Here is a 115,343-nt window from a genome sequence, read left to right as displayed (position 1 = left end):
TATTACGCCGCTACGCAAGGTTGGCGATTATATGTATATTATTAAACATGCGGCCAAATACAACGCTGCCGAAAAACGCACCTTACCCGAGTTTACTTACCAGGCTGCCGATAACCCCAACCTGGTTATTTTGCGCAAAACCTTTAATCTGGATTCTATCGCCGGTAAGGGTAACGAGGTATCTAAAGTAATTAACCTGATGTACTGGATACATAACCTGGTTCCGCATGATGGTAATCACGGCAACCCTACTGTAAAAAATGCCTTGAGTATGATAGCCGTTTGCAAGCAGGAAAAACGCGGATTAAACTGCCGCGGACTGGCAACTGTGCTGAACGAATGCTACCTGTCGATGGGTATTAAATCGAGATTTGTTACCTGTTTGCCTAAAGATAGCCTGCAAATTGATAACGATTGCCATGTAATTAATATGGTGTACATTAACTCGCTTAAAAAATGGATATGGATAGACCCTACCTTTTGTGCCTACGTAATGGACGAAAAAGGTCAGTTGCTTGGATTGGAAGAAGTTAGAGAAAGGCTGATTAATGATAAAACACTCATTATTAACCCGGATGCCAACTGGAACCATATCAGTTCGGAAAGCAAGGAGTACTACCTTAATTATTATATGGCCAAAAACCTGTACCGCCTTGAATGTGCTACCAGCAGCGAGTACGATACCGAAACCCGCACCCCCAATAAAACCGTGAGTTATATACAACTATTACCGCTTGATTATTTTAAACAAACTCCCGAAAAAACGAGCAGTACCAGTAATGTAGACCATGTTACTTATAATAATTACAATACCAATAACCCGGCTGCGTTTTGGGCAGCACCGGTTGGTAAGTAAGGGTTGAATTAAGGCCATTAGTAAACATGCAAAATTGTTCATTGCGAGCGATAGCGTGGCAACCGCTCGTAGGCCGGATCGTTATACAGGGCGAACATGCGTACGTGCGGTTGCTTCATTCTTCGCAATGACAATTTTTTTTAGGGGTACAATTACCTGCAAACTTTTGCTGATATTTAAAGCATGAAGCAAAAGTTTGCCCTTTTACTTTCCTGCACATTAATTATCGTTCTCTGTTCGTCGTGGGGGTTCTTCGCGCATAAACGTATTAACCGGGTGGCTATTTTTACGTTGCCTAAGGGCATGTTGCCGTTTTACCTGGCCAATATAGACTTTGTTACCGAACATGCTGTTGACCCTGATAAGAAACGCTACGTTGACAGCACAGAGGGCCCGCACCATTTTTTTGATGCCGACCATTATGGCAAAAAACCTTTTGATAAAATGCCCCAACGCTGGGCGGAGGCCGAGCGGCAATACTCGGCAGATAGCCTAAATAAGTATGGCACCGTACCCTGGACCATTCAGCATTATTATTATAAGCTGGTGCAAGCTTTTAAGGATAAAGACACGACGGCTATTTTGCGCACATCGGCCAACCTGGGCCACTATATTGCCGATGCTCACGTGCCTTTACACCTAACCGAGAATTATAACGGGCAGTTAACCAACCAAACCGGAATACACTCCTTTTGGGAAACCCGCGTACCCGAACTTTTTAGCGACGGCTACAACTATAACGTGGGCCGCGCGCATTACATTGAAAGCCCGCTAAAGGAAGCCTGGAAAATATGCCGCAAAACTTTTAGATGTGTAGATTCGGTATTGGTTTTTGAGCGGCGGCTGAATGCGACTTTTACACCCGACAAAAAGTTTGAAATGGTGAAACGCAATGGCCGTAAAAACAAAGATTACTCGGTTGAATATGCTGCCGCATACCAAACCGCTTTGCATGGCATGGTTGAACGGCAAATGCGCGCAGCTATTTTAGAGATTGGTTGCTTTTGGTTTTCGGCCTGGGTTGATGCCGGGCAACCGGATTTGAATAAGCTGATAGATAAAAGCACAATTGACCCGATAAAGGCGAAACAGACTAATTACGAACTGCTTTTATACAGGCAAGGTAAAGTGGCAGTTGCGGATAAATGAAAGAAGATAATATCGATAACCGGAAAAATTAAAAACAATTAATAGTAAGTCGGTGCCAAATACTGTTTAATCAAGCTGCTTTACTATTGTTTCGGGCTTTGATGGATGCGTATATTGGCGGAACAACCGATAGTAAAATAATGACAAGCACCACGATAGTGAAGTTTTGTTTTACCACAGGGATATTACCAAAAAAGTAACCTATAACTAAAAAACTTATTATCCATGCCGCGCCGCCAACAATGTTGTAAATGCTGTAACGTAAAAAAGGCATCCGGCCAACGCCTGCTACAAAGGGGGCAACGGTGCGTATGATGGGTAAAAACCGGCTAAATATAACGGCCTTACCACCATGCTCGTCAAAAAACGATTTTGTTTTGAGGTAGTAATCCAGTTTAAGTATTTTGTTTTCGGGCTTAAAAACCTTCACACCTAAAAGCTTGCCTAACTGGTAGTTGAGCGTGTTACCTGCAAAGGCAGCAGCAATTAATAAAAGGCCCATCAAAAATATATCCAAGCCCGAATGGCCACCAGCTATCAGGGCTCCGGCGGCAAACAACAGCGAATCGCCGGGTAAAAAGGGGGTAACTACAAAACCTGTTTCTGCAAAAATAATAGCGAAAAGTATAAGGTATGTCCAGCCCTGGTATTCGTTGGTAATAACGGCCAGGTGCTTATCAATATGCAGTATAAAATCGATCAGGGTTTTAATAAATTCCAAAATAGCAGGGTTTTAGTTAAGCAAAAATAAAAATATATAGCTTAAAAGTGTATATTATTTATTGGTAATAACATTAAGGCTAACGGCGGCGGTATCTGTGCGGCCAACCATACCTTTGCTGTACAGGGTGTAATAGCGGCCGTCTTGTACGGTAACGCGCGACAAATCGGTAAGTACGCTACTGGTCGAACTGGTGGCCGTCATTTTAAAATCATACAAGCCGGCAGGTAGTTCAATATAATCAGAAACTTTTTTGTAGGTCATTTTGGTAAAGCCCAGCGTGCCGTTGATATAAATATTGAGCGCAGGCGTGCGGGGCGAAGCGTTTAAAAACCTTACCTTACCCATACCCAGCGTAGGTGTGGGCGAATAATCGCTTATTAAAATAGTGCTCAAACTATCTATAGATGCCAGGCCAACCAAAAACAGCGAATAGCCCCGGCCTGATATGGTGGTAAGGGTATCGGATGTGAGGTTGATTAAATGATCGGTGCGGAGTTGTAAGGTAAGCAAGCCCGTGCCTACACCATAATAGGTTGGTACATCGGTGTATCTGAAATAGGTGCGCGCCGCCGATGTGGTGGTATTGGTACTGATACCCACCTGGTAACTGTTTATAAATGCCGTAAGTGGCCCAACATCGGAGCTGGCATTTACTATAACAAGCTTGGTGGTATTGGTGCCTGCCGCGGTAATTACACTACTGCTGCCACCGCACGATGAAAGTACCTGCAACATAAATGCACAACCCAATATTGCAAATACAAACGTGAATAGCTTAGTGGTGGTATAACGCATTTTTTAATTTTATAAGCCGTTAATGATTTATTTTGATGCCTAAACTTAAAGAATTGGCCCCGCCCAGGTATGAGCCATATGCATACATGGTATAAACGCTGTGGGCTGTAAAACTAATAGTGCCTTTTATAACATAGGTATTGGTGCCCGCCAGGTTAAGGCTCCAGTTTACTTTACCGGTATCAACCCGGTTAAATGCCGATATTGATTTATAGCCCTGGTTTGCTATGGTTACGTTATTGAGCACCAAATCAAGCGGTGGGGCATCGGCAGATGCTTGTATAAACCGCAGTTTGGGTTTAACATTTACGGCATCGGCCAAAGCTGTATCCCGCGCCTGTATTACGGCTACTGCACTGGGCTTGCCGGTAACAAATAGGGTAGTTTGAAGCGAATCGAGCGTGATTGTTGCCGAGTATATTTGCTGGCGTAAAGTATCGGTTTTAAACGAAATATTGCGTTGTTCGGATAAGATGTTCATATAACCCGAAAAATCGCCATAGGAAATTTTATTGCTGTTTTGGCGTGTACCACTCACGTACATGTTGATAGGCACCTGGTTGGGTATCAGGTTATAAAACCCTACCGATGCAACTTTTGGAAGCGGCGCAGGCAAATCGGCACTTTTGGGGTTGCAGGCCCATAGCGCACAAAGTGGTAAAAATAATGCTAATAAATACTGCCAGGCTCGTGATTTCATGATTTTGCAATGGCCAAAAATAAACCTATAATACCTAATTAACGAATTTGTTTGTTGCATAGGTATGGCATTACCGCCCCTGCCATAAAAAAAATTAACTGCCGAATATTGCTTTAAGTGCATAAAAGCCATAAAGTGTTGATATGCAAGCATATGTTAACAAATAAATTACACACAGTTTACTTACTATGGTTATTTAACCCTTAACTTTAGTAAACCTAATGTTAGGTTGCTTTAAAAATAACCACATAACATATGACCTGGAGAAAATTTAGCGGCGAAATTATTGAGCTGCCCATTATCGAAGAAGTTGAGAAGGCTATTGAACGCGAAGCAAACCTGGGCAATAAGTTAAAGGTTTGTATTGGTACAGACTCGCAGGTAAAAGGTGATGTTACCGATTTTGCTACGGTAATTGTTTTTTTGCGCGAACAACGCGGTGGCTTTATGTTTATACACCAGGAACGCACATCGCAAAAAATGACCATTAAGGAGCGCATGCTTAGCGAAGTACAAAAATCAATAGATATTGCCTACAAGTTATGCGACCTGCTGGACCTGTATGATGTGGAGCTTGAAGTACACGCCGATATTAACACCAACCCGATGTTTAAATCGAACCAGGCTTTGCACGAAGCAATGGGTTACATTTTAAGCATGGGCTTTGTATTTAAGGCCAAACCCGAAGCTTTTGCAAGTTCGTACTGTGCAAATAAAATAGTGCAGTAAATTTTGCCCGGGATGTTGTATATTGCTGAAAATACACCCCGTGAAAAATTTAGCTGTGCTTATACTGCTTTTTATTGCTCCGCATTTAGGCCGGGCCCAGCAAAACGACGCCTCCACTTTACTTAAAATTGGCGATGCTGCCCCCGCCTTTAATTTTGACATTGACAAAAACACAACAGTTAACATACAGGATTACCACGGAAAAATTGTATTGCTTAACTTTTTTGCCACCTGGTGCGGCCCCTGCCGCCAGGAACTACCGAGGGTGCAAAAGGAGATATGGGATAAATTTAGCAACAACCCTAAATTTGCGCTATTTATTTTTGGACGTGAGGAAGGCTGGGACAAGGTGTTAACCTTTAAAGCCAGCAACCAATACACCTTTTTAATGTTGCCAGACGAGGGCCGCAAGGTTTTTAGCCTTTTTGCCACACAATACATTCCGCGGAGTGTGCTGTTGGACGAAAACGGGAAAATCATTTATCAATCTACCGGCTATACCCCTGCCGATTTTGATGTGCTGGTTGCCTTGATAAAAAGGAAATTAAAAGAAACAATTTAACACCTATAAAGTTAATTAAAAGTGAAAGTATACCGTTTTAAATTTGAGCATAATTTGCCAATTCCACTTGCCGAAGCCTGGGACTTTTTTTCGTCTCCGCTTAATCTTTCAAAAATCACTCCGGCTAAAATGAATTTCATTATCACGTCTGATTTTTCGGCTGACACTAAAATGTATCCGGGGATGCTCATTTCGTATAAAGTATCGCCAGTATTTGGCATAAAACTCAACTGGGTTACCGAGATAACGCATGTTAAAGAACATGTGTATTTTGTGGACGAACAACGAACAGGCCCTTATGCCATGTGGCACCACGAACACCATTTTAAAGAGATTAAAGGTGGCGTACAGATGACTGATATTTTAACCTACGGCATACCATACGGCATAATTGGCCGCTTAGCCAACACCATACTGGTTGAAAAAGAAATAAAAGAAGTGTTCAACTTTCGCGAAAAGGAAATTAACAAGTTGTTTGGTGTTTATAAAGAGCGATAATTTTTAGTTATTGAGTAATTGTTATTGTGTTAATTGTTATTAAGGTTATAATGTTTAACTTTATTATCCCAATTTCACTCAATAACTCAATAATCTAAATGTATTGCAATAATTCGTCGGGAGGAAGAACTTTAACTCCGGTATCCTTAAAATCTTTTAAATTGCGGGTAACGAGAAAATCCATCTGTGGAATAGTATTGGCTGCAAAGATCTGAATTGCGTCTTCAAAGTCTTTATGCTTAGATTGGAGACTATTTTTAATGATGGTAACGTCAACAGCAATTATAGTTACCATATCTAAAAGAGAAAGTAATAGTTCCCTTAATTCGTGCTCAGGTAAATATTTTTTTAACAGGTAGTGCGTAGTGGCGTATGAGTGAGATGATGTATATAGTTGAACTTGTTTTTTTTCAGCCTTATCAAAAATTTCGATCGCGAACTTACTGAAGGGTTGCCTATCGGCGAGAAGATCGATGATTATATTTGTATCAACAAATACATTAGTCATAAATGCTTATTTTCAAAATATATCCTTAACTCCTTCTTCTCGTCAAAATCAATCGGGAGGGTAACTGCACCTATTATTTTTTGCAATTTAGGCGAAGGCACAACATCGTTATTCTCTTGCGTGAGGGCTTCAAGATAATTCTCCACAAGTTCAGATAAGCTTCTGCCTGTATTTTTGGCATAACGTTTCGCTTTATCAATAACGTTCTTTTCCACTGTCAATGTTAACTTGGTATTCATGCACGTGCTTTTTAAACAAATATACGTATCGCAAATAAAACAACAAAACATTGTTAATTAAGGCAATCGCAACAGATCCTGGAACCACAAATACTGGTAGGTGTAGTATAGGCCGTCAACTTCGTGCGTTTTATCGGGGCTGGCCCATATTTCATTGTTTTTGTTTTTGAGTTGGTTATACAACACAAAACTACAACGCGGCGGGCAAAACTGATCGAGCAGACCGATGCCCATCAGCACGGGGCATTTTACCATTGGCGCAAAATTTAGCGGGTCGTAATAATCCCACACTTTAAACAGTTTTTCGTTGGTAAAGTTAGGATGAGTGCGTTGGTATTTGGCTATCATGCCAACCGGGGTTTGCGATTTTGGGTCGAGCTTGGTTATTTCGAGTGCTTTTCTAAAATCGGCATATAGGGGCACTTCGCAGGTAACTATCTTAACGCGCTTATCCAGCGCAGCCAAAGCAATAACAAGCGTTCCGCCCTGGCTGGCGCCATCAACCATAATTTTAGCAGTATCGAGGCCCATATCGGCGTGTGATGCTAAAAAATCAAGCCCGCGTACACAATCCATATAAACCGACCGGTAAACGTAGGTATCCCGGTTTTCGAGGTTATATAAATTGTATTCGCCATGGGTATCAATAGCATCGGCACTATTGCCATTGCCGCGCACGTTGATGTTGAAAACGGCAAAATCATCATCGTCTACACTGTGTTCGGCTTTAACTACATAGCCGGGCAAGCGGTATTTTACCGCAATTTTTTTATCGCGCTCGTTAGGTATGCTTAACCAGCCCCGGATAACGGCGTTACCCCACGAATGCATTTCTACCAGGTAAACCTTTTTGTTATTAACTGATAAGGCAGGTTGCAAGGTTACCTTATATTGCGGATTGACGGTTTTAAGCGTATCGAGTGTGCTTTGCCAAAAGGAATCAAAATCGGCAGGTTTGCGCGTTTCTGTTGTGAGTAATAATGGTTTTAAGCCAAAAACACGCTTAACGGTATCATCATAATAAGTGAGATGAAACGCAAAACCTATTTTATAGAAGCCCGGCTGGCTAGCGTTAATTTTAAAACGATAGTGGTTAATACTGTTTTTGCCCATATTAACCTTAACCGAATCGAGGTATACGGGTTGGTTTTCGTCGGTGGTTACAAAACAAGTTAAAACACCTTGCTGGCTTACGGTATAATTATTGGTAACTTTTAAATTGTAGATAATATCGTCGGCGTTTTTAAAAACGCCATTTCTGGCACCTGGCTTTATGTTGATAAAAACATCGCCTTGTACATCGTTAGCGTCTTTTTGCCCGGTATTGGCTTCGGCTTTGGGCTTATTAAAGTTTTCGGGTAAAATAAACTGCGCCCGCGTACCGTAGCCGGTTAGCAACAGCATACCTAACAATAAAAATATTTTGAATTTGAACTTCACTTTGATATTTGTTACGTGTTTAGTATTTATACACATAGCCTACAGATATTGTTGTACCCGCACCCGTATTTTTGCCGGTAATAAACTTGCTTAAACTAAAAAACAGCGTTTTATTACGTTTTAAACTGTACGAATAACTGCCTGTTAACTGGTTAAAATTAAAATCTTTAGTATTGGAAACGTCGAGAGGGTTAGTAACGTTTAGCGCGTTTTTGGCATCGCTAAACGAATAAACCGAAGTACCTGCTACCGATACCTGGCTCTTTTTGTTAAGGGTGTAGGCCAAGCTTAGTGAGTTTTTTAACTGAAACGGACCGCTATCGCCAAGATATTGCCTAAAACCGGTGTTAATTTCCCAATAAAACTTTTGAGACAGGATAGAAATATCTCCGGCTCCTATTGCCCTAATATCGGTTCCTAATTTTCCGTAGCCTAAACTTTTACCATCAGCGCTGGAGTACAACGGAACAACAAGATTGCCCTGCACCGAAAAATAAACATTGTAATTGATGTTGGCTACATAGTACCTTGCGCCTAACTCGGCATCGCCAAACCCGCTAACGCTTGTTGAATAGCCAGCCTGCGAAATTTTGTTAATTACAAACGGCATGGTAGCCAAAAGCGACAATCGCCTTGAGAAACCATACTCCACGTTTACCGATAAAATTGTTGAACCAAAGTGCGTATTGTTATCATACTTTTTATAGTCGCCGTTTCTGTCCCAATAGGTGCTGTTAAAAAAATAGGCGGCGGCGGGTATAATAAACAGCCGCTTTTTACCCACAGGCTTGCCACTGGCCAAAACCTGGCCGCCGGTTATAAGTAAGGCCACAAAAAAGGCACTAATTATTACTGCTTTAATGGGCGCTGTATTTGCTTGTTTTATTGGCTGAGTGAAATTAGTGTGCATTGTTATATATGTAGCATTTTTAATTATTGAGCTGTGTTAAAGGATGGGCACTTTTCAAAGTCGTTTAAAAAAGCCCCAAATTATCTGTAATCCACGCCGTAAAATACGAAAAGAGCGAGGGCGGTACCTCGTGCCCTAAGTTGGGGTAGATAAACAATTTATTTTTGTTAGGCATAGCATTAATCATTGCGTATTCGTTTTGCGGAGGTGCCAGCACATCAAGCAGGCTTATGCCCAGCATGGCTTTGGTTTTAAACCGGGGCGAAAAATTTTTAAGGTCAAAATAATCCAGATTATTTAATATATTATCCATATCAAACGAATGCTCGTTTGCGTATCGCTTAACATCATTCATGGGCCAGCCGGTAAAACTCAATGACCGGTAATCGGCATATACGGGATTATTGGCCGAACATAGCTTTATCCGTTTATCTAAACTTGCCGCCGCTATAGATAGGTAGCCGCCCATACTACCACCGGCAATGATAATGGCTTTTGAATCAATTTCGGGCCTTGAACACGCAAAATCCACGGCGCGAATGCAATCCATAATGCAACCACGGTAAATGTATTTGTTTTTATCCTCAATGCTGGTTGTTAAATACCCAACCCGGGTTGGTGACAACACATCGCGGCTATTGCCTTCGCCCCTTACGTTTAATGAAAGTACGGCAAGATCAGGCGAACCGAAAACCGGTTTTAGGCCAGTAATACCATAGCCCGGGACCAATATCCATAGCGGGAATTTTTGATTTGCCCGCCTGTCTTTCCGGATGGTTAAGTAACCTCTCACGGTTAAATTATGTAACGATTGCATTTCAACCAAAAACACGTCGGTATTATCTTTTTCCAAGTCGGGCTGCTCAATCATCCTGAAATTGGGTTCTATCGCTGCCAGTTCTTTTTTAGTGTTGTCCCAAAACGTATCAAAATCTGCCGGACGGGGGGTGTTTGATTTAAGTTGCTCCGGGTTTACACCAAAAACGCGCCTAATGGTATCGTCGTAATCGGTAACGTTGATGGTAAAATTTACTTTATAAAAGCCCGAGTTTTGGCCCGGCATATCCAGCGTTACCTTTTTTGATGCCTTTGCTCCCAGCCTGATGGGAAATGCTTCTTTTGTTACAAATCGGTTATCGGTGGTACGTATTTCGTACCCCACGGTTCCAGCCTGTACCGTATCGTAGTTGTTTTGCAAACTGATTGTGTATGATACCTTTTTATTGGCTTTAAATATTGCATCTTTTACAAAAGGCTCCTCTTGCATGGCAATATCGGCCTGTTTAAGCTGATGGTCTTCTCCTTGCACGGCAGTTTCGCCATTTAAGGGATTTTGGGCCAATACTTTTTTATAGATGTCGAAATTATCATATACCCATTTACCTGCAAAACTCCACAGGCTGGGGTCAACATCGTGGCCAACGTTGGGGTAAATAAAAAGCAGCTTTTCAAAATCTATTTTGTTATAAGCTACAATTTCGTTGGGCGGCGGGGCAAATTCGTCTAACAAGCCCATTGCAAATGTGCTTTTGCAGTGAATGTTGGATGCAAAGTTTTTAAGGTCGAAATAATCGAGGGTTTTAAATACTGTCTCCATCCTGAGGGAGTTTTGTTTGGCGTAGCCCTCAATATCAACCATGGGGAACTGTTTTGAGCCAGCCAGGGTGCGCCAGTCGGAAAAAGTAGGATTATTTGCTGATATTAAACTAACCCGTTTATCTAAACTGGCTGTAACCATTGCCAGGTAGCCGCCCATACTGCCGCCGGTTAAAAAAATGCACTTACTGTCAATTTCGGCGCGGCTCTCAATAAAATCCATCAAACGCACACAATCCATTATCGCGCCACGATAAATGTATTTGTTTTTATCCTGTATGTTATAAGTAATAAACTGCTTGGTAGTAGGCGCAATAACATCACGGCTGTTAGTTTGCCCCCGCACGTTAAGGGTGAGGCTGGCAAAGTGAGGCACATTGCGCAGCGGTGCCAGGTTAGCACCGTAACCGGGCAGCAAAACATAGGCGGGTAATTTTTCGCCGGGGAGCCTATCTTTAGGTAGGGTGAGCCAGCCCCTTACCGTTATATTATCCAGCGATTGCATTTCGATTAAGTAAATCTGGTCGTTACCGCTCGACAGATCGGGCCTTTCGGTCATCCTGAAATTACCGGGCACTTTAGCCAGTTCGTTTTTGGTATTGGCCCAAAAGGCGTCAAAATCCAGTGGGCGGGGATTGTCTGACTTGATGTGGTTGATATCTACACCAAAAACACGGCGCACGGTATCATCGTAGTCGTTAACGTTGAACATGAAATTCACCTTATAAAAGCCTGTTTTTTGCCCCGGCATATCTAAACGGATAATGTTTGAGGATAAAGGGTCGAGGTTTACGGGGATTGCATTTTTAGCAATAAGCTTGCCGTGCATGGTTGTGATGAGGTACGACAACTGCCCTTGTTGCCTGGTTTTGTAGGTGTTTTTTAAATTGAAATTGTAAGACACGACGGTATCTTTACCGAAGATGGCATTTGGCGACACGGGAAAATCTTTAATAACAATTTCGCCGCCGGTTTTTGCCTGAGCAAACAATTGCGTGGTATTACAAAGCAGTACCATAAACAACACGCCTAAAAAAGCCGAACGAAAAAAGCTAACCATTACCCATCTTACTAAAATAATATTATTTAAACCCATACGCATCAATATTAAAATAGTCCGAATTCATCAAAAACTAATTTGCCGGTAAAGTTGCCAAATTCTTCGCCCACCTGGTGACCGAGATTAGGGAAAATAAATAGCTTTTTATTTGCCTGTATGTTATTATAGGCAGGCATTTCGGTATGCGGCGGCGCAAGCACATCGAGCAAACCAATGCCAACCAATGTTTTACATTTTATGGCACTTACAAAATTCTTTAAGTCGAAATAATCGAGGTTATCCAGTAGTTTATCCAGCTTAACTTCGTTTTCGGAAGCGTAGCGCTGTACGGACCCCATGGGGAAATCGTTATGATCTACCAGGGTTCGCCAATCGCTAAATGCGGGGTTACCGGCGGTACAAACAGCAATACGATGATCTAAACTGGCCAATATGAGCGATAGGTAGCCGCCCATACTTCCGCCATTTGAATAGACTGCTTTGGTATCAAACTCCGGGCGGCTAAAAATAAAATCGACCATGCGCACGCAATCCATTATGGCACCGCGAAGGATGTATTTATTTTTGTCGAGTATGTTATAGGTTAAAAACTCCTCGCGGGAGATGTTCAGCATGTCGTTACTGTTACCCAGGCCGCGCACGTTGAGGGCAATGGCGGCAAAATCGGGCATGTTATGAAACGGTTTCATATTAGCACCATAGCCAGGCAGTGCCAGGTAAACCGGAAATTTCTCTTTATTCTTCCGGTCTTTAGGTAAGGTTAACCATCCCCTCACGGTGAGGTTACCTATCGATTGCATCTCGATAACATAAACCTGATCGTTACCGCGAGAAAGATCGGGCCGCTCAATCATTTTAAAACGTGGTTCTATGGCAGCAAGTTCGGCCTTGGCGGTGGCCCAAAAATCGTCAAACCCTTCGGGCTTGAGGTGCGGCGAACGTATGTTTTCGATATCAACGCCATAAACGCGGCGCACGGTATCATCATAATCATTGGTATTTACGCAAAAGTTAACCCGGTAAAAACCAGTTTTTTGCGCAGGCAAATTAACGCGCATTTGCTTTTTCTCTTTACTGCGCAGGCTTAAAGCAAAAGAGGTAACAGATATAACGTCGCCGTTCATGGTGGCTATCTGGGCCGTTATTTTGCCTTCTTGCTGGGTGCCGAAATTATTTTTAAGATCGAGGTTGTAGTAAACCGGGGTGTTGGTTTTAAACACACCATCTTTATTGGCCGGGTGCTCAACCATGCTTATGGTTTCGTCTTCATCGGTGTGGGTGGTGGCACCGGCTGTTACGGCGGTATCTACACTAAAACTTCGGTGCAGAGTATCGTTAAACTGCGGTGTTTTGATGATGAAATTGGCTATATACTGCCCGCGTTTGGGCGTTGGCATGTTAACACGCACGGTTTTTTTTGCGCCGGCCTGTAGCGTTACCGCCAAAGAGGTGTACGAAACAAATTTATCGGCCTTGTTTTTTACTTCGCAGGCCAGCGTTACATCCTGCTGTATGTTGAAGTTATTTTTTAGATCCACGTCATAAAAAACGGGCTTTTTTCCGCCAAACCTGGATTCCTTCTGACCCGGATGATCTACAAAGCCGATAGTTTCGGCACCGTTGGCCCCTGATCCTTCGGAATCAATACCGAACGAACGCCTCAGGGTATCTTTAAAACCGGCAACGTTTAGTATAAATATCGCCTTAAAATATCCGCCCTTTTGTAGGGGCAGGTTCATATGAACCTGATCTGAAGCCTGGGCGGCCAGGTTTACAGCCACCGTGGTTACCGATAGGTGTTCGCCTTTTTTGGTGGTTACCTCGCAGGTTACCGTTCCTTTTTGCGCTGTGCCCGAGTTGTTTTTTAAATCGATATCATAATAAATAGTACCGTCTTTTTTAAACAACGAATTTTTGGCCCCGGCGGTAGCTTCTATGCCTACGGGGTTGGTATTAAATTTCTCGTTGGTAACACTGCCATCTTCATCGGCCAGGTTGTTTTCTTTTGCGCCTTCATTATCAGCCCCACCTTCTTTGCGCAGTGCAAGTACGCGCTTGTACATGTGAAAATTGGTATAAACCCATTTGCCTTTTATATTGCCCAGGCTGCGCTCAACCTCGTGCCCAAGATCGGGGTATATAAACAGTTGTTTGTTGGTTGATGCAATGTTGTTATACATCGTCATCATGTTATAGGGCGGCACAAACGGATCGAGCAAACCCATGCCTACGATGAGCTTACATTTAAGGTTAGGTACAAAATTGCGAAGGTCGAAATAATCAAGATTATCTAAAATCTTGTTCATATTCAACGCGTGCTCTTTGGCAAACCGCTGTATAGAGGCCATTGGAAAGTGATCGGACTGGAGGAGCGACCTAAAATCGGAAAAAGAAGGATTATCGGCAGCGCATATGGTTACCCTATCATCAAGACTGGCTACCGCGAGGGTTAAAAAGCCGCCCATACTACCGCCGGTAACGTAAATTGATGTTTTATCAAAATCATCGCGGCTGGAGGCAAAATCAATCATCCGGATGCAATCCAATATTGCGCCGCGGTATATGTATTTGTATCTATTTTGTATGTTATAGGTAATAAAAGATTCTCTATCGGGATTAATTACATCGCGGCTGTTACCCAGGCCACGCACATTGAGGGACATGCAAGCAAAATGCTTAACAACGGGTATAGGTTTTAAATCGGCACCGTAGCCGGGGAATACGATGTAGATGGGTAGTTTTTCGGTAGGGAGGCGATCTTTGGGAAGGGTTAGCCATCCGCGTATGGTGATGTTTTCAACCGATTTCATTTCAATCAGATAAATCTGATCGTTGCCGTGTTCCAATTCGGGCATTTCGGTAACCTTGTAATTGGGGGCTATTTTTGCCAATTCGAGTTTAGCATTTTTCCAAAAAAGGTCAAAATCAAGCGGTTTAGGGTGCGGCGAATGAACTTTATAAATATCCACACCAAAAACCCTGCGCACGGTATCGTCATAATCGTTAACGTTAATCATAAAGTTAACTTTATAAAAGCCTGTGGGCTGGCTTGGCATTTCAATACGCACTTGCTTGGTTTCGGCAGCATCTAAAGCCACAGGGTAGGCCTTTTTAGCAATTTCTTTGTTGTATAAGGTGGTTATTTGGTAGGTTATGGTGCCTTTTTGCGGGGTGTTATAGGTGTTTTTAAGATCGAGATTATAAACAACAGGGGTATCGGCATCAAAAATGGCAGCTTTATTTAGCGGGTGCTGCGTAATAATAACCTCGCCGGTATCGGTTGAGGCATTATCGGCGTTTTTAGTTTGCGCCAATAAATTGCCACCAATAAATAACTGCACAATTACAAATACGGCCCGGAAAATAATATGCCTCATTTTCATCTCAACTACCTATCATTCATTATTGTACAATAACTTTTTTTTCGGCAACCCCTTTGTAACTCACGCGGATGTACTGATTAAGGGGTTCTTCAATAAATCTGTATAAAAACACTGCTATTAAATTTAACACAATAAAAATGAGCAGCAAGTTAACCTTATCGTTCTGCAAGGGCGAAACCCAGTCTATACCCCATTTATCGTAAAGCTCAAATACCCTATCGTTTAGGTAGTTAGCGGCTTTATGGAGTTGGTCGTTTATTAAACCGAGGTGTATAAGGTACAGCACATACGAGCTTTTACCCAAAATGTTAAAAAGTTTGGTAGAGAGTAGTTTTTTAACCAGCGTTTCTTCGGTTAACAATCCAAATAAAAACAATAAAGTGGATGGGCCAACAAAGTAGTTATTGGTTAAAATACCATAAGCGCTTTGCAGTGAATACTCTTTACCGGGTAACACCGGCAGCCTTGATAATACATATACGCAGGCCAAAATACCTGCAATGCCAATATAGGTAAACTTGATGTTGTTTGTGCGCCCGAAACCGTTTTTACGGATATAAATAGCTACCCATACTCCGCCAAAAAGCTCAAGGCAGCGGCCAAAAAACGAATAAAGCATCATGTAGGTAAAATTGCCAAAAAAGCCATACCAGTTAAAGTTGCGGAATATGAGCACCAGCAAAACGCCAAAAGCGGTAAATGCAATGGGCTGCGAATAACTAAATTTCCACTTTTTTATTACAAAAAATATAAAAGGGGCAAATACATAAAAGCACATGTTGATAGTTAATGACCACCCCTGCCCTACGCCGGTAAATTTAAAATCGTCGAAAAAACCACGGATAAAGGTTAAATTGAGCAGTAATACCGCAATTGGGTGCCCACTGCTGCCAGCTATGCTTTTGGGGCCCGAGTAATAATAATAGTAGATGAACGATACTATGGTTAATAAAAAATACATGGGATAGATGCGTGCCATCCGGTTGATGAGATAGGGCCTAAACCATTTTGTAGTTAACGAAAACTTATCGTAATAGCGGTAAGCGATGGAAAACCCTGCCAGAGCGAAAAATACCGGCAGACCAATATTAAACTCTCTGAGATAATGCTGCACTGCAATGGGGCAGCCGGCACTTATTATGTAAGAAAAATGGTGTATAAAAACTAAAAAAGCGGCTAAAGCACGTAATCCGGTAAGTTCGGGAATGTAATTTTTAACTACTTTTTGTATCATAACTTAATTAGGGATCATCGGTTAATTAATGCTGCTTCGCTTTCTAAATTGCGCGGCGTATTTTTTACTAAAAAGTCCGACTGACGTATGTAATGATTAAGCGGCTCTTCAATATTTTTGAATAGCAATATAGCTATACCGTTTAACGTAATAAAGAGATATAGTAAATTAAGTTGTTCGTTTTGAAATGGCGACACCCAATCAACGCCCCATTTATCGTAAAGGTTAAAAACGGCATCGTTAAGCCAGTTAACGCCAGTATTGAGCATGTTATACATGTAGCCCAAATGAATGAGGTAAAATATGTAGGAGCTTTTGCCCAATAGCTCAACAAATTTATTGGATAGTATGCCTTTTAAAATTGTACCGTCTTCGGTAATTAAGCCGTAAAAGAAAACAGTAATGGCTATGGCCAGCAAATAGTTGTTGGTGATGATACCCAGCGGATGCTGCTGCCCGAAAGAATTACCCGGCAGTATAGGCAGTACCGACATGAGCCATACGCAAGCAAATATTAATGCAAAACCCAGATAGGTAAATTTAAAGTTATTAGTACGGGTTAAGCCTTTTTTGCGAACATACAAGGCCAGTAGCATACCCGAAAAAAACTCGAAGCAACGCCCTAAAAAGGTAAAGAGCATCATGAAAGTAAAGTTGCCAAAAAAGCCGTAAAAATTAATATGGCTAAATATTAACACCAGCAATGCCCCGGTGCCTGTTATAACAAAAGGCTGCAGCCAGGCCTTGCCATACTTTTTGGCAAAGTAAAACATAAAAGGCGCCGAGAAATAAAAGCATTCTTCCACCGTGAGCGACCAGCCCTGGGCTATGCCGGTAAACTTTAAGTCATCAAAAAAACCCCGTAAAAAAACAATGTTCATGATAAAGGCAACAACGGGTTGTAAACCTTCAACAATGGCTTGCTGATGGGTAAAAGCGTAATAAACAAAGGCACCGCTGGTTAAAATGGCATACATGGGGTAAATGCGGGCCACCCTATTTTTAAGGTATTTTTTAAACCATAATTTACTAAGCGAAAAATTATCGTAGTAACGGAAAGCGATTAAAAAACCGGATAAAACAAAGAAGATGGTTACGCCGATGTGGAACTCGCGTAAAAATTTTTGCACACTTTGGGGAAGATAATCATCAAAAATATACCCGAAATGGGATATAAACACCAGGTATGCAGCCATTGCACGTACACCTGTTAAAGCCGGAATATAGTTTTGCAGGGTTTTTTGTGACAAAACGTGATAATTATTTTATATACATTGAGAGAAACAGTAATTATAAAACGCAAAGCAAGTGCCATTGCATAACTATAATAATGCCGACCCTTGTATAATGCCCCTTTTGCGGATGGTTTCGTCGATAAAATGCTGAATTTCTGATTTTTTGAGATCCCAGTTTGGTGCGATGAGCAGTTCACGATCTGACAGGCCGAACAAACGCTGGATAACGATATCGGGCCTTACCAGCGGGAGCAGTTGGCACAAAAAATCGGCATAATCGGGCAAGCTGAATAGCTTAAACGGCTCGCGCTTGTATTTAACACCCATAATGGAGCCTTCTACAATATGCAGGTGGTGAAATTTTACAAATTTAATTTGCGGAAAGCGGTTAATCTCGTCGGCGTAAGCCAGCATCATCTCGTTGGTTTCCCATGGGAAGCCGAAGATGGTATGCACACAAACATCAAGCTTTGAGTTTTGCAGCATGGCAAGTGCCTTAATCAATTCGTCGTGCGTGCAGCCGCGGTTTATTTGCCCCAGGGTATCGTTGTAGATAGATTCCATACCCATTTCAAGGTCAACATCAAAGCGGTCGGTATAGCTTTCTAACAAAGCTATCTTTTCCATATCGATACAATCGGGCCGGGTACCTACGGATAGGCCTACAATGTTTTCGGGTTCAATGCTCAGGGCTTCGTCATACAGCATTTTTAAATAATGCGTTGGCGCATAGGTATTGGTATTGGGCTGAAAGTAGATGATAAATTTATCGGCTTTGTTACCCTTGCGCGCACGCTCCATACCTTTGATAACCTGCTCGCGGATAGAGGGATTATCACGCGATACGGATGGTGTAAACGAATCGACATTGCAATAGGTGCAGCCGCCAAAGCCTTTGGAGCCATCGCGGTTGGGGCAGGTAAAACCGCCATCAACTATCACTTTAAAAACACGCTGACCGTTATATTTTTCGCGCAACCATGCCCCGTAATTGTTATAACCCTTAAGCCCTGGCAGTGTTGCTGTTAATTCGTTTTGCATTACTGCAAAGATACTCTATTAAGAATCAAGAGACAAGAATCAAGAGACAAGAATCAAGATGCCAGAATCAAGAACCAAGATAGAAACGCGGTAATTCAAATAAAATAAGGGAGATAGTAAACATTTACAATTGCTTTTGTTTTTCTCTTGGTTCTTGATTCTGGCATCTTGATTCTGATTTCTGGCATCTTGATTCTGATTTATTGCATCTTGGTTCCTGATTCTGGCATCTTGATTCTAACTTCTGGCATCTTGATTCTGATTTATTGCATCTTGATTTAATTGGTTAATTTTGTTTTTATAACCAATTATACCAATGGATAACTCCTCTCCGTATATACCGCAAAATAAAATTCGTTTTGTAACTGCAACAGCGTTGTTCGACGGGCACGATGCTACTATTAATATTATGCGCCGAATATTGCAATCGTCGGGTGTGGAGGTGATACACCTGGGGCATAACCGCTCGGTTGACGAGGTGGTGAACTGTGCCATACAGGAGGATGTGCAGGGTATTGCCTTAACATCGTACCAGGGCGGGCACCTTGAGTATTTTAAATATATGTACGATTTGTTGCAACAAAAAGGTGCCGGCCACATCAAAATATTTGGCGGCGGCGGCGGCGTAATATTACCCTACGAAATTAAGGAACTGATGGATTATGGCATTGCCCGCATTTACTCGCCGGATGACGGCCGCCAGATGGGTTTGCAGGGCATGATTGATGATATGATGCGGCAGTGCGACCGCCCCATTACCTCGCATTTAAACGGAGAAATTAAACACCTGCACCAAAAAAACAACAAAGTTATTGCAACGGCCATTAGCGTGGTAGAAAATTATCCGCAAAACGCGGGCGACTTTTTGTCGGAAATCAAAAAGCTCAACAAAAAAGATTCCCCAACCGGGGGCGATTTAGCGAGGGCACCAGTTTTAGGCATTACGGGTACAGGCGGCGCGGGCAAATCATCATTGGTTGATGAGTTGGTTAGGCGATATTTAATGGAGACGGATAAAACGCTGGCCATTATATCGGTTGATCCATCAAAACGAAAAACGGGCGGCGCGCTACTGGGCGACCGTATCCGGATGAATTCGATAAACAACCCGAGGGTTTACATGCGTTCGCTGGCTACGCGGCAAGCTAATTTGGCACTATCAAAATACGTGCAGGAAGCGATAGATATTTGTAAGGCGGCAGGGTATGATTTGATTATTGTGGAAACATCGGGCATAGGGCAATCGGACACGATGATAACCGATTACTGCGATTTATCCCTTTATGTAATGACCCCCGAATTTGGCGCGGCCACGCAACTGGAAAAAATTGACATGCTTGATTTTGCCGATATAGTGGTGCTGAACAAGTTTGACAAGCGCGGCGCATTAGATGCTTTGCGCGATGTACGCAAGCAGTATAAACGCAACCACAAACTATTTGACGCCAAGGATGAGGACCTGCCCGTTTTTGGCACCATGGCCTCGCAATTTAACGATGCGGGAATGAATAGTTTGTTTGCCGCGCTCATTAAAACCATTAAAGCTAAAACCGGTGTAAGCTTTGCCACTAAGATGGAGTTAGTGGCCGACGACGCAGAAAAAACCTACATTATACCAGCTGAGCGCATTCGTTATCTTGCAGAAATTGCCGAAAGCAGCCATCACTACAATGAGTGGGTAGATAAACAATGCAGAATAGCACAGCAGATGTATCAGATAGATGGATCGATTAAGTTATTGGGTGCCTTAGGGGATGAGACGGTTGGTATTATACGCTCGCTATATACGATTCTGGAGGGGAATCTCGACAGCGAATGTCGCAATTTGTTGCGCGAATGGCCGGTTACCGTTAAAAAATACAAAGCCCAGCACTTTATTTTTAACGTGCGCGGCAGGGAAATTAAGCAAGCGTTGTACTATACTTCGCTGTCGCAATCGCGCATACCTAAAATATCGTTACCGCGCTACGAGGCCTGGGGCGATATTTTGCGCTGGCTGTTAACCGAAAACGTGCCGGGCGAGTTCCCGTATACTGCCGGCGTGTTTCCGCTTAAACGGGAAGGTGAAGACCCTACCCGTATGTTTGCCGGCGAGGGTGGCCCCGAGCGCACCAATAAACGTTTCCATTATGTATCGTTAGGGCAACCGGCGCACAGGCTCTCTACCGCGTTTGATTCGGTTACCCTTTACGGGGAAGACCCGCATATAAGGCCCGATATTTATGGTAAAATAGGTAACTCCGGCGTAAGCATTGCCACGCTGGATGATGCCAAAAAGTTATATTCGGGTTTCGACCTTTGCCATGCGTCAACCTCGGTATCCATGACTATTAATGGCCCGGCGCCCATGCTATTGGGCTTTTTTATGAATGCCGCCATCGATCAGCAATGCGAAAAATATATTAAAGAACACCAGCTTGAGCACCTGGTTGAAGCCAAATTTAAAGAGCTTTATGATGATAAAGGTTTGGAAAGGCCAAAGTATCAACAAGCCCCACCCAAGGAGCCCCACCCAACCCTCCCCGGTAGGGAGGGCTTTGATAAGGCTAATGCAGATCAAAAAGTCTCCCCTACCGGGGGAGATTTAGAGGGGGCTCCCGGTGGTTTGGGCACTATGCTTTTGGGCCTTAGCGGCGACCAGGTTTTACCTGCCGATGTGTATGCTAAAATAAAAGCCTACGCCATATCAACCGTTAGAGGTACGGTACAGGCCGATATTTTAAAGGAGGACCAGGCTCAAAATACCTGCATTTTTTCTACCGAGTTTGCCCTGCGTATGATGGGCGATATGCAGCAATACTTTATCACCGAAAAGGTGCGTAACTTTTATTCGGTATCTATATCCGGCTATCATATTGCCGAAGCGGGTGCAAACCCCATTACGCAACTGGCCTTTACACTATCCAACGGTTTTACTTACGTGGAATACTACCTGAGCCGGGGTATGCATATTGATGATTTTGCGCCTAACCTGTCGTTCTTTTTCTCCAATGGAATTGACCCGGAATATGCTGTAATTGGCCGCGTAGCACGCCGCATTTGGGCGAAAGCCATCAAAAACAAATACAAGGGAAACGACAGATCGCAAAAGCTGAAATACCATATCCAAACCAGTGGCCGGTCATTACATGCGCAGGAGATTGACTTTAACGATATCCGCACTACTTTACAAGCCCTGTATGCCATTTACGATAACTGCAACAGCTTACACACCAATGCTTACGACGAAGCGATAACCACACCTACCGAAGAATCGGTACGGAGGGCGATGGCTATCCAGTTGATTATTAACCGTGAATTGGGCCTGGCCAAAAACGAAAACCCCATACAAGGTGCCTTTATTATTGAAGAACTTACAGACCTGGTTGAGAATGCCGTATTAGCCGAATTTAAACGCATTAACGACCGGGGCGGGGTTTTAGGTGCTATGGAAACGATGTACCAGCGTGGTAAAATTCAGGAAGAATCGTTGTATTACGAAACGCTGAAACATACCGGCGAATACCCTATTGTTGGTGTAAATACCTTTTTAAACAAAAACGGTTCGCCAACCATTATCCCCTCGGAAGTGATACGTGCTACCGAGGAAGAGAAGCAGTTTCAGATCAGTGCATTGGATGCATTTAAGCAACGCAACCAGGCTGTTGCTCCGCAACTATTAAAGGCACTGCAAAAATCGGCTGTGGCGGGCGATAATATTTTTGAGCAATTGATGGAGGTTTGCAAATATTGCTCGCTGGGCCAAATATCGCACGCGCTTTATGAGGTTGGAGGGCAGTACAGGAGAAATATGTAAAGTAACGGAAGATGCGATACGGACTACGATATGGTGAGCAAAAAACAAAGTTTTAAACTCAACGAATATCAGGATATGATATGGATAACATTAAACGAAAGATACGGATAGGCAGCTCCGCTTTTGGGCCTATTATTTTAAAAGTTAAAAATTGGCTAGCGTGTAGGTTTAAAAAGCACGGCCCAAATATTACGCTTTCTATCATTTTCTCACAGGCGGGGCATTGTCATGGAAATGCTTTAATTTCAATACTTTAGCTTGATATTGTTTTTTTGATTAATTAATGCTACCTTTGCACCCGATTTAGCAATGTAGCTAAATACGTTTTTTAAATATTCATGAACCCATTTAGTCAATTGGGAATCCGTCATGATATTGTTAATGCCATCTCTGAATTAGGATTTGAAAATCCTACGCCAATACAGGAACAGTCAATTCCGGTTTTGTTAACAGGCAGCAACGATTTTGTCGGATTAGCTCAAACAGGGACCGGAAAAACCGCTGCCTTCGGATTGCCACTTTTAGAATTGCTGGACTTCGAACAAAATCATCCTCAGGCGCTTATTCTTTGCCCAACCCGTGAACTGTGTTTACAGATCACCAACGACATTAAAAATTACTCTAAAAACATGGCCAACGTTAATGTTGTTGCTGTGTACGGAGGTGCCAACATTGCCGATCAGCTTCGTCAAATTAAACGTGGTGTGCAAATTGTTGTAGCTACGCCAGGGCGTATGCTTGATATTATTAACCGCAAAGCCATCAACTTTACTGATGTAAACTTTGTTGTGTTAGATGAGGCTGATGAAATGTTGAACATGGGTTTCCAGGAAGACATTGACAGTATCTTATCTACCACGCCGGAAGATAAAAAAACCTGGCTTTTCTCGGCCACCATGCCAAGCGAAGTACGCCGCATTGCCAAAAAATACATGACCGACCCTTTTGAGTTGACCATGGGCGAAAAAAATACCGGCAACGTTAACATTGAGCACGAATACTATATTGTACGTGCCCGTGATAAATATGCCGCCTTTAAACGCATTGTTGATTTTAACCCCGAAATTTTTGGTATTGTGTTTTGCCGTACCAAAATTGAGACTCAGGAAATTGCCGAGAGCTTAATTAAGGATGGTTACAATGCTGATGCCTTACACGGCGATTTATCGCAACAACAACGTGATAAGGTGATGAAACGCTACCGCGAGCGCAGCCTGCAATTGTTAATTGCTACCGATGTTGCTGCACGTGGTATTGATGTTAATGATGTTACGCACGTTATTAACTACAGCTTGCCTGATGAGATTGAAAACTATACTCACCGTAGCGGCCGTACTGCACGCGCCGGTAAAAGTGGTGTTTCTATCGCCATTATTAACGCTAAGGAATTAGGTAAAATACGCCAGATTGAGCGCGTTATTGGTAAAAAGTTTGTTAAGGGCGAAATACCAAGCGGCTTTGATGTTTGCGAAAAACAATTGTTTGCTATTGTACACAAGGTGCATAATGTTACCGTGAACGAACAGCAAATTGAGCAATACCTGCCACGTATAATGCACGAGTTTGCCGAATTGAGCAAGGAAGATCTTATTAAACGTTTTGCTTCGATTGAGTTTAACAGCTTTTTGGAGTATTACAAAAACGCGCCTGACCTGAACGCTCCGATGGACGACAGGGCTGTTAGGGGTGAGTTTAGCGACCGTGCGCCACGTGGCGGTTCGGGCGAATCGGACTATACGCGTTTGTTTATCAACTTAGGTTCGGTTGATGAGTTTAACCGTGGCGATTTGCTGGGTTATATTTGCAACACTGCCAAAATTAGCGGCCGTACTGTAGGTAAAATTGATGTTAAGGGTGTTTACTCTTTCTTTGAAGTACCTAAGGCTGACGTTGATAAGGTTTTTGCCGAATTTAAAACTGCCGAATTTAAAGGACGCCCTGTAAGGATAGAAATATCTGGCGAGGGTACCAGCGATAACCGCAGCAGCGGTGGCGGCGGTAACCGACGCAGAGAAGGTGGCTACAGTGGTGGCGGTGAAAGAAAAGAAGGTGGTTTCCGTCGTGAAGGTGGTGCTCCGCCTCGCGAACGTACCGGCGGCAACGCTGGCGGCGGTTTCCGCGACTTTAGCGGCAAACGCCGCGAGGACCGCAACAGCGGTACCAGCACCGGCGAACGCCGCAGAAAATTTTAGTTTTATATTGAGTTAATTTAGTTTAACAAAGCCCTTCGGAGAAATTCGAGGGGCTTTTGTTTTTATTTGTTGAGCACTGGCGGTACGCACGCAAAGTGGTTTGTTGTGGTATTAGTGGCGCGTAGAGAATGTTACTTTTATTTTGGATATGGTTTTGCCTGATTTACAATTATCTCTTGTAGAGAATGTTACTTTCTTTTTCCGCAAAAGAAAGTAACCAAAGATACTGAGCGATAGCGACCTCATTTATACGATAAAAAACAAAACACAGATAAATAAACTCTCGGCTGCGCCAGCTTCTGTGAAAGTTAGTGGTGGAAGTTGGGGCTGTGCTACACGAACCTGACGATGCCGAATTTTTGAGGTGACGTTGAGGTTGTGAGGGAAGGGTGGTTACCACAAGTGGGGACGCCTGCCGGAGCATGAGCCGATTACTGCTGAGAAGTTATAGACGAGGTATCGTACCTATGGCACGAATTAATTGTTGAGCGCTTTTTCTACCGACCTATAACCCCTACGGGGTTTACAAAAGATTTGAGTAAGTAGCCTTGGGAGGGAAATGGCACTTACCAGGTGTTTTGGCGGGTGACTGACAGGCTTTACGGTATTGAATTGATTATCGCTAACAGTTTATTAAAGCTCTTTAAACACAAGCGCAGCCACCTCTTTTGGAGGCAGCTGCGCTTAGTATTAGTTACTGTAGGTTATTGAGTTTTAGAATAACGAGAACTCAACCCTACGGTTTTGCTGGCGACCGGCAGCGGTTTTGTTGGTTGCTATAGGTTGGTTTGGTCCGTAACCTGTGGCTTCGATGGTTGAAGGGTTTGCACCTTGCGATACCAGGTATGCTTTAACGGCTTCGGCCCTGTTTTTTGATAAGGCTAAGTTTAGTGCCATTGAACCTGTATTATCGGTATGGCCGGCTAATTTAAGGCTAAAGTTTTTTTGCACTAACAGGCTTGCTACACGGTTTAAGGTTGCATAAGAGTGTTCTTTGATGGTTGCTTTACCTAAATCAAATTCCAAATCTTTAATGGCCTCACCTACTACTTTACGGTCGGCTTCGGTGATAATCACTTTTTCGCGAACAATCGGGGCCGGTATTTTGATAGGGCAACCTGCGCCATCAACTACAGTGTTAGCTGGTGTACCAGGGCATTTATCGTATTTGTTAGCTACGCCATCGGCATCATCATCGGCCATATCTTTAGCCAATTGTTGAGCATCGCGGGCATATTGAGCCTCATCGTCCATTCTTTTTTGGTCGGCAATAGCTAAACGGTTGCGTAAAGCGGCGCTTTCGGCAGCACTTTCTTCGCGTAAAGCTGCAATGGCACTAAAGTTTTGTAATTGCGGGCTTTTCTTTTTACCCAGGGCAATTTCGATACCTGCGTGGGCATATGAAAAACGATCGTTTAAAGAGCCTACAACGCCATCAAAATCGCGAGCTTTAACAAATGATACGGTGTAACCTAAGTCGATGTTGATTAAGCGAGACACGCCTAATTTAAAACCTGCACCTATGGGTACAAACCAATTTTGGTGGTAGTTGGTATTGGACCCGGCCGGTGTACCTACTACGTTAGCACTCGACGACATGTAACCAGCACCTGCGGTTAAATATGGCGACAAGAAATTACGTTTTTGGTTAAAGCTTAAATTTGCAAGGGTAAAGTTTGCAACCACATCTCCCGACCAATCGATACGTGATTTGAAGCTGCTGTTATCCTGTGCTACAGATGGCGATACCAGCGTGTTTGACCTAAAGCCTTTAACGGTACCGGCCAAAAAGTCGGCCTGGATACCAAAGCCCGGAAGGATTTGTTTTTTTACGTAACCACCGTAACCCCATGTTTCTTGAGGCGTTTTAAAATCGCCATTATTATCGCCGTTAAACGGTGTGTAGTGTGTAAGCATACCGCCGTTTAGGCCTATTGACCAGGTGCGGAAAGTACGTTTTTGAAAATGTGAAGTAGAATCGGCATCACTGCTTTGTGCAAACGCTCCAGCTGACAAGCCCACTAAGAAAAGTGGAAGCAGTGTTTTGGTAGATTTTAAGTTCATTGTTGTAAAATAATATTTAGTCATGTTGGGCATATGCTCAACGCAACACAATAACCAATAACCAGGCCCAAGGTATTAACCGGAGAAAAAATGCGGCATTTATTTGATTTTTTGGGTGTAAAACATAACATTGTTTTTTACACTACCAAAAAAAACAATGTGTTTTTTTTGGTACACTTTTGTTTGGCGAAGAAGAATTTTTAAGTTGAAAGAAAATACCATTGCCGCAATATTGGCGGGATGCCCCTGTAGCACGGCAAGCATATTGTTTTATTGACTAGCTGAGAACGGAAAGCAAAAAACCTACTTCCGGTTTTTGCGGAAGTAGGTTTGGATAGAAAGGGCGAGCTATGGGCTTATTGTATTTGCCCGTTTTTTTTGCTCCCGTAAATTGTGCTTTTATCAATCTTCGCCACTTGCATAAATTTCTGTGTCGTAAAGGCCACGCGCAGCAAGGCGGTCTAATACATACCTTTTGGCGGCACTTTCGCTACTGTAGCCTAAGGCTGCTTCAAAATGCCAGTAGTGCCCGTACTGATCTTTCCCTCTGCCTATTGCGTAAAAGCCCTTTCTATTGCTATAAGTGTATATAAACTGCTGGCCGGTTGCCCTAGAGCCAACTTTTTGATCGACAACGGATTTTACTTCGCTCAGTGCTTTTTCTTTAGCGTCGTCTAAACTGCTGGCGGTTGCAAACGCATAGTGCTCATCGCCGCCGTATAGGGGCTTAAATAACGCAACGGCTGATTGTGCGCTTACGCTTAACCGGGTGATAAATAAAACGGAAAGGATTAAAATTGCTTTTTTCATGTTTTTGTTTTTGGTGTGAATGATTTGTTGTTTATGGATGATTTTGTTGTGGAAATAGCTATTTTATTATTTTAATTTATTTGCCGCCAAACAAATTAAAGGCACGGCCAATGGTAACGGTTACAAAGCTTTGCTTATCGTTATTGTTAATGCGATATGATGGTGTACCAGAAACAGGGTATTCTGGAAAATACATGGCCGATATATCAACAAAGTATCTGAAGCCTAAGCCTACTCCCCATATATTGTTATTGGTTGATTTAATATCTGGCTTTTCTATCGCGTATTTTAGCTTTACAAAGCTTTCGCCCTCATCGGTATCAAACGATATTTTTAAACCTCCTGTAAAGCGGTTGAAAGTATAGCCACTAAAACTTGTTGATGTAATATCTGTTGTGCCGGAACCATAACTTGTTGAAATATCGCTAACGTAATTTACGTTGCGGTATCCACCCATATATTCTCCGTATAACTTTAAGGCCGGCAAGCCAAATGCCAGCGAAGCACCATAACCATAATCGTAATATTCGTCGGTTTCGTTAATTGAGCCAAGTGAGCTTGTAAATAAACCTGTATTTGAGTAAGTACCCGAGCCCAGTAATTGCAGGTCGATAAAATCATTGTTAAGAATATGGAATTCGAGATCTAACTTTGCGCCAACGTACCCGAAAGATGTTGATGAATTGGAGTAAGATGAGGTTTTATATTGAGGGTCGCTGTAAGTTTGAACCACATCTGAATAAATGGGCACCGACTGCGCAGGCAAACTAAGCACCACATTTAGGCCAATGGATTTGAAATCTGTACTGCCACTTGAGCCCATTGTAAATAATGACGTAGTAAATTTACTGAGGCCATCACTTTGTTTTTTTTCCTTATATTTTTGAGGGTTTTCTTTTCTCAGTTCGGCATCCTCGGCGGCAGGAGCCTGGTCAAGGGCAATGTTGGCTCTGCGAACGCAGTCTTCAATATCGTACATAGCGCTCTTTATTTTTTCAATCATATAATCGCTGATGTAGTTCTGTTCCCAGTTATCAAACAGTTGGTTGTAAAGGTTGTCGTATGTTTTTTGCCTTTCGGCCAACAGGTTAGTTATTTTCCAATACTGACTTGATGACTCTGAGCTTTTATATTGGTGAAGTTTGAGTAAAAGCGAATCGGCAACATGATAATCCATTTGTTCACGTTCGGATATTTTACGGAAAGCCAGGTGGTTTTTGTCCTGCGCGGATACGCTGATGTACAGAAATACAGAAATGATGGTTATTAAACAGTGTTTTAATTGCATAGGATAGTGTTTTTTTAAGTTATTATGGTGCCAGCCATTGGGGAATGATGTTGATTAATATTCTACGCCCCTATCTGCATTTTGCTGGGCTACATAGTTTAATACGGTCATGATTTTTTCGCGTATTCCCGGTTTTTCATTATAGTCGAGATATAAAAACAGGGTATCCTCGTTAGTGTCCTGGCCTTTTTCGGTTTTAACAACCGAACCTTTAGAGAAAGTAAGCTTTAGTGGCGTAGCAACATCGCAGGTAGTGCAGTCGCCGCATTCGCTAACTAACACAAGCTTGTTAATGTCGGCTACGTATTTGGTTTGCCATCTTATGGTATTACTCCCGGTTGAAACTCCGGATTCCAATTGCACAATGCGGTTTTGATCGTCCTTTTTATAAATTACGTAGTTTATACTTTCGTTATAACGAACCCCGTTGTTTGCGAAATAGCAGGAGAACAGCAGGGTGCTTATACCCGCAGTTTTGTACCTAAGCCAGGTAATTGGAGCTTCGCCATTTAAAATTGTAACTGCATCGCTCTGGGCTTTTAGTGTACTAAACGATAGTGCTGCAATAACCGTTAAAAGAATTTTTTTCATATTGAATTATTTATACACTAAAGTTGCTGCGAATACCTTTTAGGGACAATACCCATTTATAGGTAATTTTTTGGCGCCGGCAACATGGCCTGTTATATAACTTACCGTGCTTATTATTAAATATTTATGATGTAAATATCCGGTAAGTGGCGCCTTAGATATACGGTAAAAAGCACCTTTTAAGCGGGGTGTTTTTACCCTGTGACGGCATTGCTTTTTACATCATTTTTGAGTAATTTCAGTCCCGGTGTAACTTTTATTATAATATGAAATTTGAACTGTTTAGTGAGGAGACTAATAAGCTGTGGTTGCGGATGTCGGCCAAGTCATCGGCTGATAATTTGCAGATCGAGTTGGAGCTTTACCGAAAGCTGCTGAACTTTTTCCAGGTTGGCGATTATTACTATTTTATATTTAATGTTAAAAACCTTGAGTTTGATTTGGTTAGTTCGCAGTTTGAAACCATGTTGGGTTACCAACATGCAACTGTTACTGTAATGCTGTTTATGGATTGCATTCACCCTGACGACAGGCCCTGGTTTTTGGCTTTTGAGAATAAAACAGCCGAGTTTTTATCGGCATTACCGGTTGACAAATTAATGAAGTATAAGATACGGTATGATTTTAGGTTTAGAAAGAGCGACAGCACTTATATACGGGTGCTGCACCAGGTGGCCGTTGTACAGCACGATGCTGATGGCGGCATATTGCGCACCCTGGGCGTGCATACCGATATTACACATTTAAAGCCTACAGGCAGGCCGGTAATGTCGTACATTGGTATGGATGGCGAGCCATCGTACCTTAATATTGATGTGAAAAATACTTTTGCTAAAAGCACCGAAAAGCTAACCGCCCGCGAAAAGGATGTATTACGGTTATTGATAGAAGGCAAACTAAGTAAAGAGGTTAGCGAAATTTTGAACATCAGCAAGCAAACGGTTGATACGCACCGCAAAAACATGATGCGTAAAAATGGCCTGAGCAATACGGGAGAACTGATAGGGAAAGCTATTAATATGGGTTGGTTGTAGGGATGTCGGATTTCGGATGTTTGATTTCGGATTTTTGGATGGCGTGGACCACAAGTTACGCTATCGCTAATTTGCGGGAGCGGGCAGTTTTGCATGGCGTAGACCGCAAGTTACGCTATCGCTAAACTTGCGGGAGCGGCGCGGGCTTAATAGAATTGGTGCAATTTGTTGCATCAAACCAAATACCTACAAGCCCCTAAACTCAAAACCTTTTTTGCTCCAGTATTTCATGGCTCGCGGTAATACGTATTCTAAGCGGGGGAAGGCTTTGAGGCTGTCGTGAAAAACGACGATGGAGCCGTTGGTGGCGTTTTTTAGGGTATGATGCAGGCAGGTTTCGGGTTTAAGGTTTTTGTCGAAATCGCCGCTTAGTACGTCCCACATAATAAACTTAATGTCGTTATTGCGTAGCTGTTTGAGGCTGCTTATTTGTTTGCGTTTAATGCGGCCGTATGGTGGCCTAAACCAGGGTGTTTGCAGCAGTTGGTCGCATTTTGCAAAGTTTTCGGTGTATAAATCGGTGCGGGTTGCCCAGCCGCGTAAATGGTTAAAGGTATGGTTGCCAATGGTGTGGCCGTGGGCCTTTACCTGTTCAAAAATATCGTTATTTTTAACTACGTTATCGCCAATGCAAAAAAAGGTAGCTTTGGCATTATATTGTTTTAAAGTTTTTAATACAAATGGTGTAACAATAGGTATGGGTCCGTCGTCAAAGGTTAGATAAATGCATAGCTCGTCCCGGTTAAGGTTCCATATGAGGCCCGGATACAGCTTTTTTAATAATAAAGGGGTTTTAACGAGGTACATGGTAACAAAGTAAAGTAAAATGTATCTAAATATTAATATAATATAAAATCGGGCATAGGTATATTACACATGAACATGAATTTAAACATACAACTTAACAGCAACAAGGTTTTTTTAACCATTGTTTTGGGCCTGTTGCTGTTAAGCAGCGCTTTTAAAGCAGGCGCGCAGGAAGTTATTACCTTGCAAACAGCCATTGACCGCACGCTTGAAAGAAACCTAACCATTAAACAGGCGCAGTTAAACGAAGCCATTGATGTTGAAAATTATAAACAAGCCAAATATAACCGCTTGCCAAACCTGAGTGCTAACCCGCAGGGATCGTTTAATTACGGGCGGAGCGTAGATCCGTCGACCAACCAGTTTGTTAACCAAACTATATTTGGGCTTAACGGTACCATAACATCGCAGGTTTTGCTTTCGCAGGGAGGTTTGCTTAAAAACCAGATATTAGCCAACAAACTACAGTTGGATGTTGATAAAAGTAATACCGCCAAGGTAAAAAACGATTTGGTGCTTAACGTGGTTACCACATACCTATCGGTTTTAAGCAACCAGGATTTGCTGAAGGCGGCCATACAACAGGTGGAGCTGAGCAAGCAAACTTTAGATAAGGTACAAAAAACGTTTGATGTAGGTAACGTAACGCTGGCCGATTTGTCGCAATCGAAGGCGCAGGTTTCTACCGCGGATTTAAACCAGACTACCGCACAAAACCAGTTGGATATTTCGATACTGGCTCTTAAACAATACATGGAGATGGACCCTAATACGCCCATTACTATTGAGAAGCCGGATGTGAGCAAATTAACCGATGTAAAATGGCAATACGATGCACAATCGGTATTTAGTGCTGCGGTTGGCAATAACCCCGATGTAAAGCTGGCCGAAGTGCAAAAACAATTGGCTTACCAAAACATAGCGGTACAAAAAAGTTATTACTACCCAACTTTGTCACTTTTTGGCCAGTTGGGTTCAAATTATTCGAGCGGACGGACGCAGGTTACCGGGACACGCAATACCGGTATTTTTGATACTATTGGCATTGTTAACAACACCAATAACCGTGTTATTACACCACGCTACCAAACTTTAACCAAGCCTTATTTGTTTGGCGACCAGATAAGCGATAACCTTAACGAAGCTGTAGGGTTAAGCTTAAACATACCTATATTTACTAAGTTTGCTACACGCACATCGGTACGTAAAGCAAAAATTAACTACCAGATAGCGGATGTTACGGCCCAGTTGGCTAAAAACACGCTGAATAAAACCATTAGCCAGGCGGTGCTTGATGTGAAGGCGGCTGATAAAAAATATCTGTCGGCACAGCAAACTTATCAATCAAACAAGGATGCTTACAATGTTGTGCAGCAACGGTACACGGTTGGTTTGGTTAACTCGCTTGATTATAATACATCGTTAACTACGCTCAATAAATCGGAGTTTGATATGATACAGGCTAAATACGAACTGGTGTTTCGCAGTAAAATAATCGACTATTATCTTGGTAACCCTATAACACTTTAAAAATCAAACCACAAAATAATCCATCAATCATCATGGGAAAAACTTTAAAATATATACTGATAACAACCGGCCTTTTAATAGTAGTGCTTATTGTTTTAAGAGCTACGGGCGTTATTGGCAAACCGGCTAAAACACAGGTTGCCACCGAAAAAGCCGATAAGCGCAGCGTTATAGAAACGGTTTCGGCCAGCGGAAAGATTAAACCTACTATAGAGGTTAAAATAAGCTCCGAAGTATCGGGCGAAATTGTTGAGCTGCCTATTAAAGAAGGCGATGTTGTTAAAAAGGGCCAGTTGCTTTGCCGCGTTCGCCCGGATATTTTAAAATCGGGTTATGAGCGTGCCGTGGCATCATACAATACCCAAAAAGCAAGCGTGGGTAATGCCAGCCAAATGCTTAATCAGGCGCAAGCCAATTTTTTAAACTCGGAAGCTAAATATAAACGGAGTAAGGAGTTGTATACTAAAAAGGTGCTTTCGGCATCGGAGTTTGATGCGGCTACGGCGGATTACCAATCGTCTAAAGCAGCTTTAGAGGCCGCACGCCAAAACCAGATAGGCTCAAACTTTGGTTTGGCACAATCGTCGGCATCGGTTAAAGAAGCTCAGGATAACCTGGCTAAAACCAGCATCTATTCGCCGGTTGATGGTGTGGTATCAAAGCTATCGGTAGAAAAAGGCGAGCGTGTGTTAGGTACCGTACAAAATATTGGTACCGAAATTATGACCATTAGCGATTTGAGCGCACTTGACGTAAACGTGGATGTGAATGAAAATGATATTAACCGCGTAAACCTTGGCGACTCGGCAGTTATTGAAGTTGATGCCTTTTTAGGTAAAAAGTTTAGCGGTGTGGTTAGGGAGATAGGCAGTTCGGCAAATGTGGTGGGCACCAATGCCGACCAGGTTACCAACTTTACGGTTAAGGTGCGCGTTATGGCCGAATCGTATGCCCGTTTGGTTGCTAAGGATGCTAAAAACCCATCTCCGTTTAAACCCGGCCTTTCGGCTACGGTTGATATTCAAACCAACCGCACAACGGCATTATCGGTACCCATACAATCGGTTACTACACGTGGTGGTAAAACGGATGACAGCGGTGATAACGGACCGAAAAAAGATGACAGCAAAGCCAAAACAAAGGTTAACGATGCCGTTAAAGAGTACGTTTTTGTTTACTCGGCAGGTAAAGTTAAACAGGTTGAGGTTACTACAGGTATACAAAACGATACGTATATCCAAATCCTTTCGGGATTAAAAGGTGGCGAGGAAGTGGTATCGGGCCCGTATTCGGCTATCTCAAAAACACTAAACGATAAAATGGAAGTTGAAAAAGTTGATAAGAGTAAACTGTTTGCGCCGGATAACAGTAAGAAATAAATAATATCTGCCGAATAATTACTTATTTTGTCCTGCTAAAGAGTTAAGCAATTTCCCTCTTTAGCAGGACAAATTATTTCATGGATATTCAAGGCAAAAAACGAATTGTTGTAGTTGGGGGCGGAAGTTGGGCCACGGCAAATATTAAAATGCTAACCGACAATACGGTAGAGAAGGAAATATACTGGTGGATGCGCAACACCGAAGCGGTTGAGCATATACAACAATATAAGCATAACCCTAACTATTTGAGTTCGGTAGAAATTAAAGTGCCGGCGCAAAATATATCAACCAACCTTAAACAATTGATTGCCGGGGGCGATTTTATATTGCTTAACGTACCCGCCGCCTTTTTAAAAGATGCCCTTAAAGATATTACGGTTGATGATTTGAAAGGTAAAAAAATCATTTCGGCCATTAAAGGCATTGTGCCCGATGAAAACCAGATTATTGGCGAATTTTTGCATCAGCATTACCAAATACCCTTCGAAAATTTTTTGGTAATAAGCGGCCCCTGCCATGCCGAGGAAGTGGCGCTTGAAAAATTATCGTACCTCACCATTGCATCGCGCGATACGCAACTGGCTGCCTGCTTTGCCGGTATGCTGCAAACCCGCTACATTAAAACCAACATATCTGACGATATTTACGGTACCGAATATGCCGCCGTGTTAAAAAATATTTATGCCGTTGCCAGTGGTATATGCCACGGTGTTGGCTATGGCGATAACTTCCAGGCGGTGCTGATATCAAACGCGATTAGGGAGATTATGCATTTTGTAAATGCGGTACACCCAATAAGCCGTGATATTAAAGAATCGGCCTACCTTGGCGATTTGCTGGTTACCGCCTACTCGCAGTTTAGCCGCAACCGCACGTTTGGTAATATGATAGGGAAAGGGTACACGGTAAAATCGGCCCAGTTGGAGATGAATATGGTTGCCGAAGGCTATTATGCAGTAAATTGCCTACACCAGGTTAATAAGCAATATAAGGTAAATATGCCCATTTGTAATGCCGTATACGCTATTTTGTACAAAAAGCGTTCGCCTGTGCTGGAAATGCAACATTTGGCCGAACAATTGACTTAGCATTGGCAGAACATACTACTACCCTCATGAAAACTTACATGCTTTTTACCGTACACGCAGTTTTTGCTGTTATTTTAACCATGGCCTCCTGCTCGCATTCAAAAACGGCAAAGCTAAAAGGCGAATGGCGCTCAAAAAATAACCAAACTACTTTAAAGATAACCGACAAGCAATTTACGATGAATACCGATTCGCCGGTGCCCGAAGATTACTTTGTTAAAAACGATACGATATTTACATCTTTTGAGGGTAACCTCCCCTACACTAAGTTTATAATTAAACAGGCCGACGAGCATAACCTCAAATTAATGTTTCCGGATTCGGCAATGGTTGAGTTTGTGAAGTAAAGGAGCCCCCTCTAAAAGCCCCCTCTAAATCTCCCCCGGTTGGGGAGACTTTGATTTAGGCGGTTCTGCCGGGCGGTACTATCAATTATGTGATAGCGGTATTGGTTGGCCGCTTGGCTACTTTTGTATTTTTAATAATTAAAATATGGAAAGTAACATAACCGACGACGCGTTAACACTACAGCAGCAACGTTTTTGCGATGAATATTTGGTGACCTTTAACGCTTTTAGGTCGGCCATGCTGGCCGGCTACAGCGAGAACACGGCGCGTAAGGGCGAATTGCTGCATTTGCCTAAGGTGCAGGATTATTTAAAAGCGGCCATGGACAAAACCAAACAACGGCTGCAAATTACCCACGACATGGTTTTGCGCGAACTGGCTAAAATTGCTTTTGCCAACATGGGTAATTTTTATGATGACCAGGGTGTTTTGAAACCGATGTACGAACTATCTGACGATGATAAGGCTGCTATTAGTCAGTACCAAATTTTAGATGCTGTTGACGATTACGGCTACCAGGTTGGCAAACTGAGCAAAATAAAGCTGCACAACAAACTATCGGCCCTGGATAAAATTGCGAGGCACTTGAATTTTTATGGTGTTAAGGGTTCGGAAGACAGAGGGCGGAAGGCTGAGGACGGAAGTTTGAAGGTTGAGGACGGAAATTTGAGAGTTGAGGACGGAGGACAGATGGCTGAGGGCGGAAGTTTGAAGGTTGAGGGCGGGAGTCTGATGGCTGAGGGCGGAAGTTTGAAGGTTGGTGTTTTGAGTGAGAAGTTTGAGGATGGCGATGGGGATTTTGAGGTTGACAATGGGGAAGTTGGGAGTGTGAATAAAGAAGCAGAATTGGGAAGCGTTAAATTTGAAATTTTGACTGAAAAATCCGGTGCCTTAAATGAGAGGGTTCCGTATCTGGATGACATTCCGAAAGATATTTGTGAAAACAGGTTGTTTAATAAACCTATTTTAATACCAGGCATACCGCACGAAACACCAAATATGCCTGAAGATTTGAACGGGAAGCTGACAAAAATCGTAACGTTATCTCCCCGGGTAATTTTGGAGGATAGCGTGATTGAATATTAAAAATAAACACCAATTTAATTCTTACTTTATCCCCCCCAATTAATTTTGAATGAATGAATGATTGATTGATTGAGTGATTGAGTGAATGAGTGAGTGAATGAATGAATGAATGAATGAATGAATGATTGAATGATTGATTGGGAGATGGCTGTTAACGAGCAATTTTTATGCAGATTTTATATCACCTATTAGTCTAACTGCCGTAAATCGGGCCTACCGCGGCAAGCGCCCATGTTCATATCTCTGAACTTGATTTTACCTGCCGGGCGTGGCGGAAAGCCATTGGGCGTAAAGTGACTGATGGTTTGGAGATCTCTTGGTTTGGTTAACGCAGGCGACCCAAAAAGGTGGCCAATAAAAATTTTGACCATAAAAACTACAGCGGTTAAACTGATAACTACCACAATTTTAAACATCCGGTTTTTAAAGTAACGGTTTTGCATAGGTAACTGCTATTAAGTTAGTGGTGCTAAGTATGGAGTTGAAAAGTTAGCTTATACTTTTTTTACTCATAACTTAAACCCTTGGGCTAAAAAGATTATCCGTTATTACATCATTAAAATGACACTCATTTTAATGATCACTAAATTACCCATACGCCATTGCAAAACATATCCGTGGAAACACGTATTTTAAATGTTTAAACATTTAATTTTTTAAGGGGTGGTTTTTTAATAAAGAGGCGGCTGCTACGGGCATTATTAAGCTTGCCTGAGATGCTCTGTGCGCAAGGAAGCTGGCAGCGTGGACGCTGCGAACTGTTTGTGTTCAGGCGAGGACGCCTGAACGGGCGGGGGCTTGCCTGAGATCCTTTATGCGCAAGGGAAGCCGGCAGCGCGGACGCTGCAAACTGTTTTTGTTCAGGCGAGGACGCCTGAACGGGCGGGGGGCGGCTCGCACTGGAGATGGGGTTATATTAAGCTTGCTTGAGATGCCTCTGTGCGAGAGGAAAGCTGGCAGCGTGGACGCTGCAAACTGCTTGTGTTCAGGCTTGGAAGCCTGAACGGGAGGTGGTACGCAAGGGAATGTGGCAGCGTGGACGCTGCGAGCTGTTTGTGTTCAGGCAAGGACACCTTAACGGCGGTAGGTAGACGCCTGAATGGTGGGCGCAGTAGGTTCCAAATCCGAAATCGGACTTCCGAAATCCAAAATCAGAATACCTCTTATTTAGAATATATCCAAATAAAACTTCGCGCCATTTACTGTATCAATTCCCTGCTAATTTTTGTAAATTCGCCCCAAACCTTAAAAAGCGTTGTAAAATGCTGCTTTTTAATTACTTTTCACCCATAAAAAGATCTATAATATGGCTTTTGATTTAGATATGATCAAGAAGGTTTACAGTAACCTCGGCAGCCGTGTCGAAGCAGCCCGTAAGGCAACTGGCAAACCATTAACTTTAACCGAGAAAATTTTATACACCCACCTTACCGAAGGTGCTGCCCAGCATGCTTACAGCCGTGGTGTTGATTATGTAGACTTTGCACCAGACCGTGTTGCGATGCAGGATGCTACCGCACAAATGGCCCTACTCCAATTTATGCAGGCAGGCCGCCCGCAGGTTGCCGTACCTTCAACCGTGCATTGCGACCACTTGATACAGGCAAAAATTGGTGCTGATATAGATTTAACTACTGCTAAAGACCAAAATAAAGAGGTTTACGATTTCCTTGCCTCCGTATCTGATAAATATGGTATCGGTTTCTGGAAACCAGGAGCAGGTATTATCCACCAGGTTGTTTTAGAAAACTATGCATTCCCGGGCGGTATGATGATCGGTACCGATTCGCACACGCCTAACGCAGGTGGTTTGGGTATGGTTGCCATTGGTGTTGGCGGTGCCGATGCCTGCGACGTGATGGCCGGCTTACCCTGGGAACTTAAATTCCCTAAACTGATAGGTGTTAAATTAACCGGTAAAATGAGCGGCTGGACATCAGCTAAAGATATTATTCTTCGTGTTGCTGGTATCCTTACCGTAAAAGGTGGTACCGGTGCTATTGTTGAATATTTTGGCGATGGTGCACAATCATTATCGGCAACCGGGAAAGGTACTATTTGTAACATGGGTGCCGAAATTGGTGCAACTACCTCTATCTTCGGTTACGATCCTAAATCGGAAGCTTATTTACGCGGTACCGAGCGCGGCGATATTGCCGACCTGGCCAACGCCGTTGCCGAACACTTAACCGGCGATGCCGAAGTTTATGCAAACCCTGAGTTATACTTCGATCAGGTTATCGAAATCGATCTGAATACTTTAGAGCCACACGTTAACGGTCCGTTTACCCCGGATTTGGCTTGGCCTATTTCTAAATTTGCACAAGCAGTTAAAGAAAACGGCTGGCCTACTAAGTTAGAAGTTGGCTTGATAGGTTCGTGTACCAACTCATCTTACGAGGATATTACCCGCGCGGCTTCTATCGCCAGCCAGGCTGTAAGTAAAAACATCAAAACCGCTGCCGAATTTACCATTACTCCGGGTTCGGAACTGGTACGTTATACCGTTGAGCGCGATGGTTACTTAAAAACCTTTGAAAGCATGGGCGGTGTTGTATTGGCTAACGCTTGCGGTCCTTGTATTGGCCAGTGGGCCCGTCATACCGACGACCCTACCCGTAAAAACTCCATCATCACTTCTTTCAACCGTAACTTTGCCAAACGTCAGGATGGTAACCCAAATACACACGCTTTTGTAGCCTCTCCGGAGATTGTAACTGCGTTTGTTATAGCAGGCGATTTAACCTTTAACCCGCTAACCGACAGCCTAACCAACAGCGCTGGCGAACTGGTTAAGTTTGACGAGCCACAAGGTATTGAATTACCGGTTAAAGGCTTTGCTGTAGAAGATGCAGGCTACCAGGCACCAGCCGAAGACGGAAGCAAAGTTGAGGTTAAGGTTGACCCTAAATCAACCCGCTTGCAACTGCTTGATCCGTTTACTGCCTGGGAAGGTACCGATATTACTGGTTTAAAGCTTTTAATTAAAGCCAAAGGTAAATGTACCACCGACCATATCTCGATGGCTGGACCGTGGTTAAAATTCCGTGGTCACCTGGATAACATATCAAACAATATGTTGATTGGTGCCATTAACTACTTTAATGATAAAGCTGATACCGTTAAAAACGAATTAACTGGCGAATACGGCCCTGTACCTGCCACACAACGTGCTTACAAAGCTGCTAGTATTGGCTCGATAGTGGTTGGCGACGAGAACTATGGCGAGGGCTCATCACGCGAGCATGCTGCTATGGAACCACGCCACTTAGGTGTACGCGCCATACTGGTAAAATCGTTTGCCCGTATCCACGAAACCAACTTGAAAAAACAAGGTATGCTTGGCTTAACCTTCGCCAACAGTGCCGATTACGATAAGATTTTGGAAGACGACACTTTTGATATTATTGGCTTAACCACTTTTGCACCGGGCAAACCGCTGCAAATAGTTATACACCATAAAGGCGGCCTAACCGATACCATTGATGTTAACCACACCTACAACGCTCAACAAATTGAGTGGTTTAAAGCAGGTGGCGCGTTGAACATCATCCGTGCGCAAATGGCGTCTTAATTAGCTGCAAGCTTTAGGCTACAAGTTTTGATATAAAGGCTTCCGGTGTTCCGGGAGCCTTTTGTTGTTTGCCTAACGGCGTAATCATCTGTAAACCTTTATAGCAGCAATTATAGTAACCACAATCATTGCTGCTATAATTGCTATTGTAAACACCTTGTTTAATTTTACTGTTGGGATTATCATGACTTTGAGTATTTATTAACCAAAGCTCATTAATAAAATGCGGGGAGAAAATGATTTTACTCACGCAATAACCTGATCTGTAAGATTATTTATTGCGAAATATTTTACTTTTTGTTTGCTTTTTTGATTATTGCTTACTAATTTTATTAGTAATAAATCAACCAAAAATGGAATCACTTTCACCAAATTTCTTTGTTAACAACATCACCGAAACTATTGAATTTTACAAGTTGTTAGGCTTTAACACCATCATGACAGTACCCGAAGAAGGTGTGGATTATATTTGGGCAATGATGAGCAATGGCAATGTAAACCTGATGTTCCAAACGTTTGAAAGCCTGGGTAATGAGCTGCCCGAGGTAACACGTACAGATGGCGGCTCGTTATTGCTTTACATCAAGCTAAAAGGCATTCGGGACTTTTTTGAAACTATAAAGGACAAGGTGACCATTTTAAAAGGCCTGGAAAAAACCTTTTACGGTGCTACCGAATTTTCGATAAAGGATATTAACGGCTACGTGCTAACCTTTGCGGAGGATGAGTAAAAACTTTAGCTACTTAGCCTTAGCTGCCGCGAGTTTAGCGACAGCGTAACTCGTGGTAGCCTATGCGAAGTTTCTAACTTCGCAAACCAAAGCATTCACTTCATTATTCAACATTTGATATTCGGTGTTCGACATTCAAAAAGATTACTGCCCTTTCGTCATCACGTACATATAAACAATTACGCCCACAACCATAATGGCCAGTACAATTAGCCCGGTAACACCCTTTTTTTTATCCTGGCGCATTAACCATATTAAAAAAGCAACAAGTGGCAATACAAAAATGGCCCAAAATATTAACGAAGCAGCTGGCATAATTTTATAACTTAGTACGTAGCCACAAAGATACGCACAATGAACGAACTGGAAAATTACATACATCATTACTTTAGCATTGGTATTGAAGATTGTAAACTTATTGCCGCGTTGTTTAAAACTGAAACCTTAAACAAAGGCGATTTTTACTTAAAGAGCAATAAATACTGCGATAAATTAAGCTTTATTACCGATGGCTTATTGCGCATATACGTTAACCTGCCCAATAAAGAAGTTACCCAATGGATAGGCACCAGCGGGTATTTTATTACCGATCTTTCGGGCTTTCTGTTCCGGGAACCTTCGCGCTGGAACATACAGGCCTTAACGGATTGTAAACTGTTTACCATAAGCCACGCCGACTACATTGGCATTGGCAAACTGTTACCAAAGTGGCACGAGCTGGAAAAACTATTTATAGGTAAATGTTTTGTAACCATCGAAAACCGGGTGTTTGACCACCTATCCCTCTCCGCCGAAGAGCGTTACGAAAAATTGTTTGAACAAAACCGCCAACTGCTAAACCAGGTTCCGTTGCAATACATTGCTTCGATGCTGGGCATGACGCCGGAGACATTCAGCCGCATCCGCCGCAAAACACTTTCTTGATTTTTATCAAGCACAAACGCAGTTTTTGCCCTCATCTTTGTTATATAAAAACAAAACATCATGAGCAACGCAAATAAACCAACTGCAAACCAAGGCTATATGCAAAACCTTATCCGTGCCGAAGAGGTGGCAATAACAGGCATAGCCGTCTATTTTTTAACAAAATATAACCTGGGTTTATCTATCTGGATATGGATTCCATTATTTTTAAGTCCGGATATTTCAATGTTAGGCTATATCCGTGGCGAAAAAACGGGTGCCTTTTGGTATAACTTATTCCATCACCGTGGCGTTGCTTTAGTAGTTGCCGCCTTGGGGTACTACCTGCATAACGATATATGTACCACCATAGGCATATTGCTATTTGCCCATGCCTCGTTTGACAGGATAATGGATTATGGACTTAAATTTCCCGACAGTTTTAAACATACACACCTGGGCTGGAAAAAAGAAAAGCAACCCGTGGCTGCCATTTAACTAAAGGGCATTCGCGCTAAAGGCGCAACGTTTTGCCCCACAAAATCGTTGTTCAAATATTTGTGGTAGCCGGCAATAGCAATCATAGCGGCATTATCGGTACAGTATTGAAAAGCAGGTATAAAGCAGTTCCAACCCATTTGCTGCCCCATATCGGTTAAACCCTGGCGCAACCCGGTATTGGCCGATACGCCACCGGCCAGTGCAACATCCTTAATACCGTAAAGCAAGGCAGCCTTTTTAAGTTTGTTGAGCAGTATGGTAACAATACGTTTTTCTACCGATGCACAAATGTCGTTCATCCGGTTTTGTAAAAAGTCTGGGTCGGCAGCAACGTTGTCGCGAATAAAATAGAGTATGGATGTTTTCAATCCGCTAAAGCTGAAATTAAGATCGGGGATATTAGGCTCCGGAAATTTAAAGGCGTCGGGGTTGCCTAAACGCGCATGTTTATCAATCAACGGCCCGCCAGGATAAGGCAATCCTAATATCTTACTGGTTTTATCCATAGCCTCTCCGGCGGCATCATCGGTAGTTTGGCCAACTATTTCCATGTCGAAATAGCTTTTCACCAAAACTATTTGCGTATGCCCGCCCGAAACCGTTAAACACAAAAACGGAAACCGGGGCTTAGGCTCGTCAATAAAATGTGCCAGTACGTGCGCCTGCATATGATTAACCTCTATTAAAGGTAAATTTTGAGCCAGCGCAAATGCCTTGGCAAATGATACGCCAACCAAAAGCGAACCTAAAAGTCCGGGTCCGCGCGTAAAAGCTACCGCATCAATATCATTTTTGCTTACTTTTGCGTTAACTAATGCCTGCTGTACTGCCGGAATAATATTTTGCTGATGCACGCGTGAAGCCAGTTCGGGCACAACGCCGCCATAAGCCGCATGAATGGTTTGATTTGCAATAACATTGCTTAACATCACACCATCAACACAAATTGCAGCCGAGGTATCATCGCACGAAGATTCTATTCCTAAAATAACAGGCACAATAAAAAATTTAATTCCGCAAAGTTATTAAAAAACTACTCAAAATAACGCTCTGGATAGTATTGGTACTTATTGTTATGATAAGTACGCTTATACTGGCTTTGCAGTTTAAACCGGTACAAACCTGGGCGGCAAAAAAGGCAACCGCATACCTCTCTAAAGAGTTAGGTACCACGGTATCCATCAAAAGCCTGTACATTAAGCCATTTTCGTCGGTTGTGTTAGAAGATCTGATCGTACTCGATCAGCAGAAAGACACCTTGCTAAGTACCCCCAACCTCACCGTTCAACTGGCTAACTTTCATATTTTTACAAGCATCAAAAAAAAGGTTATCGATTTTAATTTGATACAGTTAGATAACGGCTCCTTTTATCTCAAAAAGCTAAAAGATAGCTCAACCAATCTGTCGTTCATCATTAATCATTTTAAATCAAAAGATACCATTAAAACCAAGGGCCAACCCTGGACAATCACCTTCGAAAAGCTGGCCCTCAATAACTTCCACTTCCGTTACAAAAACTATTTAAGTAACGAGGTAAGCGGCGCGCAGGTTAATTTTAACGATGTTGATGTAAAAAACTTCACCACGGTTTTAACCGGAATTGACTTAAAGAACCACCTTTTTAAAGCCGATATTCACGATTTATCGTTGAACGAGAAAAGCGGCCTGCACGTTAAACACTTTGTTGCCAACGCTACTATTGATACCAACCAAATTTTACTCAAACAACTGTTTATCCAAACCAACCACTCAAACGTAAAAAACTATTTCCGCATGAAGTTTGAGCACTTTGGTGATTTTGACGATTTTGAGAACCGGGTTAACATGGATGCCGATTTTAAGGATTCGCAAATATCATCTCTGGATGTGAGCTACTTTACCAATAGCCTAACCCACGTATTTTTTGATTTGGGCGTAAATGGCCGCATAAAGGGCCTGGTTAACAACTTAAAAGCTAAAGATTTAACCGTTACTGCCGGCCAGGCCACTTACATTAAAGGCGATTTTAACCTTAAAGGCCTGCCGCATTGGGATAAAACCTTTTTAGAACTTAAGTTTGACCAAATTGCCACCAACAAAAAAGATATCGATTTACTTTACAGCCGTTTCACGGGGCAAAAAAACAGGCATGTACCGGCAGTTATTGCCAAATTTGGCAACATCAATTTCAAAGGGCAGTTTACCGGTTTTCAGAATGACTTTATTGCCTATGGCGAATTTAAAACCAAACTGGGCAGGTTTACTTCGGATATAAACTTAAAGCTTGATAAGGCTAATGTGCCAAGCTACAGCGGCAAAATTAAAACTTACGATTTTAACCTGGCCCAACTGCTGGATCAGGATATTTTGGGCCGCACTACCCTATCGGCCAACGTTAAGGGCCGGGGCACCGATATTAAACAGTTAACCGAGCAACTGGATGCCAAAATAACCTATTTTGATTTTAAAGGCTACCGCTACAACAACCTTGCCGTGAACGGCACCTTTGTGAATAAAAAGTTTGACGGTAAGGTTTTAGTAAACGACCATAATATTAACCTCAATTTTGCCGGCGATGTAAACCTTAACGGTACTTTGCCACAATTTAACTTTACTGCCGATATAAAAGGTGCTAAGTTAAAAGAGCTTAAACTTTACCCGGATACTGCTGATATTGATGTAAAAATAACCAGCAATTTTACCGGCAGCAACATTAATAATATTGACGGTAGTATTTTGCTGCGCGAATTAAAATTGCAAAAAGGGAGCCAAAAGGCACAGGTAGATTCTATTTATTTTGCGGCAAGGGGCCTGCAAAATGCCAGGGTGTTAACCCTAAAATCCGACATAGCGGAAGGTACCTTAAAAGGCGATTATGATTTAGGCACCCTGCCATCGTACTTTAAAACCATCGCAAAAAAATATATCCCATCGTTAAAAACGGAGATAGTTACGCCCAAACCTCAAAATTTTGAATTTAGGCTCAAGGTTAAAAACCTTGATGCCGTAAGCTTGATGTTTGTACCACACCTCAAACTAACCGATACGGCCAATTTTTTTGGCAAGTTTAATTCGGTTGATAAAACGGCCATACTTACCGGGGGCGTAAAGAGTTTTAAATTTAACAAAATGGTGTTTCACGATTTAATTATTGACGAAAGCACCAGCGACGATATGCTCGACCTCAACTTAGCGCTCAGTAAAGTTGATATTACAGATAGCCTTTTTATTAAAGACATTAACATATCAAACTTTTTAAAGCGCGATAGCCTTAACTTCAACATCAAACTATCCGATAAAAACTCAACCAACCAGTTGGATTTGTATGGCCTGGTGCAGTTTGCTAAAGATACTACGGCAAGTTTAAAGTTACTCCCGTCGGACATTATATTGGAGCGCAAGGTTTGGAAACTGCAAGACCAGGTTAACATTAATTTTTTTAACGGTGGCCGAACGCAGATTAATGGTTTAGGCATATCAAACGGTTTGCAAAAGGTTACCATAGATGGTTTTATATCGCCCAACGCAGCAGATATTTTAAATATCAACTTCAACACCTTTAACATGAGTACGCTTAACCAGTTAAGCAAATCATTCGGCATCAGGCTCAAAGGCACCCTTAACGGCGATATTAAACTGTCGTCGTTAACCAATAAACCAGGGTTTGAGTCAAACCTAAATATTGATACCCTATCCTTCAACAAAACCCTAATAGGCGACATCAAATTTGCAACAAAGCTTGATAGCCAAAACGACCTGCTCGACACCAAATTCAACATCATCAACCGCGGCCTGGAAACCCTGAATGCCAGTGGCCAGTACCATTTGGCTGCAGCCGATAACAGCCTTGATTTTAACCTCAAGATGAACCAAACCGAGGCCATTATTTTAGATCCATTTGTAAAAGATCTGGTGTCTGATTTAAAAGGTACCATATCATCAGATATTAAACTCACCGGTACCCTATCAAAACCACAACTAAACGGCAGCCTTACTTTTGTAAATACAGGCGTAACGGTAAATTACCTAAAAACCCCTTATGTTATTAATGACAAGGTAACTGTAGAAAACAGTGTAGTTAATATTAACGATTTGGTGCTGCGCGATAGCCGCGGAGGCAAGGGAACCGCCAACGGTACTGTTGATTTAACCGATATATCAAACCCCGAACTGGATGTAAGCCTGGATGCCGAAAACCTGCTTGCCTTAAATACCACTTTTAAAGATAACCGCCTGTACTACGGTATTGCTTACGGCACCGGCAATTTTAGCTTTGTTGGCCCTATTGATAATATGCAGATAGATATTAAGGCCAAAACCGAAGCAGGTACAATATTTAACATCCCGCTTAACACATCAAGCAAGGCCGCCGATTACGATTTTATACAATTTGTAAGCTCAAAAGATACTAGCAAATATATAAAGCACGAAAATGCATTTAAAGGTGTTACCCTAAACTTCGACCTATCGGCAGACGAGAAAACAACTGTTAAAATTTATACCGACTATGGCTTGCTTACCGGCAGCGGAACCGCTAATAACTTGCAGCTTAAAATTAATAGCCTGGGCGATTTTGATATGTTTGGCGATTTTGTAATATCAACAGGTAAGTTTGAGTTCACCGCTAAAGATTTTATTACCAAAAACTTTACCGTTAACCAGGGCGGCACCATCCGTTGGACGGGCAACCCGGCCAACGCCCTTATTGATTTACAGGCCATATACGAGGTGCGTACCAACATTGCATCGCTTTACCAGGCTGCAGGCCTTCAATCGCCAAAAGAGAACCAGCAGGAGCTTGTACAGGCCGAATTGAAGCTAACCAAAACGCTTGCACAGCCGCAGTTTGATTTCGACTTTAACTTCCCTACCGATCCATCAATTAAAGATGAACTGGGCACTTACTTAAACGACCCCACAAACCGTACCCAACAAGCCCTGAGCTTAATTGTGCGCCGTACTTTTTCGTCGGGTGCAAGCGGTAACAATTTAACCAGCCAGGTTGGGCAAACGGCACAATCGGCCCTCAGCGAATTTGCTTTTAATAAGCTCAATAGTTTTATTGCACAATCAAACATCAAATACTTTGATGTTAACATCCGCTCCACTACCGATTACAGTGCCTCGCTTCACTTTTTTAACGATCGCCTTTTAATTAATGGCAGTTTGTACGATGCCCAGGGCAGTAACGAATTATTTGGCAACCAAAATGTTAACTCAAACTTTAACAACTTTACCAAAGATTTTGGCGTGCAATACCTCATTAAAAAAGACGGAAGCCTTTTAGGCACATACTCATACCGCGTATTAAACAGCACTACGTTAAACACCATTAACCAGCAATTGGCTGTACAATATGTTAATGGCCTGGGCTTAGTTTACCGACGGGATTTTGACACTTTTGGCGAATTTTTTAGAAGCATATTTCGCAAAAAAGCCTCTCCCACAAAGAAAGAGGCTCCTAATAAATTACCAACAAGCGACCCGGCCGCTATAGACCAAAAAAACGACGATTAATGGTTTGAAGGCTTGAGCCGGAAGTCTTGAGTCGGGAGTCTTGAGAAATTAAGAAACCCTGTGCCTTGAATTGGGTTATTGGCTACAAATCTATTCAATAGCCAAAACCAAACCGTCCACTGCCGACTTCTGACTATCGACTAAAGACTTCCAACTGTCTCTACTCAATACTAATGCTTCATCAAAATAACGTGTCCCATTTTATCGCGCTTGGTTTCTAAGTACTTAACATTATGCGGATTGGGTTTAATTTCCATCGGCACGTTTTCTACCACCTCTAAACCATAACCTACCAACCCGGCACGTTTTTTAGGGTTATTTGTCATCAAACGCATTTTGGTAACGTTAAGGCTCCTTAATATCTGGGCGCCAATTCCGTAATCGCGCTGGTCCATTTTAAAACCAAGTTCAATGTTGGCTTCAACGGTATCAAAACCGTTTTCTTGCAGGTTATAGGCCTTTAGCTTATTAATAAGCCCAATACCGCGGCCCTCCTGGTTCATGTAAACTATAATACCTTTGCCTTCTCTATCAATCATTTCCATGGCTTTGTGCAATTGCGGGCCGCAATCGCAACGGCATGAGCCAAAAATATCACCTGTAACGCACGAGCTATGTACCCGTACCAAAACCGGTTCGTCCTTATCCCACGTTCCTTTTACCAAAGCCAGGTGGTTTTCGCCGGTATCAAGTTGCGTGTAGGCAACCATATCAAAAACACCCCATTCGGTTGGCAACTTTACCGATACTTCTTTGCGGATAAGGGTTTCGTGTTCTAAACGGTACGAGATCAAATCTTTAACCGAAACAATTTTCATGTTAAACTCCTTAGCCATCTCTAACAAATCGGGCAGGCGGGCCATTTCGCCGTCATCCTTCATTATTTCGCAAATTAAACCTGCCGGCTCAAATCCCGCCATAGCGGCCAAATCAACAGCGGCCTCGGTATGGCCCGATCGGCGTAAAACGCCGCCGTCTTTTGCAATCAGCGGGAAAATGTGCCCGGGCCTTCCCAAATCCTCAGGTTTAGTTGCAGGGTCTATCAGTGCCAGGGTAGTTTTAGAGCGGTCGGTGGCCGATATTCCGGTTGTGCAACCTGCAATCAAATCAACCGAAACCGTAAAATTGGTTTCGTGCGATGTTGTATTATGGCTCACCATTTGGCCCAGTTCTAATTGCCTGGCACGGGCTGCCGTAATTGGCGCACAAATAAGGCCCCGGCCATATTTAGCCATAAAATTTATGGCTTCGGGCGTGGCATGGCGTGCGGCAGTTAAAAAATCGCCTTCGTTTTCGCGGTCATCATCATCAACAACAATAATAATTTTACCGTCTTTTATATCTTCAATTGCTTCTGTTATGGTATTTAACATGGGGTGTAAGTGTAAATAAATTGGTGTACAGCATTAATTACCTAACACAATACGTAAACTATGGCAACAAAGTTAATGAGTAAAGCAAATTAACGGGTCGGCCTATTGTAAAATCAATTTATGTGGTTGTTATTGGGATTCCTTTTTCTTGAACAGGCTGGCAAAAAAGCGTCTATATATTTCTAAATCAAACAATACCGAATCGTTAGCGGCCTTGTACGACAGAAATAAGCCGATAGGCGTTAGTATCAATATCGAAATCCAGGTGCCTATAAATGGCGACAAACTACCATCCTTGGCAGATTTTTCGCCTATGGTTGAGATGATATAGTAAATGAGGAAAAATATAACCGATATAACCACCGGCAAGCCCAGCCCCCCTTTACGAATGATAGCCCCCAATGGTGCCCCAATTAAAAACAGCACCAAACAAGCCGCCGAAAGGGTAAACTTTCTTTGATACTCTACCAGGTACCTGCGCAAAGTACTTAGCTTGTCCAGATAGGTAGCTGTACGCGGGTTGTTATAATCTTTTATAGCTTTAGCCTCCGTCATGGCATTATTTAACGCCGCTAATTGCTTAGCATAGCTGCCGCCCACTGTAGCTAATAACCTTGGGCGCGTAAAAACAGGTATTGGCTTTGTATATTTATGAGGCATACTCATATACTTAATATACGGAATAATAGAAGGCAGATTCTGTGCTTGATCGCGCACTACACTTTTAGAAACCGAATCGTGCTGGTGAACAAGCTGGCTTGAGCTTAACATCAAAAAGCTGCTCCTAAAATCATTTTCGGGCGTTCGCTTAATTGTAAAGCCATCTAAACTAAGTTTGGTTTCGGTTTCCTTAAAACGCATCCGGGTTAACACCTGCCTTGGGTTGTACCCTGTGTTACCGCTGGTTTCCTCATACCGTATACCGTTTTTTAGCTTAAGCACCAATTTTGTGTTATCCGCCGACCTAAACATACGGCCTTCCTGCGCAAAAATAACATTGTTGCTACCATTGCCATTAACAGGCTTTTCAAAAATCATGATACCATGCAGCAATTGCCCATCAGGGTCTTTACGCTGTACGCGGATTGTATAGCCGGGGAAGCTATTGTTAAAAACACCTTCCTTAACCAGCGAAGCCGATTTTTGCTTGCGGGCATCATACAAAAGCGAGTAAAATTTAAGGTTTGCAACGGGCAGCATATAATCCGAAAAAACGAATGCCGATATGCTGAGGACTATCACTACAATAATCATGGGGTACAAAGCGCGGCCGAGCGAAATTCCAGCCGATTTAATGGCCACCAGTTCATAGTTTTCGCCCAGCGTGCCGTAAGTCATGATAGAAGAAAGCAGCACCGAAAGCGGCAGTGCCATAGCCACGTTTGTGGCCGAGGCATACATCATGAGGTCGAGTATGGTATACCATTCAAAGCCCTTGCCAATTAAATCGTCGATGTATTTCCATAGAAACAGCATCAGCAACACAAACATTACGATGAAAAAGGTTACAATAAACGGCCTTATAAAAGCTTTCAAAATTAATAAATGTACTTTTTTCACAAAGCAAAAATAAGTAATTATTTACTGTTAAGCCCCCAATACACTTATCAAATATTGTATCTGGTTATCCCATATCAGCTTACGGTCGCCAATAGCCTCTTCGGTAGCAAAATCGGTAACGCCGAGAGCAACATCGTTGGTTAACTCGTCTTGCAGAATCTCCATTTCAAAAAAGCACTGAGGTTCATCATCAAGCCACCTAAATTTTACCGATTTATTTTCTTTAAAACTCATCAGTTTGGCCTTTTGCTCCTCATCGTCCCAGGTAAAAGTATAAACCTGTTCGCGTACATTTACATCGTCGGCAAACCACTGGGCCAGGCCGTTAGGTTCAATCAAAAAAGTATATAATATTCGTGGTGATGACTTTATTTCGTACTCGATACTAAATTTTTTCTTTTCCGACATGTGAGTTTACAATAGTATTATTTATAGTGAAGTATGTAAATGTTAACATTTTTTCTAAAGAAAACGAATTTTTCATATATTAACAAACCTTTTTTAAGGGTCTACCCGGCGGGGTTAGCTCAGATAGTTGGAGCGTAGGATTCATAATTTGGAAAATTTTGAATTGCCATGGTCTAAAATGAACGGAAATGATTTCTTTGAGAAATTTCCGAATCCTCAAAACACCATCAAACCACAGGTTTAGCCAGCCGAATGGTTAACAAAATGCGACCGTTTTAAACGAGGCGTGGAAACAAATTTATTCACTTAAAATGTTTCCACATGGCAACCGCAAAAATTATTAATGGAGCCGTAAAGCCAAGAACGGCAAATTTCTCATCGGTATTAAAGTATCAAAAACCGGCATCCCGGCTTATCTGTTTATAGGCAACGGCCTCGCTTGCCGTGAATTGTGGGATGCCTTAAAACAGCAAGTAAAGAAATCGCATCCGCACCACATATGCGGCTCACTAATTTATTGATAAAAAAGCTTGCAGAAATTAACGAGAAAATACTCGAATTTAAAACGGACAAAAAACATTATTCTGCGGAAGATGTCGTAAACGCCATCAAGCCAAAGCCAGCACCATCGCCAAAGCCGGTTGCTAAACTGCACTGCTCAAAGATGCAGCAGATAATTATCTCCGGGAACAAAAAGGCTTAGGCAATTACGATGTTTGGAAGTCCGATCAAAGCAAATTGAAACGCTTTTATGAGTTTGCCGCAGATCAGGTGGCGTTCCCGGAAATAACAGTTGAATATTTGCGCCGTTATACACTGTTCCTGCGCACGGGCCGCAACCTCGACAAGAAGGGGGAACATATTCTCTCTCTTTCTTACGTAAAATTTGAACCGGGGTTCAAAATATCTTCGCTCCTGCCACCTCAATATAGCAAAGTGCTGTTTTTTTATAAAGCACTTTATGGGAGGCGGAATTTTAAGGCCGCCCGTTATTTGTTGCTCAACCGCTTTCTGATATTGTGAAATGCCTTTATAAGTTCTATATCTATCTATACTTTGTAATTTAGTTTACCACGCTGCAATTTTCGGTAATTGTTGAGCTACGGCTTGAAACGTATGATGTGTTTTTAAGTGTTTGGTACCCCGTTGTAAAATTTTGTACCTTCCTTTGCATAATTACCCCGGTGATATTATCAACAACATAAGTACCGGTTGATTGTGTGTTTAAACCCAGGTTGGTAATTGTTTTACTAAATGCAATAGTGGTTACCGTTTCCGCACGGCTTTGTATCCAAAATTCGGTTACCGTTTCGCCGTTAGCGGTAAGCGCAGGGTCCGACCATTTTTCACCTATCTTCAAGTTTTTTAGTGACCTGATATCGGCTATTAACGGAAACTTCTTTCCAACAGACAAATCTTCCTGCTCTAATCCCGTAAAACCAAAAACGGTATCTATTGCCGCTTTGGGGTAATCGGTTTTAACAGAAGCAATTGCACCACCGCTATCAATTTGGAACACATAAGGCTTGCCAACAGTTGAGGCAATGGCAGTGGCTAATACACTTTTTGAATTGACAACGCTGTCCGAATCAAAATAAAACTGGTCGTTGCCCGAAGCTATCGAATTGGTTATTTTATTTGTTACAACCGTTACATCAAAAAGCCCGCCTGTACCAGCTTCTATCTTATAGGTTTTTGAAACGGTAGCTGCCGAACTGATGTTTATTTTAACCTGCCCGTTTTGCAAATGGCTTTCCGATTTAATTACGGTTACCTTTAAATAGGTTTTCCCGGCATTTAAGGGTATTTTCAGTATTTTTTGCTGCGCATTGGTTTTAAAACAAGTTAAAAGCATCAGTACAATTAAAATTGCCTGGTATTGATTTATCATTAATTTTTTCATTCTGAGGATGATTTGAGACTTTTTAATTAATCAATTATTTCTGTGATTTGCCACCACCACTGCTTGGCTTATTCCGCACCAACGAGCCGGTATCAGGCGTACAGGCACAATCTCTTCTCACATAAATATACCTCACAACCACGCGTTTAGTTAACCGGTGCTTAACCACTTTAGGTTTTAACACGGCGTGCCCGCTTATTTTTTGTTTAGGTAGCAAATGTTTCTTTAACCGGTGTTTTACAACCGGAGGCTTTGGCAATATCCTTCTTTTTGTAATTACCCTGGCTGGTAGGCCTCTCACTATCATTTGCGGGCAACAGCAGCAGCAGCAACATGGGTTTGTTGGAGTTTTTGGCGTTACCTCAGCTTTTTTATCTTCGGTCATTTCCCTTGATGATTGTTCCGATTCCACCAATTTATGGGGTACGCTTAACGGCTCAACAGGCGGTATAGGTGGTAAAATGGTTAACACCTGCGGATCCATCTTTATAAAAGCGCTTGCAGCTATCTGCGGAGTTTTTAACGGTATCGGAGAAATTGGCGGGGGTACCTTCCAATCAGAATTATTGTTACGCCCAATTTGTGCAGCGGCGGGTTTTATACCGGCCAACAAAAAAGCGAGTGATAAAAAAAAGATGATATTTCTCATATATATTTCTAATTAATTGGAACCTATTGTATGCAAATACATTATAATCACTTCGCGGTTGACCTTTTTACCGATAGCGGATAACCGATGGTGAATACCATACTCGGTTTATCGCCAGAATATTTGGTTAAATTATCTACTCCCACACAAATAGAAAGAGGGTTTTTAAACGGTCTTATACCGGCTGATACGCCCATGTTAGTGCCATACCATTCGGCATTTAAGTTTACGTGGCGAATAATTTCGTACGAAACATTGCAAAAAACAGCCGTTCCGTATTTTCCTTTCCCGGCATCAACATCGTTTGGGCTCTTGTATAAAAAACGCCCCGTGCCAAAGCCTATGCTATAACTCAATGCCGATAGGCCCGGTGTTTTTGATCGTGCCCATTGTACCGCATGGCCAAAGGCAAAATAAAAAGTATTGCCCTCCGAATCTGTTTGGTTAGGGTTTGATAACAGTTGGTATGTACCTATTGAGATACTGCTTCCGCGGGGTAATTGGCGGCTGATATTTAAGTTGGCCGAGAAATCACTAAAACGGTGTACATCGGTTACGTTTACCCCAATTGCCACGTTTACTATTTTTGCGGGGTCTCCAAAAGACAGGCCTCCAAACAATATTAAATCGGCTTTATTATCGGTATACAATTCCGGGTATGTGCCGCCTATGCCACCGTAAATATAAGTACCACTGCCACCAAAACCGGTTGGCGACATCAGGCTGCTCGGTGCATCGTCCGGGTAAAGCACTATCTCTGAACCCGATGCATGCTTTGCTGTACTTTGGCTATTCAACAGCGAATCAAACTTAAGTGCCATTGAATGTTCAAAGGTGTCTTGAGCAAAAACAACACTTGAGCAAAAACAGGTAAGGCCTAAAATGAAGATGGCCCTACACTTTAGTAACCTCAATTTGATTGTATTTGAAAATTTCTTTCCGGGAAACGAATTGAAATAGCCCGAACCCAGCCACTCATCATGCTGGCCTACATCGGTTAATATTTGTTTTTTAATCATAACGTTTATGGATAGGTTGATGTTATTGGCCAAAGCTACCTGTAACACAAAAGCGCCGCTATAACATCTTTGGGGTATATTATTATATAAAATAATAAAAGCGCACAAAAAAAGCCGGGGTTACCGGCTATAAATCAAACAATTAAACTAAAATTTTTAAATATCTGGGGGTATTAATCAATCATATTCAGGCTGTTCAAATCTAAATACAGGTGTCGGTTTGTTTAAGCTTATGTGGCTGCCCTTTTGTTTAACTCGTTAATTAATTGTACCCGGCTGTTAATTTGCAACTTGCGGTAAATATTTTTTATATGCTGCCTCACCGTGTCGGGCGAAATAAATAGCTGGTATGCAATTTGTTTATAAGTATCGCCCCTAATTAGCAGTTGGGCCACCTCAACCTCGCGGTTAGTTAAACTTTCGCTGGTTTCATTATTATTTACATGCGGCTTACTTGCAAAAAAAGCTATCACTTTTTTTGCAACTATGGGGCTCATGGGCACACCACCGGCGGTAGCTTCAAGTATTGATGTTTTTATTTTACCTAAAGGCATACTTTTTAATAAATAACCCGTTGCGCCAGCCTGTAAAGCCTTAAATATGAGCTCCTTGTCCTCATAAACGGTAAGCATCAGTATATTAATTTCCGGAAATTTTTGTTTGATAATGAATGCACCTTCAAGCCCGCTTATACCAGGCAATTCAATATCAAGCAGCAAAACATCGGGTGCTGGCAAACCGCTTTCCAAAAAATCCTTTACGGTGCCAAAGCCGGTATCAATAAGTAATTCGTTCTGCATTTGCAAAAACTGCACAATGCTGTCTCTTATTTGTACATCATCCTCAATTATTGAAACGCTCACCACCATTAAACAAAGGTTATAAAAAACAAAAGCCAATAAAATAACATGTTTGGGGTATTATGCTACCACCGCCGGGTTTTAATGGTAACTAAAAAATATTGTTCGGTATTGGTTATGTTTAAGCTGGCTTTAATCCTGTTTGCCCTCATTTGCATGTTTTTTAGGCCTTGCCCTCCGTATGCCGATCTTGGTTTAGCATCAATAGTGTTTTTAATACTTATAACCATGCCCGATGATTGGTTATTGAGGCTTACCCAAACGCACGGCTTATAATTGTGCCGAACAATATTATTAATGGCCTCCTTAAAAATAAGATAAATATTTTGCCTGATAATTTGCGGTAAGGTGCCTGTTTTTTCAAGGCCCACCATCTCAAACTTAACTTCGCCAACGCCCTCAAGCATGTTGTGCATGTGTTCCTGCATCCGCGATATCAGGTCTTCCTTATTGTCGTTACGGGCATCAACAGACCATATAATGTCGGATATGGAAGCGATAGCGTTTTTACTGTCATTTGATATATGTTGTATAATGCCCTCATCGGGCTTTTGTTTAACATACATCAGCTCGCTGCTTAATGATATGCGGGTTAATGTACTACCTATTTCGTCGTGCAAATCGCTGGCGATGCTGGTGCGCAACTCCATTTCTCTTTTTATTTTTTTCACCCGCGACAACCATATCTGGTAAACTATTAGCAGTGCTATTATTACAAACATGCCCTTAAATATCCAGGTTTGGTAAAAACTTGGTCTTACTATAATAGTTTTGATGAGCCAATACTTTGGGTCGGTGTTTGACGCAAACCTTGCTTGCAAAGTATAATCGCCGGGCGGCAATGAGTATAAACTAATTTCATCTGATAATTTGCTTTTGCGCCATTCGTCGGATATTTCCTTTATCCTAAACAACATGTCTTTTTGCTTAAATGAGCCTGCAAACTTAAGCGAAACCAGATTTTGATTGGGCATAACAGTAATTTGATCTTCACTGCCGGCAAACAAGTTAATTTGAGGCAGCAATCCCCCATTCGAACCTTTTTTTACATAAGATAATATTACCCTGTCGCTTTTACTGCCCCTGAGTGATTTGTAATAGTCAACGTCTAAAAACACAAGCCCTTGCAAGCCCCCCATAATTACTTGCCTGCTTGCTGCATCATAAAATATAGCCGAATGATTAAACTCCTGGGTGTATAAATCGGCAAATTGGTCATCATCCGGGTAGGGCAAGGCCTGCATATTTAACCCCATATCAAAAACACTTACCCCGCCATTAGTACCCGCAAAAAGCAAATTATCCACTTTAAGAAGCGAATACACAAAATCGCCGGCTAAACCGTTATTAAATTTAATTTCCTGTAGTTTTTTCCCTTCGGTGTTTATTTTAATAATTCCCTTACCCGATGTTGCCAGCAATATGCCATCCTTTACCGGCAGCATGGCATAAATAGGGAGATCATTTTGCACATCTATTAATATTTTTTTGAATCTGGTACCCTCCAGCCTAAACAAGCCCCCTTCGCCTGCTACCCACCAATGGTTGTTAATATATGCAATATCCCTAATAACACCTGTACGCACATCGCTAACCCAGGGCGTATACTGCCATTGGCCATCGGCATTTTTGTTTACTTTGAACAATGAACTACGCATGCCCGCTATAAAACCATTGTTGTATTTGTACAATTTAGTAACGTTAAGGTTTCCTTTGCCCGAATAAGGCAACATGTTAACCAATTGATTTTGGGTATCCATTGTTGCAAAGCCTGGGCCGCCCTCAATCCCAATCATTAAATTATGGTTATCAAAGGGCAGTATGGTATAGGCAATAAAACTGTTTTGTTGGGAGCCCTGTTTATTAAAAACATATAGCAACGGATAGGTGCCTATATAAAATTGACCGTTGCTACTGTAAATGCCCCTGATGCTTTTGCCAAGGAAAAATTTAACGACCGAATTTCTGAGCGCGGTATCGGCAGACAACGCGTTTCCGGGGGATAGCAAATATAAATGGCCGTCGGTATTTGCAATATAGCCACCTGTTAAATTATCATCCCACACCTGTTTTAACTCCGAATACGGGCAAATATCTGTATAAACTTTAAACACCCCGGGTGCAGGGGCTAGTTGCAAGCCGCCAGGTTTGCCTTTGTATACTACAACAATGCTATCCCTTACCGGGAAGGCGCGTACAAAAGTATTACCGTCTTTCTCTTCATCTTGGTAATCATATATTTTATTAAGGGTATTTTTATCATAAATTACAAAGCCTTTGGCATATAAAGCAACAAGGTATTTCGAGGTATAAAATCCACCGTTTATATAAGAGCTTTTCTTATCATAACGGGGCCTGTCTTCATAGCGTCCATTAACCAAAACAGAATCGCCCTTACCAAGCCTGAGCATTTTATTTTCAACAATGGCCACGTTTGTGCGATAAAATATATAAAACCTCCCCTTTTTGTCAAATAAATATTTCTCGGCGCCAATTTTTTTGTTCCATCCCTTATAGGTCTTTAAGTCGTATACGCGTTTCAACAAATGTTCTTTGTCCAAATAAAAACCATCGCCTTGTGCCGAAAACAAAATCATTTGGTGTGTAAATGGATTTATTGCGTAACTGGAAAAATTGGTGAGGCGGCAGCTATAAAGTTTGAGTTTAACCCTATCATAACAATAAACCAGGCTCTTATCACTTTTATAACTAAAAAAAATATTGTTTTGATAGCTAAAAAGGGAGAACATTAATGTGCCCTGGGGCAGGTTCGCATCCGGAAGGTTAAAGGGTTCTACATCGGTGCCATCAAAACGCCAAATGCCCTGGTTTGTTGTAAAATAGATAAAGCCCTGGTCGTCTCGCGTAACGTTTTTTATGAATGCGTGGCTAAAGGGCTTTGGCATATCAATTTTTTGAACAGTAAAATTGAATTGCGCGTAAACGGATAACTTTATACCAATCAACAATATCAGTATGCAAAATAATTTAGGCAAGTATGCTTTCATAAACTACAGTTTGATATTGATAAGGCGATATACCTGGCAAGCAAACTAAAACATATTGTTATGTATATTTATTTAGAAAAAATCAAATTTAACCACTTAACCAAATATAACATTTTCAACGGATATTCCCCAATAAATACTTTTTTTGCACCGTGAAGCAAACCATCGTTTAAAAAACGCCCGTTTGCCAGTCGTGTTCTACTTTAGATTTTTTGACGTCAATATAGCTTCCGGCTTGGCATTCTGGACAATAAACGCCCGGTATTCAAAACATCTCACTTCATCCTCAAGATAAGAAATCCGGTAGTGAAGAACAAAAATCAAAAAGATTATAATATAACGGTGGTGTTTCTTACCTTTGCGCTCCGGCACCGAAACGGTGCCACCATTAACCAAAAAAATTGCAAGAAGAAAGCCAATTACGGCATTAATCGTAAAAAGCTAATTTCCAGCAAGAAAAACAACCCGGCGGGGTAGCTCAGATGGTTAGAGCGTAGGATTCATAACCCTAAGGTCGGCAGTTCGATCCTGCTCCCCGCTACTTGAAAACCAGCCTGTTACGAGAAATCGTAGCAGGCTTTTTCATTTCTGTTAACATATTGTTAACAAAATCTATAGCTGCTCTTGCTATTTCAAAGATACAAACTTCAAGCAACACTATTTAGTAAAAGATTGATTACTTGCAAGTTGAGGATAACGAGAAATCGCGAAATAAGAATTTTGAATAGACCTCATGAAGTTCAGTTTTCAGTTCAATACTGCTCATTTAATATTCATACACCTTCGGTTTCATGATTGCCGTAGTGAAGTTTACTAACGCGTCTCGCAATTCGAGGCGAAATATGCAAATACGGAAATAACTACTTTAGGAAAAAACTGAACTTTTATCGAACGTATAAGACGTAAGCTCGATCGTCAAGCTGCCATCCATGAATTAAAAAAACGCAATTAAAATTACATCGGAGATGGTTTGTCAGCGACATGCAGCGCCAAATGAACTTCACTAAATTGCAATACCGATTTATCATTAATATATTTGATAACTTAGTATTTTCAATTCAAACCGATGTCACTTATATTTATTCATCTTTCTGATATTCATTTCGGCCAGGAGAAAGGTGGCGATTTGTATATTCATGATGACGTCAAAGAGCAGATTTTATCCGATGCCCGAGATTACGTTATGGGGTTAGATAATAGTAAAGCCGACGGTGTAATAATATCTGGTGACATTGCCTATGCTGGCAAACCAAAAGAGTATGAAGCAGCAGGGAAATGGCTGGATAGGCTTACTGCGGCTGTGGGATGTGAGGTTACGGCTGTTCAGGTAGTCCCAGGCAATCATGATGTCGACAGGGGAAAAATTACCGCGATTACCCAAACGACAATTGACGACATAATAAAAAACGGCGACGATGCATTAGATAAATATATGCAAAGCGATGACGACCGCGAATTTTTATATAAGCAATTTGAGGGCTATAGGGCATTCGCGGAAGGATATGATTGCCCTCTTGACAATGATGGAAGAATAAAAAAACACAGAGAGGTAGAAATTGCTCCGGGCAGGCGAATAAAGTTTTTAGGTGTGAACACAGCGCTCATCTGTTCAAAAAGTGAAGCGGAAGAGGGCGGGCTAATACTAGGGAAAAGGCAAAGGGTTATCGCAATAGAACCAGGGTTAGAAACCGTCGTGATCGCACACCATCCCCTGCATTGGCTTCAAGATTCTGAAGATGCTAAACGATATATAAAAAGCAGGGCTCGGGTATTTATTTCCGGCCATGAACATACGCCTTCTCATAAATGTGAAAAGGTGAATAATGAAGCAGACCTGTTAATGTTGGCATCGGGGGCAGCGGTTCCCCCCGGATCTACCCCTGGTTATACCTATTGTTATAATGTCCTTGAGTTTAGCTGGCAGGAACATAACGATTCCCTTGTCCTGAAAATACATGGCCGTATCTGGGACGATGAAAATAAAATATTTACAGCAGATAATATCCATTTTAATAACGGCTCTGAAACTTACGTTTTGAATTGCCCTAACTTTAAAAAGTTACCCGTCAAAATCACTGATAAGGCCTCAGAGCCCGATACTATCGAAGAAAATAAAGTTTTTGAAACCTCAACGATGGAATTTTCCATGGTCGACAAAGAAGGAGGTGTTTTGGAAGAAAAAGAATATCAGTTGGTCCTGTTAAAATATTTTAGGGATTTGTCGAGAGCGCAACGCTTATCAGTCTTAATCGATTTCGGTGCGATCCCCCAAAATTGGACAGACCGGCTTACGCATAGTGTTGAACGAACTGTATTCGACAAACTGGTTCAAGATGGCAAACTTCAACAGATTCACGAAAAAATTAACCAAATCTTACAACAACAATAATATGGCAGACATCCCAAAATACATTCGAATTTTTGAAGCTAATCCGACTGACGACTTTGTGACTAAAAGAATTACTGCAATAAATGCAATAGAGGCAACAATAAAAAAGAAAATAACATCCAAAGAGATTTTTGAATTTGCGAATGGGCTTTTAACAGCATTGGAAAACTCCGGTTCACCAAATGAAACCGTGAGTGGCGTTGCCGTCCCACCGTTGAAAAAAAGCAGTACGTCGTTTGTAGCAGATGATGAATCATTGCAATTACTCACCTGTACTTTATTGGCAACTCTCCAACATATCGAAAAAGTTAAAGCTTATTCGCAAAAGCCGTCACCTGAATACATTTTGGCAATTGCGCTTTGGAGCGGGTTGTCATTTCAACAGCCTATTGCAGATAAGGAAAAATTAGAATTGCTTAGAAAAGAATTATTAGCGACCGCAAGTAAAATTGCAACCGATATTTCAAAGACATCTCGGGATAGAAAAGAAACAAAAACAAGACCCGAGTTGGTTGCTCCTTCCGATAACAGCTGGGCTGGATACATTGGTAGCACAGAAGCATCATACGGCAAATTGATAGATGCCTTACGTATAAACTCCCAACTGGACCGTGAAGAAATTGATATTCTTTGGTGGGTGTTGGGAAATTGGAGCGCAATTTGTCAAACGCAAATAACTAAACTAAATGATACCCAATCCGCTTTAATCGGCAGCATAGAAATCGGCAGTTTATTAAAAAGGTTTCCTGCATTGGCGCACACACATCTCGCTTGCCGAACTATTGCAAACAATGCTGAGTTTACCGGTTCTGAAATTCTTGAACAATTAGCAGAATATTTAACGAATATTCAACGTGAACTAAACGCTGGGGAAGCAGCCAAGTATCCAAAAATGCTTCCTGTAACCAGTTTTATAACCAGTGCTATTGAGGTTTCCGGAATTGCGACCAAACGGAGAATTAACGAATGGTCCTCCAGGCTTTTGGTAGAAGTTTCATTAGTTAACATCAATAAGTTTGCTGAATAATGGATCAGGAGCTTGATAATATATGCCGAAAGCCGGAATGCACGTATTCGCAAACTGGTCAGTGCGTTTTAAACAACGATGCACTAACCTGTCCGGACAGGTTGGCTTCTATAGCAGATCTGGTTGCGTCAACTGTTCGTGTACGAGGTGAAATTGTTTTATCAGCTCCCGTGGAAATGGAGCGGTTATCGTCAAGCCTTTCATTGACAGTTAATGATACAAAAAAGATAACCCGTGGTCGCTATTGCAAAATAATTGGTATTCTGGGTGTACCGGGCACCGGAAAAACAGCAAGTTTAGTTAGTTTGTATTTGTTGCTTGCCCATGATAAATTGAAAGGGTTTCGGTTTTTGGATTCAAAATCAGTTATGGCATTTGAAGAAATCAGTAAGGGTGCCAGAAGATGGAATATTGGCAAACTTCCTGAACACCTGACTGCACATACTGAATTACAAGATGAGCGAATTGCCGGATATTTGCATCTGAGACTTCAGCAGATTGAGGATAATGGAATAATGGATTTGTTGTTAACTGATCTGCCTGGTGAGTGGACAACGACCCTAATCGAAACTAACCGGACTGACAGGCTGGGGTTTTTAAAGGCGGCGGACAGAATTTGGATTACTGTTAATGCGGAGGAAATTGAAAAAATAAACACCCGACAATATATTATTCACAGGTTAAGCTTGCTCATAAATAGAATCAGCACCTTTTTGGAGGGTAAGGTACCGGATATCACCATAGTAGTTACCCACTGCGACAAAGTTGCTAATGTAGCAGAGTATCTAACTCCTTTACAAGCACTAGCAAGCGGATTTGATATAAAGATTGCGCCAATTGCGTCGTTTTCAGGCAATGATAATGTCCCTCCGGGGTCCGGAATCGATGAGTTAATTGCCGATCTGCCTAAGATGAGAAACTCGTCAATTTCGGAATTTTGGCCAAATGCGGACATTTCAGAGGAAACCCGCCATATATTACAATTTCAAAATAATAGATAAGCGATGAAAGAAAAATCAATTATTTTGGTAGGAGGCCCGGATTCGGGAAAATCAAACTATTTAGCTCGGTTATGGCTTGCCATCCAAAGCCAGAAATATGATCTCCTTGCATCGACTACCCCAGGAGATGTAAGATACGTTGAAAGTATAGCCGAACACCTTTTACAGGGACAATTCGTTCCCAGGACAGAGCCCGAAGAAAAGAATCGTGAATTTCACGTAAGTGTAAAAACGAAAGATGAGAGTATCATTGCTGATATAATTGTTCCCGATATTTTAGGCGAGATTTGGGGGCGCGCAGTTTCAACGTTGGAAATCCCAGAAAAATGGCTTAAGGCACTGCGAAAATCAACAGCTGCCGTACTTTTTGTCAGAGTCCAATCTGAAAACAACGTTAATCCTCTGAATTGGGTTACAAGTCAGGAATTATTAAAAATAGGTATTGGTGATGACAAAGAGCAAGTTATACCCACTCAGATTGTTTTGATGGAACTACTTCGATTTATCGATGAAAATATAAACCGAAAATCTAATACAAAACCAAAGGTTGCAATCGTGGTAACTGCATTTGATTTATTGCACGTCGACGAAGCAAAGGATGGCCCTCAAAAATATTTGGAAGATGAATTTCCAATGTTCGCCGGTAGAATTTCGGATATTGACACCCTTGAGGTAAAAGTTTTCGGGAGCAGTGTGGTAAGTGGAGATTTCGAAGCTGAAGGTTTCACTGATCAGTTTTTCAATCGCGGTATCCATAATTCTGGTTATATCGTAGAATTAGGAGCAGATGGAAAATTTGTCGAAAATGATGATATAACAATACCAATTAATTGGTTGTTAAATGTGACCTAAAATTCATGCCATTAAATTTTCAGATTCACAAATATAAAAACGGGCATCAGCTCGTTGGATCAACAATTCAACTTCCAAGAATTGATCAGGATACCATTGACCGATTATCGGATATATCAGGCCAATTACGTCCAGGAGAAATGTTTGAACCCTATTTCACCTGTTATCCCCTTCCTTCTGATAAATATTTTGTTGTTGCGAGGACCTGGCAAGATTTGACGGCACCAAGGGCTGGTTGCGTGCTCACGAAAAGCATTGTTATTCCTATGAGGGAATGGGAGCTTTCGGATCGTGTAAGTTTATTTTTTGACGCGTTGGATTATGCGAATTTTGATCAGGAATTTCCTCAAATCGACACTGCGAATACACCTGCTTTCATTCTTGGTGTAACCGAAGCCCCTGTCGAAGAAATTGCTGAAGCACTGTTTTTAGAACAACGAAAGCCCATCATAATATTCGATTCTACGGAAGCAGAAACCATTATAAAAAGGTTATATACCGCATTTTGGCCATCAATTAGGAAAACGTTCGCGGCATGTTCATTTGCATTATCACCGAGGTCAATTACAAACCGCCCGTTTGATTTGTTATTTTCAAGCAGTAACATTCGTACACGGTTTTCTGACTGGCCAGGTCGCCGGATAGAGGCCGCGTCGACAAAGAATAGAATTGCGCGCCACCATTGGACATCAGAATTAACTAATAAGCTATTTAAAAACGATGTACCCTCTCTCTATGACAAAAGTACTGCTGTTTTTGACTTTGTACATAGCGGGAACGAGAGCACTTTAAGACTTAGTCTTTTGTGGGATGAATTGATGTCCAAAGCAAAATTTGAATCATCTCCAATAGCGATACTTGGGTTACTGGATATTGTAAATTCACAAAAGGAAATTGGTGGTGCATTATATAAAAATTTAAGGCCTTTTATTGAACCCGCTGTTGATAATGCACTTCGAATTTTAAATCCCGATGAGGCCTGGAAATTCTATGCCGGCTTGTTAATAAAACAGAAACGGTTTCGCATAGATAGAGATCTGCTATTAAAAATCATTACCACCTGTCGATCTTTGACAATTGCAAATCCCAATGCAGCTATTGATTTTATTTCGAATTTCAATCCGTCTTCTGAGCAAGTGCCGGTAATATTATTCCGTGCTATTGGTGATGGGCTTGCGGAAACAATGCCTCAATCTCTACCGGCTCTTAGTAAAATCAACAAATTAGTTGGTTTGCAATTGCTTTTGAAGAGCCGAGAATTAGCCAAACAATCAATGAAGCTAATAGAATCAGGCAGAGAACAGCTAACGGATACTATTACAGTATATTTTACAACCGCAAACAAACTACAATTGCAGCGGCTCAAAAACAATTTGTTACAGTATGTCAGAATGCCTGCGCACAAGGATATTACATCCCTATTATTAAAGAAAGCGTCGACTGAACAATATCAGAGAATATTACTTGTTATAGCTAAAAATACACAGTTCCGGTTCCGGGAATTTGATGACATTTTACTGCAATCGACTTTTTATTACAAGGGGTATCAATATTTACTGAAATTAATTATTGATTATGGGCAAGAAAAAGGTGATAAGTTATTAGTGAGCCTACTTCGCGCTAAGCCTGCCTTAATAGGTAACTATTATTTTGATACCACTGTAGTTTCACCATCAAAAACGTCAGTTATTGTTGAAGTGATAAATGGGTTAGATTATGATGCGTTGGCAGACCTAACCAAACAAAACAAATACTTTGATGTCTTATTTGCATTCCTGGTTACTGAGAAAAAAATTCACCGGAATATTGTGGCGGAGCTTGTATTGCTGGCCGATATCGATGTAGATTCAGCATTAGCAATTATAAACAAGCTTCCAGCGCTGGCTATTAACTCTGTAAATATTGACAGACTGATTGTTTTATTAAACAAGGGTTTTGCCCAAAACAAAGTTTCAAATCACATCAGTAAAATTCTTGATAAATTGAATCAAGAAAATGCATCAACCGTTGTCAGAGCAATTTTTAGCCGGGATGTCGACAATCAATTGTTGGAGAAGATAATTTATGCGTTATTAAATACCTCCGGACCCGTACTGAAAAAATGTTTGTCAGATCACATTGATATTATAAGCGAGCAACTGGCCGGAAGCGTATTAAACCCAGATCTTGAAGAAAGCTGGATCAGTATTTTTAAACTATCAAAGCATTTGGAAAAACAAACAAGAGCAGCTATTTCTATGTTAATTTATGCTTATAATCAGGACAAAAAGGACCCTGCTAATTTAATTACTGCTGCCTTCCCGGTAGTTTATGATACTTTGCTGCATAATCGTAACCTGGTTCAATCCATCGCCTATTGGGTATTCCCTGATTGGGACAAATGCAAAACCCTGCGACATGACTTAACAGACCGATATATAAACTCTGACTGGCCTGTGGCTGGGCTTTTACAGGTCGCACGAAAAACCGGTATTATGAAAGAGATAATTTCCATCTTAGGAAATAGTAAAGATGGTAGGAAATATATTGAGCAAATTATCGATGAGCGCGAAGAAGGGCAGTTGCTATTGGACAAGGTGACCTTCAAACAATTAAAAAAACAAGTCAAAAAATAGGACGTTTTTCCACGTCTCACAGGATTATTTGATATGCATCTTTAAAAATTGTTCAATAACCAAAGCAGGAATTAAAAATGGCTTTTTCTCCAATGTGATTTCAATTAAGTTAGGTTTAACTACATAGGTACCTTTGAAATTTCCTCCTACGGCTTTAAAATCGAAAATCCCATTACTAGTATTTCCCTCAAACGAACCTTCATAATCTTTCGATTGTTTTTTTCCATAAGCCAAAAGATTATCGATATTTTCTGTAAATGGAATATTAATTAAAGTCATGCTGTCTAAGGTATCATTCAGAATTATATTTTTGGCTTAAGTGTTTTCCTCTGCGACTTATCCATTTTGTTTAGGTGATCACGTATTAACAGGCCTATTTCCGGCATCCCTGTTTTTATCCAGGCTTTCTTTAGTGCTGCTTTCTCTGCAACGAGAACCGCTTGTCCATCAAGACGTGCCAATAAGGTCGGCTTCTTCATGCCGTCAAACAAAGAAATCTCCGCAAAGGTACTTCTGAAATCGTTGATGTATTTCAAATTCATTTCAAAGACCCCCTTAATTGTATTCGCGTCGACATCATGCCCGCCTTCTATCACGCGACGCTGGACCCGCGATTTACAATCCTTGATCTTGTCCAAGCCGAGATAATTCAGCTGGATCTGGTAGCCTTTATTTTCAAATTTATCAATATATTTCCAGTAGTCGGGATGGGATAAAGGAGTCTCCAGAACAAAATGCCTGTTTAAGGTAATGGCTTCATCCATTGCCTCCTCCAACCGGGCTTCCATTAGCCGCAACGCCTGTCCCGGAATGTCCTGTTCTGGAATGTTTTTGTCGCGTAATTCCTGCTCAAAGCGGGTGCGTGTTTTATCCCTGTCGAAAGAAACGATCCCTTCAAAATCGTCGGGCAAAAGAAATTGTATAAAAGTTGATTTTCCCGCGCCGTTCGGGCCTGAAATGACTAAAAGTGTCGGCTTAGAATAATCCATTTTTTACCCTGACGTTGATCGCTTCGGCTTTTGTCAATACCCGAATCCGCTTTGATTTAAGTGATCCTTCTACTTCATAAACTTCCTGAAGTTCCATTCGCCCGTCAGCATATTCCAGGTAAGATTGCCCGTCGGGTAAGTCTTCCGACAAAATGAGGAAAGGTAAAGCCAATTCAAATTTTTTAGCACGCAGGTCGTTAAAGGCCGCGTTAACTTTGCGCTCCTGTACCAAAATTTCAGATTCCAATGCTGTCATAGCCGTCCGTGTTAACTATTTTTATGCTTGCTTGTTAAACTTAAATATACAAAATTTGTTGCGAATGGGCAAGCTTTTTCCGGTTAAAATACACTGTAAATATCTATTATGTTTTCCTGATCACCAAATGCGCCAGCGCCGGATCGCTCAGTAACCGTTCCATCTCCAGTTCGATGATATCCCGGATATCCTGTTTGATCTGTAAATAATTCCGCTCTACGATCGCCGCACTGATCTTCCTCACCTCCGGCAAAGCCACGTACCCATCGATCTCCTTTTTCAAAGCCGCATGGTCATTCACGATCTCGCAGTGAAACGCCTTTAACTCTATCTTACAATCGGGGTTATCCGCCACCATCCCCACAAACTCGCCGGAACTCAAAGCCGATATCCGCGACGGCGGCACCGCCGCCTCCAGCTGCTTAGACCGGCTGATGGAAGTATCGTTACTGTTAATGGACAGGCTTTCCCGGTCCTGCATGATCCGCCCGATCTTTTCGGATACGGATTTGGCCGTATCGCCCGATACCTGTCCCACGGCCATATTGCCGGTAATATTCATAATCACATCCGCCTGCTCCCGCCCGTAATCCTTGCGCAATTGGCTGGCATCCTGGATACCCAAACAGGTCGATATTAAATTGCTGCGCCCGGTACTGATCGTCGGTATAATATCCGTCGTCAGCGTCGGGAACTCGTCAAACACGAGGCTGCATTTGAGCTTATCCTTCTGGTTAATGATCTTCAGCAGCCGGTTGGTAAACAGCGACAACACCGCACCATAGATCTGTATTTTCTGCGGATTATTACCCATGCAGACGATCTTCGGTTCGTTCGGGTTATTGATATCCAGCGTAAACTCATTACCCGATAAGACATAATACAATTGCGGCGAAGCGATCCGTGCCATCGTGATCTTCGCCGATGCGATCTGCCCCTCCAGCTGCTCCACCGCGTCCCGCTTGTAGGCGCTGATAAACGGGTTGATCAGCACATCGATTTCCTTCTGCGTGCTCAGCAGCGTAAACAAACTGTCATAGTCCGCCTGCATCAGCTCGATCACATGCGGCAGCGTGCAGAATTCGCCATCATTATACTTCCGCAGGTACCAGATGATCGCGGTCAGAAAGTTGATCGGCGATTCCACGAAAAAGTCCCCCTGCCGCTTGATCCATTCCCGGTTCAACCCCAGCAATATGGTTCGCGCCGATTCCACCGCATCTGTCAGGTCCAGCATCGCCGAAGGGTCCAAAGGGTTGCAGCGGCTGCTCCTTGACAGATCATCAAAATTAATGGAGTAGAACTTCGGTTCCACCTGGTAAAGGTGCTTATATTTCAGCCAGGTATTGTAAGCGATCACCGCCAGGTCCGGCATCTTGAAATCATAAACAAACATCGCAAAACCCTTGCGGATATGCTGCGTGATCACATGCCGGATAATAAAGTAGCTCTTCCCCGAACCCGGCGAACCCAGCACCAAAAGCGCCCGAAACAAATTGATAAAATTGATCCAGCCATTGCGCACCTTACCCTTCAGCACATAGCGCACCGGCAGGTTCACCGAGAACTCATTTTCCAGCAGCCGCTCCTCCTGCGGAAAGGTCTCCTGGTCACGGTTAAAAATATCCCCCGCCAACTTATCCCGGATGATCCGCGATAACATCGTACCACCGCTCAGCACCAGCAGGAATCCCAAACCGCACACTCCCATATACAACAGCGCAACGGCCATTATTTTTCCCCTCACCAGTAAAACCAGCCCGCTCAAAAAGAAGAAAACCAGCCCCGCCAGCACATACAGCAAAGCCGTCTTCAACGTCTGCTTCTCATCCTTCTTTCCCCGCACCCCGATCAGCGCGATCCCCAGAAAACCCAGCGCCACCAGCTTCGGCTTGAGAAAACTGCTGAACAGCCCCGTCTTCACCACATTCGCCAGCAGCCTGTCCGTGATCCCCGACACCAGGTCCCAGCCCACAAACGCGCCATAGCATTCCTTATAAAAATGTAACAGCAATACCACAATACTGATCAGCCTCGTCATATCGAGGATCTTGCGCATCGCCTGATCGTTTTCCCCCGTCTGCATCTTATCCTCCTCACCTTAAAACCATCTCCAAAACCAAATCCATCAACCCGGCGAAATCCGCAGCCGCTTCTTCTTTTTACGCCGCGTGCGCTTCAGTTCCTGATCCATCCCGCCAGCCGTATCCCCATCCACCAACAGCGCTTCCGCAAACCGGGAAACATCACCATCCAATCCCGCAGCCCGCCCGAAATCCGGTATAAACTCACGCGTTTCCCCCGTCTTTGCACGACCCGCCTGCCTCACCCGTTTGACCCGTTCGCCGTTTTGTTTTTTCCCCTCACCGGCCACCACGTTGTTGCAGCGTTCCAAAATGGCTTTGGCACTAAATGCCTTGCCCAGCTCACTGCCATTAAACACGATCTTTTGCTGGTGATCCACATAGGTTAAACCGTAGATCAAACCCTCCGCATTTTGCCGGATCACCAGGTCAATCCCTTTTTCCCGCAGACGCTCTTTCAACACCTCGAGCGACACCGCGCCATTCAGCAAAGCCATATTCACCGCATTGGCCACCCGGGCCTTGCGCTCCAGTTTCAAAGACTCGTTCTTCGCGAACCGGACCTGCAAATTTTTCAGCGTAGGCTTACTGGCAAAATCACTTGCCTTGATCGGCACACCCACCTTATTCCCCTGTTCGTCCAGCATACGAAACACCAGCCCCTTATGCCTGTTGACCCTTGAACCCTCCGAGCCCGTATCCGCCACCAGGTTATATAAACCCAGCACCGCATTGAATTGCGCCAGGGAAGAAAACCGGTACTGATCAGTTACCACATTGATGATACCGTTCATCGCTTTTTTAGTTTCCATCCGCCCATATAAAGCCCGCCCAACATTTACCGGCTTGAACCGCAGCACCGCATCCTGCTCTGCATTACCCGCCTGCACCAAACCATAGCGCAATTCGATCTCCTGGCGCGCCTGCTTCGATTGGTTTCGTCCAATATTGTGCATATTGATCGCGCTGCCATCCGCTTTAATATTGGTCGTCAGCAGGTGAATATGCGGGTGCCTTGCATCAAAATGCTGGTACAATAAATAAGGCTGCCCGCCAAAACCGATTTTCTCCAGATAGACCTCCGCGATCTCTTTCAGCAAGTCTTCCGAAGGCTTTTCCGAGGGATGAAAATTCAGCGAAACATGCAGCGTATTCACCTTCGTCCGCTGGTTCAATTCCGTCAGTAATTCCAGTCTCCGCAGCTTCTGATGGAAGTTCATATCGGCCGCATCCATCGGATAAAATCCGGCCTCTAAACAGACCGCCAGACCCGTCTGCACCTTGCGCTCATTGTAGTTCAGGCAATCCCTCAAACTTTTATGCGTATGGACTACTGCAACCATTGCTCACTCACCGAATTGATCTTCAATTTCACCACCTCGAACAGCTCAAAATAACGGTCCCGATCACGCCCGAAACGCTCCACCCAAGCCTGCATCTGGGGCGAGTGATCCGTCATATTCAGCCGGTGCACCGCCTGGTTAAAATTGACCCCGATCGCATGCAGTTCACGGCGTAAAACCACCAGTTCCTCCAGCAGCTCATCCGTTGATTTGTTTCGCGAATAAACCGTGATCCGCTTCCCGAACAGCACCCGCCGCACAAATTCCGACAGCTTTTTCACCGTGCTGTTCTTCCAGCTTTTTTCCAGCTCAATAAATTCATCTGCCGTCAGCCGCAAGCCGACGATCCGCTTCCGACCCGCAATAACGGCACGTTCTTTCTCTTCCATCACATCACCTCCCAAACCAATCGAACACTAAATACAGCCTAAAAAAAACAGGTTTCACCCGCCCCCGAGTTCCGAGGATAGGGCGGCCAGATCCAGTTGTTGTTAAACAACTGTACATCTGGCCGAACGCAAACCGGGCGTTCTCCCGGTTTCTCCCGGTGAGGGGAAAAAGCAAACCCCGACGACATCAACACAAGGCAGAACACCCAGTCAAGTCAGCCAAATCAAACCGCATTTCGCAAACCAGGGCGTAAACTAACCGAAGGTTTCTGTACTTCCCCCTTATGCCTACGCCAATCGTTCAGATCCTTAAACTGCGCATACCAGCCGCTTTCATCCACAAACCGCGGACCCAAACCCAAGGCATAATTCCGGTAGGCCAGCCCCGTCACATCCCGGTCGAGCCATAAATGAACCCGCTGATGTCCATCCAGAAAAGGCAGCGCACGGTCAAACAAACCCGCGCCGTTCAGCACCACGAAGTCCAGCGATTTCGGGTCAGTATAAGGGTGTAAAGCAACCCAGGAAAGAAAGTCCATAAAGCCCTCGAAAACATGCACCGAATCCGCGCCCGAACGCAAGCAGGTAATGTCCTTCGGCGCGCTGCTCTGCTTAAAATTCCGGTTACGGATTTCCCAGCCGCCCGCATCATTCTGAAAGCCGATCCCGTAGTAATTCCGGCCGCCTACGCCATAAGAAACTTCAGAACAAAACGCATCTGCCACCGCCACCGGTATAGACCTTTCATGCAGGTAATTTTTGAGCGGGTAAGCATAGATCGGCCGCACCGACTGAACCACTAATTTGCTGTCAGCACCGGCCCGCCCTTCATGCAGGCCCACCTCATGTAACGGGAGCTGCTGAGGGGAAAAAGAAACATTTATCCGCCCCGGTAATTCACCAACCGGACAGTTGTGGAAACGCAGCAGAAAGTCCAGCGGATTACCACCCGCTGCCAGTCCGAAATCATACCATTCATTGTTCACCCGGTCTACGTGAAAACTTGCCGTCCGTTCCTCCCGCAAAGGTGAGCGGTACCAGTAATCCGTATCATTTTTCCTGCGCGACACCGGCGCATAACCCAGCCTTTCCAGCAAGGCAACCAAGTCCAGTTCCCGCAGCCGGGAAAGCGAAAACGCCTCGTTTGTAAAATCCATCCCACTCATCTTTTTCACAATTACTGATCAAAAGTAGAGCAGCCGATTCACATATACCTATCCTCCCCATATTTTAATGAGGATGTGATATCTCGACAATATTAATTTTTGACCGATTACGTATTAAATGATAATTTGCAAAAAACTTAAACCATGGCCGCGCAACCTCAAAAGAAAAAATATAACCCTGTACTGATAACCGCATGGGTCTTAATCATCATCAGTTCCCTTACCACTATTTACTTCCTGGTCAATATCGCCCTTAACCATTACTGGATTTGGGGAGGTGATTTAAAAATTGCGGAGACAGGTGCCGTCGGTGATTTTATCGGGGGCTTTGTCGGTACAATAATTAATGCGGCTGCATTTTTATTCCTCTATTTAACACTAAAAGACCAACGCAAAGGAACCAAAGACCAACGTAAATCTTTTGAGAAGGAACGCTTTGAAAGTCGTTTTTTTGAATTGCTGAGACTTCATAAGGAAAATGTGAATGAGATGGAATATAATGACCCGATTGATGAGCGAAAAAAATACGTCGGCCGACGCGTATTTAAATACATTAATGATCAGGTTGAAAGCTGCATGAAAGAGATTAATCCAATTTTCGACGATCATACCGATGACCAAATTTACACGCAAGAAGGCTTGGACCGGTTACAAAACATTTTGACTTACCGCAGCAACATTGATATAACCAATTGGGCACTATGCGACATTTCTTACACCATCGTGTTTTTTGGCTTGTCTGAGCCGGATTTCGAAACGCTATCAAGGCACCTGGCAAGGACTTATCAGTCAGCTTTCTTCCTTAAAGTATTGAATTATGTCCATCTGAGACCGGTGACAAAATCAAAGAAGAAAAAATACTGGGAGCTAATAAAAAAAGAAGGCTGGACGGAAGTTATCGAGGCTGTGCGCAGTATCGGCTTGTCCAAAAACTATGCAATTGAAGAATCCGAAAAAAACACTTATCGTCACGGTATTAAGGTATTTCAAAGCAAAAAATATTTTAAATATTACGGCGGCCATCAATATAAACTCGGTCATTATTTCCGGCATTTATATCAAACTGTTAAATATGTTGATGAACAGCCCAGCATGACTTATCAGCAAAAATATGCCTACATGAAAACATTGCGGGCACAAATATCAAATTACGAACAAGTCATTATGTTTTTTAATTCGCTGTCTTTCATGGGTGGAGCCTGGGAATTGACGCATTATGATTCGCCTGACGTGAATACTCACCTGTTCACGAAATATAATCTGATCAAGAATATGCCGGAGCTGTTTTTATTTCGGTTTGTTATGGTAAGGCACTACTATCCGGATATTGCTTTTGAATTTGAAGCAATGCCTCCTGGTCGCGTCAATTTGATAGCACAATACAGGTAACATATCCTCCCCATATTTTAATGAGGATCGTTTCAAAACAACAACCGACCTTTGAGCCATTCATTAACCTTTAAAATATTTGCATTATGGCAACGAACAGTGTGTTAGGAACGGTCTTTGAAACTTTATTGTGCAGCCCCGGAATGAGCGAAGCCGTAAAGATCGATCTGAAAGTCAGCCGGAAGACCATTTTATTATTAAACAGCCTGATTGAAAACGGCATCGGCACCGAAGCCAATGCTTCCGGGCTGGCCGGGTTGATCCCCGGGGAAGATCGCGAAGAATTAAAGAACTTTGGGGAGGAATGCCTGAAAAAGGCCGGGCTGAAAGAGCTCAGCGAAAAAATCAAGACACTGAAAAGTTAAAACCTGGCCGGTCAACGAACCGGCCTTACACAATTACCGAAGTGTCATCAGCAGGATAGGTTAGCGGCAATAATTCCGTTATCGACCACTCCGGCTTCCGGTTTAAACGGCTGTTCATTTCTTCGTTCAAATCGCAGTACAGCTGCTCATAGATTCCGCTGTCCCTGGCTACGCGATCAATCCCTGCTTTTCTCTGCGCCAGGTCAGATAAAAATGTCCTGTGCTTCATTTGGCCTTGCAGCAATTGATCCAAACGTTTGCGCAAGGCATTCAATTCGTAAGCGTCGATCAGCCCTTTCATGGCATCTACACATACTTCTGCATCTTCCGGTCGCCCCAAAAAATCGAGAATTTCGTATTTGCAGCGCAGGCAATTGAAATGATTTTCGCGATGATGCAAGCGATCATAGGTACCAATAACTTTATCCAGATCGGTCAGCATATCCAGCAGCAGCGCAACGTCCTCTTCGGCGACCTTACCATCGATCATCAGGGTCGCTTTGTTCCAATTGTTAAAACCATAAAAATGATATACTTTGGCAAATTCCCAGTCTATCTTCTGCATGATCAGGTTGCTTAACGCCAAGAAGTTTTGATGTTTCAAAGCATATCCGTAGAGCTGCTGGAGCTGGCTGAGAAACTGCTCATCAAACTTTAGCCAGTCCGTTTCTAACTGGTCGCGTATCGTGTCGGTTTTGCGCCCCATACTCATCAGCGAATTTTTAGCCAGTTCATGCAACAGTAACGTGGATTCAAGATTCAGTATTTTTGCATACGCCACCACGCGCATATCGTGGAACTCAGGGCGCTTAGCGATGATTTGCATGGCACCTGCATAATATTTGCCGATCCGTGCGCCCTGCTCGGATTCCCGGTTTTGCATAAACTGGTTATACAGGTTTTCCAATTGGAGAAATGTGCCGACACCTTCATTTTTAACAATCTCCGCAGTCTCCTTCCGGAAATCCGGTTCACTCAACAATCCCAGCATATAGCGGACCCGCGCCAAAGTATGACGCAGCATGCTTTTGTCCTCCGGGTGCAATTGGTCAGATTCGTTATGGGCCAATTTTAATAATTCGACCGCTCTAAACAGGTTGGACCCATGGTAATAAGCTAAACCGCAAACCATGTTAAAAGTGGGTGAGACCTTTCCCCTTGGCTGGGTGCGTTGCTCAATTTCCATGATCTGCGTAAATGCATGCCTGTTAAGCAGCTCATAACCCACCTGTTCGATAAATTCAATATTTTGTTCTACACTGTAAACGTCCCTCTGCTCATCGATGACAAAGCCCCTTGCGGGCTGATCGCTGTCACGGTGTACCCGCAGATGCGTACCCAGTTTTTGCAGCAAAATACCGTTCTCAAAAGTTTCTTTGTAGATCGCGTCGAGTTGCGTCCGATCCAGTATTTTTTTAAATTTTATGGTATAGTTTTTTGGCAGGCAGCCGGGCTTATGTTTAGTCATAAGGCTATGGTACACCTCGGCGACTGTAGCAATGTAAAAGCTATCCCCCGGAAGATCATAAAGGATATAATAAGCCGGCAGGCCGAAGTTTAACAGGTAATTAAGATTACTGGTCTCCACTGGGTAAGAAATGGAACCGTCCCGAAGTTTTTTAACCGATTCCGTGGATTTAACCTGAATAGCAAAACGAAAATTAGTGTATATCCCGTCTTGCTTGATCTCCCCGATAAGATCGATCCCCTTGTCCCGCTGGTTTTCCGGCCGCAGTTCAAAAAGCTCCGGATCAAACAACAACGCAAGCTTGTTCCGCGAGATGGTCTCTAAAGTCTCCTGGCGACTTGATTTAGGTAAGTGCGGATTTCGGTTCATCCGTTAAATTTAATAATCTTTTAAATGTTAATGCAAAGCCTTGATTTGCCGGGTGGTGAGTGTGGCCAGATGTTCTACCCACTGCGCAGCTATAGCACGGATATCTTCGTTAGTGAGTTCAGTATCGTATAATTTTTTATGCCAGGTGGTACCATGATGGGAAGGTTTGAATGCGAAGTAATAGTCATCAAAGAAGATATACAGGTCACCATGCACATCAAAAGCATCCACCCCCGCTTTTTTAAAACCACGCAAAATGATATGGGTACCAATCTCGGTAACATTCCCTTTGATCACTGCCAGTTCAATATCAGCTGAAGTATAAAAGGCAAATGGCCGCCTGTCAATGGAATTGGTGGTTTCGTACGAAGTAAACAAGGGATAAATAACTTGCTGCAAAGCCGGTTGTGCCGCAGCAATTATCGCAGGCAATGTTTCGTTAAACAGACGTTGAATGGCCAGGTTGTCCCGCTTTACCCGGAGCTCCCGGCCTTTGAACAGATTGGTGGCTTTCTGAAGAAGTGCTACGGACGGCTGTTCAAAAGTTTGTTTAAGCATGTCCAAGATATCCTTGTCTTCCTCATCAAGTTCTATATGCTCCTGCGAATAATTTACGTACAGTGTATCTGACCAAGAGTTGCCATCTGACCAGACAAGTGATACAAATATCCCCGCAAGGCCTTTGTGCGGTGCCATAACGGAAACTTCCGTAATACTTTTTATAAAATTTAGCGGCGCATCCATGTCCGTTTCCGATAGCGATGCAGGTATGGTCATCATGCGGATCAGTTCTATCCGGGCAAGCCTGTTCAGTAATGGCAGGTTATCCTTATAGGTCCGGTAATACATCGGAAAATAAGAACCCATCATCGGTTTTACAACCCAACTGCCAAACGGCATGCCCAGGTTGCGTTCTATCATTTGTTTAGCATGGTGTTCCCCTTTGACCAACTGAAAGTCGCCGTTCGCGATCAAGATATCACCATCATAAGTTCCTGCAATATCTGACCCTAACTCATCCAACGATATCCTTCTTATCTCCGGGTAAACTTTTACCGTGATTTCATGACGCCCTTTTGCATTAACGTGCCAATCAAATCCTTCCTGCAATAACCGCCCCTCGTTTTGCGACTCAATGATCACATACCGGCGAATCGGCAGCAGTTCATTTTTGCCAAAGTTGCGCAGGCGTTCCAAATTGCCAAACAAGAAATCCTTAACTATGAATGTCCAGGCATCTCCTTTGGCACCGATCCATTCACCAGTAAACATCAGGTCAATATCGAGCACGACCAAAGTCTCCGATCCTTTTTGAATTTCACTTTCAGCATTTAATAACGCTTTGGAGGCCCTATCTTCTGCCGCGTTCTTCCAGGCTTTCAGCACGGGGGCCGGATAAGTAATTTCGTCCAGGTCAACTGCCCGTGCATGCATATTACATAACCAGATACCGTTTTCGGGCGAAGACCTTTCTTCTGGTGTCATATTCGGCTGATAACGCGGACCTCCTACGGCAGCGGCACAAATATGAGCCGCCTGTCCCAGATTCATCGCTTTATTGGGATTCGATTGATGAGGACCTATAGTGATATTGGTGCAGCCCGGACTGCTGCACTGATATGCAACGCGTTGCGCCAATAACAGTTTCGTCGGTTTGCTGAATTCATCTCTATTTTTTGCCATCTCTGATGCTAAAATAAGCAGATAGCGTTTAAAACAGAACTAATACTTATCCGATTAGCCAAACCCGGCTATCTCACTATAATATCAGGATACTTTAAAACAGCGATAACTGTACCCGGCTCACCTCTAAAGCAGCGATCGCTTTCAGCGTCTTTTGCAAGACATCCTGCTTGTAATTGCAGGTATCCGGGTTGCCCAAATATTTGGTCATCTGCGCTTTCATGTCATTCAACGCTGTTTCAAGCGCTTCGTCCCGGGAATTAAACTTTTTACAAAATACACAAAGCGGCCCGCTGCTCCCGGCAGTGCCGTAGTTACAACTCAGGGCATAGGCCCAAAGCCCATTCGGCCCGCAGCCGATTCGCACTTCGCTTTGTTCCAGCTTAATATCCTCACGTTCCAGAAATTTTGGTGCGGCAAACCATCCGTACTCATTAAAGGCAATATCGGTAAAGCCGAACTCCAGGGCATGGCGGTGCTCGTTTAAATTCATGGTGATCGCCCGGAAACAATCACCGAAACCGGCAAACCATTTTATTTTTTCAGCATCACCACCGGAAATTGCCGAAACGATCTCTGAAAGGATTCCTTTTTCATAAGGCATCAGGTGATGCTCCGCCAGATAAGCATCTATGGCAGGTTGGGACTGAAGGGTTAATGCAAACTTTTCCATAAGCTAAGTATTAAGTTTTTATTGCCCTACAGCGCCGCCCGCCGCTTTGTCAAGGGCCGCGGCAGCGCCGCGGTTCATATACCCTTGATAAAGCGGTTAGGGCGGCGCTACCTTCGCATGCCCAAAAACTTAATCCTTAGCGGATAGGAATGCCCGCCGTCCCAATTCCAGTGATGCCATCAGCGTAGCGGCTTTAGCCACACCCACGCCCGGAAATCTGCAGAAGTCTTCTGCAGTCCGCGATAGCAAACGCGCCGGCTCATCCTTTACTGATTTCATAATCCGCTTACACAGGTCAAGCACCGACAGTTCCGAACTACCCGTACAAAGCAGGATCGCCAGCAATTCAGCGTTGCTCAGTGAACCCGCGCCCAGCGCATGCAGCTTTTCCCGTGGCCGGTCGTATACCGGCAAAGCTTTGACCCCTTTCACATCTTCGACCACTTTCAGCTTCGGCTCTGCGGGTGTCAGGTCGCCATAAGCCAGCCGCCCCAGCACCATCGCCAAAGCCTCCACGAACATCGCCAGGTCTTCCTCCCAAAGCTGGATCGTCCGCCGGTAACGCGTCGGGTCATTCTGAAACTGTTCGCTCGATGTGATCAGTACAAAATGCGTATCGTTCGCTGCTTTCTTTACATCAATAAAATAATGCTTCCTCCCGTGGCTAAACGTCTCGCTCGCCAGCGTCGGAAATCTTGTTTTAACTGCTTCCATGGTATGTATTGTTGGTGTACCCTACAAAATTGCCACTCCCTGCAATCAAAAATTAGAAAACCCTGTTATTTAATCGTTTATAAACGTTTCAATCCTTAGCCGAACAGATCAGCCGATGCCCGAAACCAACAGCGAACCGAACCTTAAAACCTGCCTCGAATGTGGTGAGCACCTTGGCCCTGGCCGCGAGGACAGGAAGTTCTGCAACGACATCTGCCGTACGGCCTATAATAACCGCAGAAGAAAAGAACCCGCGCCCGCCGGCAAGCTGCCCCAGCTTTTCGACAAGGAAACTGACAGTACCCGCCACGTCTACGAGATCCTGCTAAACAACCGCAGCATCCTTTATCACTATAACGAATTCTTTGGCGACCAGATCGAAGTCCGTGACCTCATCGGCCGCGGCTTTAACCTCAAATTCTTTACCAGTGAGTACCTGGCATCCGATGGCGGGACCTATCGCTTCTGTTTTGACTATGGTTACTACATCCGGGGAGAAATGGCCTATATCCTGGAGCGGCCGGAAGAAACATTTTAGCAGACAAAAACAACAAGAACAGCGAGCACCGTATCAAACAGCAACTGCCGTGGTTTTGGTCAGCGCAGGGACGGCTTCAGCCGCCTGCGCTGGCGCAGCGCAACCAAAACCACGGCTGTTGCGTCGGCGGACAGGGCTGGTGAGCCGGAGCGGCTTGCGCCACCGGCGCGAAGAGCGCAGGTGAACCTGCCCTTCCGCAGAAAAGCAGCTAAATTTTGATAATGTTACTGCATGGAACAAGGTAGCACTGCCACCTGATTTATTCCCTGTCGGCCGTATTGCACCTATCCAATAATTCATTGAACGTGAGGCAGGACAGGAAATCATCCAGCTTATAGCCCTATAGCAGCGTATATTTTGTAAAGCGGGATGACCGCAAATGAAAAGAAATAAATCCCAGTGCACTTAGACCTATTACCTGATACGTGCGTAGACCGATCCGTAGCCATCGTCAATCATGACATCGTAGGTGTACAGCGTATCATTCCTAATAACAAGCGAGCGACCTGGCTGATCAGCGATCTTTAACAGATCAACTATCTCTCCGCGGTATTGAACATTTCGCTGGATGTAAAACCTTCCCTGCATTTTAAGGGTGTCGTTTTTATACATTTTTAAGGTGCTGTCTGCGCCGTAAATCTGCGTTTGGTTATATCCCACAGTGGCCGGCGTCAAGGTGTTCCCGGCGATACCGCCCTGCGACCGGACCCAGCGCCAGCTTCCGGTGATATCGTCAGACACAGGGTTAACGGACGCGCTTTTCTTACAGGCGGAAGCGGCACATAAGAGAAACGCACCGGTTAGCATAGCAAAGTATTTCATAGTGTATATAATTGGTTTACAGCTATTACGCAGGAGGCGGCCGGAGTGTAACAGCGGACGATTAGTTTAATTTAATTTAACACGGAGCGACTATCTTTGTCCGGCATGTTACAACAAATAGGCGAACAGGAATTACTGGCAGCGATCAGAAACGGCACTTATGCCGCTTTTGAGGAGATGCACCGTCGGCACTATACCGGGCTGCTTGCCCTGGCCATCCGTAAAACTGGCGATGAGGCAGAAGCTTATGATCTGCTGCAGGATATGTTTGCCGAACTTTGGGTCAAACGGGAAGGTTTCCATATTACCAACCCATTGGAAAATTACTTGAAAAACCGGTTGTGGTTCAAACTTTCAGGCTATTTCCGCACTAAAGTGTTTCGCGCAAAGCACTATCAGGATTTCGCTGATTTTTTACAGCATCAGGAGGAGTCCGCCACCCGGCAAGATGCCGAAACGATCAAGGAAATCGAAGCACAATACGGGATCATCCTGGAAATCATAGGCCGCACAGTCAGTGAAATGCCCGATAAAATGCGGGAGATCTTTATCCTGAACAAGGATAATCATTATACCGTCGCCGAGATCGCCGAACAGCTTGCGATTTCACCCAAAACCGTCCGCAACCAGCTCAATAATGCCATGAACCGCATCAGACAAGCGACCGGCGAACATTCGCTGTCCGCCATTCAACTGCTCGCCCTGCTCTGGTTAACAATTTAGTAATACATAATTAACGTTAAATTTCTGGGTCAAACAGCTGATCCCTGCTTATTACCTTTAGTATGCAGGAAGAAAGAAAATACTTAGATGAACTTTTTCAGAAATACCGCCAGGGAACGGTAACTGAAAAGGAAAAAGAATTGATCGCCCGCTGGCTTGAACAACTCGATGCGGCTGAGGATGAACCGGAACAAAGCCGCCTGGATCTGGCGGCTGACCGTTCCCGCCGGGAGTTCCGCGCCAAATTCCAGCCGGAGGAAATCAACCAAACCAAAATTGTCAGTTTGCCGCTTTGGCTAAGAAGTGTGGCAGCCAGTATTTTGGCATTGCTGAGCATTACGGCCGGCTTCTATATTTACCATAACAGGCAGGCGACGACGCAAACTGCTTACGAACAGCAAAGTACCGGTACCGGGCAGATGAAAACCATTACCCTGGCTGATGGTACCCGGATCACCCTAAATAACCGCAGTCGGTTAAAGTACCCCGTCAGTTTCGCGGCTGACAAAAGAGAGGTGACCCTGAGCGGTGAAGCCTTCTTTGAGGTTAACCATGAGCCGACCAGGCCTTTCATTGTGCATACCGATAAAATTAATGTTCAGGTGTTGGGTACTTCTTTTAACATTCAGGATTATCCCGATGACGTGGACCTTTCTGTGGCAGTTGTTTCAGGCAAGGTTGGCGTCATGCAAAAAAATATAAAAACCGCTTACCTGATAGCGGGCGATGCCTTGGCCTATCACCGGCTTAGCGGCAAAACCGACCTGTTTAAAATAGATGGCCGGGCCGTAACCGCCTGGCAGCAGGGCGTGCTGGTATTCGACAACGAGCAACTGGAAAGCATCACCCGCAAGCTGGAACGTTTTTACAAAGTTTCCTTCGTCTTTAAAAACCAGGCTTTAAAAAGAAGCGAACTTTCGCTCAAGGTTAAGAATCAAAGCCTCGCGGTCGTCATGAGCGCGCTGAGTATCTCCGGGGATTTCCATTACAAAATCAGCAAGGCCCGGGTTACCATCTGGTAATTAATCAACCATTCACCCTAAAAGAAGGAGTATTTATGTAAAGACCAAAGCCATTTTTAACAGGCGGACAAAAAAGAAGGAGCGAAAGTGGTGGAACACTCCCGCTCGGTATAGCTTCCTGATCCGTCATTTTTTCGGGACAACAAATCACTTAATAAAACTATGAACAATTATACAAAAATAAATGTAACCCAACTCCTGTTTGCTATGACCAGATTTACCTTGATGGTAACCATCGTTAGCCTGACCATGACGGGTATTTTAATGGCAGCTGAAGTACATTCGCAAAGTTTGCAAACCAGCGTCACGCTGACAACCAGATCTTCGAAAGCTTCTGATGTTTTTAAGCAGATAGAGCATCAAACCGAATTTACGTTTTCTTATTCCGGCGCCGTCGGCAGAAAGCTGCTGACTATTAAAACGGACAAACAAGTCCTGGCCGATCTTTTAAAAGAACTGGCAAAAAACCAAAGGCTGGATTTTACCCAACTGGGCAGCCTGATCGCGATCAGGGAATTGCCCCCGCCGCCTGCTCCGGGTATGATCACAGGCAAGGTACTGGACGAAAAGGGCGAGCCATTACCCGGTGCTACTATTAAGGTAGTCGAAACAGGGGCAGGTATCCAGTCCAATGTGGACGGGACTTACCTGCTCAAGTTAGCGCCGGGAACCTACACGCTTGAAGTCAGCTTTGTTTCCTATCAAACGAAACGTATTACCGGCGTGACAGTTAGCGAAGGCAAAAGCACGCTATTGGATATCGCCATGACACTGGCATCCAATCAACTGGCTACGGTAACGGTTACCGGTGACTATAAAAGATCATCTTTAGAAGGCCTGTACGCCAAACAAAAGAGCAACACCGCCATGACCGATGGCATCAGCGCTGAGCAGATCGCCCGTACGCCGGATAAGAACATCGGCGAAAGCCTTAAACGTATCAGCGGTGTCAACGTACTGGAAAATAAATTCGTTGTGGTACGCGGCCTGGGCGAACGCTACAACAGCACTATGATGAACGGGCAGGTGATGCCGAGCACGGAAATGAACCGCAAGCAGTTTTCTTTTGATATTATCCCGGCTGGTATGGTGGATAACATTACCATCTATAAGACCATTAACCCGGACAAAAGTGCCGAGTTCGGAGGCGGACTGGTGGAAGTGAATACGAAGAATATCCCGACCGAAAACTATTTCAATATCACTTTCGGCGAGAATTATAATGACAAAACCACCGGAAGGAATTTCCGTGGCCTCAATATCAGCACCCGAAACTACTTCGGCTCTGCGTCATCTGATCGCACTTTACTGGGCCGCACAGACTGGAAGAACGTGGATAATATCCGCGCGGATTATGCGGCCAAAGGCTCAGATGCCAAATTGTTTAACAATAACTGGAAATTGTATAATTACAGCCCCCCGGTATCGCCCAATTTCCAGGCCGCTTTCGGGCGGGTGATCAACCTGAAAAACAACGACCAGATTGGCATCATCGCCTCAGCCAGTTACCGCAATACCTGGCAAAATTCGGACGTGATCATGGGCCGGAACGGCTATGGGGGAAGCGACGCGCAGGAAGAATTGTATGGTTTTACCGGCAACCGCTATGGTTTTACGACAAACCTCGGTGGGATAGCGGGTATCGGCTATACCGGAAAGCAATTTAAACTGGGCCTGCAAAGTGTTTACCTGCGTACACTCGACCAGCAACTGGTATTCGGTACGGGCGATAAAAACGACTATGGGCAGGCTGTTGGTTATTACGACCTCACGACGCAGACCAGCATGCTGCAAAACCAGCTGAAAGGTGAAAAAGGTTTTGGCAGCAAAGGCGTTAAACTGAACTGGCTGCTGAGCTATACCACGCTGGACCGCCAGAAACCGGATAATCACCAGCTGGATGCCCGGTATATGGGTACCGCGAGTGACAATCCGAACAACACCGCATCGGATTTCAGCATCATGAACCCGGAAAGCAACCTGTTGTCCGCAGGGGTATTGCGTAACTGGAGCCGTTCCTACGAAAAGAACCTGGGCTGGAACCTGGATCTGACCGTGCCGCTAAAATTCAGTGTTGCTAAAACTTCGGTTAGCAACAGTTTCAAAACCGGCTACGCAGGCTGGCAGAAAGACCGTTTGTTTTGGGTAGCTAATACCTCATCCCAGTTCTTCGGCAGCAGCGACCCGCAACCGATCAGCGAGACTTTTGACCCGCTAACACATCCTGCTGGGACTATTACCATTAGCGACTTCAGCGACCAGTATCATAACAAGGCGACTTTGCACGCAGGCTATGTGATGCTGGACAGCAAGATCGGCAGCAAGCTGCGCCTTATCGGCGGCCTGCGCGGCGAATATTATGACCTCAACCGCGTGAATACCCTGCTGGAAACCTTTGTAAAAAACCAGATCGACAAGAATAAAGATGTGACGGATTACAGTGATGTGTACGGTTTAGAGCCTAAATTCAACCTCTTTCCGTCCGCAGCGCTGACCTATAGCCTGACCCCGAAAATGAACCTGCGATTATCGTACGCGAAAAGTATCATCCGTCCGGACCTGCGGGAGCTGGCCTACTTCCGGGAGTACGATTTCGAACTGGGCGGCACCTACCAGAGCAATACACCGATCCGTTCCACCAAGATCGACAATTTTGATTTCCGCTACGAATGGTACCCGAACGCGGGCGAGATCCTGTCCTTTTCGCTGTTCTATAAAAAGCTGAAATACCCGATGGAGATCTATTCACCGGGCAACCGTCAATACGAACTCCGTAACGACCAATCGGCAAAAAACAAGGGGATCGAAGTAGAAGCCCGGAAATCATTCGCTTTTACGGATCTGCCGGTACTCCGTAACCTCACCGTGTACGGTAACTTCACCCGCCTATTCGCTAAAGTGACCCCGATGACCGTGGTTTACCGCAACTCCGATCCGGCGCAGCCTAACAAGATCATCGTGACCGATAATCCGGGGCCGGAAGTGGATCGTCCGCAGGCCGGGGCCAGTAACTATACTTACAATGCCGGTCTGTATTATGATGCAAAACCTTTTTCGCTCAGTCTGAGCTACAACTATATTACCAACCGGGTATTTCGTGCGGCGGACGTGTACCAGGAATCCTTATTTGAAACGCCGCTGCCATCTTTTGACGGGCAGTTCACGGTCAATTTGCTGAAAGATAAAGCACAGGTCAAATTCAATGTCAGCAATTTGCTCAATAAGGCCAGCCGGGTGTATGCCAAACGAAACGGTGTCGATTCCAAAACCCTGCTTTACGAAAAAGGCGACTTTATCGATTACCAGGCCAATCCGGGACGGACCTACGGCCTGAGTATCAACTATAATTTTTAATGATTAGCTATAGAAACACACAGATGAAAAATATAACAACAAAACTACTGCTTTTTGCAGGCGGTCTTTTATTGCTGGCTTCCTGTGCTAAAAAGGAAGAATTGCCAAATACAACTTATTACGGCAGAGTGCTCGTGGAAGTAGCTGCCTTGCCGGGCACACCGGCCCTGGAAGTGCGGTACAAGGGACAGAAGATCGGTGACCTGCCACTAATGCAACCGGGAACTGCCGTGGAAGCAAGCGCAAATGCGAAACTGGCTGTTTATGTGAAAGGGACCGATCAGCTTGTCGCCGATACGGTTATAAATTTAAAAAAGAATGAATTGTCAACTTATAAAGTAGCCTACAATAAAGACCTGGGTATTTCCGGCTGGATCAGCAGTAAGCCCGTGCAGGCCGATACCCTTTCAGTTCAACTGCTGAATAACCTGGGCGACTTTTATAAAGCCTACCCGGCTTACGATCTGTGCATTTTTTATTATGATTATAATACTGGAACGCTGGAAGATTTCAACGAAACGATTAGTGACTTTCAAAAGATCAAGCTATCTGGTCCTGCCATTTTACTGCCCTATTATTTCGGTGATAAAGCTAACGGGTTACCAAGTGTTTTTGTTGGTAAGCTGAAAGACAAGGCTACCGGCCAATTCATCACCATGCCTTCTTCCGGTCAGGATTTTTTTTTGCTGCCCCAGGTGGACGGCGGCGCCAATTACATTTTTAATTTGTACGATACTTCCGGTGAAGTAACTGTAGACTACGTTATGTTATAACTATCTATAGACATAGGCAGGCTGAACAGCCTGCCTATTATTACATTATAATTATGACAACGACTTACATCGCCATTATTATCTTATTGATATTGGCCTAATTGTTTTACTGTTTGCACGATGGTTTGACCGGATCTACTACATCCCTTTTTTAAATACGCTGAATAATCAAAGAATGAAATCTGAATATTGCCCGCACCTTATCCGGGCAGGCTTACTGGCTGCCTTGGGCGGATCAGTATTTTGGGCAGCATTGGCCTGGTTATGTTACTCCTTTTAAAAAAATAATGGATGGATTTAACGAAAGTTTAACCGGCTGTATCAAATTCTGAGCTGGAATTCAAATAACTTTAAATAAAAAACAAACATGAAAAAATACTTCTTTTCCACTTTGATGTTGCTACTGGTGATGGCTTCCGTAGCATCGGCACAAACAAAAATTGATAAATACTGCCAGGTATTAGTAGGCAATAATAATTACACTCTTTACCTTAAAAAAAGCTCGGCGAAGATCTCTTTCGGGGATAGGAAGGAACTGTTTGCACCGAAAGACACGACGATATTTCAGCAGTTAAAAAAAGTGAACAGCCTGACGACAGAAACTGATGTCCTGAACTACATGAGCCAGCTGGGCTGGTCGGTGGTCAATATCCATGCGATCACGAACAAATGGGAAGTCATCTACTTTAAAAAGGAATTTGACCGTTCTGAATTTGCTCAATAAACCAGGGAGTCCATGTCCAGGGTAAAAATCATTGTTAATATGGAGTTTACATTGGTTTGTTAATTTTAACCTGATTACCTACAAAAGCAGTGCAGACAGTCAACCCTCCCTTTTCCTTTGAAAAACTTTACCGGGAACAGTGGTCGGCACTTTACCTCTTTGCTTATAATATCGTCCGGGATCGGGAAATTGCCAGGGACATTGTACAGGAAGTGTTTACCGCCCTGTTGCAAAACCCAAATCCAGCCAGCATAGAAAACCATCAGGCTTATTTACAACAGGCTGTGAAATACCAGGTATATAATCTCGTACGTGCAGACAAAGTGCAGCTCCGGGCTTTTGAGCAAGTAACGCCTCCAACTACCGCTGATAGCACCAATGAACTGATCAGCTTTAAGGAATTGAGCAGGGCTTTTGATCTCTCCATCGTATCTTTACCTGTTAAGTGCCGCGAAATATTTGATTTAAAACAACAGGGTTTTACAGCCAGGCAGATTGCCCGGGATACAGGTTTATCCATTCGTACAGTGGAAACACATTTATATAACGCCGTCAAAAAAATACGTACCTCGCTCGCCCAACTCATCTCTTTGGCGGCGTTTTTAGCTTTTCTGCCATTTTAAAAAAATATCTTTATTCAGGCTACGTAGTTTTAGCGTTTCAGGTTACTTACATTAAAGAGGTAACATGGATCGCAGAAAATTTCTCGAACTTTTTGAAAAGCAGCAACAGCGTACCATCACGCCTGCTGAGGAGCAGTTGCTGGAAAAATGGTTTGACGGACTGCAAAAGACAGGTCTTTCGGACTGGGATCAGCAAGCGGTAGGCGATCACGCGCAACTGGAAGCGGAAATTTATAATGCCGTGATTACCCGGGAAAATAACAAGGTCCGGCGCATGGCTTACCCCTACTGGTACGGGATAGCGGCATCTTTGCTGCTCATTTGTTCCATCGCCTTTTTTAGTATCCGTAATGCTAAGCATACGCCGTCCGCACCAATAGCCTATCAAACCAGCCGTACAGCTTACGGCGAAGTGAAAAAGATCGCCTTACCGGACGGCTCTGAGATCTGGCTGAATGCGGGGAGCAGCATCCGTTACCCCCAGACCTTTGGCCGAACCAGGGAGATCATCTTAAACGGAGAAGCTTTTTTTGAGGTTGTTCACGACAAGGACCGGCCCTTTATCGTGCATGCCGGAACGCTTAATACCCAGGTACTGGGCACCAGCTTTAATATCAAGGCATATCCCGATGACGCGGGAGCCGTCGTTGCGGTAGCAACAGGCAAGGTGGGTGTTTATCACAAGGGTGGCGCTACCGAATTCCTGACACCGGGACAAGCAGTCAATTACGAGAAGCATACCGGTCGTATCGCAAAAATAAGTACTTCCATTGCCGATGCCACTGCCTGGAAAACCGGCAGGCTGGTTTACCGTAATGTTTTATTGTCGGAGGCACTGCTGGACCTGTACCATAAATACGGGGTGAAAGTAGGTGTTGCCGCCAGTATGCGCCATTGCCGCATTTACGGCACCTTTGAACATGACCGGCTGGAAAAACTACTGGAAATGCTGAGTTATTCGGTCAATGGTAAGGTCATTAAAACGGAATCCGGCTACGAGATCCGGGGCAAGGGTTGTAACTAAATGATGGTTGAATTAAAACGATGAAATATATGAGATAGAAAAGAAGAAAAACAACCCCCGCAAAGCGGGGGTGCAAAAATGCCAAAAAACGTGTGGGATGCGACCGCCTTGAGAACGCAGCAGCCCGGCACGAGGAATTTAACACTTTATTTTTTAAACATAATGAATTTAAAACTACCTAAAAAGGTTTTTTATCAATGGAGTTTCTTTATGAAAATTTCCGTACTGGTGGTCACCACCTTATTGAGCCTCGCGGGCATTTCCCTGGCATCAACAACTAACGCGCAGGTTAACCTGGAACAGCCTGTTTCCTTGCATGTAAGCCACAGCGGCATGGCTGATATTTTACAAAAGCTGGAAGAAGCGGCCAAAGTGAAGCTGCTGATGGTCGGTAATATGGATAATGATACCCAATATAACCTGAATGCCAGTGGTCAGCCGCTGGGGAAGGTATTGAGCGGTTTCTTCGCGCCTAAGGGCTATACTTATAAAGTAATTAATAATACCATTGTAATCGCACGGCAGCAAAAGCCACCAGCACCCGGCCGGATCGCCGGCCGGGTGCTGGACGAAAAGGGACAGCCCCTGCCGGGCGCAACCATTAAAGTAACAGGAACAGGTGCCGCCATTCAAAGCGCGGTGGACGGCAGCTATTCGCTGAGCCTGCAAGCAGGCAATTATACGTTGGAGATTACCTTTATTTCCTATCAGACAAAACGGATCACCGGTATCGCCGTGGCCGAGGGCAAAGTAACGTTCCTGGAAATCGCGATGCAGCCTGCCACCAGTGCGCTGAATGAGGTGGTGATCACCGCTAATTTTAAGAAAGCATCTGTGGAGGGTTTATACGCAAGGCAAAAGAACGCTGCGGGTGTCACCGACGGTATCAGCGCCGAGCAGATCGCCCGCACGCCGGACAAGAATATCGGCGAGGTATTGAAACGGGTGACCGGCCTAGCCACAATGGAAAACAAATACGTTGTCGTACGCGGCCTCAGCGAACGTTATAACCAGTCGCTTTTAGACGGCCTGGTGATGCCCAGTACGGAGCTCAACCGCAAGAACTTCAGCTTTGACATCATTCCGGCGAATATGGTCGAGAATGTAACGGTTTCGAAGACCATCACCCCGGACCAAAGCGCGGAATTCGGCGGTGGTTTGGTGAATGTGAATACGATCAGCGTGCCGAACGCTAATTTTTTGAATTTCTCGGCAGGAGCGGCTATCAACGATAAAACCACCGGCAAAGATTTCATCAGCCAGCAACTGGAGGGTAAGGAATACTTTGCGCAGGTATCCAGCCACCGCAACTATGCCGGTCAGCTGAAGTGGAACAACCCGCAGGACGCGGTCAAAGCCTTTCAGGCAGCCAACGGGCCAAATGTACTGGCCAATAACTGGGGTTTGTATCATTTCAAGGCACAGCCTTCACAAAACTACCAGTTTTCTGCCGGGCATGTGTTCGCTTTAGACAGCAGCCGCCGTATCGGTGCCGTAGCTTCGCTGAGCTATCGCAATACACTGGCGGTACAGGACGTGCGGATGACCCGGAATTATGGCTCGGAAGGCGGTGTTGAGGGGGATACTTCCGGCAGGCGCTTTGACGCGTTTACGGGTAAGCGTTACGGATTTACCACGAATATCGGCGCACTCGTCGGCGTGGGCTATAAAGACAAGGCTAACCAGCTGAGTTACCAGACTGTTTACCTGCGCACGCTCGACCAGCCCCTGCTGATCGGGATCTATGCCCAGCGTGAACTGGGTTATTTCGACCTGACGACGCAGACCAGTATGCTGATCAACCAGCTGAAAGGCGAACACGCATTGAACAAAAAAGGTCTTCGCTTAAAATGGATGGGCAGTTACCTGACGCTTGACCGGGAAAGGCCGGACAATCATATTTTACAGGCTTTGGGTGTACAGGATTCTTCCGGGGCAGGTGTTTACAATATCGCCGGGGCGGGCGGCGGTCATAGCCAGTACGGTTCCCTGCGCACCTGGAACCGTGCCTTTGAAAAGGATCTCAGCTGGGATATCAGTCTGTCGGCCCCTTTTAAATTTAAAACCATAACCAACACCGTTAAAGCGGGCTATGCCGGCTGGCGCAAGGACCGTATGTTTTATGTGCTGAATGTCGGCACCTTGTTTGAAAACGAAGACCAGAACTATCTACCGCTGAATGAGGCTTTCGGTCCGGAACACGGGGTAACATTCCAGCCGAGCCGTTATGGTGACGATTCGCGCCGGACAGCCAGCCTGCAGGCCGGCTATGTCATGCTGGATGACCGCTTAGGTAAATTCCGGCTGGTATGGGGTGGCCGGGCGGAATACTACAACCTTAATAAGGTTAACCAGACGCTTGACAAGCTGTTCGAGGAAATCAATACCGGGCGCGGGACCGGCGAAAAGTATGATTTTACACTGCTCAAAAATATCGAACCGAATTTGCGCTTTTTCCCTTCGGCCAACCTGACCTACAGCATCACCGGAACGATGAATCTGCGCCTGGGTTTTGCCAAAAGCATCATCCGGCCGGACCTGCGGGAGCTCAATTATTTCCAGGAGTACGACTTTGAACTGGGCGACCTGTACCGGGCCGATTTCCTGCGTTCCACCACCATCAATAATTACGACTTCCGTTATGAATGGTACCCTGCAGCTGGTGATATCCTTTCCCTGTCGCTGTTCCGAAAGGACCTGGCTTACCCGATGGAGATCAACCGGAGCGCTGATAAAACAGCCTACGTGCTGGCCAACAGTAAATCGGCCCGTAACACCGGGATAGAAGTAGAATTCAGGAAATCACTGGCGTTTACAGGTATACCGGTTATCCGCAACCTGACGCTTTACGGCAATGCGACCATCATGGACGCTTATGTGACACCGATGGGCATGGATTACAATGGCGTAGATACTTTGAATCCTTTAAAGATCATTCCGCGGGAAATCATCGGTAAATCACAACACCGCCCCCAGCAGGGTGCAAGCAATTTCATGTATAACGCCGGTGTCTATTACGACAGCGATGCTTTCGGGCTGAGCCTGGTTTACAACAGCGTCAGCAACCGCCTGTTCCGCCCTAATGCAGATTACAGCCAGTCTTTATTTGAAAGGCCGCTGGTAGCACTGGACGGACAGGTAGCTTACCGCTTCCTGGGCCGGCATGCAGAGGTGAAATTGAATGTAAGCAACCTGTTGAACAGTTACCAGGTAGTGTATTACAACCGTTACGATGACGGGAGTATCGACCGTAAAGAAAATCCAAGTACCAAAGAACTGGGCTACCAGCAGGGGATTGACAATATTGAATATGAATCTAAACCCGGCCGAACCTACAGTATGACCCTGAGTTACAAATTTTAAAAGCAAATCTTCCATATGAAAAAGAACTTCATCACCAGATACCGGCTGCTGATCCTGTCGCTCGCGATAACAGCCCTCTTCGCCGCCTGCCAGAAAGGCAAGCTGAGCGAGTCTACTTATTACGGCAAACTCAGCTTCTTGATGGGCCAGTTGCCGGGTTCTTCTCCTGTAGATGTTTACCTGAATGGCAAAAAGCTCGGGCAGGTCGTACCGAATACCCAGCGAGGCGGGGCTGTGTTTGTTTTAAACGTCGGCAAAAATGACCTGAAACTCTATAAAACCGGCACCGATTCGCTCATTGCCGATTCTTCCATCCTGATCCCGGAGAACCAGACCGTGGAACTGAACATCTTGAACAGTACCGTCTTCGGCGGCGGTTTTATCAATAAGCGCACCGTAGCGTCCGATTCTACTGCATTCCAAATTTATTCTGAGCTTGATAATACCTTGCATCCGGGCAATCCCGTGAGCTTAAAATTCGGGCCGATAGATTTTAACACTGGCGAGCCTGATTATAAATATGCCATCAATGATCTGCAGAAAAACAAGCTGAACCCGCAGGTATTTACGCTGCCATTTACCGACCCTGATGGCAATCCGTATTTTTATCTGGGCAAATTAGTAGACGCTAAAACCGGCGAGGATATTATACCGCCGTCAGGCTACCCGTTCATTATATTAGTAACGGATCACGGCGGGGCCTTCTTTATTTTTAAACTGTCACTGCCTTACGGCTCTTACCAGGCGGATGCAACCGAACTTTAAAAATCACTTTCAATTATACGGAATACTAAAGGCAGCGTTTTAGGCGCTGCCTTTCTACCCGTAGCAGGTCTTTCGTTCAAATACCGTTTAATTGATCTGGCTTATCGCTAATTAAAAAATACCGTCTTAATTGTCGATGGATTTTTATCTGGCTAATCCTGTTCTATTTTCCTACGTAGCAAAACCTTTATTTGGTGGCTGAAAGATACTCGAATGATCAAAAGACGTAACTTTTTGAAGTTAAGTGGTGCGGGCTTACTACCCGTGATGGCATCCACGTTTCGGGCGTTCGCACAAGTTGGCAATACCATCCCTCAAAAACCCGGCTTAGCGATAAGTTTTGTCGCGGACGGCCCAGAATACACTCCGGAAGCTTACGTAAAAAAACTACAAGAACTATTGGACAAGCGCGGCATTAAACCGGACGTCTACGGGAAGGGCGGTGCCGTTACGGAACTGGAAGGAAAGCTGGCGCAACTGACCGGGAAAGAAGCTGCGATTTACGTTCCGACCGGAACTATGGCCAATCAACTGGCTTTATCCCTGTTAAGCGGGACCAATACAAAAATATACCTGCCGGATAACAGCCATATTTTCCGTGATGAAGCTGATGCGGCACAAAGCGTCTATGGTAAAAGACTTATCCCTTTGGCTAAAGAAGCGCCCTATTTTACATTGCAGCAGCTTCAGGAGGGGATAGCTTACGATAACGAACATGAAGTTTTTAAGAGCGGCCTTGGTGCAATTGCAATTGAAAATCCCGTCCGTCGTGCGGACGGCAGGCATATCCCATTTGAGGAACTGCGAAAGATATCGGCATTTTGCAGGCAGAATAAATATCCACTGCATCTGGATGGCGCACGCTTGTTTTTAGCTGCCGCTGCCAGCGGCGTGAGCATTGCCGACTACGCACAATTATTTGATACGGTCTACCTGTCCCTTTATAAGTATATAGGTGCAGGCGGCGGGGCGGTCCTGGCGGGTGAAAAATCCCTGATCGATAAAATGGGGCACCTCATTAAGATCCACGGCGGCACCATCTATAGCAACTGGACCAATGCCGCCATGGCGCTTTACCATCTGGAAGGCTTACCCGAAAGGTTAAAAAAAACATTGACCAAGGCGCAGGAACTGATCAGCGCGATGAACAAAGTCAATAGTCTTCAGGCTACCGAACTGGAAAACGGCACCAACATATTTTACCTGACACCCGATAACACGATCGACGGAAAGCGTTTCAGCGGCCTCCTGCGTGAGCAGCAGATCCTGATCCGGAATCCTGACGCACAGGGCCTTATCCGCCTTCAGGTCAACGAGACTTTGCTTGATACCGACATCAATCAACTGATCCATTTACTCCGCGACACTTTGGCGGCATCAGCCAAACGTTAACATGTAGTTATTTTTTGACATCCTGATCGGGCTTTCCGTATTGATGGTCACTTTTATGGCCGCTTTGCCTAGCAGCGCGGAAGGGCCTAAAATTAGCCGGATGACTATAATCTACAGCGCCCTGGCCCTTGCCATTTCCGTGATTATTGTTTACCGGTCGGTCGTACAACAATTCTATAACCAACTTGCGCTGCAGGGGGCCGAAGCTCATACCACCTTTAAGATAGACAATGAACTGCAAAATGGTTTTGGCATCAAATTCATTCGCGATAATAACCGATGGGAAATCTCAGATACCCTACTTTATCAAAGCCGTTTAGGCGGAACACACCGGAAATAATTCCTGTCAAATCCATACCTTTAACGTGAAAAACAGATATGATCAACCTCGAAAAAGGGCAGTACTTAGGGATAAACAGGCCGTATCACAGTCAAAGCGCGCTCAGCTTTATAGATACAGCCTACAGCGAAAAGGTATTCAACGGCTGGCACGCGCATGAACGTGCGCACCTCACCCTTGTCCTCAATGGCGGCAACCTCGAAAAGCGCAAAAGCGGTGAACAGGCACTGCTGGCCGGGCAGGTCGTTTTTTACCATAGCCAGGAACTGCACCGGAATGACCATACCCTATTTCCTTCACGTAACCTGAACCTGGAGATCGACGACACCTTTTTTAGCCGCTACGATATTACCGAAGAGCAGATCGCCCGGGCCTTAAATTCAGGAAGGCTCACCTCGCTTGAATTTACCAGGCTGTTCCATGAAACCGTATTTAAGAGCCCCGCTTCATCGGACAGCCTCCACCTGTTGTTGTTAAGCTTTACCCAGGAAGCAGGAAAATCAACACCTGACTGGCTGATCCGATTAAAGGACTTGTTGCATGACCAGTGGGACCAATGGCCCACGCTGGCTGAACTTGCCGCCGAATTTGAAGTTCACCCGGTCACGCTCTCCAAATACTTCCATCACTTTTTTAGCTGTACTTTAGGAGCGTATATGCGTAAACTGAAAGCCCAGCATGCCCTGGCCATGATCCGCAGCGGGCATTACAGCCTATCGGAAATCTGCCATGCCTGCGGCTTTGCCGACCAGAGCCATTTTATCCGCAGCTTCAAGGACGCCACCGGGATGCTGCCCAAAAAGTTCGAAAAGCTCTGAGCGGCTAAATCTGTTCTATTTTGCGGTTAAACACTGCCTTAGCTTTGTCAAAAAATAAGATATGAAAAAGCAATTTTTAATCCTGGCATTTTGGCGACAGGCACTTTAAGTGCAGGGGCACAAGACTCAGGGAAGCATATGGACAGCATGTTCCGCGCCACGGCAGCCCAAGGCCTGCTCAACGGGAACGTTCTTGTGGCGCAGGAGGGCAAAATAATTTACCAGCAGTCGTTCGGCTTGGCCGACTTCGAGCAAAAAAAGCTACATGACCCGTCAACCAGTTTTCAGCTGGCCTCTTTATCCAAGGTTTTTACCGCTATCGCCGTTTTGCAACAATATGAGAAAGGCAAGCTGCAACTCGACGATGCGTACAGCAAATACTTCCCGTCATTCCCCTATAAGGACATTGCCATACGGGGATTGTTGTCGCATAGTTCCGGTCTTTCGGACCAAGACCTGGACGGCGCATTCGCTGATTTTGAAAAGAAAAACCACCGGGAACCCAATAACCGGGATCTCCTGCCGGTCATCGCAGCCGCCAATGTTAAAATGAAACTTTCGCCCGGACAAAAATGGTGGTATTGCAACCTGGGTTATGAATTGCTGGCTAACCTGGTAGAAAAAGTTTCGGGCACCACTTTTGCACAATATCTGGAAAAAAACATCCTCGGGCCGGCCGGTATGAACGATACTTATCTTAAACTACCAGAAACGGCTGCAAGAGCCGCTACGGCAAATAATTATGATTATGCTTCCCGCTATGCACCTGAAAAAATAAGGGTGAATTATACAGAAGAGGCCTTCGGTCACAGTAATCTGTATAGCACGACCGGAGATCTGTTCAGACTGGACCAGGCGCTGTACGGAAACCGCTTGTTAAAACCAGCTACGCTGGCTATCGCGTTTTCTCCGGATAAATGGAAAGACGGTTCAGATAATCTGGTGTGGACGAATATCGGCGGCATGGGCCAGGCACTTGACGGGCTGGGCTGGTTTATCTTTAAAGACCAGTCGATGGGAAAAACGGTCTGGCATGCCGGGGGTATGCAAGGCGCGGTAACGATCCTATTGCGCGATATCGGGCGTAAACAAACGGTGATTCTGCTGGATAACGCCGGTAGCGAGGGCTTGTACAAAACGGCCCTGAATGCCTTGAAAACGTTAAACGGGCAGCCGCTGCTCCCGGTGAAAAAGAATTTAAGCAAGATCTACGGGCGGGAGATGATGAAAGACGGAATGGACCATGCGATGGCGCTATTGCTGCAATTGAAAGCCGATACGGCGGGTTATAACCTTAACGAAGACGATATGAACAACCTGGGCTACGCGATGCTGGCGGGTAAGCAGCAGGCACAGGCACTGGAGACATTGAAGGTCAACTGCCTGCTGTACCCAGAGAGTGATAATGTTTATAACAGTTACGGCGAGGCCCTGGCCAAAGCAGGCAGGAAAGAAGACGCGATCGCCATGTACCGCAGGTCGCTGGCGATCAATCCCAAAAACGAGGATTCGCAACAAGCGCTGCAAGCCCTCTTAAAATAATTACGGCTCCATATGCATACCTTTCCAAAGATCGAAACGCCGCGATTGCTTTTATCTGCCCTAAAAGCCGCTGACCTGCCGCAGATCGTTCAGCATGCCTCTAATCGGCAGGTTTCCCGCTATACCATGAGTCTTCCGTATCCCTACACAGAAGCCGATGCCCTTGGCCTTATCCACAAAGCTTACCACGGATTTCAGGACAATAACCGCTACTTATTCGGGATCAGGCTCAAGGCCGGTCAACTGATCGGCGTCGTCGGCCTTCAGCTGGAAAAGGCTTTTAAGCGGGCTGAACTCAATTTCTGGATCGGTGAACCCTACTGGGGCAAGGGACTGACCACAGAAGCGGTCCGCGCGGCCGTACATTATGGCTTCAGCCATCTGGGCTTACGTAAAGTGACTTCCACTTATATGGCCCTAAACCCGGCCTCCGGCAAAGTAATGGAAAATTGCGGCATGAAACGGGAAGGCGAATTAGCGGAACATGTCTGCAAAGCGGGCATATTTTACGATATTGTGCTTTATGGGCTGGTCATCAAAGATTATCAGGGTTTGGCTAACTCAGCGGATGCTAAAGTGATCATATGAAACTGCGCAGACCGGATCAGACATGCCGAATGGTTATTTACACAATAACTGATCATTAACGTATATTCGTTGATGCTTTTCCAATTCGGCCTGCGCAGTTCGTTATTACTGATCTTTTTCACGCACCTGCTGGTCTATGCTTTTTTGTTCTGGAAAAGAGGCATTCAGCAGGAAAGATTATCCGATAAACTGTTAGGCACTTTCCTCTTCCTTTCCGCGCTGTTCATCTTTCCCTGGATGTCAGGATTTGCGGGCTGGTATGATACCCAGCCTTACCGCGAGGTCTTGTTTTACACGCCCTTTATTCACGCACTTTTTTTCGGCCCGCTGCTTTATTTGTACCTGAAGAGCCTGACCAATGCGCATTACCGGCTGCAAATGCGGGACTGGCTGCATTTTCTGCCGGGTGCATTGTATATCCTTTGGGCTTTGCTTGTAGTCGTCACGGATAAGTTGATCGTAGGACACTATTATTTAATGAATGGCGATACCGACCCGGATTTTGATAACTGGTATAACTGGGCCTGGTCGGCTAGCCTGATGGTTTACCTGGTCTTGTCCATCCGCTATTACCGGCAGTATGTGATCTTCTCCTGGTTCGAGTTCTCCTTTGCCGACGCCGCCAGCTTTAAATGGCTGCGCAACTTCCTGTATGCCTTCGCCGTGCTGACCATTCTGCTGCTTTCAGAACATATATTAGGCTTGTTCATGGAGTTGTTCTATGTCAAGTCCTGGTATTATTTCTTTGCGTTCGCGATCATTATTTATTATGTGGCGATCAGCGCCTACGCCGCCAAACCCATCATCAAGCTGAATTTTGAGCCGGCTCTGTTATTAAGTTACCAGGAGCCATTGCTGCTGGACACGCCGGTAGCTGTTGTAGAAGACCAAAGCTGGATGGAAGAGTGGAAAGCGAAAATAGAAGAGCTCATGGATATTCAAAAAGTTTACCTGGAACCGGAGCTGACCTTAACCGAGCTGGCCAGGAAAGCCGGTACCAATGCCTCCTTACTGAGTAAAGTCATCAACAAGACTTATGGTCTCAACTTCAGTGATTATGTGAACCGCTACCGGGTCAACGAAGTGATCCGCCTGCTGGAACAACCGGCCTATCAAAACTTCACTTTACTTGCCGTAGCATACGACGCGGGGTTCAATTCCAAATCAACCTTTAACCGCGCCTTTAAAAAGGTGACCGGTGTGATACCGAAAGATTATCAGAAGCATTAGTGGTGTCATATCATGTTCTGAAGCGACTGACCCTGATCTGCGGCCGACTTTTGAGGCATGAAAACAATATTCCTCAGCTTACTGCTGCTTTGCAGCCTAAGCACTTTCGCGCAGGTCAGCGGAAAGGTCACCGATGAAAAAGGGCAGCCGTTGCCCGGCGCGGTCATTAAAATATATCATACGGTAAAACCGGTGAAGGTTACGATAACCGACAATGAAGGGCACTTCGACTATAATGGTACTGCCGACTATCTCATTACGACCTATACAGGTTTTCTGCCCGATACCGTAAAAACTTTAAAGCCCGGTATGCTGATCCGACTCAGGCCCGACACCAAAACCTTGAAAGAGGTCAGTATCGTATCCCGCCAGCCCATCATCCGCCAGGAAACCGACCGCACGGTGATCAGTGTCAATGCGCAGGTCAAAAAGCTCGCCGACAATGGCCTGGAGATCCTGAACCTGGCACCTGGGATCACGGTAAGCGATAACGAGGACGCTATACTGATGAGCGGCAAGTCCGAAGTGCAGATCATGATCAATGACAAAGTAGTCAAAATGACGCCGCGTGACCTCGCCAAAATGCTGAAGGCGATGCCGTCCGGCAGTATCAAACAGGTCGAATTCCTGAGCAACCCGCCCGCCAAATATGAGGTGAACGGCAATACCGGTATCATCAATATCAAAACCAACGGCGTGGTCAAAGGCCTTACGGGCAATGTCGATTACAGCACCTCGCAGGGCACAAACAACTGGACGGACCTTTCCGGCCTGTTAAATTACGGTGCGGGTAAACTGGCCATCAGCGGTTACGGTGCCTGGCACCGCGGTGGCTATCTCACCCAAAACACAAAAGTCCGTCAGTTAAACCCAGGCACGCTTGATCAGCAAACCAGCAGCCTGGATAAATGGAGTGACCCGGTATTTAGGATAGCTGCGGACTATGCCATCAGCCACAACAGTACCTTTGGCGGCATCGTTGAGCGGGAGGCCAGCACCAATACCGGCAGCTATGACACCTACTCGCAGCAGGGTGCGAACAGCTATCAAACCAGCAGCCGTAATCCAAACGTGCGCCACTGGAATACCTATAATCTGAACTACCGCTACAGTGATACGCTGGGTACGGACATGAGCATTGATCTTGACCGGGCCGACTTTTACAAGAATGGAAACATTACCCTGCTCACCACAGGGCAGCCGCGGCTGAACTACCAGACGGCTACCGGGATCAGGATCAGTACCCTGAAAACAGACTACAGCCATGCCTGGAAAAACAAGCTGAAGCTGGAGGCCGGCCTGAAGATCGCCGGTGTGCAAACGGACAACACGCAGGACGCGAACGTTTTTCATTACCACGAGAACATCCGTGCGGTTTATACCAGTTTATCCAGATCTAATGCGCACTGGGGCTGGCAGCTGGGTTTACGGGCCGAACAAACGGAAGCCAAAGGAGAAGCCGGTTCACTCGTTAAACCCGATACCAGTTACCTTAACTTGCTGCCTTCAGCATACTTGACTTATACACCAACGGGTAAACATCATTTTCGCTTATCACTGAGCCGCCGGATCAGGCGACCCGATTACAGCGACCTGCAACCCTTTACTTATGTGCTCGACCCGCTTAATCAGCAAACGGGCAACCCCGGATTGCGCGTGCAGCGCAACGACCAGGCGGAACTGACCTACACTTTTGATGACCGCATCACATTAGTGAGCTCTTACAACCATTCAACGGATTATTTCAGTACGGTGTACCGGCAATCGGGTGACATCCTGGTGGAAAGCCCGGCGAATACCGGCACCATGAACACGCTGAATTTCGACCTGAACTACCCGCTGAAGATCGCCAAGTGGTGGAATATGCTGAATAAAGCGAATATCGGTAATGACCATTTTAGCGGCGAACTGTTCCAGGGCAGGCTGGATCAGGGTAAATGGCGCTACCAGTTCTCCACCAGCCAGCGCATCACGCTGCCTGGCAAATACCAGTTACAGTTAAGCGGGCGTTACACCTCCGCTTCACAAAACCTGATCTATTCCCAGCAAAGCACCGCCAATGCCAGCGCCAGTATCGGCCGTAAATTCTTTAACGACCAGGCCTCGCTCCGGATCGGTATCAGTGATATCTTCAAGACCCAGCGCAATTATACCAGCGTGAATTTCGGGAGCCTGCAATATACCGACCTCGGCACTTTTGAGAGCCGAAGGGTCTCGCTGAATTTCAGCTGGCGCTTTGGCAATAACAAGGTACGCCAGACCCGGGAGCGCAACCGCGGTGATGAGGATGAAAAAGGAAGAAGCGGTAGTTGATCGATGCAGCAGCCGCTTTCGTCTAAAAACCGGGTCCCCTTTACAGGAATCCGTAACTTAGTATCATGAACAAGGAACCCATCCTGCGCTTCCTGGTGGACCGCCCTTACCGCTGGTACAGAAGGGCCGGCTTCGTGCTGATCCTGCTCATCCTGCTCAAAGGCGGGAACGAGGAGCACCGGTACGCCGACGATATCTTCATCTACCTGAAGATCTCCGGCCTGCTGCTCATCCTGGGCCTGACCGCGCTCCACCTGTATGTACTGATCCCGCGCTTCTTGTTTAAGAGAAAGTATGGCCTTTATTTTCTAAGTGTTGGCGGCGGTATCGTATTGTCCTTCCTAATCTTTGTAAAGGTCCGTGCCTGGCTGCCCTCACTGTTGCTGCCGGGCAAGATGGCCAAACCGGCGGATGATGCCGCCGATTTCCTGGCCTATGTGGTATTGCTCTGCGTGCTTTGCGCGGCCACCGCTGGGATGAAACTTTTCCAGCGCTGGGTAACGGACAGTTACCGCCTGACGCAGCTGGAGAACATCCGCATCCATACCGAACTGGACCTGCTGAAAAGCAATGTCAGCCCGCATTTTTTATTCAATATGCTCAACGGCAGCGAAGTGCTGATCCATACCGAACCGGAAAAAGCCAGCCAGATGCTCATCAAGTTATCCGACCTGCTGCGCTACCAGCTCTATGACAGCAGCCGGGAGCAGGTTTTACTCAGCGCAGATATCCGTTTCCTGCGCGATTTTCTTTCGCTGGAAAAGATCCGGCGGGACTTCTTTGAGTTCAGTATCGAAGAAACCGGCACGGACCGGCTGCAAATGCTGCCGCCGCTGCTGTTCATCCCCTTTGTGGAAAATGCCGTCAAACACAATATTCAATCGGAGGCAGGCGCTTATGTCTGGCTGGACTTTGTCTTAACAGGCACCGAGCTGCTCTTCACCTGCACCAACCCCAAAGGCGTATGGTCAGCACCTGAGCCCGGTGGTTTGGGCCTGCCCAACGTCCGGCGCCGCCTGGAACTGCTGTTTCCCGGCAGGCACAGCCTGCGCATCCACAATAACCCGGATAATTATACCGTTAAACTGAGCTTAAAGCTATGAAATGCCTGATTGTGGATGATGAGCCGCTGGCCCGTAAAGGCGTGCAGCTGCACCTGAAAAAATACCCGGAGCTGGAACTCGCCGGCTGCTTCAATAATGCCACCGCTGCCGCTGCGTACCTGCTGCTGAATCCGGTGGGCCTCATCTTCCTGGATATCCGTATGCCGGGCATTAACGGGCTGGAGTTCGCGCGGTCACTGGGCAAACAAACGATGGTCATCTTTATTACCGCCTTTGCGGAATACGCCCTGGACAGTTATGAGGTTGATGCCATTGGTTACCTGGTCAAACCCATCCACCCGGAGCGCTTTGATAAAGCAGTACTGAAGGCCCTGGCCTATGAGCGGCTGTTCCGGGAATCCCCCGATGCGGCCATCGAATTCGTGCCGGACCATTTGCTCGTCCGCTCCGAGCGGCAGTTCATCCGGATCGCGCTCGATGAACTGCAGTTTATCGAAGGGCTGAAGGACTACGTGATCCTCTACCTCAACGATCAAAAGGTCATCACCGCGATGAACCTCAAACAGATCCACCAGAAACTGCCGCAGGAGCGCTTCCTGCGCGTCAGCAAATCCTATATTGTCAATACCTCCTTTGTCAAGACCTTTGACAATAACGCCATCTATATCGGGGAGAACGAAGTGCCGATCGGGAACGCCTTCCGTGACGCCTTTTTTGAAATCTTTGTCCGGCAAAAAATGATCCCATCAGAAAAACCGGCGTGATAAACAGGTGTGTCACAATTATCGCTCAACAACGTCTTCTATTCAACATGAAAAAAATTACCCTGATCGTTTTCCTGCATATTTTAACCGCTCGCGCAGCCATCGCCCAAAAACAGGAGATCCGATTGTTCACCAGCGATATCACGAATTTCTGGAATGCTTATGACCATATCACGGTAACAAAGGACAGCGCAAGGCAATACGCTTACATGGATAGTTTATTCCTTAAAAAAGCCACGCCCGGCTTAAAGGCCCTTATGCAGGTCCGGGAATATACCGCCAAATCCTATATCGATGCGATCAATAACTACCCTATGTTCTGGCGTTCTGTCCGGCCCAACACACTTAAGGCGGATGGCTTCGCCAAAGTCATCGATCAGGGGATCGCCCGGTTCAAAAAGCTTTACCCGGAATTGAAACCGGCAAAGATCTACTTTACCATCGGCGCACTCCGCACCGGCGGCACCACCCTGGACAGCCTGGTGCTGATCGGCGCAGAGGTCGCTTTGGGAGACAAGCAGACCGTCACGACCGAATTCCCCAGGTCCCTAAGCCACCTGCGTACTTACTTTGACAGCGAGCCGATGAAATCAATGGCCTTTAATAATATCCATGAGTATGTGCACACCCAGCAAAAAACGACGGTTGCGAACACGCTTTTAGGACAAAGCGTTTTGGAGGGCGTCGCCGAATTTCTGGCGGTTCAAGTCAGCGGCCAGGCTTCGCCCACGCCGGCGGTGGCTTACGGTAAACGGAACGATGTCAGGATACGACAGGCATTTGCTGCGCAATTGTTCAACCCCTTTACCGGGTTTTGGCTTTACAGTAACCAGGAGAATGAATTTCACGTCCGCGATCTGGGTTATTATGTCGGCTATGCGATCTGTGAAAAGTATTACGAAAAGGCAGCTGATAAAAAACAGGCCATCCGCGAAATGATCCGCCTGGATTATAATGACGAAGCCGCGCTCAGCCGTTTTGTGGAACAATCGGGTTATTTTGATGAAAGTATGCAATCTATTAAAAAACGTTTTGAAACAAGCAGGCCGGCCGTTGTTGCCATCGGCCCGTTCAGTAACGGCAGCAGCCAGGTTGCGCCTTCCACCACAAAGTTAACCGTTACCTTTTCGGAGGCGATGGATGAAAAATCCCGGAACTTTGACCTGGGGCCATTGGGTGAAGATAACCTGATGCGCGTTAAAAAAATATTGGGTTACGCCGAAGATGGCCGGTCACTATCCTTTGAAGTGGAATTGAAACCGGACCGGCATTACCAGTTGCTTCTGGGAGAAGGATTCAGAAATAAAGCGGGCCTGTCCATGCGCCCTTACCTCATTGATTTTAAAACAGCTGCCCGATAGGCAGCGCTGTACTTTTTTTACAAAAAACCCATGAAAAATATAACATTAACCACTTTACTGATGACAACATTGCTGTTCAGCGCCTGTAGAAAAACGGACGCCCAGGACAAGGGTCCATCGCCCAGAAAACATCCCCAGCCCGCACTGTCCGTTTTTCCCGTACCCGGCGCTTACGACACCGCTGCGATAAGCGGCGCACTGAAGGACAGTTTGAATCACACGGTTAAAGACCTGTTCCTTATCACAGGTATGCCCGGCCTGAGCGCGGCGATGATTGTCCCCGGTAAAGGCTTATGGCGGACAGATACCGGCTATCTGTCCCTGCCTGAGCAAAAGCAAGTCAACAACAATTCGGTATTTTACTGGGCCAGCGTGGGGAAACTGCTCACCGCAACCGTGATCGAACAACTCATCCAGGAGAAAAAACTGAACCACGACAGCAAACTCTCCGGCTGGTTCCCCGCTTTGCAGGATGCCGGCAAGATCACCATCGCTGAACTGCTGAACCATACCAGCGGTATATACAGCTTCAATAACGATCCAAAAGTATTTGCGATCGACCGCTATTATTCCCCCGATGAACTGATTGGCCTCGCCCGTGCGCAAAAAAATCATTTCCCGCCGGGCAAAAACTGGTCCTACAGCAACACCAATTACCTGCTGCTGGCGCTTATCGCCGAAAAGACCGAAGGGAAACCCTTTGATGAAATTATACGGGACCGGATCGCCCTGCCGCTGCACCTGACGTCCTTACGCGCCCTGAAACCGCAGGAAAAGATCGCCGGTCTGGCCCTGGCGCACCAGAACGGACAAGTCATCAAAGAAGATTATTCGGTGCCTTTGGGCGCAGGCAATATCGTGAGCAATGCCCGCGATATGGTAGTTGTGCTTTACAGCCTGATGACCGGCAAATTAGGCCCGGTAGCGCAGGTGCACGAGCGGCTGAAAGATTTGTATGCCATGCCGGACGCGGGCACCTGGTACGGCCGGGGCGTCATGCTGACCGACTTCAACGAGATCACCCATACCGATGATCTCTGGATCGGCCACAGCGGCGGCACCCAGACCTACCGCGCGCTGCTGGTTTATGATACGGCATCCAAAACATTTATCGCGGTAGCCATCAATGCGCATATTTCGGCAGAGGCAGTGGCCAGGAAACTGTTGGTAACCGCTTTACAATGATAGCTAGAAAGCGTACCGGTAAGGAATGAGCACTTTTAAACCCCTACATTTAGCTTATGAAACAAAGCAGTAATACATTCCTTGGCCGGGTGCGGTCGGTGAAGACGGTCGATGGCTGCGGCGTGATGCCTACCCTTTATTCCGGAGATAAGGAGCTGGAAGAATGGCATAGCCACGAACAGGCCAGTATCAGTTTGCTGGTCAGAGGCGGGCACGATGAGTATCTTTACGGTAAATATTATAAGCGGCAACCTGGTGACCTGAAATTTATCCCCGCAGGTGAGGTACATCGCTGTGATCGCTACCAGCCGGGAACATTTAAGATCAATCTATCGTTCCGGCCCGGTTTGGTAGCAGCGTATGCGGAAGACCGGCTGGATAACCTCCTAAGCACAAAACCTGATGCCAAATTTCTGCTCCTTCAGCTTTACCATGCGCTGGAAGACCCGGTAGTTTATACGCAGGCTTCGGCACAGTTGCTGCTGATGGCTTTGCTACACCCGGAAGGGAAAAGAGAAGGCTATACGCCAGCATGGGTAATGCAACTGAAGGCGTTATTGCAGGATGAATGGTCTGCATGCCATGATCTCGGGGAACTGTCCCAAAAGGTAGGTGTACACCCCGTCACGATCTCCCGCTACTTCCCGGTCTATTTCTCTACTACTTTAGGTGAATACATGCGTAAGCTGAAAATCGAGCGGGCCCTACCGCTGCTCGGCGATGGAAAGCTGTCGCTGACCGACATCGCTTATCAATGCGGCTTCGCCGACCATGCCCATTTCACCCGCACTTTCAAAGCGTTAACCGGTTATCTGCCGAAACAATTCCGGAAAATTTAAGCAGGCTAATCCTATTCTATTTTAAGTCAGCCCATCACTTTACCTTGCGGGCTAATTTACAGCAGATGTTACGGACACGTTTTTATTGGCTGGCTTTGGTGCTTTGCGTGAATGCTGCGCCCGCTGCGGCACAATCATTTGACCCTTTTGACGGGCATTCAACCGCCTTCCGGGCAAGTCCGGAACGTTATTTCAGCAGCCCGGCCAAAGAGCTGGAACAGCGGAAGCGCTTAATGGATAGCACCGCTGTTTTCACGAAAAAAGAACCCTGGACGCCTGCTATGCTGGACGATCAACTGGCGCTTTACGAAAAGCTGCTGGTTTCCCTGAACAGGCACTACGCTTATTTTCAGTTGCTGGGCTACCGGGACAAACGGGATACAGCGGCAAGGAGCGCCAAAGATCAAGTGGATCAGTTAATAGACAGCCTGGACCGGTATACGGCAGGGCAATTACGCAGGCAGGTCTTTTCGACGCAGGCCGGGGATAAAGCCTACCGCTATCATTATTTACTGGAAAAAAAACGTTCGGATGCGGAACACGAGCTGAATCCTGTCCCTGCGGCTATCGCTGCCAGGCTCAGCGATCCGCTGATCCAAAGGCTGACGGACAGGTATGATAACCTGATGGACGATACCAGGGCACCCGACCTGTTACTGCCCGATGGGCAAAAACTGAATCCTGTCACTAACCGTAATAAGGTGTTACAGTACCCGGATGCGGCGGTTCGTGCCCGCGGCATGAAAACTTATTATAATGCCTATAGCGCCCATGCGGAGCTATTGGCGGGTACCCTTATCGATATCACCGCTGCAAAAAATGCACTGGCGCAGTTAAAGGGCTTTAAAAGCGCCCCGGAGGCCACCTATGCCCGCCGCCTGCAACTGCCGGAAGACAGCGTTCGGGCCATGTTCCGGCAAATGACGGGCCTTTCGGCAGTGCTGAAGAACTACCAGCGGGTGCAGGCTGCCCAGGTTAAATTGATTACGGGCCTGGATACCGTACACAGCTGGGATATGAGCCTGCCGTCCGGATACAGCTTTCAACAGCTGCCCTTCGGGCAGGTGAAAGCCTTAACGCTCCGGGCGTTCCGGCCTTTGGGCAAACCTTACCAGCATTTATTTGCCTGGCTGCTGGACCCGGCCAACAGGGCGCAGGATATCGCCGCCGGACCGGACAGGGTCAATGAAAATACGTCAGTGGGCTACCCCGGCGTCCCGGTGACTTTGTATATGAAAAGTTACAGCGGCAGCCTTGGGGAAGTTTTAAGGCTTTCCCACGAGGGCGGCCATGCCATTCACATGCGACTGATGAGTGAGGCCGGTATAGTTCCTTCCTATGCCGCAGGGCCTGGTTTCCTTTTTGAAGCCTATGCCATGCTCAACGAGCTATTGGTACTGGATGAATTGCAGCAGCAGGCCACCACCGCCAGCGCCAAAGCATTTTATACCAAAGCTTTCCTGGATAAGCTTTCCCTGGAAATATTCACCGCTGCCGAAGAAGGCAGTTTCGAGCAGGGCATCTATGACGGTGTGGTTGCCGGGCGCATACATGACCGCAGGGACGTGGATAGTTTGTACGCGGGCATTATGGAGCGCTATGACCTGTTTTTTGCGGCGGAGCCGGAACGCCGGAGCGAGTGGATCAATAAACGTCTGGTATTTGACGACCCCTTGTATAACGTCAACTACCTGTACGCGATGCTATTGACCTGCCGCCTTTATGAACAGGCGCACCGTGATCCTGCTGACTTCGGGCGCCGTTACGCGGCTTTGCTTAAAAACGGTTTTGATGCGCCCGCGGACGACCTGATCCGGAAGTTTATGGGTTTCGGACTGGATAACCAGGTCCTGCTCAGGAGTGCGATGGAGCTGATGGAAAAACGCACCAAAGAACTTGCTTTGTTATATAAAGAACTTAACCATGCGAGAGATTAAGGATCGGGTGGAATGGTTGCAACATTTAAAACCTTTATTTTTGAAATTTTTGTTCAAGGAAAACTATGAAAAATATAACATTCACCACTTTACTGATTACTACATTGCTGTTCAGTGCCTGCAGAAAAACGGACGCCTAGGATAAGGGTCCATCGCCCAGAAAACATCCCCAGCCCGCACTGGCCATTTTTCCCGTACCCGGTGCTTATGATGTTACGACAGCCATCGACCGGAATTTAAAGGACAACCTGGACGGAACGGTTAAAGACCTGTTCCGTATCACAGTCTGTCAATATTTACTGCGAACTTTGTCGAAACTCCCGCCCTATGCGACATTTGTTTTTAAAGGGGAAATTCTTTTAAATGAAAAGGCGTAACAAAAGCTACACCTTTTCATTTACGCACTAGCTATTATAATCAACTTCAGCTGCCAGCATGATATGCGGACTGAGACAGAGTAGCTCTGGATCAGATTCAGTTGCAGCTACCAGTTCAAGCAGTTGTCGCTGCTTTTCAGGGCTTGCCCAGCTCTCAAAAAACTTCGCGTCCAGCCAGGCCAGACCTTCCACCGCATGCATACCGACTTTTATTAAACCAGCTTCTTCAAACTCCTGGGAAAGTTGATCCGGGCGATGAAAAAATGCCTGGGCCAGCATTCCGGGAAATGCAGGAGGCGGTTCATGTTCCCCGTTTTGCAGTTCCTGCCTGCACATCTGATAAATATCAGGATGATGGAGCATACCATTCTGGAGTGCTGCTAAAGTTGATGCAGCATAAGTAATGGCAAAGCCGATTACCGTTCCCCCTGTCTTCAATATTCTGCGGGCTTCTTTTATCGCCGCTATTCTTTGGGCAGGTTCCTGCAAATGGTATAATGGTCCGTGCAGGATCACCAGGTCTATGGAATTTGAAGCTATTGGAAGACAGCGGGCTTCCCCTTCAATGCACTTGAACGCCCGTTTGGATTTCCGCGACCGTTTCTCTGCCAGTTGGATATGCTTGCCTACAGGATCTACCAATACGACCTGGTGGCCCATGCCTGCGAGCCATGCGGCATAGTGTCCGGTACCACCGCCAATATCGGCAATTACTGCAGGTGCTGCGGGGAGGTAGCGTTCAATTAATTGTTTGTTGCGTAAGTATTCTAAGGGACCAAGCCCTGTTTTTAGCCTGGTATCTTCGGCACATTGGTTATAGAAATCGTTGATCGATGAATCGATAAGCATGATAATAGTAGGTAAAATATACACATAGTGAATTAGGCCAGCCCTGGTTGAGCTGGTCAGGAGGAAAAAGGCTAACCGCCATTCCCTCCGGGGTGTATATTTTTAAACGATTCTAATGCGACAAAAGTAAAGATTTTTTGAAGATTCAACAAAAATCAGCTAAACCAGATATCCTTCTTTTTTCTAACGCAGTTTGTCGCTTCATTTGCCAACAAAACTCCTATGACAAGTACAATGTTTCCCGCGACAACACTCGACACCCATAACAGGGGGCCATATCTGCAACATCACGACAGCTAAGGAGCATAGGTACAATTACCAGGACTAAAACCAAATGAAAGCACTGAGGCCAGTGACCATAAAAGCTTTTTCTTTTTTAAAGGACGCATATATTTTTATAGGCTATTGATATGGATCCAGATCCCAAATCACTACACTTTGATATTTTTTTTATCCTGCTTCTATGATGTGTTTAAAGATCAACCATACCGATGATCTCTGGATTGGCCATAGCGGCGGCACCCAGACCTATCGCGCGCTGCTGGTTTATGATACGGCATCCAAAACCTTTATTGCGGTTGCCATCAATGCGCATATTTCGGCAGTGACAGTGGCCAGGAAACTGCTTTCCCGCCCGCGTTAGTCTAAGAAACCGGTGCTTTCGTCTAATCCCGGAACATTTCCTAAAACGAAACTACTAACTTTGCAACTCCTGTTAAACTCAACCCTGCAATCAGAAAAATGTGACCATGCCCACTCTCAGTCTACCCAATAGCACGGACGAACATTTACTGCAGCTCATGGCCGGCGACAACCGGGAAGCCTTCACAGAGCTTTATAACCGTTATTGGGATAAAACCTTCGCGGTAGCCTGGCACCGTTTAGATGATGAACAGGAAGCTGAAGAAGTGGTTCAGGAGGTGTTTTTAAGCATCTGGCAGCGCAGGGCAAGCCTTAAATTAACACATAGCCTGGCAACGTACCTTTCGGTCGCCGTTAAATATAGAGTGATCAACCACCTTGATCGCGCGTACAGAAAACAGCAGCATCTGGACGAGCTTGCCGCTACCCCGGCCGATACCGGGGATACTATCATGCAATGGCTGGAGGAAAAAGAACTGCGCCAAAGGCTTGACCACGCCATTAAGCAATTGCCCGAGAAATGCCGCATTGTATTCCTGTTAAGCCGCGACGAAAATAAAACTTACGCTGAAATAGCAGCGGAGCTGGGTATAGCTCAAAAAACGGTTGAGGCCCATATGTCTAAAGCTTTGAGTTCACTCAGGCAATCGCTTGGCGTTTCCCTGCCGGTACTCATTTTACTTCTTCGTTAAACGCGCTTTTCACTGTTTCCAGTATAAGACCAATTGTTTCGTCAGTGTTTTCACAAGACCAGTAAAATATTTTTCATTCGCACTAAGGGTATAGGCTTTTGCCGCTGACTATATGTGCAAAAGGTTGAAAGATCAGTTGCCATGGAAAATAATCAGTATAACGCAAAAGAGCTTGCCCATAAATTAATTCAGGGGACGATCACCGCCGACGAAAAGATCTGGCTCGACACCTGGTATGCCGGTTTCAGCGATGAGGAAGTTTTATTGTCAGCCTCCAGATACCAAACTCCCGAACAGCTGCGGGAAAGTATTTTGGGGCGGATAAACGCGCAAATCACGACAGCACGAAAACCCGCGCAGGTAATCGCACTATGGCGAAACATAGCTGCTGCCGCAGCCGTGGTATTGTTGGTTACTTTCGCAACCCTTTACAGAAACCAGGCACTGGAAATTATTGATCCAACCAAACAAATAGCAATGTCAACCACCTTCGGCAAGCATCAGCAGATCCTTTTGCCGGATGGTACGCGGATCTGGCTTGGTCCGGGCAGCAAGATAAGCTATCCCGATAAGTTCAGGACCCGGGAGCGGCTGGTAAAACTGGAAGGTGAAGCATTTTTTGACGTTGTGCATGATAAAGATCATCCCTTCGTCATCCAATCGGGCGTACTTAAAACGGTGGTGCTGGGCACCAGCTTTAACGTCAAAGCCTACCCCCGCCAGCCTATAGCTGAAGTCACTGTGATCAGCGGAAAAGTGGCTGTACTCGAGCATGGCCTGCCTCAGAGCAGGCAAGCCATTATGGTACCCAACCAACAAACTGTTTATGATAAAGCAAGCAGGTCCTTAGTGACGCGGGAATACCCCAATGCTTCAAAATTCCTGTCACAGCGTACCGGCTTATTTAGCTATGATGGCGCATCCCTGCAAAGCGTTGCAGACGACCTTTCCCTTCAGTATGGCGTCCACTTAAATCTGGCCACTGGCATTGCTCAAAAAGAGTTTTACGGGCGTATCAATACCAACGAGCCCTTAGCTAACGCGCTCAATAAACTTTGCGCCGTAATGGATCTGCACTGGCGCAAGCTTAATCAAGGCTATGAGCTGCAGCCTTTGCCCTTTAATAATTAAGCTTTTTATTTAAATATCACCTAAAGAAAAATCATATCAACTATTGACAACATTTATGAAAATCAACAAACAGGGGCGGATATCCAGACTATCGGCCGTCTGCCTATTGCTATTACTTTTGATCAATGCAAAAAGCAAAGCGCAAAGCCCGGGCCCATTAGACAAACCCGTTACAATAACCATCAGCAACGAGCCGCTTAAGCAGGCTTTGGATAAGATAACAGCCGTCAGCGGCATCAAGTTCACCTACAACGAAACGGTTGCCAAAAGCGCAGTAAAGATCAGCATCCATGCCCAAGATCAACCGCTAAGGCAGTTGTTGGGCAATGCGCTCGCGCCTTACCCATTTAGTTTTACCGTACTTGATCAGGAAGTGCTGATCAAATACGACGCAGGGAAAACCATACAGCGGGCGGCCACGTCACAAAGTAAATACACGCTCAGCGGTACCATCACCAATAAAGCCAATGGCGAAACCCTCATCGGAGCCACCATCCGGAGCGGCGCCAATGGCACTGCGACCAATGCTTACGGCTTTTATTCGCTCACGCTGCCCAAAGGCAGCCAGGAGCTAAGCGTCAGCGCCGTGGGGCAAAAAACCAAAACGATCACCCTGGACCTGACCGCCGATCAAAAGCTGGATATCGCTCTGGAGGATAACACCCAGGAACTCCAGACCGTAACCATCTCCGCGCCTTCGCGGGGAGGACGTGACCTGCGCGGCACGCAGATGGGCGTGGAAAAACTCAGCATCAAAGAGATCAAGGACATCCCGGTACTGCTCGGCGAGCGCGATGTGGTCAAGACCCTGCAACTGTTGCCCGGCATCCAGTCCGCAGGCGAAGGCAGCGGCGGCTTTTATGTACGCGGCGGCGCAGTGGACCAGAACCTGCTGCTGCTGGATGAAGCCACCGTGTATAATGCTTCGCACCTGCTCGGCTTCTTTTCCACCTTTAATTCCGACGCCATCAAAAACGTGAGCATCTACAAAGGCGACATGCCCGCGCGCTATGGCGGGCGCCTGTCCTCCGTCATGGATGTACAGATGAACGACGGCAATAACCAGGGCACCCATGTCAGCGGGGGAGTGGGCCTGATCGCCGCCCGGCTGAATGTCGAAGGGCCGATACAAAAGGACAAATCCTCCTTCCTGATCTCTGCGCGTCGGACCTATGCTGACGTGTTCCTCAAATTATCCAGGGACACCGACATCAACCGCAGTCAGCTCTACTTTTACGACCTGAACGCCAAAGCCAATTATGTGCTGGGCAGCAAGGACCGCATCTACCTCTCGGGTTACTTTGGCAAGGATGTGCTGGCAGCGGATAAGGTGAACGGCATCAACTGGGGCAATACTACCGGCACCCTGCGCTGGAACCATGTATTCAATAACCAGCTCTTTTCCAATACCTCACTGATCTACAGCAATTACGATTATACCATCAGCCTGCGCCAGGATGTGAACGATTACACCATCTATTCCCGCATCCGCGACTGGAACCTGAAAGAGGACCTGCAATGGTTCCCCGGCGACGCGCACACCGTCAATTTTGGTTTTAACAGCGTTTACCACAGCATCAAGCCCGGGCAGATCACCGCCAGCGGCAATGCCGGGATCAGTTCGCAGGAACTTCCCAACCGCTTCAGCCTGGACCAGGCAGTGTACGCCGGCGATAACTGGAAGCTGACCGACCGTTTCACTTTTAGTTACGGCCTGCGGCTCTCGGCATTTTCCATTATTAAGGAACAAATCAAAACAACCTATTTCAATGCGGAACCCAGATTAGGCGCAGCCTTTCAACTGGATGAGCAAAGTGCGCTGAAGGCGGCCTATTCCCGCAACGCGCAGAACCTGCACCTCATCTCCAATTCCAGCTCCGGCTCGCCGGTCGATAAATGGGTGGCCAGCACCAGCATCATCCGGCCCGAACTGGCCGACCAGGTTTCGCTGGGCTATTACCGCGACCTCAGTGAACACCACTATGAGCTGACCCTGGAAACCTATTACAAAAAACTGCAGAACCAGATCGACTACCGCAACGGGGCCAATATCTTTACCAACCAGCCCATCGAAACCCAATTGCTCTACGGTAAAGGCCGCGCTTATGGCCTGGAGCTGCTGCTCAAAAAGAAGACCGGCCGCCTGACCGGCTGGCTGAGCTATACCCTGTCCAAAACACAGCGGCAGATCGATGGCATCAACCAGGACGACTGGTACAATGCCCGCCAGGACCGCACGCATAATCTTTCCCTGGTCGGCATCTATAAGCTAAGCGACCGATGGGTATTATCGGCCAACTTTGTATACTATACCGGCGATGCGGTGACTTTCCCTGCCGGTAAATACCAGGTGGACGGCAGCACGTACTACAATTACACCAGCCGCAATGCCTCGCGCATGCCTGCTTACCACCGGCTGGACCTGGGTGCCACCAAACAGCTGAAGAAAACCAACAAGTTCTCTTCCGAGCTGAGCTTCAGCCTGTATAACGCCTACGGCAACCCGAATGCCTACCGCATCTATTTCCGCGACAATAAGACCGATCCCAGCCGGACCGAAGCCGTGCGCACGACCCTGTTCACTTTTGTCCCCGCTATCTCTTACAACTTTAAATTCTAAGCCATGAGAAACATCATTTATATCACCTTGCTGGCCATCTTATTTTTCAGCTCTTGCGAAAAGGCCATCGATCTGAAATTACCCGATAATACGCCCAAATACGTGATCGAGGCGGTACTGACCAACGAAGCCGGCGGCTGCCGTGTATCCATCTCGCAAACCAAAGCCTTCACCGGCGACAATACCTTTGCCGGTATCAGCGGCGCTACCGTCACCATCAGCGGCAACGGGACCTCCCAAACGCTTTCGCCAACAACCGCCGGGATTTACCAGCACCCCAGCTTTACCGGCGTCCCCGGCAACACCTATCAGTTGACCGTAAAGGTGGACGGCAAGACCTTTACCGCCAGCAGTACCATGCCGCAACCGGTAGCCTTTGACAGCCTTTACGTCAAAAAAGGAGAAGGCAATAACAAAGACGGCAGCCCGCTCCTGTACGCGTTCGCCAGCTACCGGGACCCCGCCGCCACCAAAAACTACTACCGTTTTCTGCAA

The 115,343-nt window shown here is 45.0% G+C and carries 96 protein-coding genes and 1 tRNA gene (2 of these 97 cut by a window edge); 55 read left to right on the top strand and 42 right to left on the bottom strand.

What is annotated here, in order from left to right; all coding sequences use genetic code 11:
- Both BDD43_RS11645 and BDD43_RS11640 read left to right on the top strand, forming a co-directional pair.
- Positions 1-856, top strand: the 3' portion of a protein-coding gene (locus BDD43_RS11645; RefSeq protein WP_121197833.1) for a transglutaminase-like domain-containing protein. It extends 392 nt beyond the left edge of the window; only the last 856 of its 1,248 coding nucleotides appear in the window; its start codon lies off the left edge, out of view; it ends in the stop codon at positions 854-856.
- 183 nt (positions 857-1,039) lie between these two features.
- A complete protein-coding gene (locus tag BDD43_RS11640) occupies positions 1,040-2,005 on the top strand; it encodes a zinc dependent phospholipase C family protein (protein ID WP_121197832.1) in 966 nt (321 codons plus the stop codon).
- A gap of 70 nt (positions 2,006-2,075) precedes the next feature.
- Here BDD43_RS11640 and BDD43_RS11635 read toward each other — a convergent pair whose 3' ends face one another.
- Genes BDD43_RS11635 through BDD43_RS11625 form a run of 3 tightly spaced genes read right to left on the bottom strand, consistent with a single transcriptional unit; the run spans position 2,076 to position 4,377 of the window.
- Positions 2,076-2,726, bottom strand: a complete 651-nt coding sequence (locus BDD43_RS11635; RefSeq protein WP_121197831.1) for a DedA family protein — start codon at positions 2,724-2,726, stop codon at positions 2,076-2,078.
- Between the two features lie 54 nt (positions 2,727-2,780).
- The gene (locus tag BDD43_RS11630) at positions 2,781-3,524 is read right to left on the bottom strand and encodes a DUF4397 domain-containing protein (protein ID WP_121197830.1); all 744 of its coding nucleotides are present in this window, start codon (positions 3,522-3,524) and stop codon (positions 2,781-2,783) included.
- 19 nt (positions 3,525-3,543) lie between these two features.
- Positions 3,544-4,377 carry a DUF4397 domain-containing protein gene (locus BDD43_RS11625; protein WP_121197829.1) on the bottom strand — a complete coding sequence of 278 codons (834 nt, stop codon included), beginning with the start codon at positions 4,375-4,377 and terminating at the stop codon, positions 3,544-3,546.
- Positions 4,378-4,479: 102 nt separating this feature from the next.
- Between BDD43_RS11625 and BDD43_RS11620 the strand changes: the two genes are divergently transcribed.
- Genes BDD43_RS11620 through BDD43_RS11610 form a run of 3 tightly spaced genes read left to right on the top strand, consistent with a single transcriptional unit; the run spans position 4,480 to position 6,013 of the window.
- Positions 4,480-4,953, top strand: a complete 474-nt coding sequence (locus BDD43_RS11620) for a ribonuclease H-like YkuK family protein (protein ID WP_121197828.1) — start codon at positions 4,480-4,482, stop codon at positions 4,951-4,953.
- Positions 4,954-4,993: 40 nt separating this feature from the next.
- Positions 4,994-5,515, top strand: a complete 522-nt coding sequence (locus tag BDD43_RS11615; RefSeq protein ID WP_246001547.1) for a TlpA family protein disulfide reductase — start codon at positions 4,994-4,996, stop codon at positions 5,513-5,515.
- Positions 5,516-5,536: 21 nt separating this feature from the next.
- The gene (locus BDD43_RS11610; RefSeq protein WP_121197827.1) at positions 5,537-6,013 is read left to right on the top strand and encodes an SRPBCC family protein; all 477 of its coding nucleotides are present in this window, start codon (positions 5,537-5,539) and stop codon (positions 6,011-6,013) included.
- Positions 6,014-6,107: 94 nt separating this feature from the next.
- Here the strand turns inward: BDD43_RS11610 and BDD43_RS11605 are convergent, their stop codons facing one another.
- The 9 genes from BDD43_RS11605 to BDD43_RS11565 form a co-directional block, all read right to left on the bottom strand.
- Positions 6,108-6,521, bottom strand: coding sequence for a type II toxin-antitoxin system VapC family toxin (locus BDD43_RS11605; protein ID WP_121197826.1), 414 nt, complete (start codon positions 6,519-6,521; stop codon positions 6,108-6,110).
- Positions 6,518-6,760 carry a DUF6364 family protein gene (locus BDD43_RS11600; protein WP_121197825.1) on the bottom strand — a complete coding sequence of 81 codons (243 nt, stop codon included), beginning with the start codon at positions 6,758-6,760 and terminating at the stop codon, positions 6,518-6,520. Before BDD43_RS11600 ends, BDD43_RS11605 begins: the two co-directional genes overlap by 4 nt.
- Before the next feature lie 57 nt (positions 6,761-6,817).
- On the bottom strand, positions 6,818-8,200 hold the full coding sequence (locus BDD43_RS11595; protein ID WP_162847053.1) for an acetylxylan esterase: 1,383 nt from the start codon (positions 8,198-8,200) through the stop codon (positions 6,818-6,820).
- 19 nt (positions 8,201-8,219) lie between these two features.
- Entirely contained in the window at positions 8,220-9,110 is an 891-nt protein-coding gene (locus BDD43_RS11590) for a hypothetical protein (protein ID WP_121197823.1), read from the bottom strand.
- Positions 9,111-9,174: 64 nt separating this feature from the next.
- Complete coding sequence (locus BDD43_RS11585; protein WP_162847052.1) at positions 9,175-11,802, bottom strand: acetylxylan esterase; 2,628 nt, start codon at positions 11,800-11,802, stop codon at positions 9,175-9,177.
- 11 nt (positions 11,803-11,813) lie between these two features.
- Entirely contained in the window at positions 11,814-15,143 is a 3,330-nt protein-coding gene (locus BDD43_RS11580; RefSeq protein ID WP_162847051.1) for an acetylxylan esterase, read from the bottom strand.
- A 25-nt stretch (positions 15,144-15,168) separates the two neighbouring features.
- Positions 15,169-16,383, bottom strand: coding sequence for an acyltransferase family protein (locus BDD43_RS11575; protein WP_121197820.1), 1,215 nt, complete (start codon positions 16,381-16,383; stop codon positions 15,169-15,171).
- Positions 16,384-16,397: 14 nt separating this feature from the next.
- Positions 16,398-17,633, bottom strand: coding sequence for an acyltransferase family protein (locus tag BDD43_RS11570; protein WP_121197819.1), 1,236 nt, complete (start codon positions 17,631-17,633; stop codon positions 16,398-16,400).
- A gap of 72 nt (positions 17,634-17,705) precedes the next feature.
- A complete protein-coding gene (locus BDD43_RS11565) occupies positions 17,706-18,659 on the bottom strand; it encodes a TIGR01212 family radical SAM protein (protein ID WP_121197818.1) in 954 nt (317 codons plus the stop codon).
- 316 nt (positions 18,660-18,975) lie between these two features.
- On the opposite strand from BDD43_RS11565, the gene BDD43_RS11560 reads away from it, so the two are divergent.
- Both BDD43_RS11560 and BDD43_RS11555 read left to right on the top strand, forming a co-directional pair.
- Positions 18,976-22,455: a methylmalonyl-CoA mutase family protein gene (locus BDD43_RS11560; protein WP_121197817.1), complete on the top strand. Its 3,480-nt coding sequence runs from the start codon at positions 18,976-18,978 to the stop codon at positions 22,453-22,455.
- Positions 22,456-22,793: 338 nt separating this feature from the next.
- Positions 22,794-24,647, top strand: coding sequence for a DEAD/DEAH box helicase (locus BDD43_RS11555; RefSeq protein ID WP_121197816.1), 1,854 nt, complete (start codon positions 22,794-22,796; stop codon positions 24,645-24,647).
- Between the two features lie 714 nt (positions 24,648-25,361).
- Here BDD43_RS11555 and BDD43_RS11550 read toward each other — a convergent pair.
- The 4 genes from BDD43_RS11550 to BDD43_RS11535 form a co-directional block, all read right to left on the bottom strand.
- The gene (locus BDD43_RS11550; RefSeq protein ID WP_121197815.1) at positions 25,362-26,711 is read right to left on the bottom strand and encodes an OmpA family protein; all 1,350 of its coding nucleotides are present in this window, start codon (positions 26,709-26,711) and stop codon (positions 25,362-25,364) included.
- Between the two features lie 402 nt (positions 26,712-27,113).
- A complete protein-coding gene (locus tag BDD43_RS11545) occupies positions 27,114-27,521 on the bottom strand; it encodes a hypothetical protein (RefSeq protein WP_121197814.1) in 408 nt (135 codons plus the stop codon).
- 76 nt (positions 27,522-27,597) lie between these two features.
- On the bottom strand, positions 27,598-28,809 hold the full coding sequence (locus BDD43_RS11540) for a hypothetical protein (protein ID WP_121197813.1): 1,212 nt from the start codon (positions 28,807-28,809) through the stop codon (positions 27,598-27,600).
- Between the two features lie 54 nt (positions 28,810-28,863).
- Positions 28,864-29,400 carry a hypothetical protein gene (locus BDD43_RS11535; RefSeq protein WP_121197812.1) on the bottom strand — a complete coding sequence of 179 codons (537 nt, stop codon included), beginning with the start codon at positions 29,398-29,400 and terminating at the stop codon, positions 28,864-28,866.
- 266 nt (positions 29,401-29,666) lie between these two features.
- Here BDD43_RS11535 and BDD43_RS11530 point away from each other — a divergent pair, with 266 nt between their 5' ends.
- Positions 29,667-30,434: a LuxR C-terminal-related transcriptional regulator gene (locus BDD43_RS11530; protein WP_121197811.1), complete on the top strand. Its 768-nt coding sequence runs from the start codon at positions 29,667-29,669 to the stop codon at positions 30,432-30,434.
- A 186-nt stretch (positions 30,435-30,620) separates the two neighbouring features.
- Here the strand turns inward: BDD43_RS11530 and BDD43_RS11525 are convergent, their stop codons facing one another.
- On the bottom strand, positions 30,621-31,241 hold the full coding sequence (locus tag BDD43_RS11525) for a polysaccharide deacetylase family protein (protein ID WP_121197810.1): 621 nt from the start codon (positions 31,239-31,241) through the stop codon (positions 30,621-30,623).
- Between the two features lie 69 nt (positions 31,242-31,310).
- Here BDD43_RS11525 and BDD43_RS11520 point away from each other — a divergent pair, with 69 nt between their 5' ends.
- From BDD43_RS11520 to BDD43_RS11500, 5 genes are all read left to right on the top strand, one after another.
- The gene (locus BDD43_RS11520; RefSeq protein WP_121197809.1) at positions 31,311-32,771 is read left to right on the top strand and encodes a TolC family protein; all 1,461 of its coding nucleotides are present in this window, start codon (positions 31,311-31,313) and stop codon (positions 32,769-32,771) included.
- Between the two features lie 32 nt (positions 32,772-32,803).
- The gene (locus BDD43_RS11515) at positions 32,804-34,150 is read left to right on the top strand and encodes an efflux RND transporter periplasmic adaptor subunit (protein WP_121197808.1); all 1,347 of its coding nucleotides are present in this window, start codon (positions 32,804-32,806) and stop codon (positions 34,148-34,150) included.
- 80 nt (positions 34,151-34,230) lie between these two features.
- On the top strand, positions 34,231-35,241 hold the full coding sequence (locus BDD43_RS11510) for an NAD(P)H-dependent glycerol-3-phosphate dehydrogenase (RefSeq protein ID WP_121197807.1): 1,011 nt from the start codon (positions 34,231-34,233) through the stop codon (positions 35,239-35,241).
- Between the two features lie 26 nt (positions 35,242-35,267).
- Complete coding sequence (locus BDD43_RS11505; RefSeq protein ID WP_121197806.1) at positions 35,268-35,588, top strand: hypothetical protein; 321 nt, start codon at positions 35,268-35,270, stop codon at positions 35,586-35,588.
- A gap of 145 nt (positions 35,589-35,733) precedes the next feature.
- Positions 35,734-36,675 carry a terminase small subunit gene (locus BDD43_RS11500; RefSeq protein ID WP_121197805.1) on the top strand — a complete coding sequence of 314 codons (942 nt, stop codon included), beginning with the start codon at positions 35,734-35,736 and terminating at the stop codon, positions 36,673-36,675.
- A 188-nt stretch (positions 36,676-36,863) separates the two neighbouring features.
- Here the strand turns inward: BDD43_RS11500 and BDD43_RS11495 are convergent, their stop codons facing one another.
- Complete coding sequence (locus BDD43_RS11495; protein WP_121197804.1) at positions 36,864-37,118, bottom strand: hypothetical protein; 255 nt, start codon at positions 37,116-37,118, stop codon at positions 36,864-36,866.
- Positions 37,119-37,981: 863 nt separating this feature from the next.
- On the opposite strand from BDD43_RS11495, the gene BDD43_RS11490 reads away from it, so the two are divergent.
- On the top strand, positions 37,982-40,249 hold the full coding sequence (locus BDD43_RS11490; protein ID WP_121197803.1) for an aconitate hydratase: 2,268 nt from the start codon (positions 37,982-37,984) through the stop codon (positions 40,247-40,249).
- 13 nt (positions 40,250-40,262) lie between these two features.
- Here the strand turns inward: BDD43_RS11490 and BDD43_RS11485 are convergent, their stop codons facing one another.
- A complete protein-coding gene (locus BDD43_RS11485) occupies positions 40,263-40,499 on the bottom strand; it encodes a hypothetical protein (RefSeq protein WP_121197802.1) in 237 nt (78 codons plus the stop codon).
- Positions 40,500-40,602: 103 nt separating this feature from the next.
- Here BDD43_RS11485 and BDD43_RS11480 point away from each other — a divergent pair, with 103 nt between their 5' ends.
- A complete protein-coding gene (locus BDD43_RS11480; protein ID WP_121197801.1) occupies positions 40,603-40,980 on the top strand; it encodes a VOC family protein in 378 nt (125 codons plus the stop codon).
- A 144-nt stretch (positions 40,981-41,124) separates the two neighbouring features.
- Here the strand turns inward: BDD43_RS11480 and BDD43_RS30030 are convergent, their stop codons facing one another.
- The gene (locus BDD43_RS30030; protein ID WP_162847050.1) at positions 41,125-41,295 is read right to left on the bottom strand and encodes a hypothetical protein; all 171 of its coding nucleotides are present in this window, start codon (positions 41,293-41,295) and stop codon (positions 41,125-41,127) included.
- A 39-nt stretch (positions 41,296-41,334) separates the two neighbouring features.
- Here BDD43_RS30030 and BDD43_RS11475 point away from each other — a divergent pair, with 39 nt between their 5' ends.
- Together BDD43_RS11475 and BDD43_RS11470 are read left to right on the top strand one after the other, a co-directional pair.
- Positions 41,335-41,904 carry a Crp/Fnr family transcriptional regulator gene (locus BDD43_RS11475; protein WP_121197800.1) on the top strand — a complete coding sequence of 190 codons (570 nt, stop codon included), beginning with the start codon at positions 41,335-41,337 and terminating at the stop codon, positions 41,902-41,904.
- A gap of 60 nt (positions 41,905-41,964) precedes the next feature.
- Positions 41,965-42,381, top strand: coding sequence for a DUF4260 domain-containing protein (locus BDD43_RS11470; protein WP_211339671.1), 417 nt, complete (start codon positions 41,965-41,967; stop codon positions 42,379-42,381).
- Here the strand turns inward: BDD43_RS11470 and tsaD are convergent.
- Complete coding sequence (gene tsaD / locus BDD43_RS11465; protein ID WP_121197799.1) at positions 42,378-43,382, bottom strand: tRNA (adenosine(37)-N6)-threonylcarbamoyltransferase complex transferase subunit TsaD; 1,005 nt, start codon at positions 43,380-43,382, stop codon at positions 42,378-42,380. The genes BDD43_RS11470 and tsaD overlap by 4 nt on opposite strands.
- Before the next feature lie 77 nt (positions 43,383-43,459).
- Here tsaD and BDD43_RS11460 point away from each other — a divergent pair, with 77 nt between their 5' ends.
- The gene (locus BDD43_RS11460; RefSeq protein ID WP_121197798.1) at positions 43,460-47,881 is read left to right on the top strand and encodes a translocation/assembly module TamB domain-containing protein; all 4,422 of its coding nucleotides are present in this window, start codon (positions 43,460-43,462) and stop codon (positions 47,879-47,881) included.
- A 170-nt stretch (positions 47,882-48,051) separates the two neighbouring features.
- On the opposite strand, the gene BDD43_RS11455 is transcribed toward BDD43_RS11460, so the two are convergent.
- From BDD43_RS11455 to BDD43_RS11445, 3 genes are all read right to left on the bottom strand, one after another.
- Positions 48,052-49,254, bottom strand: coding sequence for a bifunctional 3,4-dihydroxy-2-butanone-4-phosphate synthase/GTP cyclohydrolase II (locus BDD43_RS11455; RefSeq protein ID WP_121197797.1), 1,203 nt, complete (start codon positions 49,252-49,254; stop codon positions 48,052-48,054).
- Positions 49,255-49,383: 129 nt separating this feature from the next.
- A complete protein-coding gene (locus tag BDD43_RS11450; RefSeq protein WP_121197796.1) occupies positions 49,384-50,814 on the bottom strand; it encodes an LptF/LptG family permease in 1,431 nt (476 codons plus the stop codon).
- A gap of 27 nt (positions 50,815-50,841) precedes the next feature.
- Positions 50,842-51,222, bottom strand: a complete 381-nt coding sequence (locus BDD43_RS11445; RefSeq protein WP_121197795.1) for an START-like domain-containing protein — start codon at positions 51,220-51,222, stop codon at positions 50,842-50,844.
- A 654-nt stretch (positions 51,223-51,876) separates the two neighbouring features.
- On the opposite strand from BDD43_RS11445, the gene BDD43_RS11435 reads away from it, so the two are divergent.
- Positions 51,877-52,245 carry a phage integrase SAM-like domain-containing protein gene (locus BDD43_RS11435; RefSeq protein ID WP_121197793.1) on the top strand — a complete coding sequence of 123 codons (369 nt, stop codon included), beginning with the start codon at positions 51,877-51,879 and terminating at the stop codon, positions 52,243-52,245.
- A 40-nt stretch (positions 52,246-52,285) separates the two neighbouring features.
- Here BDD43_RS11435 and BDD43_RS11430 read toward each other — a convergent pair whose 3' ends face one another.
- From BDD43_RS11430 to BDD43_RS11410, 5 genes are all read right to left on the bottom strand, one after another.
- Positions 52,286-53,125: a hypothetical protein gene (locus BDD43_RS11430; protein ID WP_121197792.1), complete on the bottom strand. Its 840-nt coding sequence runs from the start codon at positions 53,123-53,125 to the stop codon at positions 52,286-52,288.
- A 34-nt stretch (positions 53,126-53,159) separates the two neighbouring features.
- On the bottom strand, positions 53,160-53,774 hold the full coding sequence (locus tag BDD43_RS11425; protein ID WP_121197791.1) for a hypothetical protein: 615 nt from the start codon (positions 53,772-53,774) through the stop codon (positions 53,160-53,162).
- A 47-nt stretch (positions 53,775-53,821) separates the two neighbouring features.
- A complete protein-coding gene (locus tag BDD43_RS11420; protein WP_147425621.1) occupies positions 53,822-54,793 on the bottom strand; it encodes a hypothetical protein in 972 nt (323 codons plus the stop codon).
- A gap of 230 nt (positions 54,794-55,023) precedes the next feature.
- Entirely contained in the window at positions 55,024-55,662 is a 639-nt protein-coding gene (locus tag BDD43_RS11415) for a response regulator transcription factor (RefSeq protein ID WP_121197789.1), read from the bottom strand.
- A 56-nt stretch (positions 55,663-55,718) separates the two neighbouring features.
- Positions 55,719-58,661: a sensor histidine kinase gene (locus BDD43_RS11410; protein WP_121197788.1), complete on the bottom strand. Its 2,943-nt coding sequence runs from the start codon at positions 58,659-58,661 to the stop codon at positions 55,719-55,721.
- Positions 58,662-59,128: 467 nt separating this feature from the next.
- On the opposite strand from BDD43_RS11410, the gene BDD43_RS11405 reads away from it, so the two are divergent.
- The 6 genes from BDD43_RS11405 to BDD43_RS11380 all read left to right on the top strand — a co-directional run bounded on the left by BDD43_RS11405 (position 59,129) and on the right by BDD43_RS11380 (position 66,545).
- Positions 59,129-59,202: transfer RNA gene (locus tag BDD43_RS11405), tRNA-Met, on the top strand.
- Between the two features lie 525 nt (positions 59,203-59,727).
- Positions 59,728-61,050, top strand: a complete 1,323-nt coding sequence (locus tag BDD43_RS11400; protein ID WP_121197787.1) for a metallophosphoesterase — start codon at positions 59,728-59,730, stop codon at positions 61,048-61,050.
- 1 nt (position 61,051) lies between these two features.
- A complete protein-coding gene (locus BDD43_RS11395) occupies positions 61,052-62,077 on the top strand; it encodes a GTPase-associated system all-helical protein GASH (protein WP_121197786.1) in 1,026 nt (341 codons plus the stop codon).
- Complete coding sequence (locus BDD43_RS11390; protein ID WP_121197785.1) at positions 62,077-63,078, top strand: TRAFAC clade GTPase domain-containing protein; 1,002 nt, start codon at positions 62,077-62,079, stop codon at positions 63,076-63,078. Before BDD43_RS11395 ends, BDD43_RS11390 begins: the two co-directional genes overlap by 1 nt.
- Positions 63,079-63,081: 3 nt before the next feature.
- Entirely contained in the window at positions 63,082-63,930 is an 849-nt protein-coding gene (locus BDD43_RS11385) for a TRAFAC clade GTPase domain-containing protein (protein ID WP_121197784.1), read from the top strand.
- Between the two features lie 5 nt (positions 63,931-63,935).
- Entirely contained in the window at positions 63,936-66,545 is a 2,610-nt protein-coding gene (locus tag BDD43_RS11380; protein WP_147425620.1) for a GAP1-N1 domain-containing protein, read from the top strand.
- A gap of 24 nt (positions 66,546-66,569) precedes the next feature.
- On the opposite strand, the gene BDD43_RS11375 is transcribed toward BDD43_RS11380, so the two are convergent.
- The 7 genes from BDD43_RS11375 to BDD43_RS11345 all read right to left on the bottom strand — a co-directional run bounded on the left by BDD43_RS11375 (position 66,570) and on the right by BDD43_RS11345 (position 72,772).
- Positions 66,570-66,824, bottom strand: a complete 255-nt coding sequence (locus tag BDD43_RS11375; RefSeq protein ID WP_121197782.1) for a hypothetical protein — start codon at positions 66,822-66,824, stop codon at positions 66,570-66,572.
- 23 nt (positions 66,825-66,847) lie between these two features.
- Positions 66,848-67,534: a zeta toxin family protein gene (locus BDD43_RS11370; protein ID WP_121197781.1), complete on the bottom strand. Its 687-nt coding sequence runs from the start codon at positions 67,532-67,534 to the stop codon at positions 66,848-66,850.
- Positions 67,521-67,790, bottom strand: coding sequence for a hypothetical protein (locus tag BDD43_RS11365; protein WP_121197780.1), 270 nt, complete (start codon positions 67,788-67,790; stop codon positions 67,521-67,523). The genes BDD43_RS11370 and BDD43_RS11365 overlap by 14 nt, the downstream gene beginning before the upstream one ends.
- 106 nt (positions 67,791-67,896) lie before the next feature.
- Positions 67,897-69,876, bottom strand: coding sequence for a conjugal transfer protein MobC (mobC, locus tag BDD43_RS11360; RefSeq protein WP_121197779.1), 1,980 nt, complete (start codon positions 69,874-69,876; stop codon positions 67,897-67,899).
- A gap of 42 nt (positions 69,877-69,918) precedes the next feature.
- Complete coding sequence (locus BDD43_RS11355; protein ID WP_121197778.1) at positions 69,919-71,217, bottom strand: relaxase/mobilization nuclease domain-containing protein; 1,299 nt, start codon at positions 71,215-71,217, stop codon at positions 69,919-69,921.
- On the bottom strand, positions 71,205-71,606 hold the full coding sequence (locus BDD43_RS11350; protein ID WP_121197777.1) for a plasmid mobilization protein: 402 nt from the start codon (positions 71,604-71,606) through the stop codon (positions 71,205-71,207). Before BDD43_RS11350 ends, BDD43_RS11355 begins: the two co-directional genes overlap by 13 nt.
- 224 nt (positions 71,607-71,830) lie before the next feature.
- The gene (locus BDD43_RS11345; RefSeq protein ID WP_121197776.1) at positions 71,831-72,772 is read right to left on the bottom strand and encodes a CHC2 zinc finger domain-containing protein; all 942 of its coding nucleotides are present in this window, start codon (positions 72,770-72,772) and stop codon (positions 71,831-71,833) included.
- Positions 72,773-72,916: 144 nt separating this feature from the next.
- Between BDD43_RS11345 and BDD43_RS11340 the strand changes: the two genes are divergently transcribed.
- The gene (locus BDD43_RS11340; protein ID WP_121197775.1) at positions 72,917-74,161 is read left to right on the top strand and encodes a putative phage abortive infection protein; all 1,245 of its coding nucleotides are present in this window, start codon (positions 72,917-72,919) and stop codon (positions 74,159-74,161) included.
- Positions 74,162-74,247: 86 nt separating this feature from the next.
- Positions 74,248-74,526, top strand: coding sequence for a hypothetical protein (locus BDD43_RS11335; protein ID WP_121197774.1), 279 nt, complete (start codon positions 74,248-74,250; stop codon positions 74,524-74,526).
- Between the two features lie 25 nt (positions 74,527-74,551).
- Here the strand turns inward: BDD43_RS11335 and BDD43_RS11330 are convergent, their stop codons facing one another.
- From BDD43_RS11330 to BDD43_RS11315, 4 genes are all read right to left on the bottom strand, one after another.
- A complete protein-coding gene (locus tag BDD43_RS11330; RefSeq protein WP_121197773.1) occupies positions 74,552-76,363 on the bottom strand; it encodes a DUF4365 domain-containing protein in 1,812 nt (603 codons plus the stop codon).
- Between the two features lie 27 nt (positions 76,364-76,390).
- Complete coding sequence (locus BDD43_RS11325) at positions 76,391-77,914, bottom strand: hypothetical protein (protein WP_147425619.1); 1,524 nt, start codon at positions 77,912-77,914, stop codon at positions 76,391-76,393.
- Positions 77,915-78,140: 226 nt separating this feature from the next.
- Positions 78,141-78,719, bottom strand: coding sequence for a hypothetical protein (locus BDD43_RS11320; protein WP_121197771.1), 579 nt, complete (start codon positions 78,717-78,719; stop codon positions 78,141-78,143).
- Between the two features lie 129 nt (positions 78,720-78,848).
- The gene (locus BDD43_RS11315) at positions 78,849-79,433 is read right to left on the bottom strand and encodes a UPF0758 domain-containing protein (protein WP_121197770.1); all 585 of its coding nucleotides are present in this window, start codon (positions 79,431-79,433) and stop codon (positions 78,849-78,851) included.
- A gap of 115 nt (positions 79,434-79,548) precedes the next feature.
- Between BDD43_RS11315 and BDD43_RS11310 the strand changes: the two genes are divergently transcribed.
- Positions 79,549-79,971, top strand: a complete 423-nt coding sequence (locus tag BDD43_RS11310) for a hypothetical protein (protein WP_121197769.1) — start codon at positions 79,549-79,551, stop codon at positions 79,969-79,971.
- Positions 79,972-80,385: 414 nt separating this feature from the next.
- On the opposite strand, the gene BDD43_RS11300 is transcribed toward BDD43_RS11310, so the two are convergent.
- A complete protein-coding gene (locus BDD43_RS11300) occupies positions 80,386-80,793 on the bottom strand; it encodes a hypothetical protein (protein WP_121197767.1) in 408 nt (135 codons plus the stop codon).
- 105 nt (positions 80,794-80,898) lie between these two features.
- On the opposite strand from BDD43_RS11300, the gene BDD43_RS11295 reads away from it, so the two are divergent.
- The 22 genes from BDD43_RS11295 to BDD43_RS11185 all read left to right on the top strand — a co-directional run bounded on the left by BDD43_RS11295 (position 80,899) and on the right by BDD43_RS11185 (position 108,537).
- A complete protein-coding gene (locus BDD43_RS11295) occupies positions 80,899-81,516 on the top strand; it encodes a sigma-70 family RNA polymerase sigma factor (RefSeq protein WP_121197766.1) in 618 nt (205 codons plus the stop codon).
- A 62-nt stretch (positions 81,517-81,578) separates the two neighbouring features.
- On the top strand, positions 81,579-82,538 hold the full coding sequence (locus tag BDD43_RS11290; protein ID WP_121197765.1) for a FecR family protein: 960 nt from the start codon (positions 81,579-81,581) through the stop codon (positions 82,536-82,538).
- A 207-nt stretch (positions 82,539-82,745) separates the two neighbouring features.
- On the top strand, positions 82,746-85,892 hold the full coding sequence (locus BDD43_RS11285; RefSeq protein WP_162847048.1) for a TonB-dependent receptor: 3,147 nt from the start codon (positions 82,746-82,748) through the stop codon (positions 85,890-85,892).
- A gap of 23 nt (positions 85,893-85,915) precedes the next feature.
- Positions 85,916-86,665: a hypothetical protein gene (locus tag BDD43_RS11280; protein ID WP_121197764.1), complete on the top strand. Its 750-nt coding sequence runs from the start codon at positions 85,916-85,918 to the stop codon at positions 86,663-86,665.
- A 367-nt stretch (positions 86,666-87,032) separates the two neighbouring features.
- Positions 87,033-87,389 carry a hypothetical protein gene (locus BDD43_RS11270; protein ID WP_121197763.1) on the top strand — a complete coding sequence of 119 codons (357 nt, stop codon included), beginning with the start codon at positions 87,033-87,035 and terminating at the stop codon, positions 87,387-87,389.
- Positions 87,390-87,478: 89 nt separating this feature from the next.
- Positions 87,479-88,012: a sigma-70 family RNA polymerase sigma factor gene (locus BDD43_RS11265; protein WP_121197762.1), complete on the top strand. Its 534-nt coding sequence runs from the start codon at positions 87,479-87,481 to the stop codon at positions 88,010-88,012.
- Between the two features lie 64 nt (positions 88,013-88,076).
- A complete protein-coding gene (locus BDD43_RS11260; RefSeq protein WP_121197761.1) occupies positions 88,077-89,036 on the top strand; it encodes a FecR family protein in 960 nt (319 codons plus the stop codon).
- Positions 89,037-89,198: 162 nt separating this feature from the next.
- Positions 89,199-92,399: a TonB-dependent receptor gene (locus BDD43_RS11255; protein WP_246001546.1), complete on the top strand. Its 3,201-nt coding sequence runs from the start codon at positions 89,199-89,201 to the stop codon at positions 92,397-92,399.
- A 15-nt stretch (positions 92,400-92,414) separates the two neighbouring features.
- Positions 92,415-93,164: a hypothetical protein gene (locus BDD43_RS11250; protein ID WP_121197760.1), complete on the top strand. Its 750-nt coding sequence runs from the start codon at positions 92,415-92,417 to the stop codon at positions 93,162-93,164.
- 213 nt (positions 93,165-93,377) lie between these two features.
- Positions 93,378-94,556: a threonine aldolase family protein gene (locus BDD43_RS11245; protein ID WP_121197759.1), complete on the top strand. Its 1,179-nt coding sequence runs from the start codon at positions 93,378-93,380 to the stop codon at positions 94,554-94,556.
- 100 nt (positions 94,557-94,656) lie between these two features.
- A complete protein-coding gene (locus BDD43_RS11240; RefSeq protein ID WP_147425618.1) occupies positions 94,657-94,896 on the top strand; it encodes a hypothetical protein in 240 nt (79 codons plus the stop codon).
- A gap of 38 nt (positions 94,897-94,934) precedes the next feature.
- Positions 94,935-95,714: a helix-turn-helix transcriptional regulator gene (locus BDD43_RS11235; RefSeq protein WP_121197757.1), complete on the top strand. Its 780-nt coding sequence runs from the start codon at positions 94,935-94,937 to the stop codon at positions 95,712-95,714.
- A gap of 138 nt (positions 95,715-95,852) precedes the next feature.
- Complete coding sequence (locus BDD43_RS11230) at positions 95,853-97,256, top strand: serine hydrolase domain-containing protein (protein WP_121197756.1); 1,404 nt, start codon at positions 95,853-95,855, stop codon at positions 97,254-97,256.
- Between the two features lie 12 nt (positions 97,257-97,268).
- A complete protein-coding gene (locus BDD43_RS11225; protein ID WP_121197755.1) occupies positions 97,269-97,844 on the top strand; it encodes a GNAT family N-acetyltransferase in 576 nt (191 codons plus the stop codon).
- 72 nt (positions 97,845-97,916) lie between these two features.
- The gene (locus BDD43_RS11220) at positions 97,917-99,074 is read left to right on the top strand and encodes a helix-turn-helix domain-containing protein (protein ID WP_121197754.1); all 1,158 of its coding nucleotides are present in this window, start codon (positions 97,917-97,919) and stop codon (positions 99,072-99,074) included.
- 57 nt (positions 99,075-99,131) lie between these two features.
- The gene (locus BDD43_RS11215) at positions 99,132-101,387 is read left to right on the top strand and encodes an outer membrane beta-barrel family protein (RefSeq protein ID WP_121197753.1); all 2,256 of its coding nucleotides are present in this window, start codon (positions 99,132-99,134) and stop codon (positions 101,385-101,387) included.
- A 65-nt stretch (positions 101,388-101,452) separates the two neighbouring features.
- The gene (locus BDD43_RS11210) at positions 101,453-102,490 is read left to right on the top strand and encodes a sensor histidine kinase (RefSeq protein ID WP_121197752.1); all 1,038 of its coding nucleotides are present in this window, start codon (positions 101,453-101,455) and stop codon (positions 102,488-102,490) included.
- Positions 102,487-103,215: a LytR/AlgR family response regulator transcription factor gene (locus BDD43_RS11205; RefSeq protein WP_121197751.1), complete on the top strand. Its 729-nt coding sequence runs from the start codon at positions 102,487-102,489 to the stop codon at positions 103,213-103,215. The genes BDD43_RS11210 and BDD43_RS11205 overlap by 4 nt, the downstream gene beginning before the upstream one ends.
- Positions 103,216-103,262: 47 nt before the next feature.
- On the top strand, positions 103,263-104,576 hold the full coding sequence (locus BDD43_RS11200; RefSeq protein ID WP_121197750.1) for a gliding motility protein GldB-related protein: 1,314 nt from the start codon (positions 103,263-103,265) through the stop codon (positions 104,574-104,576).
- A gap of 30 nt (positions 104,577-104,606) precedes the next feature.
- Entirely contained in the window at positions 104,607-105,761 is a 1,155-nt protein-coding gene (locus BDD43_RS11195) for a serine hydrolase domain-containing protein (protein ID WP_121197749.1), read from the top strand.
- Between the two features lie 56 nt (positions 105,762-105,817).
- On the top strand, positions 105,818-106,600 hold the full coding sequence (locus tag BDD43_RS30025) for a helix-turn-helix domain-containing protein (protein WP_162847047.1): 783 nt from the start codon (positions 105,818-105,820) through the stop codon (positions 106,598-106,600).
- 65 nt (positions 106,601-106,665) lie between these two features.
- Positions 106,666-108,537 carry a M3 family metallopeptidase gene (locus BDD43_RS11185; RefSeq protein ID WP_162847046.1) on the top strand — a complete coding sequence of 624 codons (1,872 nt, stop codon included), beginning with the start codon at positions 106,666-106,668 and terminating at the stop codon, positions 108,535-108,537.
- Positions 108,538-108,941: 404 nt separating this feature from the next.
- Here the strand turns inward: BDD43_RS11185 and BDD43_RS11180 are convergent, their stop codons facing one another.
- Positions 108,942-109,763: a class I SAM-dependent methyltransferase gene (locus BDD43_RS11180; protein WP_121197747.1), complete on the bottom strand. Its 822-nt coding sequence runs from the start codon at positions 109,761-109,763 to the stop codon at positions 108,942-108,944.
- 466 nt (positions 109,764-110,229) lie between these two features.
- Here BDD43_RS11180 and BDD43_RS30020 point away from each other — a divergent pair, with 466 nt between their 5' ends.
- The 5 genes from BDD43_RS30020 to BDD43_RS11160 form a co-directional block, all read left to right on the top strand.
- On the top strand, positions 110,230-110,406 hold the full coding sequence (locus BDD43_RS30020; protein ID WP_162847045.1) for a hypothetical protein: 177 nt from the start codon (positions 110,230-110,232) through the stop codon (positions 110,404-110,406).
- A 106-nt stretch (positions 110,407-110,512) separates the two neighbouring features.
- On the top strand, positions 110,513-111,097 hold the full coding sequence (locus BDD43_RS11175) for an RNA polymerase sigma-70 factor (protein WP_121197746.1): 585 nt from the start codon (positions 110,513-110,515) through the stop codon (positions 111,095-111,097).
- 141 nt (positions 111,098-111,238) lie between these two features.
- Positions 111,239-112,228 (top strand): FecR family protein, encoded by a 990-nt coding sequence (locus tag BDD43_RS11170; RefSeq protein WP_147425617.1) that lies wholly within the window; start codon positions 111,239-111,241, stop codon positions 112,226-112,228.
- A gap of 55 nt (positions 112,229-112,283) precedes the next feature.
- Positions 112,284-114,848, top strand: coding sequence for a TonB-dependent receptor (locus BDD43_RS11165; protein ID WP_246001545.1), 2,565 nt, complete (start codon positions 112,284-112,286; stop codon positions 114,846-114,848).
- Between the two features lie 3 nt (positions 114,849-114,851).
- Positions 114,852-115,343, top strand: partial view of a DUF4249 domain-containing protein gene (locus BDD43_RS11160; RefSeq protein WP_121197744.1) — the 5' portion only. The gene runs 318 nt beyond the window's last position; only the first 492 of its 810 coding nucleotides appear in the window; it begins with the start codon at positions 114,852-114,854; its stop codon lies beyond the right edge, outside the window.

Source organism: Mucilaginibacter gracilis, assembly GCF_003633615.1.
Classification (GTDB): Bacteria; Bacteroidota; Bacteroidia; order Sphingobacteriales; family Sphingobacteriaceae; genus Mucilaginibacter; species Mucilaginibacter gracilis.
Note: the sequence above shows the minus strand (reverse complement) of the source record. Positions and strands in the feature narration are given on the sequence as shown.

Coding starts and splice junctions, on each gene's coding strand:
- BDD43_RS11640 (WP_121197832.1), top strand. CDS start 1,040: ATGAAGCAAAAGTTTGCCCTTTTACTTTCCTGCACATTAATTATCGTT.
- BDD43_RS11630 (WP_121197830.1), bottom strand. CDS start 3,524: ATGCGTTATACCACCACTAAGCTATTCACGTTTGTATTTGCAATATTG.
- BDD43_RS11625 (WP_121197829.1), bottom strand. CDS start 4,377: ATGCTTGCATATCAACACTTTATGGCTTTTATGCACTTAAAGCAATAT.
- BDD43_RS11620 (WP_121197828.1), top strand. CDS start 4,480: ATGACCTGGAGAAAATTTAGCGGCGAAATTATTGAGCTGCCCATTATC.
- BDD43_RS11605 (WP_121197826.1), bottom strand. CDS start 6,521: ATGACTAATGTATTTGTTGATACAAATATAATCATCGATCTTCTCGCC.
- BDD43_RS11600 (WP_121197825.1), bottom strand. CDS start 6,760: ATGAATACCAAGTTAACATTGACAGTGGAAAAGAACGTTATTGATAAA.
- BDD43_RS11590 (WP_121197823.1), bottom strand. CDS start 9,110: ATGCACACTAATTTCACTCAGCCAATAAAACAAGCAAATACAGCGCCC.
- BDD43_RS11585 (WP_162847052.1), bottom strand. CDS start 11,802: ATGGGTTTAAATAATATTATTTTAGTAAGATGGGTAATGGTTAGCTTT.
- BDD43_RS11580 (WP_162847051.1), bottom strand. CDS start 15,143: ATGAGGCATATTATTTTCCGGGCCGTATTTGTAATTGTGCAGTTATTT.
- BDD43_RS11575 (WP_121197820.1), bottom strand. CDS start 16,383: ATGATACAAAAAGTAGTTAAAAATTACATTCCCGAACTTACCGGATTA.
- BDD43_RS11565 (WP_121197818.1), bottom strand. CDS start 18,659: ATGCAAAACGAATTAACAGCAACACTGCCAGGGCTTAAGGGTTATAAC.
- BDD43_RS11560 (WP_121197817.1), top strand. CDS start 18,976: ATGGATAACTCCTCTCCGTATATACCGCAAAATAAAATTCGTTTTGTA.
- BDD43_RS11555 (WP_121197816.1), top strand. CDS start 22,794: ATGAACCCATTTAGTCAATTGGGAATCCGTCATGATATTGTTAATGCC.
- BDD43_RS11550 (WP_121197815.1), bottom strand. CDS start 26,711: ATGAACTTAAAATCTACCAAAACACTGCTTCCACTTTTCTTAGTGGGC.
- BDD43_RS11545 (WP_121197814.1), bottom strand. CDS start 27,521: ATGAAAAAAGCAATTTTAATCCTTTCCGTTTTATTTATCACCCGGTTA.
- BDD43_RS11540 (WP_121197813.1), bottom strand. CDS start 28,809: ATGCAATTAAAACACTGTTTAATAACCATCATTTCTGTATTTCTGTAC.
- BDD43_RS11535 (WP_121197812.1), bottom strand. CDS start 29,400: ATGAAAAAAATTCTTTTAACGGTTATTGCAGCACTATCGTTTAGTACA.
- BDD43_RS11530 (WP_121197811.1), top strand. CDS start 29,667: ATGAAATTTGAACTGTTTAGTGAGGAGACTAATAAGCTGTGGTTGCGG.
- BDD43_RS11525 (WP_121197810.1), bottom strand. CDS start 31,241: ATGTACCTCGTTAAAACCCCTTTATTATTAAAAAAGCTGTATCCGGGC.
- BDD43_RS11520 (WP_121197809.1), top strand. CDS start 31,311: ATGAACATGAATTTAAACATACAACTTAACAGCAACAAGGTTTTTTTA.
- BDD43_RS11515 (WP_121197808.1), top strand. CDS start 32,804: ATGGGAAAAACTTTAAAATATATACTGATAACAACCGGCCTTTTAATA.
- BDD43_RS11510 (WP_121197807.1), top strand. CDS start 34,231: ATGGATATTCAAGGCAAAAAACGAATTGTTGTAGTTGGGGGCGGAAGT.
- BDD43_RS11505 (WP_121197806.1), top strand. CDS start 35,268: ATGAAAACTTACATGCTTTTTACCGTACACGCAGTTTTTGCTGTTATT.
- BDD43_RS11500 (WP_121197805.1), top strand. CDS start 35,734: ATGGAAAGTAACATAACCGACGACGCGTTAACACTACAGCAGCAACGT.
- BDD43_RS11495 (WP_121197804.1), bottom strand. CDS start 37,118: ATGCAAAACCGTTACTTTAAAAACCGGATGTTTAAAATTGTGGTAGTT.
- BDD43_RS11490 (WP_121197803.1), top strand. CDS start 37,982: ATGGCTTTTGATTTAGATATGATCAAGAAGGTTTACAGTAACCTCGGC.
- BDD43_RS11480 (WP_121197801.1), top strand. CDS start 40,603: ATGGAATCACTTTCACCAAATTTCTTTGTTAACAACATCACCGAAACT.
- BDD43_RS30030 (WP_162847050.1), bottom strand. CDS start 41,295: ATGCCAGCTGCTTCGTTAATATTTTGGGCCATTTTTGTATTGCCACTT.
- BDD43_RS11475 (WP_121197800.1), top strand. CDS start 41,335: ATGAACGAACTGGAAAATTACATACATCATTACTTTAGCATTGGTATT.
- BDD43_RS11470 (WP_211339671.1), top strand. CDS start 41,965: ATGAGCAACGCAAATAAACCAACTGCAAACCAAGGCTATATGCAAAAC.
- BDD43_RS11460 (WP_121197798.1), top strand. CDS start 43,460: ATGATAAGTACGCTTATACTGGCTTTGCAGTTTAAACCGGTACAAACC.
- BDD43_RS11455 (WP_121197797.1), bottom strand. CDS start 49,254: ATGTTAAATACCATAACAGAAGCAATTGAAGATATAAAAGACGGTAAA.
- BDD43_RS11445 (WP_121197795.1), bottom strand. CDS start 51,222: ATGTCGGAAAAGAAAAAATTTAGTATCGAGTACGAAATAAAGTCATCA.
- BDD43_RS11430 (WP_121197792.1), bottom strand. CDS start 53,125: ATGAAAAAATTAATGATAAATCAATACCAGGCAATTTTAATTGTACTG.
- BDD43_RS11425 (WP_121197791.1), bottom strand. CDS start 53,774: ATGAGAAATATCATCTTTTTTTTATCACTCGCTTTTTTGTTGGCCGGT.
- BDD43_RS11420 (WP_147425621.1), bottom strand. CDS start 54,793: ATGATTAAAAAACAAATATTAACCGATGTAGGCCAGCATGATGAGTGG.
- BDD43_RS11415 (WP_121197789.1), bottom strand. CDS start 55,662: ATGGTGGTGAGCGTTTCAATAATTGAGGATGATGTACAAATAAGAGAC.
- BDD43_RS11410 (WP_121197788.1), bottom strand. CDS start 58,661: ATGAAAGCATACTTGCCTAAATTATTTTGCATACTGATATTGTTGATT.
- BDD43_RS11400 (WP_121197787.1), top strand. CDS start 59,728: ATGTCACTTATATTTATTCATCTTTCTGATATTCATTTCGGCCAGGAG.
- BDD43_RS11395 (WP_121197786.1), top strand. CDS start 61,052: ATGGCAGACATCCCAAAATACATTCGAATTTTTGAAGCTAATCCGACT.
- BDD43_RS11390 (WP_121197785.1), top strand. CDS start 62,077: ATGGATCAGGAGCTTGATAATATATGCCGAAAGCCGGAATGCACGTAT.
- BDD43_RS11385 (WP_121197784.1), top strand. CDS start 63,082: ATGAAAGAAAAATCAATTATTTTGGTAGGAGGCCCGGATTCGGGAAAA.
- BDD43_RS11380 (WP_147425620.1), top strand. CDS start 63,936: ATGCCATTAAATTTTCAGATTCACAAATATAAAAACGGGCATCAGCTC.
- BDD43_RS11375 (WP_121197782.1), bottom strand. CDS start 66,824: ATGACTTTAATTAATATTCCATTTACAGAAAATATCGATAATCTTTTG.
- BDD43_RS11370 (WP_121197781.1), bottom strand. CDS start 67,534: ATGGATTATTCTAAGCCGACACTTTTAGTCATTTCAGGCCCGAACGGC.
- BDD43_RS11365 (WP_121197780.1), bottom strand. CDS start 67,790: ATGACAGCATTGGAATCTGAAATTTTGGTACAGGAGCGCAAAGTTAAC.
- mobC (WP_121197779.1), bottom strand. CDS start 69,876: ATGCAGACGGGGGAAAACGATCAGGCGATGCGCAAGATCCTCGATATG.
- BDD43_RS11355 (WP_121197778.1), bottom strand. CDS start 71,217: ATGGTTGCAGTAGTCCATACGCATAAAAGTTTGAGGGATTGCCTGAAC.
- BDD43_RS11350 (WP_121197777.1), bottom strand. CDS start 71,606: ATGGAAGAGAAAGAACGTGCCGTTATTGCGGGTCGGAAGCGGATCGTC.
- BDD43_RS11345 (WP_121197776.1), bottom strand. CDS start 72,772: ATGAGTGGGATGGATTTTACAAACGAGGCGTTTTCGCTTTCCCGGCTG.
- BDD43_RS11340 (WP_121197775.1), top strand. CDS start 72,917: ATGGCCGCGCAACCTCAAAAGAAAAAATATAACCCTGTACTGATAACC.
- BDD43_RS11335 (WP_121197774.1), top strand. CDS start 74,248: ATGGCAACGAACAGTGTGTTAGGAACGGTCTTTGAAACTTTATTGTGC.
- BDD43_RS11330 (WP_121197773.1), bottom strand. CDS start 76,363: ATGAACCGAAATCCGCACTTACCTAAATCAAGTCGCCAGGAGACTTTA.
- BDD43_RS11325 (WP_147425619.1), bottom strand. CDS start 77,914: ATGAATCTGGGACAGGCGGCTCATATTTGTGCCGCTGCCGTAGGAGGT.
- BDD43_RS11320 (WP_121197771.1), bottom strand. CDS start 78,719: ATGGAAAAGTTTGCATTAACCCTTCAGTCCCAACCTGCCATAGATGCT.
- BDD43_RS11315 (WP_121197770.1), bottom strand. CDS start 79,433: ATGGAAGCAGTTAAAACAAGATTTCCGACGCTGGCGAGCGAGACGTTT.
- BDD43_RS11310 (WP_121197769.1), top strand. CDS start 79,549: ATGCCCGAAACCAACAGCGAACCGAACCTTAAAACCTGCCTCGAATGT.
- BDD43_RS11300 (WP_121197767.1), bottom strand. CDS start 80,793: ATGAAATACTTTGCTATGCTAACCGGTGCGTTTCTCTTATGTGCCGCT.
- BDD43_RS11295 (WP_121197766.1), top strand. CDS start 80,899: ATGTTACAACAAATAGGCGAACAGGAATTACTGGCAGCGATCAGAAAC.
- BDD43_RS11290 (WP_121197765.1), top strand. CDS start 81,579: ATGCAGGAAGAAAGAAAATACTTAGATGAACTTTTTCAGAAATACCGC.
- BDD43_RS11285 (WP_162847048.1), top strand. CDS start 82,746: ATGACCAGATTTACCTTGATGGTAACCATCGTTAGCCTGACCATGACG.
- BDD43_RS11280 (WP_121197764.1), top strand. CDS start 85,916: ATGAAAAATATAACAACAAAACTACTGCTTTTTGCAGGCGGTCTTTTA.
- BDD43_RS11270 (WP_121197763.1), top strand. CDS start 87,033: ATGAAAAAATACTTCTTTTCCACTTTGATGTTGCTACTGGTGATGGCT.
- BDD43_RS11260 (WP_121197761.1), top strand. CDS start 88,077: ATGGATCGCAGAAAATTTCTCGAACTTTTTGAAAAGCAGCAACAGCGT.
- BDD43_RS11255 (WP_246001546.1), top strand. CDS start 89,199: ATGAATTTAAAACTACCTAAAAAGGTTTTTTATCAATGGAGTTTCTTT.
- BDD43_RS11250 (WP_121197760.1), top strand. CDS start 92,415: ATGAAAAAGAACTTCATCACCAGATACCGGCTGCTGATCCTGTCGCTC.
- BDD43_RS11245 (WP_121197759.1), top strand. CDS start 93,378: ATGATCAAAAGACGTAACTTTTTGAAGTTAAGTGGTGCGGGCTTACTA.
- BDD43_RS11240 (WP_147425618.1), top strand. CDS start 94,657: ATGACTATAATCTACAGCGCCCTGGCCCTTGCCATTTCCGTGATTATT.
- BDD43_RS11235 (WP_121197757.1), top strand. CDS start 94,935: ATGATCAACCTCGAAAAAGGGCAGTACTTAGGGATAAACAGGCCGTAT.
- BDD43_RS11230 (WP_121197756.1), top strand. CDS start 95,853: ATGGACAGCATGTTCCGCGCCACGGCAGCCCAAGGCCTGCTCAACGGG.
- BDD43_RS11225 (WP_121197755.1), top strand. CDS start 97,269: ATGCATACCTTTCCAAAGATCGAAACGCCGCGATTGCTTTTATCTGCC.
- BDD43_RS11220 (WP_121197754.1), top strand. CDS start 97,917: ATGCTTTTCCAATTCGGCCTGCGCAGTTCGTTATTACTGATCTTTTTC.
- BDD43_RS11215 (WP_121197753.1), top strand. CDS start 99,132: ATGAAAACAATATTCCTCAGCTTACTGCTGCTTTGCAGCCTAAGCACT.
- BDD43_RS11210 (WP_121197752.1), top strand. CDS start 101,453: ATGAACAAGGAACCCATCCTGCGCTTCCTGGTGGACCGCCCTTACCGC.
- BDD43_RS11205 (WP_121197751.1), top strand. CDS start 102,487: ATGAAATGCCTGATTGTGGATGATGAGCCGCTGGCCCGTAAAGGCGTG.
- BDD43_RS11200 (WP_121197750.1), top strand. CDS start 103,263: ATGAAAAAAATTACCCTGATCGTTTTCCTGCATATTTTAACCGCTCGC.
- BDD43_RS11195 (WP_121197749.1), top strand. CDS start 104,607: ATGAAAAATATAACATTAACCACTTTACTGATGACAACATTGCTGTTC.
- BDD43_RS30025 (WP_162847047.1), top strand. CDS start 105,818: ATGAAACAAAGCAGTAATACATTCCTTGGCCGGGTGCGGTCGGTGAAG.
- BDD43_RS11185 (WP_162847046.1), top strand. CDS start 106,666: ATGTTACGGACACGTTTTTATTGGCTGGCTTTGGTGCTTTGCGTGAAT.
- BDD43_RS11180 (WP_121197747.1), bottom strand. CDS start 109,763: ATGCTTATCGATTCATCGATCAACGATTTCTATAACCAATGTGCCGAA.
- BDD43_RS30020 (WP_162847045.1), top strand. CDS start 110,230: ATGTGTTTAAAGATCAACCATACCGATGATCTCTGGATTGGCCATAGC.
- BDD43_RS11175 (WP_121197746.1), top strand. CDS start 110,513: ATGCCCACTCTCAGTCTACCCAATAGCACGGACGAACATTTACTGCAG.
- BDD43_RS11170 (WP_147425617.1), top strand. CDS start 111,239: ATGGAAAATAATCAGTATAACGCAAAAGAGCTTGCCCATAAATTAATT.
- BDD43_RS11165 (WP_246001545.1), top strand. CDS start 112,284: ATGAAAATCAACAAACAGGGGCGGATATCCAGACTATCGGCCGTCTGC.